General features: G+C 61.7%; 97 protein-coding genes (1 of these 97 running past the window's edge). 22 read left to right on the top strand and 75 right to left on the bottom strand.

Annotated features, from left to right (window positions below):
* Positions 1-93: 93 nt before the first annotated feature.
* The 4 genes from EHO51_RS17595 to EHO51_RS17580 all read right to left on the bottom strand — a co-directional run bounded on the left by EHO51_RS17595 (position 94) and on the right by EHO51_RS17580 (position 5,984).
* A complete protein-coding gene (locus EHO51_RS17595; protein ID WP_124739935.1) occupies positions 94-1,032 on the bottom strand; it encodes a DUF2493 domain-containing protein in 939 nt (312 codons plus the stop codon).
* A 332-nt stretch (positions 1,033-1,364) separates the two neighbouring features.
* A complete protein-coding gene (locus EHO51_RS17590) occupies positions 1,365-2,405 on the bottom strand; it encodes a DUF7146 domain-containing protein (RefSeq protein ID WP_124739934.1) in 1,041 nt (346 codons plus the stop codon).
* Positions 2,406-2,474: 69 nt separating this feature from the next.
* A complete protein-coding gene (locus tag EHO51_RS17585) occupies positions 2,475-4,607 on the bottom strand; it encodes a ParB/RepB/Spo0J family partition protein (protein WP_124739933.1) in 2,133 nt (710 codons plus the stop codon).
* A gap of 162 nt (positions 4,608-4,769) precedes the next feature.
* Entirely contained in the window at positions 4,770-5,984 is a 1,215-nt protein-coding gene (locus tag EHO51_RS17580; protein ID WP_245434660.1) for a DUF932 domain-containing protein, read from the bottom strand.
* 297 nt (positions 5,985-6,281) lie between these two features.
* Here EHO51_RS17580 and EHO51_RS17575 point away from each other — a divergent pair, with 297 nt between their 5' ends.
* The 5 genes from EHO51_RS17575 to EHO51_RS17555 all read left to right on the top strand — a co-directional run bounded on the left by EHO51_RS17575 (position 6,282) and on the right by EHO51_RS17555 (position 10,272).
* Complete coding sequence (locus EHO51_RS17575) at positions 6,282-6,662, top strand: type II toxin-antitoxin system RelE/ParE family toxin (RefSeq protein ID WP_124739932.1); 381 nt, start codon at positions 6,282-6,284, stop codon at positions 6,660-6,662.
* Positions 6,646-6,969, top strand: a complete 324-nt coding sequence (locus tag EHO51_RS17570) for a helix-turn-helix domain-containing protein (RefSeq protein ID WP_124739931.1) — start codon at positions 6,646-6,648, stop codon at positions 6,967-6,969. The genes EHO51_RS17575 and EHO51_RS17570 overlap by 17 nt, the downstream gene beginning before the upstream one ends.
* 90 nt (positions 6,970-7,059) lie before the next feature.
* The gene (locus tag EHO51_RS17565) at positions 7,060-8,166 is read left to right on the top strand and encodes a PP2C family protein-serine/threonine phosphatase (RefSeq protein WP_124739930.1); all 1,107 of its coding nucleotides are present in this window, start codon (positions 7,060-7,062) and stop codon (positions 8,164-8,166) included.
* Positions 8,150-9,202 (top strand): serine/threonine-protein kinase, encoded by a 1,053-nt coding sequence (locus tag EHO51_RS17560; RefSeq protein ID WP_124739929.1) that lies wholly within the window; start codon positions 8,150-8,152, stop codon positions 9,200-9,202. Before EHO51_RS17565 ends, EHO51_RS17560 begins: the two co-directional genes overlap by 17 nt.
* The gene (locus tag EHO51_RS17555; protein ID WP_124739928.1) at positions 9,199-10,272 is read left to right on the top strand and encodes a serine/threonine-protein kinase; all 1,074 of its coding nucleotides are present in this window, start codon (positions 9,199-9,201) and stop codon (positions 10,270-10,272) included. The genes EHO51_RS17560 and EHO51_RS17555 overlap by 4 nt, the downstream gene beginning before the upstream one ends.
* A 710-nt stretch (positions 10,273-10,982) precedes the next feature.
* Here the strand turns inward: EHO51_RS17555 and EHO51_RS17550 are convergent.
* From EHO51_RS17550 to EHO51_RS17540, 3 genes are all read right to left on the bottom strand, one after another.
* A complete protein-coding gene (locus tag EHO51_RS17550; RefSeq protein WP_348629946.1) occupies positions 10,983-11,378 on the bottom strand; it encodes a DJ-1/PfpI family protein in 396 nt (131 codons plus the stop codon).
* A 208-nt stretch (positions 11,379-11,586) separates the two neighbouring features.
* The gene (locus EHO51_RS17545) at positions 11,587-13,098 is read right to left on the bottom strand and encodes an efflux transporter outer membrane subunit (RefSeq protein ID WP_245434659.1); all 1,512 of its coding nucleotides are present in this window, start codon (positions 13,096-13,098) and stop codon (positions 11,587-11,589) included.
* A gap of 230 nt (positions 13,099-13,328) precedes the next feature.
* Positions 13,329-14,150: a DUF3313 domain-containing protein gene (locus EHO51_RS17540; RefSeq protein ID WP_124740216.1), complete on the bottom strand. Its 822-nt coding sequence runs from the start codon at positions 14,148-14,150 to the stop codon at positions 13,329-13,331.
* A 595-nt stretch (positions 14,151-14,745) separates the two neighbouring features.
* Here EHO51_RS17540 and EHO51_RS17530 point away from each other — a divergent pair.
* Positions 14,746-16,314 (top strand): patatin-like phospholipase family protein, encoded by a 1,569-nt coding sequence (locus EHO51_RS17530; protein ID WP_348629945.1) that lies wholly within the window; start codon positions 14,746-14,748, stop codon positions 16,312-16,314.
* Positions 16,315-16,600: 286 nt separating this feature from the next.
* Here EHO51_RS17530 and EHO51_RS17525 read toward each other — a convergent pair whose 3' ends face one another.
* Positions 16,601-19,684 carry an efflux RND transporter permease subunit gene (locus EHO51_RS17525; RefSeq protein WP_124739927.1) on the bottom strand — a complete coding sequence of 1,028 codons (3,084 nt, stop codon included), beginning with the start codon at positions 19,682-19,684 and terminating at the stop codon, positions 16,601-16,603.
* Positions 19,681-20,637, bottom strand: a complete 957-nt coding sequence (locus EHO51_RS17520; RefSeq protein WP_245434657.1) for an efflux RND transporter periplasmic adaptor subunit — start codon at positions 20,635-20,637, stop codon at positions 19,681-19,683. The genes EHO51_RS17525 and EHO51_RS17520 overlap by 4 nt, the downstream gene beginning before the upstream one ends.
* A 382-nt stretch (positions 20,638-21,019) precedes the next feature.
* Between EHO51_RS17520 and EHO51_RS17515 the strand changes: the two genes are divergently transcribed.
* Both EHO51_RS17515 and EHO51_RS17510 read left to right on the top strand, forming a co-directional pair.
* Positions 21,020-21,748 (top strand): response regulator, encoded by a 729-nt coding sequence (locus EHO51_RS17515; RefSeq protein WP_124739925.1) that lies wholly within the window; start codon positions 21,020-21,022, stop codon positions 21,746-21,748.
* Complete coding sequence (locus EHO51_RS17510; RefSeq protein ID WP_245434656.1) at positions 21,745-23,001, top strand: sensor histidine kinase; 1,257 nt, start codon at positions 21,745-21,747, stop codon at positions 22,999-23,001. The genes EHO51_RS17515 and EHO51_RS17510 overlap by 4 nt, the downstream gene beginning before the upstream one ends.
* An 801-nt stretch (positions 23,002-23,802) precedes the next feature.
* Here EHO51_RS17510 and EHO51_RS17505 read toward each other — a convergent pair.
* The 22 genes from EHO51_RS17505 to EHO51_RS17400 form a co-directional block, all read right to left on the bottom strand.
* Positions 23,803-24,327 carry an NADPH-dependent FMN reductase gene (locus EHO51_RS17505; protein WP_124739924.1) on the bottom strand — a complete coding sequence of 175 codons (525 nt, stop codon included), beginning with the start codon at positions 24,325-24,327 and terminating at the stop codon, positions 23,803-23,805.
* A 304-nt stretch (positions 24,328-24,631) separates the two neighbouring features.
* Positions 24,632-24,997: a HypC/HybG/HupF family hydrogenase formation chaperone gene (locus tag EHO51_RS17500; RefSeq protein ID WP_245434655.1), complete on the bottom strand. Its 366-nt coding sequence runs from the start codon at positions 24,995-24,997 to the stop codon at positions 24,632-24,634.
* Between the two features lie 22 nt (positions 24,998-25,019).
* Positions 25,020-25,247 (bottom strand): hypothetical protein, encoded by a 228-nt coding sequence (locus EHO51_RS17495; RefSeq protein ID WP_124739923.1) that lies wholly within the window; start codon positions 25,245-25,247, stop codon positions 25,020-25,022.
* A 1-nt stretch (position 25,248) separates the two neighbouring features.
* Positions 25,249-25,836 carry a HyaD/HybD family hydrogenase maturation endopeptidase gene (locus EHO51_RS17490; protein ID WP_124739922.1) on the bottom strand — a complete coding sequence of 196 codons (588 nt, stop codon included), beginning with the start codon at positions 25,834-25,836 and terminating at the stop codon, positions 25,249-25,251.
* Positions 25,837-25,839: 3 nt separating this feature from the next.
* Complete coding sequence (cybH, locus tag EHO51_RS17485) at positions 25,840-26,559, bottom strand: Ni/Fe-hydrogenase, b-type cytochrome subunit (RefSeq protein ID WP_124739921.1); 720 nt, start codon at positions 26,557-26,559, stop codon at positions 25,840-25,842.
* A gap of 10 nt (positions 26,560-26,569) precedes the next feature.
* Positions 26,570-28,441, bottom strand: a complete 1,872-nt coding sequence (locus EHO51_RS17480) for a nickel-dependent hydrogenase large subunit (protein WP_124739920.1) — start codon at positions 28,439-28,441, stop codon at positions 26,570-26,572.
* A 24-nt stretch (positions 28,442-28,465) separates the two neighbouring features.
* Entirely contained in the window at positions 28,466-29,548 is a 1,083-nt protein-coding gene (locus tag EHO51_RS17475; protein ID WP_124739919.1) for a hydrogenase small subunit, read from the bottom strand.
* A gap of 217 nt (positions 29,549-29,765) precedes the next feature.
* Positions 29,766-31,217 carry a nickel-dependent hydrogenase large subunit gene (locus EHO51_RS17470; protein WP_124739918.1) on the bottom strand — a complete coding sequence of 484 codons (1,452 nt, stop codon included), beginning with the start codon at positions 31,215-31,217 and terminating at the stop codon, positions 29,766-29,768.
* Positions 31,214-32,221, bottom strand: a complete 1,008-nt coding sequence (locus EHO51_RS17465) for a HupU protein (protein WP_124739917.1) — start codon at positions 32,219-32,221, stop codon at positions 31,214-31,216. The genes EHO51_RS17470 and EHO51_RS17465 overlap by 4 nt, the downstream gene beginning before the upstream one ends.
* The gene (locus EHO51_RS17460; RefSeq protein ID WP_245434654.1) at positions 32,218-33,600 is read right to left on the bottom strand and encodes a sensor histidine kinase; all 1,383 of its coding nucleotides are present in this window, start codon (positions 33,598-33,600) and stop codon (positions 32,218-32,220) included. The genes EHO51_RS17465 and EHO51_RS17460 overlap by 4 nt, the downstream gene beginning before the upstream one ends.
* Entirely contained in the window at positions 33,587-35,029 is a 1,443-nt protein-coding gene (locus EHO51_RS17455) for a sigma-54-dependent transcriptional regulator (RefSeq protein ID WP_124739916.1), read from the bottom strand. Before EHO51_RS17455 ends, EHO51_RS17460 begins: the two co-directional genes overlap by 14 nt.
* Before the next feature lie 29 nt (positions 35,030-35,058).
* Entirely contained in the window at positions 35,059-36,111 is a 1,053-nt protein-coding gene (gene hypE, locus EHO51_RS17450; RefSeq protein WP_205788978.1) for a hydrogenase expression/formation protein HypE, read from the bottom strand.
* A complete protein-coding gene (gene hypD, locus EHO51_RS17445) occupies positions 36,108-37,253 on the bottom strand; it encodes a hydrogenase formation protein HypD (protein ID WP_124739915.1) in 1,146 nt (381 codons plus the stop codon). Before hypD ends, hypE begins: the two co-directional genes overlap by 4 nt.
* Complete coding sequence (locus EHO51_RS17440; protein ID WP_123174728.1) at positions 37,250-37,480, bottom strand: HypC/HybG/HupF family hydrogenase formation chaperone; 231 nt, start codon at positions 37,478-37,480, stop codon at positions 37,250-37,252. Before EHO51_RS17440 ends, hypD begins: the two co-directional genes overlap by 4 nt.
* Positions 37,471-39,765: a carbamoyltransferase HypF gene (gene hypF / locus EHO51_RS17435; RefSeq protein WP_124739914.1), complete on the bottom strand. Its 2,295-nt coding sequence runs from the start codon at positions 39,763-39,765 to the stop codon at positions 37,471-37,473. Before hypF ends, EHO51_RS17440 begins: the two co-directional genes overlap by 10 nt.
* 5 nt (positions 39,766-39,770) lie before the next feature.
* Complete coding sequence (gene hypB, locus EHO51_RS17430) at positions 39,771-40,700, bottom strand: hydrogenase nickel incorporation protein HypB (protein ID WP_124739913.1); 930 nt, start codon at positions 40,698-40,700, stop codon at positions 39,771-39,773.
* Positions 40,700-41,041, bottom strand: coding sequence for a hydrogenase maturation nickel metallochaperone HypA (hypA, locus tag EHO51_RS17425; protein ID WP_124739912.1), 342 nt, complete (start codon positions 41,039-41,041; stop codon positions 40,700-40,702). Before hypA ends, hypB begins: the two co-directional genes overlap by 1 nt.
* Entirely contained in the window at positions 41,034-42,119 is a 1,086-nt protein-coding gene (locus EHO51_RS17420; protein ID WP_164479429.1) for a nickel-dependent hydrogenase large subunit, read from the bottom strand. The genes hypA and EHO51_RS17420 overlap by 8 nt, the downstream gene beginning before the upstream one ends.
* 10 nt (positions 42,120-42,129) lie before the next feature.
* Positions 42,130-42,654: a [NiFe]-hydrogenase assembly chaperone HybE gene (hybE, locus tag EHO51_RS17415; protein WP_245434653.1), complete on the bottom strand. Its 525-nt coding sequence runs from the start codon at positions 42,652-42,654 to the stop codon at positions 42,130-42,132.
* Positions 42,638-42,856, bottom strand: coding sequence for a rubredoxin (locus EHO51_RS17410; protein ID WP_124739910.1), 219 nt, complete (start codon positions 42,854-42,856; stop codon positions 42,638-42,640). Before EHO51_RS17410 ends, hybE begins: the two co-directional genes overlap by 17 nt.
* Complete coding sequence (locus EHO51_RS17405) at positions 42,853-43,710, bottom strand: hydrogenase expression/formation protein (protein ID WP_164479428.1); 858 nt, start codon at positions 43,708-43,710, stop codon at positions 42,853-42,855. The genes EHO51_RS17410 and EHO51_RS17405 overlap by 4 nt, the downstream gene beginning before the upstream one ends.
* Before the next feature lie 3 nt (positions 43,711-43,713).
* Entirely contained in the window at positions 43,714-44,151 is a 438-nt protein-coding gene (locus EHO51_RS17400; RefSeq protein ID WP_124739909.1) for a hydrogenase accessory protein, read from the bottom strand.
* 119 nt (positions 44,152-44,270) lie between these two features.
* On the opposite strand from EHO51_RS17400, the gene EHO51_RS17395 reads away from it, so the two are divergent.
* Positions 44,271-44,558, top strand: a complete 288-nt coding sequence (locus tag EHO51_RS17395) for a hypothetical protein (protein WP_124739908.1) — start codon at positions 44,271-44,273, stop codon at positions 44,556-44,558.
* A 539-nt stretch (positions 44,559-45,097) separates the two neighbouring features.
* Complete coding sequence (locus EHO51_RS17390; RefSeq protein WP_124739907.1) at positions 45,098-45,835, top strand: YkgJ family cysteine cluster protein; 738 nt, start codon at positions 45,098-45,100, stop codon at positions 45,833-45,835.
* A gap of 68 nt (positions 45,836-45,903) precedes the next feature.
* On the opposite strand, the gene EHO51_RS17385 is transcribed toward EHO51_RS17390, so the two are convergent.
* The 5 genes from EHO51_RS17385 to EHO51_RS17365 all read right to left on the bottom strand — a co-directional run bounded on the left by EHO51_RS17385 (position 45,904) and on the right by EHO51_RS17365 (position 52,745).
* Complete coding sequence (locus EHO51_RS17385; RefSeq protein ID WP_124739906.1) at positions 45,904-47,304, bottom strand: ABC transporter ATP-binding protein; 1,401 nt, start codon at positions 47,302-47,304, stop codon at positions 45,904-45,906.
* A complete protein-coding gene (locus EHO51_RS17380) occupies positions 47,301-48,608 on the bottom strand; it encodes an ABC transporter permease (RefSeq protein WP_124739905.1) in 1,308 nt (435 codons plus the stop codon). The genes EHO51_RS17385 and EHO51_RS17380 overlap by 4 nt, the downstream gene beginning before the upstream one ends.
* A 138-nt stretch (positions 48,609-48,746) precedes the next feature.
* Complete coding sequence (locus EHO51_RS17375) at positions 48,747-50,399, bottom strand: hypothetical protein (RefSeq protein ID WP_245434652.1); 1,653 nt, start codon at positions 50,397-50,399, stop codon at positions 48,747-48,749.
* Positions 50,400-50,553: 154 nt separating this feature from the next.
* A complete protein-coding gene (gene nagA / locus EHO51_RS17370; protein WP_124739904.1) occupies positions 50,554-51,717 on the bottom strand; it encodes an N-acetylglucosamine-6-phosphate deacetylase in 1,164 nt (387 codons plus the stop codon).
* Positions 51,714-52,745 (bottom strand): SIS domain-containing protein, encoded by a 1,032-nt coding sequence (locus EHO51_RS17365; RefSeq protein ID WP_124739903.1) that lies wholly within the window; start codon positions 52,743-52,745, stop codon positions 51,714-51,716. Before EHO51_RS17365 ends, nagA begins: the two co-directional genes overlap by 4 nt.
* 176 nt (positions 52,746-52,921) lie before the next feature.
* Here EHO51_RS17365 and EHO51_RS17360 point away from each other — a divergent pair, with 176 nt between their 5' ends.
* Positions 52,922-53,878 (top strand): N-acetylmuramic acid 6-phosphate etherase, encoded by a 957-nt coding sequence (locus tag EHO51_RS17360; protein WP_124740208.1) that lies wholly within the window; start codon positions 52,922-52,924, stop codon positions 53,876-53,878.
* A gap of 74 nt (positions 53,879-53,952) precedes the next feature.
* Here EHO51_RS17360 and EHO51_RS17355 read toward each other — a convergent pair whose 3' ends face one another.
* Positions 53,953-54,858 carry a glycoside hydrolase family 3 N-terminal domain-containing protein gene (locus EHO51_RS17355; protein ID WP_245434651.1) on the bottom strand — a complete coding sequence of 302 codons (906 nt, stop codon included), beginning with the start codon at positions 54,856-54,858 and terminating at the stop codon, positions 53,953-53,955.
* Here EHO51_RS17355 and EHO51_RS17350 point away from each other — a divergent pair.
* Entirely contained in the window at positions 54,757-55,680 is a 924-nt protein-coding gene (locus EHO51_RS17350; protein WP_245434650.1) for a ParB-like protein, read from the top strand. The two genes, EHO51_RS17355 and EHO51_RS17350, sit on opposite strands and share 102 nt — an antisense overlap.
* Before the next feature lie 94 nt (positions 55,681-55,774).
* Here the strand turns inward: EHO51_RS17350 and EHO51_RS17345 are convergent, their stop codons facing one another.
* The 15 genes from EHO51_RS17345 to EHO51_RS17275 form a co-directional block, all read right to left on the bottom strand.
* Positions 55,775-56,233 (bottom strand): MucR family transcriptional regulator, encoded by a 459-nt coding sequence (locus EHO51_RS17345; RefSeq protein WP_124739900.1) that lies wholly within the window; start codon positions 56,231-56,233, stop codon positions 55,775-55,777.
* Between the two features lie 366 nt (positions 56,234-56,599).
* A complete protein-coding gene (locus EHO51_RS21435) occupies positions 56,600-56,737 on the bottom strand; it encodes a GCG_CRPN prefix-to-repeats domain-containing protein (protein ID WP_432431931.1) in 138 nt (45 codons plus the stop codon).
* A gap of 146 nt (positions 56,738-56,883) precedes the next feature.
* Positions 56,884-57,996, bottom strand: a complete 1,113-nt coding sequence (locus EHO51_RS17335; RefSeq protein ID WP_124739898.1) for a transporter substrate-binding domain-containing protein — start codon at positions 57,994-57,996, stop codon at positions 56,884-56,886.
* A 203-nt stretch (positions 57,997-58,199) separates the two neighbouring features.
* Complete coding sequence (gene dhbA, locus EHO51_RS17330) at positions 58,200-58,946, bottom strand: 2,3-dihydro-2,3-dihydroxybenzoate dehydrogenase (protein ID WP_124739897.1); 747 nt, start codon at positions 58,944-58,946, stop codon at positions 58,200-58,202.
* 17 nt (positions 58,947-58,963) lie between these two features.
* The gene (locus EHO51_RS17325) at positions 58,964-59,851 is read right to left on the bottom strand and encodes an isochorismatase family protein (RefSeq protein WP_124739896.1); all 888 of its coding nucleotides are present in this window, start codon (positions 59,849-59,851) and stop codon (positions 58,964-58,966) included.
* Between the two features lie 19 nt (positions 59,852-59,870).
* Entirely contained in the window at positions 59,871-61,493 is a 1,623-nt protein-coding gene (locus tag EHO51_RS17320) for a (2,3-dihydroxybenzoyl)adenylate synthase (protein WP_124739895.1), read from the bottom strand.
* Positions 61,484-62,674, bottom strand: coding sequence for an isochorismate synthase (locus tag EHO51_RS17315; protein WP_124739894.1), 1,191 nt, complete (start codon positions 62,672-62,674; stop codon positions 61,484-61,486). Before EHO51_RS17315 ends, EHO51_RS17320 begins: the two co-directional genes overlap by 10 nt.
* 68 nt (positions 62,675-62,742) lie before the next feature.
* Complete coding sequence (gene entS / locus EHO51_RS17310; RefSeq protein WP_124739893.1) at positions 62,743-64,158, bottom strand: enterobactin transporter EntS; 1,416 nt, start codon at positions 64,156-64,158, stop codon at positions 62,743-62,745.
* 3 nt (positions 64,159-64,161) lie between these two features.
* Positions 64,162-71,361 carry a non-ribosomal peptide synthetase gene (locus EHO51_RS17305; RefSeq protein WP_245434649.1) on the bottom strand — a complete coding sequence of 2,400 codons (7,200 nt, stop codon included), beginning with the start codon at positions 71,359-71,361 and terminating at the stop codon, positions 64,162-64,164.
* A 44-nt stretch (positions 71,362-71,405) separates the two neighbouring features.
* Positions 71,406-71,630: an MbtH family protein gene (locus EHO51_RS17300; protein WP_029648402.1), complete on the bottom strand. Its 225-nt coding sequence runs from the start codon at positions 71,628-71,630 to the stop codon at positions 71,406-71,408.
* A gap of 4 nt (positions 71,631-71,634) precedes the next feature.
* Positions 71,635-72,999: an enterochelin esterase gene (gene fes, locus EHO51_RS17295; RefSeq protein WP_124739892.1), complete on the bottom strand. Its 1,365-nt coding sequence runs from the start codon at positions 72,997-72,999 to the stop codon at positions 71,635-71,637.
* Complete coding sequence (locus EHO51_RS17290) at positions 72,996-74,597, bottom strand: PepSY-associated TM helix domain-containing protein (protein WP_124739891.1); 1,602 nt, start codon at positions 74,595-74,597, stop codon at positions 72,996-72,998. The genes fes and EHO51_RS17290 overlap by 4 nt, the downstream gene beginning before the upstream one ends.
* Positions 74,598-74,612: 15 nt before the next feature.
* Positions 74,613-74,897, bottom strand: coding sequence for a hypothetical protein (locus EHO51_RS17285; RefSeq protein WP_124739890.1), 285 nt, complete (start codon positions 74,895-74,897; stop codon positions 74,613-74,615).
* Complete coding sequence (locus tag EHO51_RS17280; RefSeq protein WP_124739889.1) at positions 74,894-75,181, bottom strand: hypothetical protein; 288 nt, start codon at positions 75,179-75,181, stop codon at positions 74,894-74,896. The genes EHO51_RS17285 and EHO51_RS17280 overlap by 4 nt, the downstream gene beginning before the upstream one ends.
* A 15-nt stretch (positions 75,182-75,196) precedes the next feature.
* On the bottom strand, positions 75,197-77,629 hold the full coding sequence (locus tag EHO51_RS17275; RefSeq protein WP_124739888.1) for a TonB-dependent siderophore receptor: 2,433 nt from the start codon (positions 77,627-77,629) through the stop codon (positions 75,197-75,199).
* 685 nt (positions 77,630-78,314) lie between these two features.
* On the opposite strand from EHO51_RS17275, the gene EHO51_RS17270 reads away from it, so the two are divergent.
* Positions 78,315-78,656 (top strand): antibiotic biosynthesis monooxygenase family protein, encoded by a 342-nt coding sequence (locus tag EHO51_RS17270; protein ID WP_026222724.1) that lies wholly within the window; start codon positions 78,315-78,317, stop codon positions 78,654-78,656.
* Positions 78,657-78,681: 25 nt separating this feature from the next.
* On the opposite strand, the gene EHO51_RS17265 is transcribed toward EHO51_RS17270, so the two are convergent.
* The 5 genes from EHO51_RS17265 to EHO51_RS17245 all read right to left on the bottom strand — a co-directional run bounded on the left by EHO51_RS17265 (position 78,682) and on the right by EHO51_RS17245 (position 85,084).
* Complete coding sequence (locus EHO51_RS17265) at positions 78,682-82,083, bottom strand: PAS domain S-box protein (protein ID WP_124739887.1); 3,402 nt, start codon at positions 82,081-82,083, stop codon at positions 78,682-78,684.
* Positions 82,084-82,525: 442 nt separating this feature from the next.
* Complete coding sequence (locus EHO51_RS17260; RefSeq protein ID WP_245434648.1) at positions 82,526-82,855, bottom strand: response regulator; 330 nt, start codon at positions 82,853-82,855, stop codon at positions 82,526-82,528.
* Positions 82,856-83,109: 254 nt separating this feature from the next.
* On the bottom strand, positions 83,110-83,730 hold the full coding sequence (gene fixJ, locus EHO51_RS17255) for a response regulator FixJ (RefSeq protein WP_124739885.1): 621 nt from the start codon (positions 83,728-83,730) through the stop codon (positions 83,110-83,112).
* Entirely contained in the window at positions 83,727-84,497 is a 771-nt protein-coding gene (locus EHO51_RS17250) for a sensor histidine kinase (protein ID WP_124739884.1), read from the bottom strand. The genes fixJ and EHO51_RS17250 overlap by 4 nt, the downstream gene beginning before the upstream one ends.
* 194 nt (positions 84,498-84,691) lie before the next feature.
* Positions 84,692-85,084, bottom strand: a complete 393-nt coding sequence (locus tag EHO51_RS17245; protein WP_245434647.1) for a hypothetical protein — start codon at positions 85,082-85,084, stop codon at positions 84,692-84,694.
* 551 nt (positions 85,085-85,635) lie between these two features.
* Here EHO51_RS17245 and EHO51_RS17240 point away from each other — a divergent pair.
* Both EHO51_RS17240 and EHO51_RS17235 read left to right on the top strand, forming a co-directional pair.
* Complete coding sequence (locus tag EHO51_RS17240; RefSeq protein ID WP_124739883.1) at positions 85,636-85,929, top strand: general stress protein; 294 nt, start codon at positions 85,636-85,638, stop codon at positions 85,927-85,929.
* Between the two features lie 150 nt (positions 85,930-86,079).
* Positions 86,080-87,219 carry an MFS transporter gene (locus EHO51_RS17235; protein WP_245434646.1) on the top strand — a complete coding sequence of 380 codons (1,140 nt, stop codon included), beginning with the start codon at positions 86,080-86,082 and terminating at the stop codon, positions 87,217-87,219.
* Positions 87,220-87,353: 134 nt separating this feature from the next.
* On the opposite strand, the gene hemA is transcribed toward EHO51_RS17235, so the two are convergent.
* From hemA to bchF, 14 genes are all read right to left on the bottom strand, one after another.
* Positions 87,354-88,655, bottom strand: coding sequence for a 5-aminolevulinate synthase (gene hemA, locus EHO51_RS17230; RefSeq protein WP_164479461.1), 1,302 nt, complete (start codon positions 88,653-88,655; stop codon positions 87,354-87,356).
* A 63-nt stretch (positions 88,656-88,718) separates the two neighbouring features.
* Positions 88,719-89,558, bottom strand: a complete 840-nt coding sequence (gene puhE / locus EHO51_RS17225; protein ID WP_124739880.1) for a putative photosynthetic complex assembly protein PuhE — start codon at positions 89,556-89,558, stop codon at positions 88,719-88,721.
* A gap of 10 nt (positions 89,559-89,568) precedes the next feature.
* Positions 89,569-90,630, bottom strand: coding sequence for a magnesium-protoporphyrin IX monomethyl ester (oxidative) cyclase (gene acsF / locus EHO51_RS17220; RefSeq protein ID WP_124739879.1), 1,062 nt, complete (start codon positions 90,628-90,630; stop codon positions 89,569-89,571).
* A complete protein-coding gene (locus EHO51_RS17215; protein WP_124739878.1) occupies positions 90,627-90,932 on the bottom strand; it encodes a hypothetical protein in 306 nt (101 codons plus the stop codon). Before EHO51_RS17215 ends, acsF begins: the two co-directional genes overlap by 4 nt.
* Positions 90,929-91,414 (bottom strand): photosynthetic complex assembly protein PuhC, encoded by a 486-nt coding sequence (gene puhC / locus EHO51_RS17210; RefSeq protein ID WP_124739877.1) that lies wholly within the window; start codon positions 91,412-91,414, stop codon positions 90,929-90,931. Before puhC ends, EHO51_RS17215 begins: the two co-directional genes overlap by 4 nt.
* Positions 91,415-91,435: 21 nt before the next feature.
* Positions 91,436-92,104 (bottom strand): photosynthetic complex putative assembly protein PuhB, encoded by a 669-nt coding sequence (puhB, locus tag EHO51_RS17205; RefSeq protein WP_124739876.1) that lies wholly within the window; start codon positions 92,102-92,104, stop codon positions 91,436-91,438.
* Entirely contained in the window at positions 92,101-92,868 is a 768-nt protein-coding gene (gene puhA / locus EHO51_RS17200; RefSeq protein ID WP_124739875.1) for a photosynthetic reaction center subunit H, read from the bottom strand. Before puhA ends, puhB begins: the two co-directional genes overlap by 4 nt.
* On the bottom strand, positions 92,865-94,307 hold the full coding sequence (locus tag EHO51_RS17195; protein WP_124739874.1) for an MFS transporter: 1,443 nt from the start codon (positions 94,305-94,307) through the stop codon (positions 92,865-92,867). The genes puhA and EHO51_RS17195 overlap by 4 nt, the downstream gene beginning before the upstream one ends.
* Positions 94,304-95,005, bottom strand: coding sequence for a magnesium protoporphyrin IX methyltransferase (bchM, locus tag EHO51_RS17190; RefSeq protein WP_124739873.1), 702 nt, complete (start codon positions 95,003-95,005; stop codon positions 94,304-94,306). Before bchM ends, EHO51_RS17195 begins: the two co-directional genes overlap by 4 nt.
* Positions 95,005-95,886 (bottom strand): ferredoxin:protochlorophyllide reductase (ATP-dependent) iron-sulfur ATP-binding protein, encoded by an 882-nt coding sequence (bchL, locus tag EHO51_RS17185; protein WP_018406854.1) that lies wholly within the window; start codon positions 95,884-95,886, stop codon positions 95,005-95,007. Before bchL ends, bchM begins: the two co-directional genes overlap by 1 nt.
* Entirely contained in the window at positions 95,883-99,617 is a 3,735-nt protein-coding gene (locus EHO51_RS17180) for a magnesium chelatase subunit H (RefSeq protein WP_124739872.1), read from the bottom strand. Before EHO51_RS17180 ends, bchL begins: the two co-directional genes overlap by 4 nt.
* Positions 99,589-101,118 (bottom strand): ferredoxin:protochlorophyllide reductase (ATP-dependent) subunit B, encoded by a 1,530-nt coding sequence (bchB, locus tag EHO51_RS17175; RefSeq protein WP_124739871.1) that lies wholly within the window; start codon positions 101,116-101,118, stop codon positions 99,589-99,591. Before bchB ends, EHO51_RS17180 begins: the two co-directional genes overlap by 29 nt.
* A 3-nt stretch (positions 101,119-101,121) precedes the next feature.
* The gene (locus EHO51_RS17170) at positions 101,122-102,411 is read right to left on the bottom strand and encodes a ferredoxin:protochlorophyllide reductase (ATP-dependent) subunit N (protein ID WP_124739870.1); all 1,290 of its coding nucleotides are present in this window, start codon (positions 102,409-102,411) and stop codon (positions 101,122-101,124) included.
* Positions 102,408-102,914 carry a 2-vinyl bacteriochlorophyllide hydratase gene (gene bchF / locus EHO51_RS17165; protein WP_124739869.1) on the bottom strand — a complete coding sequence of 169 codons (507 nt, stop codon included), beginning with the start codon at positions 102,912-102,914 and terminating at the stop codon, positions 102,408-102,410. Before bchF ends, EHO51_RS17170 begins: the two co-directional genes overlap by 4 nt.
* Before the next feature lie 420 nt (positions 102,915-103,334).
* Between bchF and ppsR (EHO51_RS17160) the strand changes: the two genes are divergently transcribed.
* The 6 genes from ppsR (EHO51_RS17160) (at position 103,335) to EHO51_RS17135 (ending at position 109,133) form a co-directional block, all read left to right on the top strand.
* Positions 103,335-104,777, top strand: coding sequence for a transcriptional regulator PpsR (gene ppsR, locus EHO51_RS17160; RefSeq protein WP_124739868.1), 1,443 nt, complete (start codon positions 103,335-103,337; stop codon positions 104,775-104,777).
* Between the two features lie 66 nt (positions 104,778-104,843).
* Positions 104,844-105,710, top strand: a complete 867-nt coding sequence (chlG, locus tag EHO51_RS17155; protein WP_124740205.1) for a chlorophyll synthase ChlG — start codon at positions 104,844-104,846, stop codon at positions 105,708-105,710.
* A gap of 9 nt (positions 105,711-105,719) precedes the next feature.
* Positions 105,720-107,045, top strand: a complete 1,326-nt coding sequence (locus EHO51_RS17150) for a BCD family MFS transporter (RefSeq protein ID WP_124739867.1) — start codon at positions 105,720-105,722, stop codon at positions 107,043-107,045.
* Between the two features lie 11 nt (positions 107,046-107,056).
* Positions 107,057-108,241, top strand: coding sequence for a geranylgeranyl diphosphate reductase (locus EHO51_RS17145; protein WP_124739866.1), 1,185 nt, complete (start codon positions 107,057-107,059; stop codon positions 108,239-108,241).
* Complete coding sequence (locus tag EHO51_RS17140) at positions 108,241-108,771, top strand: TspO/MBR family protein (protein WP_124740204.1); 531 nt, start codon at positions 108,241-108,243, stop codon at positions 108,769-108,771. The genes EHO51_RS17145 and EHO51_RS17140 overlap by 1 nt, the downstream gene beginning before the upstream one ends.
* Positions 108,768-109,133: a hypothetical protein gene (locus EHO51_RS17135; protein WP_124739865.1), complete on the top strand. Its 366-nt coding sequence runs from the start codon at positions 108,768-108,770 to the stop codon at positions 109,131-109,133. The genes EHO51_RS17140 and EHO51_RS17135 overlap by 4 nt, the downstream gene beginning before the upstream one ends.
* Here the strand turns inward: EHO51_RS17135 and EHO51_RS17130 are convergent.
* On the bottom strand, positions 109,040-110,548 hold the full coding sequence (locus EHO51_RS17130; protein ID WP_245434645.1) for an alpha/beta hydrolase: 1,509 nt from the start codon (positions 110,546-110,548) through the stop codon (positions 109,040-109,042). The genes EHO51_RS17135 and EHO51_RS17130 overlap by 94 nt on opposite strands.
* A gap of 388 nt (positions 110,549-110,936) precedes the next feature.
* On the opposite strand from EHO51_RS17130, the gene EHO51_RS17125 reads away from it, so the two are divergent.
* Positions 110,937-111,848 (top strand): cobalamin B12-binding domain-containing protein, encoded by a 912-nt coding sequence (locus EHO51_RS17125; RefSeq protein ID WP_164479427.1) that lies wholly within the window; start codon positions 110,937-110,939, stop codon positions 111,846-111,848.
* On the opposite strand, the gene EHO51_RS17120 is transcribed toward EHO51_RS17125, so the two are convergent.
* The 3 genes in view from EHO51_RS17120 to ppsR (EHO51_RS17110) are tightly spaced (at most 42 nt apart) and all read right to left on the bottom strand, a layout consistent with a single transcriptional unit that may run on beyond the window.
* Positions 111,826-112,464: a biliverdin-producing heme oxygenase gene (locus EHO51_RS17120; RefSeq protein ID WP_124739862.1), complete on the bottom strand. Its 639-nt coding sequence runs from the start codon at positions 112,462-112,464 to the stop codon at positions 111,826-111,828. The two genes, EHO51_RS17125 and EHO51_RS17120, sit on opposite strands and share 23 nt — an antisense overlap.
* Positions 112,461-114,659, bottom strand: coding sequence for a GAF domain-containing protein (locus EHO51_RS17115; RefSeq protein ID WP_124739861.1), 2,199 nt, complete (start codon positions 114,657-114,659; stop codon positions 112,461-112,463). Before EHO51_RS17115 ends, EHO51_RS17120 begins: the two co-directional genes overlap by 4 nt.
* Before the next feature lie 42 nt (positions 114,660-114,701).
* Positions 114,702-115,343, bottom strand: the 3' end of a protein-coding gene (gene ppsR / locus EHO51_RS17110; RefSeq protein WP_124739860.1) for a transcriptional regulator PpsR. Its footprint extends 675 nt past the window's final position; the window shows 642 of its 1,317 coding nt (coding positions 676-1,317); its start codon lies off the right edge, out of view — the gene reads right to left on this strand; the stop codon is at positions 114,702-114,704.

Genomic DNA, 115,343 nt, shown 5'->3' with positions numbered 1-115,343 from the left:
GTCTGAGCGAGCAAGTTGAAGAGTTCAACATAGGTGGAAAGCGCCCGAAATCCAGCTCGGGCGCGAGCAAATCGGCCGCTTTCATGATGGCGCTCACGCGCCGCCTTCGTCGAATTTCCATACGGGAATTCCGAGCTTCCTCGCCTTGTCGGCGAGGTTTGCGGAGATGCCCGAGCCGGGGAAGACGATGACGCCGATCGGCAAGGTTTCGAGCATCTGGTCATTGCGCTTGAACGGCGCCGCCTTGGCGTGACGCGCCCAGTCCGGTTTGAAGGCAATCTGAGCGATCTTGCGATTGTCGGCCCAGCAGGCGGCGATGCGCTCGGCGCCCCGGGGGCTGCCGCCATGCAGCAGCACCATGTCGGGGTGCTTGGCCAGCGCTTTGTCGAGTAAATCCCAGATTGCGCAATGATCGTTGAAGTCGGGGCCGCCGGTGAAGGCGACCTTTGGTCCGATAGGGAGTAAGACGTCATTTTCGGCTTTTCGTTTGGCGGCGAGAAAATCCCGACTGTCGATCATCGCAGAGGTCAGCGCGCGATGGTTGACCTTGGAGCCTGAGCGCGGACGCCAGGCTGAGCCCGTATGGCGCTCGAAATGGTCGGCCGCGTGGTCGCGGAAAAGCTCCATGCTGTCGCGCCGCTCGATGAGCGTCTGTCCTTCGGCGATGAGGCGCTCCAATTCGACCGAGCGGATTTCCGAGCCGTCCTGTTCCTTCTGACTGCGCCGCTGCGCCTGCTCATTCTCGTCGAGTTCGCGTTCGATGCGAGCAATGGCGCGGTGAAAGAGACTGACGGTCGACCACAGCAGCTCTTCGAGGTCGGGTTCGAGGCGGGTGTCGCCCAATGTGGCGACGAGGGCGTCGAAAATGTCGGCGACGGCGCTCACGATCGTTTGGGCTTGCGGAAGCGGCCTCGGGTCGGGTTCGTCCTGGAAGGGGCGGCAGCCATAGAGCTGGAGTTCGGTGAGAACGCGATCGGTCGGGGATGAACAACGCGCCGGCTCAAAGCTTGGATTGTCGCGTTCGGGCGTCATTTGCGCTTTCCTTCGTCGGATCGACCGCGAGCCTGGCGGCCTTCATGGCGACGAAAGGCGGCGGGCGGGCCGGGCTTGCACCCGAAGCGCCGCGAAGGGCCGAAGCGAAGTGGAGGATGGCGAAGGGCCGGCTATTTTGTTTCGCGCTGTAAAGCGCCCGTAGGGCGCGACGGAAAATAGTCGGCCCGCAGCCATTGCGGGCCGGACCGCTTGCCGCAAGGTCGCCCACTATGAAGGCCTGTGCCGCGGTCCTCTCCGAAGCTTTTGGAAAGCGCGCCGAGCGAACGCGACAAGTCCGACATGAGTTCGCGCGCTACCTTCCCCGTATCGGCTCACGCCGAAAATCTCATGAAGCGGGCGACGTCTTCCGGCGCAATTTGACCCCTTATCGCCGCTTGCAGATCGTCGACGCCGAGGCGGCGAAGATCGTCGTTGAAGTCGTCAAAAGCCGGCGACAGGATAATCGCCTCGATCCCGGCGGCGGTTGCACGCTCGACCAGGATCGCCGACGCATTATCACCCGCCGTATCGTTGTCGCGAAGAATGTAGAGGCGATGCAGCGACGCAGGAAACAGGATGGCGGCGAGATGCGCGGACGACAGCGCCGCCATCATCGGCATGTCGGGCATGACGCAGCGAAGCGACAGCACGGTTTCGATGCCTTCGCCAGCCGCAATGACGTCGCGCGCCACGCCGAATCTGACGCCGTGGCCAAGAAGAGAGCCCATCGCTCGCCTCGGCGTCTCGATCGGCGCCTTGTCGTGGCCCGACGGGTCGAGCCAGGTGCGATGCGCTCCGGTGAGCTTTCCGTTGAGATCGGTGACTGCGGCGATCATTGCGGGCCAGATCTGAAGCGTCGAACGATTGTCGGGCCGACAGTAGCAGCGTGGGTGGAAGCGCAGATTTGCGGTTTCGTGCAACGCCGTAATTCCACGATGGCGAAAATACCTCTCGACGATTGTGGCCTCGATTGAGCGCGACATAGCAAACAAGCGTCGCGCCGATTCAGGCGAACCGATGGGCGTGATTGCCTGAATTCGGGAGTGGACCGAACCCGGCGTCGTTTGCGGCAGGCTGAGAAAGCGCCGCGCCTCAATGACCACATCCCGGAAGTCGTCGAGGCGACACGCCTCGCGAATAATATCGAGCAGATCGCCATGTTCGCCCAAGGCGGCGTCAACCCAATTTCCAGCGGCGCCCTTGCAGCTTTCAGGTCCGCTCAAGCGAACGAACAGGCTACGGCCGGGCGTGTTTCGCGCATCGCCGACAAGCCAATAATTGCCCTGGCGGCGGCCGTTGGAGAGATAGTGGCGGCAGACCGCCTCGGCCTCGCGCGCGAGACGCTGCGCCAGTTCTGATGCTGGGCTGGACAAATCTACGTCCTCCAAAGCGAAAGGGACCCGCCATTGCTGGCGAGTCCCTCGTGGTCGGCCTCGGGGAGGTCATTCGGCGGCAACGTCCTGGGGTTCGTCCACCGACGCGTCGCCAGCGTCGCTTTCATCGACGATTTCGTCGATAGCCGTTTCGCGCTCTATCGCCGCCGTTTCTTCGACCCCCGTATCGACAGTGGCGGTCACTGCGGTCGACGGCTCCGATTGATGCGCCGCGCGATCAGGCGTGCGCAGCGGTTCGGGCAGCCAACCAGAACCGGCGAGCATCTGTTCGGCCTCCCGCGCCAGGTCTCCTTTCTTCAACTGCTCGATGCGCTTCGCCTGTTCGGCGCCCTTTGCCTCGCGCACGGCTTCAATGATTCGCGCTTTGGTCACGCGGCCGAAGAAATTATCGACGGTCGGCGTCCAGCCGGTCGCGGCGATGTCGAGCGACAGGACATGTGCGAGACGATCCGCGTGGGCGATGGCCCTTGGCCGGCGGTTCCACGCTTCATGCACGGCGTTGATGGTAAGCGAGATGCAATGGGCGAAGAGGCGTTGCTGCATCCCGGCGTCGAAGGTCGTCAAAGCGTCCCACAGATCGCCGGGATCGGCGGGAAGCTGCTGCGACCAATCGTGATGACGCGCGTCGACTTTAGTAGCGAGCGGCGTATCGCCAAGTCCCGGGGCTTGAGCGCCGAAGGCAACCGATTTCGGTTCGATGTCCAGACAGGAGTCGGAGCCGTAATGGTAGAACAGTTTCAGGCAGAGAACATGCAGCGCCGCGCGAAAGGCGACGCCGGGATCATTGCCCACCGCTTCACGCAGCGCCAGCGTGCGATAGGCGGTAAGTTCGGCGAGCAATTTATCGGGCAGAGGCCGCAGACCTTCGTCCTCGTCTTCCGCCGGCTCGGATTGAACCGCGCCGGCGTTCGACGCGACAGCCTTGGAAGCGGCTAATGCTGATGAGGGCGAGGCGCTGGTCTCGTTCTCATTCTCCTGATCGGGAGCTTCCGATTCGGTGAGCGACGCTTCATCCTCGGGGCGGATGTAGCCGCGCTCGACGCGCAGCCGGCCCGAACCGTCGATGCTGACGAACGCGGCCGCCCGGGCGATCTCGACGGGATCGTAGCTGACCGGCCGCTCCTCGATCGCGGCGATCGCGGTCTCGATCTCGCCGAGGCGTTGATCGACTTCCTCGGGAATCTCGTCCGCATCTGCGTGGGCTTCTTCAAGCTGCTCGGCCTCGGCGCGCAAAGCGTCGAGTGTCGCGGTTTCTTCGTCCGTCAGAGGTTGGCGCTCTCCCGAGATGGGCCGCAGGCCGTAGGTATGGCCGTAAGGAAAATCGGTCGCGACCTCGACCCATTTCCAGCCCTCGGCGCGGATGGCTTGCGCGTCGCGTTCGAGTTTTTCCGCGACCAGCCGGTCCAGCAGGCGGGTGTCCTGCAGCCAGCCGCCGTCGTCGTTCTGGAACAAATCGCGCATGACGGCGCCGCCGGCGGTGATGTAATCTTCGCCGACATATTGCGCCCGCTTGTCGCTGGCGCGCACGGCGCCCTCGGTCAGAAGCCGGCGGATTTGGTAGGCTTCCTTTTTGTAGGAGCGCTGGATCGCCTCCCAGACCTGCTCCTGTCGCTCATGGTCCGAACTGACGGTGAAACCCATGAGCTGGTCGAGCGTCATGCCATCTTCGGCGTAGATGTCGAGCAGCTTCGGGGAAGCAGCTGCGAGTCGCAGCCGCTGTTTTACCACATTGACGCTGACGAAAAACGCCGCCGCGATCTCCTCTTCGCTCTGACCTTTTTCGCGCAGCGCCAGAAACGCCCGGAATTGATCAAGCGGATGCAAAGGGGCCCGCTGGACATTCTCGGCGAGACTATCCTCCTCCGGCGTTCCCTCGGTGCGCACCACGCATGGGATCGGCGCGGTGCGCGCGAGACGCTTCTGCTTCACCAGCAGTTCGAGCGCGCGGTATCGTCGCCCGCCGGCCGGGATTTCGAATATGCCAGTCTCGGCGCCAAGCTCGTCGAGAACAGGCCGCACGGTGATGCTCTGCAACAACGTGCGGCGGGCGATGTCCTCGGCGAGTTCTTCGATCGACACGCCGGCTTTGATCCGCCGCACATTCGATTGCGACAGCACGAGTTTGTTGAAGGGGATATCGCGCGAGGCGCTCAACTGAATTTTCTGAGCCGTCTTCGCCATGGGGTTTTACTCCGCGACGGGCGGCCGAAAGCCTTTCTCTCGACCTGAAACCCGTCACGAAGCGCAGCGCCGCCCTCTTACTCTGAGGGCGACGCCAAAAAATAGGAGGAGGAAGGCACAGCGCCAGAGGACCGTGGTCTCGGCGTCATTGCGTCACGATGATCAGGCGGCGCGCTCCAACAACGCTTTGGCCTTGCCCTCGATCTCGAGGCGCGCATCCTGATGCGGCTTGGCGCGGGCGATTGCGGTGATGCCCTGCACGAAGTCGAAGATGCTCTCCGGCGGGTGGCCTTCTTCATTCAGAACCGCCGCGATCACTTTGGCCGTTTCGGCTTTGCTGAATCCGCGCTTACGCAGAAACGCCTCCCGTTCCTCGTCCTTGCGGGCGACGATCCGTTCGCGCGCCGCCTTCACGCCGGCGATGAAAGGCGCCGGCGAGGACCGCGCGAAATTCTCGAGAGCCGGCGCCGCCTCATGGGCGAAGCGCTGCGCCGCGAATTTGCTGTGCCGGATGCTGATTTCCTCAAAGCCTTCGACGCCCCAGAGATTGCGGTTCATGCACACGGCGCGAAGATAGAAGGAGGCAATGCCGAGCGTTTTCGAGCCAACCTCGCTGTTCCAGCAGTAAAAGCCGCGGAAGTAGAGATCGGGGTCGCCATTCGGCAGGCGCCCCGCCTCGATCGGATGCGCATCGTCGACGAGGAAAAGGAAAACATTGCGGTCGCTGGCATAAAGGGTGGTCGTCTCCTTCGTAACGTCGACGAAGGGATTGTGGGTCATGGTGGCCCAGTCCAGCACGCCGGGAATTTTCCAGCGCGTGTCGCCCACGCCGTTTCCCGCTATGTTCATCACGGCGGCGACGAGCTCATGGTCCCAGATTCGGCCGTAGTCCGGCCCCGTTACTGCACGAAGTTCGATCCTGCCGTCCTCGGCCTCGAGAGTCTTGATCAACTCGGCCCGGTGCGACAGCAGGCCATGCTGGAGATTGACGCCGGCGAGCGGCGCGGGGAGATCGCGCAAATAGCTCGCCGGCGCACCGACCAGACTGCAAAGCTGTCCGAAGGACCAGTGCGTCGGCGCGACTGGAATATCCGACCGCGGCAAGGCCAACGTCAGGCGCTCGGCGTCGGCGCGCGCCTCCACACGGATCGCCACGCTTTCCACCGTCCGCGTGCGGCTGCGCTCAGACCGCCCGCGAACGGCGGCGAACAGTTCCGACAGGGACAGAAAGCGCTCGTCGTCAGGACGGGAAAACCACTCCGACGACACGCGGCCGATGCGCTGACCGCGGGACAGATCCACTTTGAAACTTTGAGAGCCGCCAAACCCGGATGAACCCGTGCCTGCCGCTGCGGCGCTTGCAACGTCGATGTTCATGACCAAAACTCCGCGACGGGTGCCGCGAGCCTCTCTCGCGACCTTCCATCCCGTCACGGAAAACGGGCCAAACTCTCACTTTGTCGATAAAGAACAAACGCGCGCGGATATGGCGTCGTTGCCGCACGATCGAAGATACGAGAACTCGCTTACATCCTGGCCTTCAGCCGACCGAGCGCAGAGGACGAGGCCGCGTCAGCGGCCGTCCATCCAAATGTCGGGCGAATGAGCTGCGGCATAGATTATTTCGCCGTTTCGCATCTTGATATCGATAGCACCCGGTGCTACATATCGGATATGCCCGATGCGGAAAAAGCCATGCGGACGTTCAAGACCGCTTGGTTTTCTAAGGCGGCACGCAAGGCACGCATCAAGGATGACGAGCTGTGCCAAGCGATTCAGGAAGTGATGAAGGGCCAGGCCGACGATCTTGGCGGTGGCGTCTTCAAGAAACGCCTGAACAAGAATAGGCACCGAAGCATCATCCTCGCGAAGGGCGGTCGATTCTGGATTTACGAATATTTGTTCGCAAAGAAGGACCGCGCCAATATCGAGGAAGATGAATTAGAAGACTTCCGCACGCTCGCAAAGAGCTACGCCACGCTGGATGATAAGCAGATTGCGCAGCTCTTAAAGGACAAGGACCTGACGGAGATTTGTCATGGCGACGAAAAGTAGGTTCAAGAGCGATGTGTCCGAGGCGATCCATTCGTCTGCGGCCATGCTTCACAAAATCGGCGCGCTCGACAAGGCGACGATGCGCGACTTCGATGCGCGCCACCTAGTCGTCCCGACAGAAATCGAGCCCGCGCAGATCAAACAACTCCGCGAAGCGAACAATGTCAGCCAGCCCGTGTTCGCCCGCTACCTCAACACGAGCGAAAGCACGGTCGAGAAGTGGGAGACCGGTGCCAAAAGGCCGAGCGGGATGGCGCTCAAGCTGCTTACCGTGGTTCAAAAGCATGGGCTTAAAGTCCTCGCGTAGGCCGCTGACTGTCGCGGTCCATCGGTGTGCTTCATCGTACGCCTGCTAAGAGGACTTGAACAGCCCAGGGCGAAGAGATGAGTTGACTAGATGACGCAAAGCATTTCGGAGACGTCACCGGCCAGTCGCGGCGACGCCTTTCAGGAAACAGTGGCAACTTGGTTGTCGAGATCTGTCCCGGACCGAGCTCAAAATCAATGCTTCGATTTTCCTGCCATCCTCGCCACCGACATTGGGCTCCAGCGAGAGGAAAATCAGGACCGAGTTGCAGCCCTACGCCTAAGCGCAAAGCAAGGCAGCCAGCCTATTATCGCGGTCGTGGTCGCCGATGGCATGGGCGGGATGAGGGATGGCGGGAAATGTGCTACCTTGGCGATTTCATCGTTTTTCTATGCCTTGGTGCGTCACAGGCATCAAGGATTGGAACAGCGTGCAGCCGCCGCCATCGCCCACGCTAATGATGCAGTCTATGCGTTCGCTGGCGGGCGAGGGGGGGCCACTCTCTCCGCCCTGCTATTCGACGCAGGAGCGTCTCCCGTCATCATCAATCTCGGCGACAGCAGAATTTACGCGTGCGGCAAGGGCGTGAAGGTAGAGCGCTTAACGGTAGACGATTCCCTCGAAGAAGCCGTTGGCGGTCACGGTCGCGAACTGCTTCAGTTCGTTGGGATGGGCGCAGGCATGCGTCCACACATTCGGTCCGTTCCTACGGGCGCCATGGAGCTGGCCCTTACCACCGATGGGATTCACTATATTGACGCCGACACACTCGCCAGCGTTCTCTTCCACGCGCCAGAACAGAAAGCTGCGTCCGACAGATTATCGGCCTTGGCCCGTTGGTGCGGCGGCCATGACAACGCATCTATAGCCCTGATCGATTTGCAGGCGTTGTCGACGCAGGCTGCTAGAGGCCAAGACGGGGGCATCCAAATATGGGACCCGTTCGGCACAATGGCGATCAGTTGGGTCTGCGATGTCAGTGAAACGCCCCGGCCTCAGGCTGTAGCAGCGCCAGAGGTCGCTCCAATCAAAGCGGATGCTGAAAAGCAGGGCGCATATCGGAAGGGACGTAAGGGAGCGCGTCGACCCTCAAAAAAGACTGGGCAGGATCCCAGACCTCGGAAGGAGGATGTTCAACTCGAAATCCAGATTGAAAAATCCCCGGATATAAAGGACGGCGATGACGATAGCCGGTAGATATACGCTCACGGGTGCCACCGCCGCCGGCGGCATGGGCGAAATCATGGAATGCGTAGACACGCATCTGCAACGCCCCGTCATCATCAAGCGCCTTCAAAAAGGAATCGAAGAGCGTCGATTACTGGATGAGCAAAAGGCTCTCGCTAAACTGCGCTCGAAGCACGTCGTTCAGCTGTACGACGTAGTCCAATTGACCGACAGACGCCAGCCTGAAACTGCAATCGTTCTGGAGTTTATTGACGGCGAAAACCTCCAAATCGGCTCCTTCAAACCGAACCGCAACTATATTCATACGTTGTGGCAGATCGCATGTGGCATGCGTGATATTCACGAAGCCGGCGTCATCCATCGAGATATAAAACCGAACAATATTCGCCTAGACAGGGAAGGCGTCATCAAGATCATCGATTTCGGGCTTGCGCGGTCGTCGGACGCGGCAATTACCAGAAGTATCATCGGCACTCCTGTGTTCATGGCACCTGAACTCTGGAGCGACAAGACGATTAGTTTCGACGCGTCAATCGATGTTTACGCGTTTGGCGCGACCGCATTGGCCTTGCTGAGCACGAGGCCACCGGCGGAACTAGCCCAACAGCCGCCTCAGCCGATCTCCTTACCAGCGCTCTCCGCGAGTTTGCCGGGTCTATCAGCGCCAACGGTTTCCCTCGTGCATAGATGTCTTGCCCGCAACCCAGCCAGAAGGCCGCGCATGGCCGAGGTTCAGTTCGTTCTGCAGCAGCAACTCGTCGAAAATCAGCATCGAGCGCTTGTTGTCTTTGGCGGTGTGACGCATCATCTGGATCGTAAAAGCCGAAAGATAAACGTTAACGCAAGTACGATGGGTTCTATCGGAGTCGAGTACAACGGGACAGAGTTCGTCGTTATCAACGTGACAGGCGCTGTCTTTCTCAATAATTCCCCCGCAAGAGTCGGTGATGTTGTTCCAGGGTGTTGCGTAATAACGTTTGGCAACCCTGGGCAAGCCCGGCGGTTCGTGACATTCGATGTATCGACTCCTGAGGTGATGCCATGAAGTCGGGCGATATAGTCTCCGGGCGGTATAATGTTGTCCGACACATCGGCCGTGGCGGCATGCAGGATGTTTATCTTGCTCGCGATACACTGTTGGAAATTGATGTCGCGGTAAAGACCCCGCAGCCGGGTCAGCAAGTGAAACGATTCAGCCAAAGCGCCGTCATCGCGGCGCGTGTCAATCATCATAACGTCGCCAAGACATACGATTATTTCGAAGAGGCCGGTCAGCCATTTTTAGTCGAAGAGTACGTCGAAGGGCAAACTTTAGAGGAAAAGCTTGTGCGGTTCGGGGCTATAGATCCGCACCTCGGAGCACGCGTCCTTAGTCACCTAGCGAAAGGCGTGGCCGCATCCCATCACGCCGGTGTGGTCCATCGTGATCTGAAGCCCAGCAACATAATAGTCGAAATGGGCGTCAATCTCCATGAATTGAAGATCACGGACTTCGGAATAGCCACCTTGACCGAGGAAGTGTTCGCTCTCGCGGCGCAAGATGACGGGGATTTAACTCGCTCGACGTCGGGTACCATCAAGGGGGCGTTGCCTTATATGGCACCTGAAATGATGTTCCGCCGGAAAGGGGATCACCCCGGCAAGGAAGCAGACATCTGGTCACTCGGCGCTTTGATGTTTCGTATTCTGGCAGGCGATTTTCCGTTCGGCGTATTTCTCGATGCAGCCGTCAATGTCAAGAACCGGACGCGGAAGCCATGGCCTGCGTTCATGACCGCGAACTCACAATTCCAGCCTCTTGCATCCAAACTTCAGGTGATTGTTGAGCGGTGCCTCGATTACGACCTTGCCGCTCGTCCCTCTGCTGACGACCTCGTGGCAGATTGCGCGAAACTCTGCTACATCAACGTTGATAGGACAGAGGGCAGCGTCCACCGGCTCATCCAGAATGGATATAGCGGATTCGCGACCGATGCCCACGGACAAACATTCTTCAGTATGGAAAGCGTCTACGGAACGCGTCGGCCAAACGAGTCGAGCAACCGTCAGATCTGCTATTCGCGCTTTCCCGGCCTGCCACAACACAGGGGCCATCCGATTGTCGTTATCGACTGACGGTCGCGCGGCGCGACGTTATGGGATGGTTGGGGCTAATGCGGCGGCAAAGACGCTGAAGTCGGTGAATCACATAATATACACTATGGATATTATGTGATTAATATCATTAATATTTTCGATTTTAAAGTTGCCGAACGTCGCACACAATTTCAGCGAAAGATGTTTCGCTACGCTCAGCCGCCAACGCACGACGCCGTGAATCGCCGGCATCGGTCCGTTCGCGATTACGGCGACGAGCCGCCTTGTGATGCTCATCATTCAGTCGGGGCGGCTGGCCGGGCGCTTTCACGCCAACGCCATCGCAGAGGCGACCAATGGATCGCCCCCAAAAAGCGCGCGCCACAGAGCGGCAACGAAGCAACGAAGCTAGCGCCCAGAATTTTTTGCTATCGCGGAAACAGTCGGAGAGAAGCGTCGAGGAGCTCAGAAAATCAAGCGCACGACCGAAGACAATAGCGTATATTTAGGCGTTGTGGGGAAAGGCGGTAGCGCTCCTCCGCTACTCCTCTGGAGCGCGATATCTTTCACTATAGTACGATATAGCTTGCGGTAGCATCGTGCGAAACGTATGCCGCTATGACGCTTTGTCCAGACCTACGCCGCAGAACCGATCGCGTTCGTTCGTGGGAATGATGTCGTCTGAAGGAACGCGCGTTTCCCATGAACGGCTTCGGAGCCAGGGGTCGTTTTTTGTTCGCTTGTTTCCCTCAGAGTCCTTTCGATCTTGCATAGGCTGCTGCTGCGGCGCCGCGCATTTCCTCCTTGAGGCCGACAAACATATTGTCGATCATTGTCGTGACTGGCTCTGGCGCCGTTCCAGGCTCGCCGGCGTTAAAAGGGGGCACCGGCGCATATTGCGCCAAGAGCTGAACGCCTTCGGCATATTTGCGATCCCGTAACTCCGCGACGAGGGAGAGCGCGAAGTCCAAACCGGCGGTGACCCCTTCCGCCGTGATCCTGTTTCGATCACGCACGAAACGGCCTTCGGTCGGCGTCGCCCCGAAAACGGGCAACAGCGGCTTGGTGACCCAATGAGACGTGGCGCGATAGCCGTCGACCAGGCGATCTGTGAGACTTCGAGTCCGCGCCTTCGGAAGGGTCATTCGCCAGATGCGATTCAATTTGCATCCGGTCTATGCGGGCGAAGTCGGTCAGATAAGGAAAGCGGGCGGAACGCGCCTGTCGATCGTCGTACGGTCAGTTCCGAACGACCTAAGCGCAGCGGGGAATGCCGGAACCCGCTCGCCGTCCTCGCGGCAGCACTTTGAAGCGGCGCATCAATTTGGCGCGGACGAGCCAAAACTCGCAACTTCAGCGCTCGTTCCCGAATATGCGGGTTGTAGCAATGCGCGGGCCGTTCCGCTGGTCGATGTTCAGAGGCGCCTGTGTATTAACCACCCCTGTCCATCCGCCGCCAAGAGACTTGTTAAGGGCAATATAGGCCGCGACGGTTGCGAGTCGGCTGTCGATGAGTTTTCCTTCGGCGGCGTAGAGAGCGCGCTGCGCGTCCAAGAGTTCGAGATAGGTGGTGGAACCAGTCTCGAACTGCGTCCGAGCGGCGTCCGCCGCCGTCCGATAAGAGGCAACGGCTGAAGCTAATTTGCCGCTGCGGATACGTTGCTGTGAGAGAGACACGATCGCATTCTCGACATCCTCCATCGCGATTAGAACCAGCGACTGAAAATTAGCGAAAGACGCATCGCGGCGCGCCCGCGCAGCATCGGCCACGGCCTTGAGCTGCCCGGCGCGCAGGATTGGAACAGTGAGCCTCGGACCGATCGCCCAAGCGAGCGACGATTTTCTTGCGAGATCATTGATGTCTAGCGCTTCGGTCGCGATGTTGCCGGTCAGGCTGACGGAGGGATAGCGCGCGGCTTCCGCGACGCCGATTCTCGCCGTGGCCTGAGCGAGCTGCCGCTCGGCCCTTCGCACGTCCGGGCGCGTCAGGAGGACGTCAGCCGGAACGCCGACAGGCAGCGGCATTTTCGGCCGTGAGATAAGGCCCCCATTTTTCATTTGTCCGATCAATGCTGAAGGTGACTTGCCCAGCAGAACACCGAGCCGGTGCACAGCTCGCGCCGCGTCGATTTCAAACGAAGGGATATCGGCTTCTGTCGACGCGGCCAGCGCCTCGGCATTCGCGACATCCGCAGTCGTTGCCACGCCCGCATCGTATTTCGACCGCGTCAACTTCGCCGATTCTCGTTGTGACTTCGCGGCTCTCCGCGCCAGCGCGGCGCGCGCCTGATACGCCCGCGCCAGGCTGTAGTTCAGCGCAACATCGCCAATCAGCACGAGTAGGGTGTTGCGCAGATCCTCTTCCGCGGCGTCCGCTCCGTATTGGGCGCCTTCAACGCTTCTGCGTAGCCCGCCGAAGAGATCGATCTCCCAGCTCGCGTCGAAGCCGGACCGATACGCCGAGGATATTTTGGCCGGTATGGCGTCGACCGCTGGGGTTCGCAGTCTGTTGGCGGAAGCGACGCCGTCTCCGACAGGAAGAAGATTCGCGGCTTCTTGGCTCACGAGCGCGCGGGCTTCTCTTACACGGGCCTTGGCGGTCTCAACAGAGAAGTTGGCATCGACCGCTTGCGACACCAGCGTGTTCAAGAGAGGGTCGTTGAGGCGAGTCCACCATTGCGAGAGCTGGGCGGGGCGTTGGGCGTCGCCGCTGTCAGCGTTGCTCCATCTGCGTGGGAGGTCCACAGCAGGTTGATCGTAGTCAGGGCCTACGGCGCAGCCGGCGAACATCGAACTCGAGAGAACGGCGAATAGCAGCGTCAGGCGCGGGTCGCAGCGACGGTAATGCATAACATGAACGGGCATCGGAACTCCGGCGCAGATCATTTGTTGGTCGACAATGCGGAGATCCAGCGGCGCTCCCCCTCATGATGGATGGACGCCCACAGAGGCTGTGCCCGGGGCCGCTGTCTCGTTCTCATTCCGCGATCGCTTGACGGAGCAACCGCACATTTCGCGTTCACGCGCGAATCGAAATTCGCGCTGAAAGGAAGAGGACGGGTAGCGGGCGTCTCACCACTGCACAGACCAATTTGTTACAGCGTTGGAGTGCTGTTTGCGCCTTGATCGGTCCATTCAGGTGGCAACCCGAGTTGGCCGCCGACAAAACCCGCAATGCCTGGATAGCGGCCATAGTTCTCACACGCCGCATACTTCGGAGCCAAGCCCATCGTCGAGTGGATTTTTTGCCAAGAGGGAATATCGATGCCAGTGGCGTTGAAGGGGCTCTCGCCCTTGACGAGCAAATTTGCAAAGTCATCGCCAAACGCGTCCGCTAAATCGTAAGCATCACTCGCCTTTGACACCCTGGGCGAGCTGAAGAAGACCGTTGCGCCTCGACCCCAAAGCATGGCTGCTTGCTGTCGGCCAGAACGGTCAACTGCTTCAGCTTCAATAGAAAGATCTCCCAACCCAAACGGAATGCGCGGTACCGGAATCGGAACACTCGTGCCAAAATCAATAAAATTTGTGCCAACTGAAGTCGCAACTGAGAGGCCCGCCGCAACTTCGTTGGTCTCCGTCGCCTGGGTAACGCCGGCGCGTACGGTCAAGTCAGCTGGCGCATCCAACGAGACCACATCGAAGCGATCGCTGAGGCTGACACACAGAGCGCGATCCACAGCATTCGCTACGAGCGCCCGCTGTTCGTTCGACAACGTCGGCGCGACGGTAGGCGGGAAAGCTGTCGGCGCGATCTTGATCGTTTTTGCCGCCATGACACGCTCCTTCCTTATTTGAAAGCGCGACTTCGTGACCAGGCCATCAGAGGGAGTCAGACCCTCGTATGACGACAGACCAACACCTTGGACAAGCGGCGCAGTTGCGCAGCCGGACAGTAAGCTAGCGACGACCCACATCGCGAAGGAACCGCAGCGGGGTATGCCGCCTAACTGCACAAGAGAGGATCGACCAAACGGTTGTGTTGTGGCTTCGCAGTCAATGGGGATGACCAGTAGAGCCGCGCGCAGGATCAAGACGTTCGTCCAGCTCGACAACTGGCGATAAGCGCGCGAACAACCCCGTCCCCGCGCCGGATGGATCCATGCCTTATGGCGCTTGACCCGAGGTGGTCGCGGGTGGAAAGGAGCCGTCCTGCCTGACGTAGAACGACTGAAGTGAGTAGAAACGCGCATTCGGACCCCCTGAGTGTTGACGCTGCGCTATTGATAAGGGGGCTACGTGGCCCTGAATCTGGTCAGGCATGACTGAATGTTTCTGCTCGACCGATTTTTGTGTCGAAAAATGTCTAACTGGGCTGAGGACAGCCTTCGTTACAAAAATATTTTCTCCATGCCGCTCTGATGTGATCAGACACTCATGGAGATTACTGTGGAACGTCCGTCTGTCCATGCATGCACCGCAAGTTCTCGTTGTCGATGAATATCTTGAGATCCGGACGCTTCTGGCTTGCTATATGCCGGGCCAGGGGTTGCACGTCCAGCTTGCCGCCAAGTGCGCAGAGGTTCACGAGCGTGTTGCTCCGACAAGATCGATCTCATCGTCCTTGATGTTCCGGAGCCTGATGGATCCTTGCTCGATCTTTGTCGCGATTTGCGGACCATGCGATTGAAAATTCCGATTGATCTACTTACTGCGCGGAAGAAAGACGTGGAGCGGATCATCGGCCTTGAGATGAGGGCTGACGATTGCTTAAAGCCGTTCAATCCGCGCGAGCTTGTCGCCCGCATTCGGGCGGTTCTGCGTCGCCGCCAAGATGATCATTCCACGAATGCGGACATGCGCTCGACAAGCGTGACTGCGACGTCCTCGCCGCTAAGGGCATGCTCTGCGATGGCGCTACTTTTAATTGCAGCATTCAACACAGGATGCGCAACTATGATTGCCCGCGACGTTCTGCCGGAGCGGCTCGCAGATGAAGCCGAACTCACGGGCATGCCCAATGTCCGCGTCTGGGGAGACGCGTCGGCGGAATCTCTTACTGCGCTTGTCGGGGCGGAAAGGCCCAAGTTGGGCGCGCTTGCCGAAGCACGCAGACGTTCACGGCAATCACCCGAACTCAACATTCTCGCTATCTCGGGCGGAGCAGACAATGGCGCGTTCGGAGCCGGTCTCCTGGTGGGATGGAGTGAGGCCGGCACCCGACCGGACTTCGATTTTGTCACCGGTGTCAGCGCGGGTGCGCTCACTGCACCGTTCGTCTACCTGGGTTCAAGCAGAAATGCTGAGTTGAAAGAGATTTTCACCAAATACACGCGCAGCGACATTTATGATCCCGGCATTATGCCGCTGCTCGTAGGGTCCGGCCTAGTTGACAGTTCTCCGCTTGAAAATCTGATTGAGAATTATGTCGACGACCGTTTCCTTCGCGACGTCGCCCGCGAACGCAAAAAAGGGAGGGTCCTGTTGATCGGCACGACGAACCTCGATGCTCAACGGCCCGTCCTTTGGGACATGGGACGCATCGCAATGAGCGGGCATCCACACGCTCTCAGTCTTTTTCGTAAGATTCTTTTGGCCTCTACGTCAATCCCAGGCGCCTTTCCTCCGGTACGCATCAAGGTTCGGGCCGAAGGCCGTACTTATGAAGAATTGCATGTCGATGGTGGCGTAACTCAGCAGGTCTTCGTGCCGCCCACCTCATTGGCTCCTCGTGAGCTCGGCCCCGCGACGAAACTGTCCACGAGGCGCCTCTTCATCATCCGCAACGGAAAGATCAATCCCGAGTGGGAGTCTGTCGAGGCTGGCGTCCTCTCGATCTCCCGGCGGTCGGTGTTCACCCTCATCAAGAACCAAAGCATCGGGGATCTCTATCGCATTTACGCCACGGCGCAGGCCGACGGCTCCGACTTCAACCTCGCCGTAATTCCTTCCAAGTTCAGCTTGAGATGGGCGGAGCCCTTTGAACAAGCTTACATGCAAGCGCTCTACGACGAAGGGTATCGCTCTGGCTTCCAGGGTTACGTCTGGATGAAAGCCCCCCCGGGGTTAGTTAAGAAGCCCGTGCTTCCCGCACCCCGACATCCCCAAGTTCCGGCCTTGGCGTTGTCATCGTTGAATTGAGGGGCTGTGCTTCTGCAATTGCGGACTGCCGCGTTGGCGATTGCGGAGTGATTTTGCATCCGGCCGTTATGCCCGATCGATGCGATAAGGCCGGTGCTTCGGAAGCCAATTGCTTTTCCGCAATCTGGCGAAAACCCGATGATTTGCCGCGAACGTTTGACCATCTGCGAGGAATATGGGCAGCTCTTCTGCCGTCGCCGGCGTGTTAGGAAGCGCCATGAGAATGCCGCTGGAATGGGACTGACCACGGTGAAACGCAACCGGAATGGGACTTGACCTCAAACGATCATGCGTTTTGTGTCTCAGTCGCCCGAAAACGTTTTCTAATCCAGCATTCCAAGTCGTACATGACCGTAAAGAAGGCGGGGACGTAAACAAGGCTGAGAATTGTCGAACTGATGAGACCTCCGATGACGGCGATCGCCATGGGCGCACGCGTTTCAGCGTCTGCTCCAATGCCGAGCGCAATCGGCAGCATCCCGGCGCCCATGGCGACCGTGGTCATCACGATTGGCCGCGCGCGCTTACGAGCTGCATTCAAAAGCGCGTGCGCACGCTCCATACCGTTGTCGCGCTGGGCGACAATCGCATACTCCACAAGAAGAATTGAATTCTTCGCTGCGATTCCCATCAGCATCAAAATGCCGATCAACACCGGCAGCGAAATTGACGTTCGCGTCATGAGTAAAAGACCAAGCGCTCCGCCCAGCGACAAGGGAAGCGCAGTCAGGATGGTGGCCGGTTGAACGAACCCGTTAAACAGGAGAGCAAGAACAAAAAAAAGCAGAATGATTCCTGAACTTATCGCAAGCGCGAAGCTACCAAACAACTCCTGCATACGTTCGGAATCGCCCGCCAGCTTGCGTGTTACCGACGCCGGCAGCCGCCTGAGCGACGAGAGGTTTGAGACCAAACGTTCGGCTTCACCAATGGTGATTCCGCTCAATTCAGCTTCGATCGTCTCGGTTCGGGTGCGATCAATGCGATCAATCTGGTTCGGGCCAGACCCGAAGGTGACGTCCGCAACCGACGACAGCGGCAACGACTGCTCAAATGCTGGAACCTGAAGAATGGATATACGGGAAAGATCGGTACGCGCCTCATCGTTCAGCAACACGCGGATAGGTATCTGTCTGCCGTTCAAACTGAACTTGCCAAGATTCTGTTCGACGTCGCCTATCGTGGCGATGTTGACGGTTCTCGCGATTGTTGTCGTGGAAACGCCGAGGGCGGCCGCCTTGTCGCTCTTGGGAGCGATCTGCAGCTCGGGTCTCGCAAAGCTGGTGGTCGTTCCCGCCCGATGAAATCCCGGCGTCGCACGCATCTCTTGGGCCAATCGTCGGGCCGAGCTTGCGAGCGCTGCAGGATCGTCGCTCATCAACGACACCTGGATCTTTGCACCGGAGGGGCCATCCTCTCCAAACCGCATCCGTGCGCCCGGAATCTTCGCTAGCTCTGGCCCGATCAAAGCTTGAAACGCCTGCTGTGAGAGCGCTCTCTGGTCTCTCGCGACAAGGTTTGCCGTGACCGTGGCCTTCCTGACCTCCCCGACCAAAGTCGAGAAGCCGCCAGGTCCTGATGAGGTCAACGTCTGCGTTCCAAGCGCTGCATACACCGATGCGACTTCCGGCCTCGCCCTCAGAACAGAAACTACCTTTTGGATCGCGGTGTCAGTTTCCTGCAACGTCGAGCCCGGCGCCAATTCAACGCCAAGGATGGAGCGGCCGCGGTCGGCGGCCGGCATGAATTCGGTGGGAAGGAAAAGAACGAGCGAAAGCGACGCCACGAAGAATATCACGCCCCCGACAATTGTGATCCACCGATGGCGCAAGGTCCAGTTCAACATCCGCCCGTATTGCCGCACCCACGCGGGCTCGCGGCGCTCGCTATTATTTTCTCTCAAAAAGAACGCCGCCATCAAAGGCGTCAAAAGACGCGCTACAATCAGAGAAAAGAATACGGAACTGCAGACGGCGATCGAGAACGCCTTGAAGAACTGGCCGGGTATGCCCGGCATCAGACCGACGGGCAAAAATACCGCGATGATTGCGAAGGTCGTTGCAACGACAGCTAGGCCGATCTCATCGGCTGCATCGATAGCTGCATCATAGACACTTTTTCCAGACTGTCGGACATGTCGAACGATGTTCTCAATTTCCACGATCGCGTCGTCGACGAGAATTCCGACAACGAGGGCAATCCCCAACAGCGAGAGGTTGTTAAGAGATTGATCCAGCGCATACATGACAGCGAATGTTGGGATCAGGGATAATGGCAGCGCTGCGCTCGAAATCAGCGTCGCGCGGATATCGCGCAGAAACGCCCAGATGACCAATACGGCCAACAGCGCACCCAAAAAAGCCGCCTCCAGAGCCGCGTCATATCCCTCGACCACAGAGTCGGTCGACGAAGTCACTTCGAGAATGCTTACTCCCGGGTGGGCGGCGGCGAATTCCGTCATTCGCCTTCGAACATCCCGCGCCACGGCGACCTCGCCGGCTCCAACCGCTCTGTAAACGCTGAAGCCGATGACTTCCCGGTCGTTGAAACGTGCTCTCTGTCGCGGCTCAGCCCAGGACCGCTCCACGGCGCCCAAATCGGAGAGTCTGATGCTCCGACCATCGCTGATAGCGATGCGCATGGCCTTCAGGCTTACAACATCCAAGACACTACCGATCGTTCGAATCGGTTGTTCCACCTCGCCCAACGTTACGCGGCCGCCTGGCTGATTGATGTTCTGACTCTTGATCAGGTCGGAAATCTCGAAGGCGGTTATGCCAAGCGCCATCAGCCGATCGGGATCGAGTTTAACCGTAATCTCCGCGTCGACGCCGCCGGATCTTGAAATTCGGGATACTCCCGGCGCTGTCAGCACGGCCCTGGCGATATCATTGTCGATGAACCAACTCAGGTCGTCTGGAGCCATCGCTGGCGCGTCGACGATGAACGTCAGGATGGCCTGTCCGGTCGCTTCGACACGTTGGATTATGGGATCGAGAGCAGCGCGAGGCATTTTCGAACGAATGGACATCACAGCATCACGAACGTCATTCATCGCTCGGTCGATGTCTGTCCCGATCGCGAACTCGATCATGCTGGAAGAAAATCCCTCATTCACGGTTGAACGCACGTGATTGACGTTGCCTAGTCCGGTGACGCTATCTTCAATGAGACGCGTAATCTGGGATTCTATTTCCGTCGGCGCCGCCCCAGCCCAGGCGACGCCGACAGTCACCTTCGGAATCTCCATGTCCGGCATGTTATTCAGGCGAAGCTTCGAAAATGCGACGAGACCCGCCAGTGTCAATAACAAGAACAGAACTGTGGTCGCTACGGGATTGCGGATCGCCCATCGGGAGATGTTCGTCATTGCATGGCGCCAGCTTTCATGGAGGCGGTCTCGACAGCTACGACATCACCGTCGCTTAGAAGGCCCGCGCCTTGAGTCACAATGCGATCTCCCGCATCCAGACCCTGTAGGACTTCGACATTGTCGGCTGTCCCGTGGCCGATTTTGATTTCCGTGAGCGATACAATATTGCCGGAACCGACCTCGAAGACGTGCGCCTTGGCGTCGTGCCACACCAACGCCTTAAGCGGAACGGTCAACGCAATCTTGCGCTCGACCGCGATCTCCACGCGCGCGAACATGCCGGGTTTCAATTGTGAATCGCCGGACAGCGCGATACGGACCGTGCCCAAGCGAGTCTTCGAATCGACAATCGGCGAGATGATTCGCACGATTCCTTGCTCCGATCGGCCGCTGGGGCCGAAAATCTTCGCAGATTGCCCCACGGCGGCGGCGAGCAGGTCCGACTCCGGCACGCGCGCATCAACCTCGACGCGCGCGTCTTGAATGAGCCGAAACACTTCTGTTCCGGATTGGACCACCTGACCGATTGTCACTGCTCGAGATGCGATCATGCCGGCCGCGGGGGCGACAATCTCTGTTTGCCGGCACCGCGTTTCGATTTCGAGCAACTGCGCCTGCGCCGCTTTCAACTTGGCTGCCGTCGTCTTGACGAGCGTCTCGCGCTGCTCGACCGCCTGTGCGCTGATCACTCCGGACGCAACAGAACGCACCCGCGTGGCGTCTGATTTGGCGCTCGCAAGGCTCGCCTCAAGTTCGCCTATCGCTGCCTCTTGCTTCAGCATCTCCGCTCTTATGCGATCCTGGTTGAGGCGCGCGAGAAGCTGGCCTTTTACAACACGATCTCCCTCGTCTACCGCGATCTCGGTTACGGCGAGACCGGCGGCTTCCGCGCCAACCGGTATCTCGCGCCAGGCGACAACGCTACCTGTCGCGGCGATGCTCCTCGTCACTGGAGCATTCTTTACGGAGGAGGCCATGACCGTCATTGCAGCCGACTGTGCTTGCGCGTGTAGTGCGAAATTGAGAGACATGACGACCAAGATAGCAGCAGCAGCGATGCGCTTGTGTCTGACAATCATCCTGTAACTCCCTGTGCGCTCGTGAGACATTAGGATGTTTCGTTGCCGCTTCGCCTGAAGGTGCAGATACCCGCATAGACCGAGAGCGTTGCTCGCGTAGGACAATTTATGTCTGTTATCGTGATCTGGACGGACTTTTGTGTCGAAGTGTTTCTGGCTTGGCTAGGAGCCACGATTTGTTACAATTCTCGACTTCGTTCGACCGTAGTTCGCTATAGAAGTGGATCTCCAAGCCATCGACGAATGATAGCCTATGAGCGCACACACGCCGCAAATCCTAGTAGTTGACGACGATCCGGAGATTCGAAAGCTGCTCGCGCGGTACATCGAGGGACAGGCATTTCGCGTTCTGTTAGCCTCAAGCTGCGGCGAACTCCGCGAACGTATCGCGACCAATCAGATTGATCTTATCGTTCTGGACGTAATGCTGCCAGATGGCTCCGGCATTGACGCGTGCCGAGACCTGAGAGCAAAGCGAAACACGATTCCAATTATTCTTCTGACTGCGCTCAAGGAGGACGTCGATCGTATCATCGGGCTTGAGATGGGGGCCGACGACTATCTTGGAAAACCATTCAACCCACGTGAATTGGTTGCTCGGATACGCGCCGTATTACGACGTCGTTCCGAGGCGATACCTCAGGCTCCGAGCTTAAAGGCGTATCAGTTCGAAGGATTTATCGCAGACCCGCAATTGCGTAGCGTAATAGACGCCCAAGGCAACGCGATCGAATTGACCGGCGCAGAGTTCGATCTGCTGCAGACGTTCCTGGACCGGCCCGGACGCGTGCTCTCGCGGGATCAGCTTCTGGATCTCACGCGTGGCCGTGACGGGGAGGTGCTCGATCGTTCGATCGATGTCCTCATCAGCCGCTTGAGGCGCAAGCTGGATGCCTCAGGGGCTACACGTCTATTCAAGACGGTCCGCAATGGCGGCTATCAGTTGGTCGTGAAAGTCGAGCTCCGGGAATTTCCAACTTGAACACGTTGCGGGCGAAACTCGCCATGCTCATCGCCGGGGTGATCATTTCGATGGTCGGCGTCCTAACGGCAGTGCTTGTTTACGTGTTGAGGCCGCCGGACACGCGGCAAGCGATCGGTCCTTTGGCCGATCAGGTCCAATTGCTGGTAGAAATAGCGCGAACTGCGCCTTCGTTGGTTTCGATTCAGCAGAAGCCAGCCGGGGGCGACGTCGAGGCTGACGTAACCTCTTGGCTGCGCGAGACATTGGAAGCTCGAGAAGCGCCGCGCGATGTCTTGGTGTCGCGGAAAAACTCACGCGACCCACCTTTGCTGTCCATTCCCGTAGATCAGGGCTGGCTTATTGCACAAATCACCGACTTACCTCCACCAAGCGGCGTCTATAATTTAATTTTGATGTGGCTCGCGCTCATTGCTTTTGGCGCGATAGCGATCGCTCTCTTTTTTTCCAACCGGATGGTCAAACCTCTCGTCCTTTTTGAAAGAGCGATTGAGTCGGTTGGGTCGGACGCCCTGTTGCCCGAGCTTGCGATCAAAGGACCAGCGGAGGTGCGCGTCGCCGCCAAGGCAATCAACTCTCTGTCCTATCGTCTCAAGATGGCGATGGAGAGCCGAATGCGCCTCGTGGCCGCCGCCGGACATGACTTGCGGACACCCATCACGCGCATGCGTCTGAGGGCGGAGTTCGTTGAAAACGATGATGATCGTGCGATGTGGCTCAAAGACATCGATGAGTTAGGGCAGATTGCGGATAGCGCGATCCTCCTGGTGCAGGAAGACTCTGGAAAGTCGGTTGCAGAAGCTCTAAGACTCGATATCCTCGTTTCGGAACTCGTGGGCGAGTTGCAGACATTATCATATGACATCACACTCACTCTCTCCGCGGTAGCGATCGTGCGGGCAAACCGAACCAGCCTCAATCGCGCGTTTCGAAATTTGATCATTAATGCCGCTACGCACGGGAAGCGAGCGCGCGTCACTGTCGAAAGCACGTCTTCAGTGGCGCAGGTCGTCATAGAAGATGATGGCCCAGGAATTCCGCCGGACATGATTGGGCACGTTTTCGAGCCGTTCTTCCGCGCTCACCCGGCGCGCACGAAGCACATCGATGGCGCAGGATTGGGTCTAACGATCGCACATGAAATTGTGCAGCGCGCGGGAGGCGCCATCACAATAGAAAATGGTCCCTTGCGCGGTTTGCTCCAGATTGTGAAGTTGCCAATCGACCAAACGCCAGGGTCCGGACGTGGCTAGAAACCTTGTTGAGTGCTCCAACCAACAGAGTAAGTATCGCCCGGCAAAGCCGGGGGCTTTAAGATGTGAGCCGCTCATGCGGCTGCGGGGTCGCTGACGCGGCCCCTGGAGCCATTCGCAAGACGTCGTGTGCGACACATGGCGCGCAAGGCGGTTCGGAACGAGGACGCAAGTGCGCAGCAGGGGCCACAAGAGCGCGCCCCTACGCACCTTCCTCGCCCCGTCAGGCGGAAATTGGTGTAATTCGGACTCGAAACTTGACCCCGCCCCTTTCGAATGCTCGCAAGGAAATCAGTGCAATAGTAAGTGTGACTCCACGCCCATCGGCGGCGCAGACCCCTCGCTCATTAACAGCCAGAAGCAGCGAATGGCCTAGCTCGATCTTACTCGCCCGGAAAATCAAGCGCACGCCCGAAGACAATATCGTATATTTGGGCGTTGTGGGGAAAGACGGTAGCGCTCCTCCGCTACCAATTTAGGCATTTTATCAAGTTAAATCAAAGCAGTATCACAATTTCCTACTCCTCCGCGATACGCCGCACCACTACGAAGCCGCTACCGCATTCGCGTAAGATCGAAGGCTCTCGCGAGTTTGGTTCGTCAATAGATTGTGGGGTGAAGCCTTGTCGCGGCGGGCTGTCTGATTGCGGGCGTTGCGAATCTGCGATCGCGGTTCGTGGAACGTATCGCGGTCAGACGTTCACGCTTGGCGACGTCGTGGGCCGAGCGCGAGAGCCCACGGATTTAGCGGCCCCAGATCTTGAATTCACCGCAAGTCCATCCGGGGACGGTTATGCGTGATCAGGGGTCTTGCATCGCCTCGATGAGATCCGACAAGGCGGCGCGAAGCTTGTCCGACAAAGTCAGATCGAACGCGATCTCTTTCGCGTCATAAGGGACGGCTATTGGCCCCATCTCAATGAGTTTAGCTGACATGGTGATCAGGATTTCTCGAAGTTGTGCGTCTGCATGGATTGCGCGCGGCGACGTATTGATCACCGCAACAGGCTTGCCGGGAAATTCGACGCTCCCGACGAGCCAATCGAGTGCGTTCTTTAAAGAGCCCGGAACGCCGTGCGCGTATTCTGGCGCTTCGATCACGACGCCGTCGCTTTGACCAATATTTTTGCGTAGCGCGCAAACTTCGCAGGGAGGACGTTGAGACGCCTCGGCGCGATCGAGATCCGGATTGAAATGCGGCAGGCTTGCAAGCCCATCGTAGAGAACAAAGTCGACGAAAGGAGGCGCGAGCAAAGCCATCGCCCTTAGGATCGCGCTGTTCGAGGATGCAGTTCGTAAACTGCCGGAAATCCCCAATATTCGCATGGCTTCTTCAACTGCCGTCGAAAAAAGATCGAGCTGTCATCGCCGCTCCCTCCTCCAGCGGCGTCGGGTCCGACCAAAAGCGCGATGAAAATTTGCGCGCATCGACACGGTAGGAGCGATCCCAAAGAAACCGCATCTCAGTCCCTTCCCGCAATAGAGGGACGCCCAGTCCAAGAACCGGAAGGGATGCAAGCGGCAAGGCAAAAATACGTGGTGCGCGATCGAGCGCCTGGGCGCCAAGAGTTAGAATTTCACGCGGCGTGCGCGTCGGGGCGCAGGGGAGGCGCCAAGTGTGAGCGCAAGCTTAACTCGCCTGCGTCGACGATGATTCTGATGCGGGTTGTTTCGGTGCTGGAACATCACGATCGGGTTCGTCGGACAGCACCAGATGGGCGGGCAATTGCGGCTCGCGGTCGATAAGATCGGCGAAATGCGCTTCAAAGGTCCGTCCGGCAAGCGCAGCGTCAAGGCCCGCGAGCGCGGCCGCTATCAGAGCGGCTTCCTCTTCGTCAAGCACGCGCATCGCCGTACCGAGATGAACGAGCACATGCGCGCCGGGAGGCTGCGCGCCGATAAGCAGCATGGAAATGGGCTCAGCGCGGCCGACGCCTTCGCACAGCGCCGACATGTCGTCGCCGTCGATCACGCGCATCGGAACGCCAAGGCACATGGGAATCCGTCCGTTCGCCGCCTCAGTCGTCCGCGCGCAAAGCCTTGCGGCTCGCATAGGCGACGCCAAGAGCGCCCATCGCGACGATGGAAATCCAGCCGAAAGCGACGGCAAGCGCGAGAAGGTGATCAGACTGGGTGGCGATATGCGTGAGGCTCTCGGCGAGCCCATACGGATGCGCGCCCGGATGCGCATTCGCCATGACAGGCGCGAGCGCCGCCGCGACGACGATCATTCGCAGCAAGCTCATTTCAATTCCTCCATTCGCCGACGGCGCCCGCGTCTCTGCGGCTCTCGTAGCTCTGATGATCGATGTCATGCTTTAACAGCGCCAGTTCCGGCGACAGCGGTTCGGCGCGCCGGACGCAATCGACGCCCCATTCCAGCAGGATGTCATGCGCCGCCGTGACAGCGGCGTCGATCGCGCCGTGCACCGGCTCGGTGAGCGGACCGCCCCAGTTTTCGAGATCGAGCGGCTGGCAGCCGACAAGCGCGAGGCGCGAAGGATAATCGCCAAGGAGATCGGCGGCGCTCAGCACCTCCTGAAAGCCGGTCTGATGCAGGCTCATCTTTTTTGAACCGGTGAATTTCGGCACTTCGCCGTCACGCACGATCTTCAGCGTTCCGGGCGCAAGGCTGTAATCGATGGCGTCGAAGACAAGAAGATCGTCGGCCTCGCGCACATATTGCACGAGATAAAGCCCCTGCGTTCCGCCGTCGAGAACTGTGACGTATTCCGGAACGACGTAGCGACAGTGAAACGCCTCCACCGCGCGCACGCCAAAACCTTCGTCGCCCCAAAGTATGTTGCCGATGCCAAGGACAAGCACTCGCGCCACGGATCAGGCTCCATCCTTGAAGTGACGTTCGCCCGAGATCATCGAGGAGATGATGCTCTGGCGCGACATGATGTCTTCGCGCACGGCCGCGTAGATGTGGATGATGATAAACGTGACGATCACATACATGCCGAGGTGATGCCAGGTATGCACTTCCTGGCTGTTCGGCCAGATGTAAAAGACCCAGCCGAAGAGCTTCGCCTCCCAGCTGTCGGCGCCTTCTCCTTCCGAATAGAGCGCGAAGCCCGTGACGATCATGAACGCCGACATTAGCGTATACATGGCGAACATCGCCGTCTGAGCCAACGGATTATGGCCGACATATTTCTTGGGCGCCTTTTCGAGGAAGGCGTACCAGCGGATTTCATGCGCGAGCTCTTTCCAGAAGGAGGCGCGCCAAACCGGCACGTAATAGATCTGTCGCGAATGCTCGTTGCCCATGAAAGCCCAATAGCCGCGCAGCAGAAAGCCGACGGCCATGATCTGGCCGGCAGCGAAATGGGCGAAGCGGATATAGCCCATGACGAAATGCTGCGACGCCTCGCCGGCGACGGTCGGCAAGGGAGAGCCGATCAGATAGCCGGTGACGATCAGGACGAGGATGGCGAGCGCGTTGATCCAATGCCAGAGCCGCACCGGCGCCTCATAGACATAGACGGTCGGCTGCGACACGACCCTCTCGCCATGAGAATCGGCGACATCGATTCGCGAAATGTCGGTCATGAACCCCTCCTCAGCGGACCTGCACCTTCGCCATCTCCTGCCCGTCCTCGCTCATCACATGCGTCGAACAGGCGAGACAGGGATCGAAGGAGTGAATCGTGCGCAGGATTTCGAGCGGCTGCGCGGGATCGACCATCGGCGTATTCATCAGCGAAGCCTCGAAGGCGCCAATATTGCCGGCGGGATCGCGCGGCGAGCCGTTCCATGTGGTCGGCACGACGCATTGGTAATTGTCGATCTTCCCGTCCTTGATTTTGATCCAATGCGCCAGCGCGCCGCGCGGCGCCTCGGTGAAGCCGACGCCCTTCGTCTCCTTTGGCCAGCTCTTCGGCTCCCACTTCTCGACATTGGCGGTCGCAAGATCGCCGGCCTTGATATTGGCGATCAGCTTGTCGAAGAAATGCCGCATCTGATAGCCGGCCCACTGGCTCTCTAACGCGCGCGCCGCCGTGCGGCCAAGCGTCGAGAAGAGCGCGGAAGTGGGCAGGCCGAGATCGTGCAGCACTTTCTCGACCGGCTCCTTGAATTGCGGCTTGCCCTGCGCATAGCCGACCACCCAGCGCGCCAGCGGGCCGACCTCCATTGCGTGACCGCGCCAGCGCGGCGCCTTGATCCAGGAATATTTGCCGCCTTCGTCGAGCTCGATGATATTGGTTTTCGTGCCTTTGGCGTTCGGTCCGAGTTCGTAATGCGGTTCGGTGACGCCGTCCCAGGGATGCAGGCCCTTGGTTTCGTCACCGTATTTATACCAGGAGTGCGTCACGAACTCCTGTATCTCCTCCGGGTCGCGATGATCGACGGGATGGATCTCATCGAGCTTGCCGTTGATGATCGCGCCGCGCGGCAAGAGCAGGTTCTTGTCCGTATAGTCGTTGGCGTGTTCCGGCACGTCTCCGTAGGCAAGCACGGATTTGCCGGAGAGGCCGCCGCCATAGAGCCAATCCTTGTAGAAGGAGCCGATGGCCATGATGTCGGGGATATAGACTTTGTCGTTGAATTCGATCAGTTGATCGATGATGCTGTCGACGAGGTTCAGGCGTTCCATATTGATGGCGCCGACTGCGCCGGTTCCGTCGATGTTGATCGCGCAAGGAACGCCGCCGACGAGCCAATTGGGATGCGGATTCTTGCCGCCAAAGATCGTGTGGATTTTCACGATCTCCTTTTGGAAGTCGAGCGCCTCGAGATAATGCGCGACCGCCATCAGATTGGCTTCGGGCGGAAGCCTATAGGCCTTGCTGCCCCAATAGCCGTTCTTGAAGGGACCGAGCTGGCCGGACTCGACAAACTTTTTTAGGCGCGTTTGCAAGTCCTTGTAATAGCCGGGGGAGGACAGCGGCCAGCTCGAAATCGATTGCGCGAGAGCGGATGTGGCCTTCGGATCGGCGCTGAGCGCCGAAACCACATCGACCCAGTCGAGCGCATGAAGATGATAGAAATGCACGATATGATCGTGCACCTGCAGCGCGAGCTGCATGAGATTGCGGATCGAATTTGCATTCTCGGGTATGGCGATGCCCAGCGCGTCTTCAACGGCGCGCACCGAGGTAAGCGCATGGGTGCCGGTGCAAACGCCGCAGATCCGCTCGGTGAAGGCCCAGGCGTCGCGCGGATCGCGATTCTTCAGGATCACTTCGATGCCGCGCCACATGGTTCCGGTCGAAACTGCGTTGCGGATGACATTGTCGGAGTCGACATTCACTTCGACGCGCAAATGGCCTTCGATGCGCGTCACGGGATCCACGACAACGCGCTTGCCGCTGTTGTCGAGCCTGAAACCGTTGGGCGTGTCGACGCCGGCGGAACCCGTTGCGGCGACGGCGGGAGCGGCGGCTGGGGCTACTTCGGCCGCGCCATTTCGCGAGATGCGCTGTTGCGTCATGATCGTTGTCCTGGAGATGCGGCGTCAGGCCGAGTGATCGTTATTCTTCGAGACGATGCGCTTGACGGCTGTCGCCGCGGCATGTGCGACGACCGCTACGCCGACGACGCCCGCCGCCGCCAAGCCGATCTCATCCGCATTCCTCTCCACGCCGAATTGATGAATGTTGGTCAGCCGTTCATAGAAGGGGCCCTTGTCCCAGAACCCTTCTTCCGAACAACCGATGCAGCCATGGCCCGACTGGATCGGGAAAGACACGCCGCCGTTCCAGCGCACCGTCGAACAGGCGTTATAGGTCGTCGGCCCCTTGCAACCCATTTTATAGAGGCAATGGCCTTTGCGCGCGCTTTCGTCGTCCCATTGCTCGACGAACTGGCCCGCGTCGAAATGCGGACGGCGATAGCATTTGTCGTGGATGCGCTGCGAATAGAACATGTTCGGCCGGCCTTGCCGGTCGAGTTCGGGCAATCTGCCGAAGGTCGTAATATAAGTGACGACGCCGGTCATGACTTCGGCGATGGGCGGGCACCCCGGCACCTTGATGATCGGCTTGTCGTGGATGACCTTGTCGATGGGCGTCGCCTGCGTCGGATTGGGTTTCGCCGCCTGCACGCAACCCCATGAGGCGCAGGCGCCCCAGGCGATGATCGCCATGGCGTCTTCCGCCATCCATTTCAGCTTTTCGACGAAAGGCTTGCCGCCGTCGATGCAGAACATGCCGCCTTCGTTGAGCGGCGGATTGCCCTCGACGGCGAGAATATATTTGCCTTTGTATTTCTCTTTCGTCTCTAGGAGGATCGCTTCGGCCTGATGGCCGGCGGCGGCCATGATCGTATCGTCGTAATCGAGCGAGATCATCGACAGAACGACGTCTTTGACCAGCGGATGCGCCGAGCGGATGAAGCTTTCCGAACAGCAGGTGCATTCGAGCCCATGCATCCAGATGACGGGCGTGCGTTCCTTGGTTTCGAGCGCGTTGGCGACCTTCGCGGCGCCGATCGGACCCATGCCGAGACTGGCGGCAGTCAGGCTGCAAAATTTCGTGAAGCTTCTGCGCGTCACTCCCTGTCGGCGAATGACGTCGTAAAAAGTCTCAATTGCGGCCATTCCCGCTCCTCCTGATGGCGTCTTCGTCCCTTTGTCGCGATCTCGCGTCGCGCTTTGTTTTCAAAGGGTGAGCAAGGTCCGGGCCAAGCGCGGCCGGTCGATTGAAATTGATTTAATTCCAATAAGCTAGGAGAGTTCGAAGAGCGTCTCGATGAGAATTTTCGCGCGAGAGCGGCTAGTCGATTTTCAATCGCCGGAAAGGCGCTTGCCAGCCCCCTCAATGCGCCGTGCAGACCATGCAGGGATCGAAAGAACGGATCACATGCTGCACGGCAGCGGCGCGCGCGCCATGGCCTTCGAGCGGCGCGCCGACCAGCGCCTGCTCGACCGGGCCGGCCACGCCGGAAGCGTCGCGCGGCGAGAAATTCCATGTCGTCGGCGCGATGATCTGATAGGCGCGGATCTTTCCCTTCTGCGCGCCGAGCCAATGGCCAAGCGACCCGCGGGCCGCTTCGACGAGGCCAACGCTGTCGCCGTCCTCATCGTGCGGAGCCACAACGCAGAAGGGCTCGTTCAACGCCAGCGCCTTCGCCCAGCCTTCCGCCGCCTCGGCCACCATCGCAAGCTCGATGAGGCGCGCGACGACGCGCAGGAAAACATTAGAGCCACGCGAACGCTCAAGAAGGGCGCGCACAAGCGGATGGCCGTGGACCGCCAGCCGCGCGACCGCGCCGACCTCCGTCGGACGCCCGTGAAGACGTGGCGCCTTCGCAAAAGAGTATGCGCCGGGCTTATCGACATGGGGCTCGGTACGCGCGAGTGACGGCTCTTCCGGGCACTCACGCATATAGGCGTGCGACACGTCTTCGCGGATCGCACGCGCGTCGAGCGGCGACAGCGCGCTCGCAACGGGATCGAACACGCCCGCGTTCAGAAGAGCGCCTGCTTCGCCGCGATAGGCGCCATAGCTCATTAAAGGATTGGCGGCGCGGCCGAGATTTTCGAGATCGAGCGCGCGCGCGATGCGGCAAAAGGCGGCAAAATCGCCATCGGCCCCTTCCCCTTCGCAATAACGCTCCAGCTCTTCGGGCGTCCTGAGGCCAAGCGGCACGGCAAGCGGCGCCGCGAAGACGATCGCCTCAAGAAAACGGCGAAAGTCGCGAGCGATTGCGACGAGCTGCGCCTTCTGCCCAAGATCGACGGCGCACGTCGTTCCGCCCGGCTGAAAGGCGAGACTATGCGGCCATTTGCCGGCGAGTATCCCCATGATTTCGAGAAGACGCCGGCGCGCCTGCAGAACCTCGTTCGCCGCCGCGCCTTCAATCGCCTTGAAACGTCGCTTGGCGGACTCATGCCAGCTCCGCCCCGCATATTGCGCACGCGCGAAATCCGGCATGAAGAATATGTAGAAATGCGTCAGATGGTCGGCCATGTTCTCGGCGGCATGCGCGAGATTGGCCGCGACGACCCCATTTGGCGCGGGCGCGACGCCATAGAGCGCGCGCAGCGCCGCCGCCGCCGCCATGGATTGCGAGACCGAGCAGATGCCGCAGATTCTCGGCGCAATAGCGAGCGCGTCCGCCTTCGGACGGCCAACCAGGATTTGCTCGAAGCCGCGATAGAGCGGCGTCGTCACGCACGCCGAAGCGACGGCGTCATCCTCGATGTCGAGCGACACTTCGAGATCGCCCTCGACGCGATTGAACGGGCCGATGAGAAGGCGCGTCATTCCTTTGGCCTTCTCGCGCCGCGCGGCGGCACGACGACATGATCGGCTGTGGCGTTCTTTCTCACGCGTTGCGGCGTCGCCGATTTCGACAAGGCTGCGAGCGCCATGAACCAGGCCTTCGGCATGTCGAGCGGCAGGCCTATGGGCACGCCGCCGATTTTCGGCGTGCGGTGATAGTCGCGAATATCCTCGAAGCCGGGCGAAGTGCAGGCGATACAGGCGAAGCCGCCTTTGGTGCAGGAGCCGGAACCGTTCCAGCCGCGCTGATTGCAGTCGCCAGCAGCCTGCGTCGCCTTGCAGCCGAGATGCTCCATCAGGCAGCCGCGCTGCGACAAAGTCTCCGCGCTCGCCTTGAATTCATAAAATTCGTTGCGGCTGCATCCGTGATGCGCGAGATGATCGACATAAAATTTCGGCCGGCCGAGGGCGTCAAGATCGTCCGCCGTCAGAACGTCCAGCGCCAGCGCCGCGAGCGTCTCCATGATCCAGCCGGGATGCGGCGCGCAGCCCGCGACATTGATGACGGGCAGGCCGCGCCGCGATCGATAATCGGCGCCGAGCGCGCCGCCTGCCACAGCCTTGCGATATTGCAGGCCGACGGCGTCAGTGGGATCGGGATCGGCGGCGGGAACGCCGCCAAAGGTCGCGCAGGAGCCAATGGCGACGCAATAATCCGCTTTGACGGCGAGAGCGCGCGCCCAATCGAGCATGGCGCGTCCCGTGCCGGCGAGACGATTGAAGAAACCCGTTCCGTCGGGTCCGCAGAGAATCGCGCCTTCGATGCAAAGCGCGTGAAGCGGCGTTTCCCCGGCCTCGACGCGCTCCAGAACGACGCGCGCTTCCGTTCCGGTCTCCTCGCTGACGCTCGGATGCCAGAGGAGGTTGACGCCGAGCGTGTCCAGCTCGCGAAACCATCCGCCCGAGCCATGTTCAAGCATGGACATGGTGCAGCCGCCGCAACTTCCGGCCTGAAGCCATAGTATGTTGAAGGCGCCCGCGCTCATCCGCCTTCATCCGCCCGCAACTGCTGTTGCGCACTGTTCATCGGAAACTGCACCGTGAAAATTGCGCCCCCGCTCGGCTGATTGGCGACGACAATGGAGCCGCCATGTTCCTTGACGATGGAATAGCTGATCCAAAGGCCAAGGCCCGTCCCTTCGCCGACCACTTTGGTGGTGAAAAAAGGCTCGAACACCTTATCCAGCACGACATCTGACATTCCGCGCCCATTATCCTCCACGATGATTTCTGCGTGCGCGCTCGTCTTGCGGATCGCGACGCGAATGCGAGGCGTAGCGACATCCTTCGTTGCATCGAAGGCGTTGTCGATCAGATTGACGAGCACTTGATGAATCTGACCCTCATGCGCATCGACAACGACGCTCTCGTCACAATCGAAAAAGATTTCTCCGCGTGTCTTCTTGCTGCGCGCCGCCCAATTTGCCGCCGTGCGTGCGATGCGTTCAAGATCGACGCGCTGGGTTTCGGCGGGCCGGCTGAAGGAGAGGCGCCGCAAATTCCTTACAATGTCGCTGATGCGAACGGCGCCGTCCATCGTCCCTTCGATGAGCGATGGAAGATCGGCAAGAATGGCGTCGATCCTGTAGCGGCGCCGCAACTCGTCATTCTGCGCCTTCACGCTAGAATTCTCGAAATATTCAGCGAGCGCCCCGCGATATTTGTCGAGCGTATGGATATTTCCATAAATGAAACTGATGGGATTGTTGAGTTCATGCGCGACGCCCGCGACGAGCCGACCCAGGCTCGCCATTTTTTCCTGCTCGACGAGTTTGCGCTGCGCCTGCTGCAATTCACGATGCGCGCGGTGCAGCGCCTCATAAGCGCGTTTCAACTCACCGATCGGGCGTCCAGTGAGCACGGCGCCGACGCGCCGCCCGGTATGATCGAACCGAGCAGAGCAATTGATCGCCATGAGATCAGAGGCGCCGTCCGCGGCGAAAAAACGCAGCTCGCATTCCGTGACCTTGCCAGCGACGCCTTCGGCGATCTTCTGCAACGCGCTCGCGCGGTCCTCCTCGACCAGGAAATCCGCAAGGCTCGCGCCGAGCAAGTCCATCTGGTTCAAGCCAGTGACGCGCTGAAAGGCGGGATTGACCTGAAGAATGCGGCCCTTCTCGTCACACACGACAAGGATATCGGAAACCGAAGCGATAACGCTTGAAATGAACTGCTGCGCTTCCTCAAGCTCGGCGTTCTTGATTTCGAGATCTGACTCATAACGAATGAGATCGGAATAAACCTCGTCGACCTTATGAATGACTTCGAGCCACATATTCTCCGTCTGCGCGTCGTCAGGCAGCCCCGTGCTCTCCGAGAGGAGATCGATCATATTGGTCGGACGGTAAATTTTACTCTTCGTCATCGCGCAGATCCCGCTCGACGCCATAGCGTTCGATCTTGTTGCGCATTCCGACACGGGAAAGGCCAAGCTCCTCCGACGCGCGGCTGATATTGCCGTCGAAGCGGCGCAACGCGTCCTCGATCATCTCGCGTTCGAGCGCCTCGACGCGCGTCTTGAGCATACGGGCCGCACTTGCAGCCCCGTTCGTCAGTCGCGGGGCGAGAATGCGCGGCGACAATAGGCTTGCAGGCAGCAGTCCGTCATTTTCCGAGAGCGTCACCATGCGCTGAATTTCATTATGAAGCTCGCGCACGTTTCCTGGCCAATCGTAGCGCGAAAGGCGCGCCAGCGTCTCGACCGCGAAGCCTTTGACGCCGCGCCTGAAGCTACGGTTGACGTCGGCGAGGATGCGCATCGCGATCAGTTCTATGTCCCGCGGGCGCTCGCAGAGCGGCGGCAGATGGATCGGGAAAGCGGCGATGCGATAATAGAGGTCGCGCCGGAACCGTCCCACCGCGACTTCGTCTTCAAGACTTCGGTTCGTCGCCGCGATCAGGCGCACATTGACTTTGCGCTGTCGTTGCGCGCCGAGCGGGCGGATTTCCCCCTCCTGCAACACGCGCAGCAATCGCACCTGAAAGGCGGCGGAGGTTTCGCCGATTTCGTCAAGGAAAATCGAGCCCCCATTGGCGAGTTCGAACAGACCGACGCGATCCTGATAGGCGCCGGTGTAAGCGCCCTTTTTGCAGCCGAAGAGTTCGCTCTCCAGCAGTTCGTCGGGCAAAGCGCCGCAATTCTGCACGACAAAAGGCTTGTCGGCGCGATCGGAGCCGTAATGGATCGCGCGCGCGAGAAGCTCCTTACCGGTTCCCGACGCGCCGGTGATGAGGACCGAGATGTCATATTCCGTCGCCTTGCGCGCGAGAGCCACAACGGGCGCTACGGGGCTTTCGGGATGGTGAATGATGCGGCTGAATTCAAAGAGCCGCTTCTCCTTGCGGCGCCGAGTCGCGATCTGCTCTTTGAGCAACTCCGCAGCGGGCTTATTGTCGAGACCTGCGCCGACCTCCTTCTGGTAGCGATAGAGCTGCGCCGCGTCGCGCACGCTGGCGATCAGCTTCTCCGGCTCCCATGGCTTGGTGATATATTGATAGATGCCAGCTTCATTGACGCCGGCGATGATATCTTCGGACTCGGTATAGCCGGAGATGATGATGCGAATCGGATCAGGCCAGGAGATGCGTGCGCGCTTTAGGAAATCGACGCCTGATTCGCCCGCCATTCTGTGATCGCAGAGAATGACCTGCACGAGTTCGCCGTCGAGGACGCCTTCCGCCTCCTTCGCTCTTGAGACGCAGATCACGTCGAATTCGTCGGAAAGGACGCGTTGCAGCGCCTCGCGCGAGCGAAGCTCGTCGTCGATCACCAGCACGGTCGAAGAAGAAGTCATTGCGTCATCCGGTCCGCAGGTCGCGCGGTTTAACATATGCGAGGAAGCTGTTCTCCCGACAGCCAATCGACGATGCGCCCGCCGCCGAAGCGCGTCGTCATCTCGACGAAATTGCGCTCGTCCTCGACGACATGTCCGATCAGCGCCGCTTCGCGTCCGAACGGATGTGCGCGCATGGCGTCGAGCAGCACGTCGGCGGCCTCGGACGCGCATATCGCCATCAGCTTTCCCTCATTGGCCACATAGAGGGGGTCGAGCCCCAAAAATTCGCATGCGGCGGCGACCTGCGGCTTCACCGGAATCAGCTCCTCGTCGATCATGAAGCCCACGTTCGACTGATGCGCGATTTCGTTGAGCGCCGCGGCGAGGCCGCCGCGTGTCGGATCGCGCATCACGCGCAAAGCGTCACCTGCCGCCCTGACCATGGCGGCGGTGAGTCCGTGAAGCGCCGCGGAGTCGGACATGATCTCGACGCCGAATTCGAGATTTTCGCGCCGCGACATGATGGCGACGCCATGATCGCCCATTGAGCCAGAGATAAGCACCGCATCTCTGGGGCGCGCCTTGTCGCTCGATAGCGACAGGCCGTCCGGCAAGACGCCCACGCCCGCGGTCGAGATAAAGACGCCGTCCGCCTTGCCGCGCTCCACCACTTTGGTGTCGCCGGCGACGATAGGCACGCCAGCGGCGCGTGAGGCGTCGCCCATGCTTAAGGCGATGCGCTTCAAATCGGCGAGCGCGAATCCTTCTTCAATGATGAAGCTTGCAGAAAGATATTTCGGCGTCGCGCCGGCCATGGCGATATCGTTGATCGTGCCGTGGACGGATAATGAGCCGATATCGCCGCCTGGAAAAAACAGCGGCGAAACCACATAGCCGTCGGTCGTCATCACGAGACGGCCTTCCAGCGCGTCGAGCGAAGCCTGATCGTCATTGCGACGTAGCCAGTCATTGTCGAAGGCGTCGTGAAAAATATCGGCGATGAGATGCGCCATCGCGCGCCCGCCCGAACCATGTGAAAGATCGACGCGCCCATTTCGCACGTCGAGCTTGCGCCGAACAGGTTTCATGACGAGGCTCATGAGGCCGCCCTTTCCATTCGCGCGCGGCTGCGGTCCCGGAACCGGCCATAGGCGTAATGCGCCGCGCAGGAGCCCTCCGACGACACCATGCAGGACCCCATCGGCGTCTCTGGCGTGCAGAGCGAACCGAAGAGCCTGCAGTCCGTCGGCTTCTTCGCGCCGCGCAGAATGGCGCCGCACTCGCAGGCCGGATTGTCGGCGGCGGCGACCGTATGAATGCCGAAGCGCTTTTCAGCGTCGAACTCGGCGAAAGCCTCGACAAGGCGGAGCGCGCTATGCGGCACCATGCCGAGACCGCGCCACTCGAAGCTTTCTTGCAATTCGAAGACTTCGTCCATCTCCCTTTGCGCTCTTGCGTTGCCGTCACGGGTCACGGCGCGAACATATTGATTTTCGACGGCGCAGCGGCCCTCGTTGATTTGGCGGACGAGCATCAGGATCGATTGCATCACGTCGAGCGGCTCGAAGCCAGAGATGACCACGGGCTTCCCATATTCATTCGCGACGAATTCGTAAGGACGCGCGCCGATCACCGTGCTGACATGCGCGGGGCCGACGAGCCCGTCGAGCGGCGTCGCCTCATCCTCCTCGCCCGCCAATATGGCGCGCATGGCGATGGGAGTCAGCACATGATTGCAGAAGACGGAGAAATTGCGCAACGCTTTCGCCTTCGCTTGTTTGATCGCGAGCGCCGTCGGCGGCGTCGTGGTCTCGAAGCCAATGGCGAGAAACACCACTTCGCGCGCGGGCTCCGCCTCGGCAATGCGCAGAGCGTCGAGCGTGGAATAGACCATGCGGATGTCGGCGCCCGCCGCGCGCGCTTTCAGAAGGCTCGCCCCGCGCGACGCCGGCACGCGCATCAGATCGGCGTAAGTGCAAAGCGTCACGCGCGGATCGGACGCGAGCCTGATCGCGTCGTCAATGCGCCCCACCGGCAAGACGCAGACGGGGCAACCGGGACCATGGATCATCGCGACATTCTTCGGCAGCATGTCCTCGACGCCATAGCGCGAAATCGCATGCGTGTGGCCGCCGCAAAACTCCATGAAACGGTAGCTACTCCCCGAGTCGACTTCGGCGGCGATCCTCGCCGCGACGCCCTTCGCGAGTTCGGGATCGCGATATTCATCCACATATTTCATGACGGCGTCTCCATCGCCGCAGCCTCGCGCAACAACGCAAGGGTGCGCTCGGCCTCATCGGCGTCGATCCTCGACAGGGCGTAGCCAACGTGAACGACGACGAAGTCGCCGACCGCGACATCATCTACGAGCGCGACGCTGATCGCCTTGGATACGCCGCCCATGTCGATGCGGGCCATGCCGTCGCCGAGAAGCTCCATCACTTGAGCGGGGATCGCTAGACACATAGAACAAGTTCCTTGGGAATTCGAGATTGCGCGAAGGCGCGCGCCATGGCCGCCTGGCCAAGCGAAAGACCGCCGTCGTTCGGCGGCAGCTTTCGTGCGAGCAGAGGCCGCAGACCGAGCATTCCCAGGTGCGTCGTCAACCCTTCGGCCAGGATGCGGTTCGCCATGCAGCCGCCGCCAAGCGCAACAATATCGAGCCGCTGCGCCGTCGCGGCCCTCGCGACAAATTGCGCGAGGCCCTCGATGAGCGCGCCGTGAAAAAGCTCCGCGCCTTCACGAGGGCTCATGCGCCGGTCGGCGAGCGCGCCAAGAAGCGGCGAGAAATCAAGTTCGTCGCCGGCGAGCCGAAAGCCCCCCTCCATCGCGCGCGGCGTGACGACGAGCGCCTCCATCTCCATAGCCGCCTGCGCTTCATAGCGCTGGCGCGTCGAGAAGCCCAGAAGCGCCGCGGCGGCGTCGAAAAGGCGGCCCAAGCTGCTCGTCACGGGCGGCGCATATCCTTGCGCGATAAGGCTCGCCATCTCCAGCGCGCGCGGCTCATGCGCGAAGAGTCGCGCCGCCGCGTCGAGACGCCCGAGCTTCGCGAGCGCGCCGACTCCCATCCGCCAGGGCTCGCGCGCGGCGCGGTCGCCGCCCGGCGCCGGGAGCGGCGCGAGTCCTCCCAGACGTCGCCATGACGCGCCGTCGAGGCGCATCAATTCGCCGCCCCAGGATTGCCCCGCGTCGCCAAGGCCATGCCCGTCGAGCGCGAAACCGAGCGCGGGCGCCTCGATGCGATGCTCCGCGAGAACGGCCGCAAGATGCGCCGCATGGTGCTGCGCGCGAAAGAGCGGGAGGCCCTGCTCCTCGGCCCAGCGTGTCGAAAAATAGTCGGGGTGGAGATCGCAGGCGACAATCTCCGGCGTCACGTCGAGAATATCGACGAGCCGTTGCGCCGTCTCGCGATAGAAACGCCCCGTCGCGGCGTTCGAGAGATCGCCGATATGCTGCGAGACGAAAGCCTCGCGGCCACGCGTCACCGTGATCGTCGCCTTAAGATGCGCGCCGGCGGCGACAACGCAGGGGCCGTCTCCGCCAAGTTCGATCGGCTCGGGCGCGAAGCCGCGCGCGCGGCGCAAAAAGGCCGGCGCGCCGGCGACGACGCTCATCACTGAATCGTCGATGCGCGTCACGATCTCGCGATCATGCGTCACGATCAGATCGGCGATGGCAGCGAGGCGCTCCTGCGCCTCCTCATCGTCCTTCACCAGCGGATCGCCGCCGGGATTGGCGCTTGTCGCGACGAGAACGAGTTCCTGCGGCGCATCGCCCCATGACCGCGTCGCAGGCGCCCCCGCCGCCGCATGGAAAAGAAGATGATGAAGTGGCGTATAGGGCAGCATGACGCCGATGCGATTGAGGCGCGGGGCGACGGCCTCCGCCAGGACGCCTCTACCTTGCATCAGCACGATGGGCCGCGCCCTATCCTGAAGCAAAGCGAATTCCTGTTCCATGCCGCGCGCGATCGTCGCGACGGAGGAGACATTGGCCGCCATGACCGCGAAGGGTTTGGCGTCCCGCGCCTTGCGACGGCGCAGTTCCTCTACCGTTGCGCCGTTTCGCGCATCGCACATCAAATGAAAGCCGCCTATTCCCTTCGTCGCGACGATCTTGCCGGCCCGCAGCGCCGCGACGATCTCCGCCGGCGAAGACGAGAGCTTTGGTCCGCAGGCCGGACAGCAGAGGGGCTCGGCGTGAAAGCGCCGGTTTGCCGGATCGCGATAATCGCGCGCGCAATCGGGACACATGGCGAAGGGCGCCATGGTGGTCCGCGCGCGATCATAGGGCAGCCGCCGCGTCAGCGTGTAGCGCGGCCCGCAATGCGTGCAGGCGATGAAGGAATGGAGATAAAAGCGGCTCGCCGGATTGAAGAGGTCGTCGAGACAGTCTTCGCAAATCGCCGCATCGGGAACGATGCGCGTCTCGGTTGAACCATCGACCGAGTCGAGAATGACGAAGCTCGAAGATTCGCGCGGCGCGACTTCTTCGACTTCAATGGCGTCGACGCGCGCGAGCGGCGGCGGGCGGCGTGATAGTGCATCGAGGAAAGCGTCGATACGCTCGCCCTGAACTTCGAGCAGGACGCCGGCCGCGTCATTCTTGACGAAGCCGTCGAGCCGCATGCGCGTCGCAAGATCATAGACGAAAGGCCGAAAGCCGACGCCCTGCACGGCGCCGCGCACGCGCACCCGCACGCGCACCCGCAGGCGCTGCGTGGCGGCTTGCACGGCGTCCGCTTGAGCCATCCGCCTTACTCCGCGACCGCCATGCGCGCGGCGCGCGCTTCGATCCAGGCGTAGAAGGCCTGCATGCCTTCGCCGCTTCGCGCCGAAACGACAAGCGTCTGCAGATCGGGATTGACCGTGAGCGCCGCCGCGATACAAGCGCCGACATCGAAATCGAGATGCGGTAGAAGATCGGCCTTGTTGAGCAGCATCAGATCGGCGGCGGCGAACATGTCTGGATATTTGAGCGGCTTGTCCTCGCCTTCCGTCACCGACAGCACGACGACCTTATGCGCTTCGCCAAGATCGAAGGCCGACGGACAGACAAGATTTCCGACATTCTCGATGAAGAGCAGCGCATTCTTTTCCGGCGCGAGCGTATCGATCGCGTGTCCGACCATATGTGCGTCGAGGTGGCAGCCCTTGCCGGTGTTGATCTGTAAGGCGCGCGCGCCGGTCGCGCGAATGCGCTCCGCGTCGTTCGAGGTTTGCTGGTCGCCTTCGATCACGACGATCTCGCGTCGCGCCTTCAAATCCTCGATCGCGCGCACGAGAAGACTGGTTTTTCCTGAGCCAGGACTGGAAACGAAATTCAGCGCGAAATTGCCGTTCGCCGCGAGGCGATGACGGTTTTCGCGCGCATAGGCGTCGTTCTTCGACAGAATGTCGCGCTCGATCTTGACGATGCGCTCCTGGCTGAGGCCGGGCGCATGAACGCCGGCTAGTCCCGCGCCGTAATCGATCGAGTCGTCGCCATGACTCGCCCCGCCATGGTCATGACAATGATCGTGATGTTCATGGTCATGACGATGACCGTGGTCGTGGTCATGACCGTGATCATGCAAATGGTGATGATGATGGCCATGGGCGGCGTGATCATGCGCCTGAGCGTCGCGCTTTTGGGCCTTGTCCTTGTCTTCGACGACGCTCGTTCCGCAACCGCAGACAGTGCACATCAGGCGACCTCCAGTTCGATGAGGCGAAAATCGTCGCCGCGCGTCATTTGAACGCGATGGCGTCCGCATTCGGGACAAGCCCCGAAACGCTCGGCCAACGCGACTTCCGTGCCGCAATCGAGACACCAGCCCGCGCCCGGAACATCCAGCAAATCTAGGGCGGCGCCCTCGCACATCGAGCCGCGAACCACGGCGTCGAAGCAAAAGCGCAAGGCGTGCGGATCGACATGGCTCAGCGCGCCGACGGCGACGCGCAGGACGGCGATGCGGCGCGCGTCGGCCTTGCGTGCTTCCTCCTCGGCGAGATCGATGAGGGCTTCCATCAGCGACATTTCATGCATGCAGCGCCTCGCGAAGTCTGATATCGCAGGATGCGCAGGGATCGAACAATGCCGCAAGCGTGGCGACAAACCGCCGGGGCTCGGCGACGTCGAGCTTAGTCGCCGCAAGCGCTTGGGCGAAAGGCCCGGAGGGATGGAAGTTCCATTCCGTCGGCGCAAGAATATCATATGTCGTCACGGTGCCCGATGCGTCGATTTCGACGCGATGGAACAAAAATCCACGTGGCGAGTCCACCATGGCGAATCCTTCGCCAAGCCGACGCGAACCTGCAACGACGAGATCTCCCTCGCCCGCCAAGAGCTCCCTGCTCGCCAACGCTTCCAGAGCCTGGGCAATGTCGTGGAAGCGCGCCTGAAGCCTTGCCGCGAGCAGTCCGACATTGCGGCGCAGGTAAGCGAATTGACGCGCGAAGGGCCCGGTTTCGACGACGCGCCCCGGCAGATGCGGGCGGGCGAGAAAATCGGCGTTTCGCTCACATAGGGCGAGATGCACGGACTCTACGTCGTCAATTGCTAGAAAGTCGACGCCGCTCAACCAAGGCGCGATCTGCGCATATTGCAGGGCGTCTCGCCATAACTCAGCGAACCAGGCTGTAGGATTCCGACCCGCTTCAAGCGGCGCGCCGACTTCGCATGCCGCCTCCTTCAAAGCGGCGTGGAGAGAATTGTCATGCCCTTCTCCAGCCGCGCGGGCGGCCCACAGCGCCTTGCGCAAGGCCGGCAGATGCGCAAGACGACGGGGGTCGCTTTTCTCGCCGGGCCAATCCAGCAGACTCGCGCGCAAATGTTCGGCGATGCGCTCGGCGTAGAGCATGCGTCTCCAACGCCAACGCAAGGCGTCAGGCGTGGGTCGCGACTGCGCCGCCGCCATCGCCGCTTCGCTTGCGATGCGCTGCGAGGCGGCGCAGAGGGTGAAGACCGAGCCGATCAGACTCGGCGCGTCGCTCGCCGCCTTCCCATAGAGAATTCGCGTGGCGTCGACTTGTCGTCGCGGCGTGACCTTCGCCTCTTCCACCCTATCCTCGATGCGCGTCACCTCGACGCCAATGCTCGTGGACATCTCCGGTAACTCGCTCATGGCCCGTCGCTCATGGCGCGACATGCGTTTCGTCGCGCTTCGCGCCGAAAATAAGCGAACGCCGATCCAGCAACGCGGGTCTCCGCGTCGCCGCGGCGCGTGCGTCCGCTAAAGCGGGATCGAACAATTCGTCGAGCGCGGCGACGGCGACGGCGCGCGCCGCGGCGTGATCAGCAAAATCGTCCATCGGAGAAAAGAGCGAGCAGCTGTCGACGCGGCCGAAGCCTTCGAGCCATCCAACGACAAAGCCCACGCGCCCGGCAGTCAGCGGCCAATAGGCCGTTTCGCCTGGAGCCTTCGGCGGGAGCTCCTCGGCGTCCGCTGCGCAGATCATAAGGTTCATGAACCAGGGCGTGAGAATGACGCCGACCGCGTGGCCCCCATAGGGCCGGAAGCCGATCGCTTCTATCTCCAGCGCCGGATTGCAGATCGGCAGATCGCGCATCGCTTCATGGACGCGCCGGTAGTGATCGGCGAGCAGCGCGCCGGCGAGTGTCGCCGCCGCTGCGCGCGCGGCATCAACCATCGCGCTCATCGACGAGCCTCATGAATTTCGCCAGCGGCGCATCGCAATTCGGACAGCGCCAATCCGCGGGCAATGCGCTGAAGGATACGCCAGGCGGAATCTGCCAGACGTCGTCGCCAAGCGAGGGATCATAGACATGCCAGCACACGCCGCATTCCATTTTTGCATTGGCGCTCACATCGCGAGGCGCATCGAAATTCTCGAAGCTCATTGGAAATAGGCCTCATAGATTTCGCGGAGCCGCTCGCTCGAATCACGAAAATCCTCGGTCGCCGCCAAAGCGACGACAGGCACGCCGCCGATTTCGAGCGTATCGAGAATGATCTCGTCCATGGCGTTGAAATATTGCACCGACCAGACGTGGCGCGTCGCCGTCGCATGAACGCGGCACTTGCCGTAGCCGCGCGACAGGAGGCCGACAGGCCCCTCTCCGAGCGAAGCCTGCAGGAAGCCCATGTCTTCCGGCGCCATCGGAAACAGCATGAAATTGATGATGTGAGACTTGGCGCCCGGCGTGAAGGCCGCGACGCGCGCGCGAATTTCCGCGAGGAGCGGCATGACGTTCATGGCGCCTTCGGGCGCTTCGCCAAAGGAAACGTCGCGCGCATTGACGATCGCCGCGCGCTTAACGATCTCGGGAATGTCGCTGACCTCAAGATAATCGCCGACGAGCCGATCGTTGGCGTCGCTGAAGCGCACGCGCCAGAGGCCGGCCATGGTCGATTCCGCGATTTGCGCCGTGACACCCTCCGGCAACGCGACGACGCCGCTCACCTCGCCCGCGCCGAGCGCCTGGTCGAGGAGTTCGCGCTCGTCCGCGGTGCGATCGGTAATGTCAAAGAGACGACCCTGCTCTTCCGCCTTCTGAAGGGCGAGCGCCTCCGCGAGTTCGAGGAGAAGGCTTCCAACGCCGGCGCAACGACGAACGAGGTCTTCCGACTTTTTATTCGCAAGACTGCCGAGACGTAGACTGAGGCCCGCGGAAAAAACGTCGTCGAGGCCGATCGGCTCGACCGGCATCGCCTCGTCCGCGCCTTCGGGGGCCGCCCAAAATCCTGCTTTCACGGGTCAGGCTCCCGCTCTGAAAGAAATCTCGACCTGCGGCCTTTTCGGTCCGGCGAGCACAGGCGCGCAAGGGTCGAGAAAACCCTCGATCTTCGCGATGTAATCGGCCCAGTCCCAGATTTTCGGCATGACGCCGACGGGCACGCGTCCCCGCATGACGACGAGACTTGGCGACACATAGGCGTGAAGCCGCGGACGCAGTCTTTCTTCGGCTTCGGGGGCGATCACGGCGCCGCGCAGGCGATCCGAAAAATGCGACAACAGTTCGGGCAGCACGACCGCGACATCGCCGGTCTCGGGACGATTCGCGCCATCGCCGGAAAGGAACAGCAGGGCCTGCGCGCGCTCCTTAGACACGCCGTCGAGAAACGCTTCGAGGCTCAACTCATCCACGAGCGGCAGCCGCGCCCGTTCGATCAGGCGCCGCAGCAAAGGCGACATCGGCAACTCCTCCCAACTTTCTTTTTTGGAGAAATTGCAATGAGGGCGCCAAGGCCGGGGCCGCGACGCATTTCTTTGCTACACATTGAAATCAATGTATTTTTAAAGGATCTAAATTTATGCGCCGCTATCAGGATGGAATCTTCCTTTCCTTTTTTAAAAGTAAGTTTCCAAGTGAACAAAGTTCAAAATGGGCGGGCTCGGTTAATATCAGGCCGCCATCGCCGACCAGTTGTCTTCAAGTCCAGCCCGCCCACGAAGGCGTCAATGAAGCGGACCGGGTCGTCGGCGGTGACGTAACTTCGATTGCCTCGGGCAAGAGCAGCAACTGCGAGCGATCAGAACCGGGAATGTGCGTCATGCCCGATTCTACTATGACGCTCACGCCCGGTGAAACTCTCAGCTAGAGCTTTCACTCGGTCTGCATGTGGCCACCTCAAAAACCGCGAGAAAGCAATTTGGGCTATCAAGAAGCGCTCGGCGCCGAGCTTCATGAATTGGCGCGGCGGCGAGATCCGCCCCATCAAAATGTCCACAAGCGATCAGGGGTCGTTCTCGCACCGCTTACAACCAATGCGGTCGATCTATCTGCTGCTCAGTCGGATATCTTAACGCGCTCGCTACCTTGGTTAAGCGAAGGACCGAATACAGTAGCGGATATTTAGGCGTTGTGGGGAAAGGCGGTATCGCTCCTCCGCTACCACCTTGCCCCCATCCGCATGTCGGGGCAGAATCGCGAATGACGCCGGAGCGCCCCAGGTGGAGGCCGACGATCCCCTCCGGTTTCAGGCTCCTCTTCCGACCCGCCAATCCGCGCAACGTTCTTCACCAGCACGATGCTCCGCAGTATCGCGGTCTTAGGAGTTGGAGCTCGCAACCGAGATCGGCGTGCGAAGCCAGCGCTGCGCCGATCATCTTCTACTGGCGTAGGGGTGGAAAAAGGCGGATGAGCGGAGATATCAGCCCTTCCGCCTTCTTCAAGGCCGCGTCGAACGCCTTCAGCGAGACGATAAGCTCGCGCGGGGCGCGCCCAGAGCTTGTCGCGCTGCTCTGCGCGCAAGCTTTTGACAGCTTCACGCAGAACGTCGCCCTTCAGGCGACAGGCGCGCCAGCGCTCGCCTGTCAGGGAGAATGCGCGGCCTGTTGCCGCCTTCGCGTCGTCGCGACGGCGCCGGAAATATTCCTGCTCGCGCGCTTCATTTCCGTCAACGCCGCCGCCTTTCGGGAGCGTGGCATAATGCTCGGAAAGCGCATCGCCGACGCCGATCGGGCCGTTGGCGGGCTGTCCGAAGAACAGCGACTGACCGCCCAGCATGCCTGCCCGCTGATCGAAGGCGAATTATGCCTCGCCTATAAAATTCGTCCGCTTGCTTGCCGCGGTCATGCGGCCTTCGACAAGGCGTTATGCCTTGCGGCGGTGAGAGGCGAAGCCGTTGAAGCGCCGATCTCCACGCCGCATCTCGTTGTCCGCAGCCTCGTTCAGAACGCCTTGATGGCGGCGCTGCGGCGCGCGGGACTGGCTTGGGGACTTTACGAGGTCAACAGAGCTCTTAATTGCGCGCTCTCCGCGCCAAATGCGCTCGAACAATGGATATCAGGCGAAGATCCTTTGACGAACGCGCGCATTCCCGACTTCGACCTTATCGAAGCTGCAGCGATTTTGGACGCCGCCGCCACCGCGTAGAGCGCGATTGCGATTGCGTTCGCCAACTTCACGGAGAGAGTGGAGCAGCGGCGCTATGGCGCGCGACTTCAGTGCGGCGGCATCCAGATCCAGAGCGGAGGCGGCCCGGGAAATCGGACATCTTTCGCGATCGTGGCGTCGTCGACATTGTCCGGTTTCAGATAGACATAATAATTATCGACGCGCTGAAATAACTCATTCGTGGGCGTGCTCTCGGGACTGACAAGCATGTTGTTGCTGAAGCGCACATGCATGTAGTGCGGCAATAATTCGGTGAATTTCGTGAGGCGGGCCTCAAAGATGAAGCGGTAGAGCTGCCGGCCTGTGACTTTCAGCACCGCGGCGGTCGCGTCGTCGACCGGCGTGAGCGGCGCTTCCTGCCAGCCGACTCCAACCTGCACGAAACCCTGCACGCTCGGCGACATGACGTAAATGGGTTGTTCGGCCTTTGTGTTCTCCAGATAAATCGTCACCTCATAACGGCCCTCGCCAAGCTGCGTAATTGACGCGATGTCGCTCTGCAGGGTGGAGGTCGCAAGTTCTTCGAGCGCGGCGAGTCGCTGCCGACCGGCGTCCAGTTCATACTGCTGGTAGCGCGCCACGCCGTAATTTGCCACAGACGCAATGACGAACAACAGCGCCGCGGCGGCGAAGATGCGTCCCGCTGTCGCCCACAGCGTCTTGCCGAGTTTGTCGAAATCGCGAGCGCCGTCTGCAACGGCGCCGACCGGCGCGGGCGTTTTTTTCGCGGTCGGTTCAACGTAGCGGATCGGCGCAGCGACGAAGGCGCGCGGTTCGTCGCTCGGAAGGAGAATTCCTTGCCGCATCTCGAACATGCGATCAGCGCGTTGCGCAAGCGCATGGTTATGCGTGACGAGCGCCATGGCGAAATTTTCCTCTCGTCGCAAATTGTCGAGCAGCGCGAAGATCTCTTCTTCCGTCTCCTCGTCGAGATCGCTTGTCGGTTCGTCCCCAAGAAGCAATTGCGGTTCATTGATCAAAGCTCGAGCGATCACGACGCGACGCTGCTCGCCGCCGGACATCTGTCCTGGGAAGGCTGTCATCCGATCGCTCAGGCCCACGCGGGCGAGAAGGCCTTGCGCGCGCGCATAGGCGCATTCTGGCGTCACGTCGTCACCCAGAAGGGCCGGCAAGGCGACATTGTCGATGGCCCGAAGATTGGGAAGGAGACTCTGGAACTGAAAGACGAAACCGATGCGCTCCCGCCTGACATCGGCAAGCTGCGCCTCGGGAAGATCCCAGATCTCGTCCCCCGCGAGTTGAACCCTGCCTGCCGTCGGCGGCGTCAGCCCGCCGACCATGGCGAGCAGCGTCGATTTACCGGAGCCGGAACGTCCGACGACCGACACGAACTCGCCTGCGCCAACGATCAAATCGGCAGAGATCACCGCGTCCACGCCAGGATCGCCGCCGTAATGCTTCCGCAAACCCGTGGCGGAAAGAATCATCGCGCGCTTTCCATCTGGATCATCGCGTAGGGCTCAAGACGCCGTGTGCGCCAAGCGGCGACGAAAGCCCCTCCGACGCCGATCGTAACGCCGCAGAGCGCGGCCGCGCCCGCCGCGATCCATATGACCCCCGCAGGCGGGGCCTCGAAGGGCACGCCGAGGGACGAAAAATAAAAGCCGAGAGAACGGGCAAAAACGAAAATCAGCGAGAAACCCGCGCCGACGCCTAACAGGCCGCCAAAGCCTGTGATGAGCCCAGCCTCGATCAGGGTGATCGATATGATCTGCGCTGGCCGCGCGCCCATGGCGCGCAGCACGCCGATTTCGCGATAGCGCTCCTGGACGATGGCGGAAAACAACAACGACACGAGAAAGAATATCGCCAGCATCAGCAAGCCTGCAAAAATCGCCACGCCCCAGAAGAGACTGCCAAGCGATTGGCGCGCGGCGGTGAAGATCGGATTGCCCGTGACGATTTTGATCGCCGGGATCTGTCCAATGGCGAAACGCGCTTGCTCCGCCGAGGCGCCGGGCGACAGTTGCAGGAGAAACGCAGAGACACGATCCTGCGCGATTGACGGAAGGCATTCGGCCCGTCCTGCGGCGTGATCATGATGCGTCGCGTCAACCCCTTCCGAAGGCGAAGTCGCGGGCGGATGAACAGGGACGCTCGCAGGGCGCGCCCGGATCGCGGCGGCGACAAGTTCGTCGAGCGCGGAAAAGGTGATGAAATAAGATTCATCAAAGGGCCCCACGCCGGTTCGGCCCAATCTTCCCATCACGACCAGCGACCGACCGCAAATCGTCAGGGCTTCGCCGGTCTTCAGCGCGACCCGCTCCCCAACAAGCAGGCCCCCCGTCGCCGCCACGGGTCTCTCCCCCGCGGGCAGCCAAGATTCGACGGTGAAATCGGTCGCCTGATCATAGGCGATTAGATTGATCGCGCGTCCTTCGACGCTCGCGCGGATGAGATGCTGCGCGGCGACCTTCGCCACGCCGGGAACGGCTCTGAGCTTGTCGCCCAGAGCAGCATCCAGATCGAGATCCGTCGGCTGAATTGTGAGCAACGTGCTGGTGATGTTCACCAAGGCACCATGCGGCACGATAAGGAGATCGGCGCCCATTCGCGAAAAGGTCGTCAAAATTCCTTCCCGCAGCGACCAGCCGGTGACAAAGCCGGAGAAGACAACGCCGACGGCGATCATCACCGCCAAGCCGAGCAACAGGCTCCGCAGCAGCCGACGTCCGACGTTCTGAGCGCCGAGCCGCACCAGCAGGAAGCGCGAGCGATGGCGTTTCGTCATAGGCTAACCGTTAATCCGCAGTTCGATGCGGCCTGGCGCGTGAGGCGGGGCCGCTTCGTTGTGTAGCCGCGATCGCTTGCGACGCGCGTCGCTAGGCGCAAGCGAGACGAGAATCGTCTTGCGGGTTCGCCGATCCCGTCAGACCGTGGTGCAGCGGCTGTGGATCAACTCTTCATTGTTCCGCGGAACAATAACGCAGTCGTGGTGACCGCCAAAGTTCGGAATATAACCAACGGGCTCCAGCGTATCCTGCGTAAAGATGAAAGTTCCTCCTTCGAGCCGCTGGAATCCGCTGAAGATCGCGAGCACATATTTGCCGTCATAGGTGACATGCATCGTCTGCAGGTCAACGCCGACATTCTCGAAGCGCTTGATTGTCGTCCACGTATTAGTGTCGACGACGACGATGGCGCTTTTCGCCGGCTTGCGATGCAGCTCGGAGACAAACATTTTTGAGCCGTCCATCGAATAGGTGATGTGGAACGGGCTCGGCGTCGCGCCGACCCAGTGCGAATCCTTGAACTCGGTGACTCGTTTCCAGTTGCGTGGATCGCGGTCCGCACAATCGAACACGCCCATGCTGTTTTGTCGGGTGTTGTTCGTCATGGTGAACCATTTGCCGTGCGGTCCAAAACCGCATTCGTGTCCCGACGACACGACATTGTCCAGCTTGATGTCCCAAATGCCATCGGCGATTTTTTTGACCGGAATGCTTTCCTTCGTCGTGCCGTCCGGCGAAGAGATGCACGCAACCGGCTCCATCGTCGTGCGGTCGATGACGACGCCGACGGCGAACATGCGAAGCGTCACCAGCGAGAGCGGATGGATCGGATGGTGGACGCAATTATCGGCGCCGGTCAGCGTCTTCACCGAGTCGCCCGGAAGCTGTCCCGAATAGGCGAGATACTCGCCCATGGGCACCATCTCCCAATCGAGCTTGTTTCCCTTGACGCCGCGATAATCATAGAGCCCGGTGTCAGGCGCCTTTAAGAGACGGGAGACGCGAACGGTTCCTCCCTTGAACCAGTTGTCCTCGAGCACGCCGTCCGGCTCGTTTCCGCGCCAGTCGAAACGGAATGCGTCGATCACCGTCGTCTTCTGGTTTCCGGTGGCGCGATTGAAGAAGGCGACCACATCCTTTTGCCCGTCCGCGACCGTGAACCCGGACGCGTCCGGGAAAATCACGGTGTGCACGCCAAGTCCGATTCCCGTGGTCTCGGCGACATTCTCGAGCAAATTCATCTGCTGCCCGTCGAAGCCGACGCGATAGATCTGATTGCCCTGACCCCACAAAGGATCGAGCATTCCATGTTCCCGGATCTGCGTGGGGATGCCATAGATCAGCACGTTCTGCCCACCCTGGGTCGAGTTTACGAACTCGAAGCCTTTGCGCGGGTCGGCCGAAGGAAAGGCCGCGAGATGATGAGCGATCGGGCAGCTGTCGCCGTAATTCCAATATTCGATCCAGGCCATTGTTTTGCCGGTCGCAAGATCCTGCACCTGAGCGCCCCCGCCGAGCTTCGTGGGGGTGAGCCAGACGTAGTCGCCGAGCGTCGCAAGACGCGGCGCAGTCGCCTCCGCCGCCGACGCTGAGTCTCCCATCAGGCCTGAGAACAGCCCTGTCGCATTGGCGGATTTGCCGCCGAAAATGGTCCCGATGATTCCGGCGGCGCCGGCGCGCAGCACCTCTCTACGTTCCACCCGGCCACGCTGATTGAGAGGCCGCACACCCTGCGGCGCGACGAGTTCCGACACCACTTTTTCCGACGGGAAGTTTTGATCGGTCGACATCGGTCTCTCCCTAAGAGCGCAGCGAACTCGATTCAATCGATTGGATCGAGACGTCAGAAAGGTCTGCGATATAGTTCTTCGCCCGGCAAGCACTTTTGTGGATGTGCAAGATTCGCTTAAGCGAGGCGGTCGCGCTCCTCACGCGGCCCACGAGCTACGCCCCCGAACAATAATCAGATCTTTCGCCGGCGACCCAGGCGGCGGAGACAGAAATATCCTTCGGGTCGAACGCAACCATGTCGGCGCGATATCCCGGCGCGAGGCGGCCGAGCGACTTTCCGAGACCTAGAAAATCGGCGGGGTGGCAAGAGGCGCAGCGCAGCGCCCCCTCCAGAGGAAGTCCCAGAAGCCGCACACAGTTGCGCACCGCGCTCGCCATCTCGATCGACGATCCTGCAAGCGCGCCCTCCTGCGTCCGGCAACTGCCGTCGCGGACCGTGATCCCGCTACCAAGGAGATCGAACTCTGCTTTCGTCCCGCCGACCGGCGGCATGGCGTCGCTCACCAGCATGGCCCGCCCGAGGCCGCGCATCGCCAATCCCAGCATGGCGGGCGCGACATGCTCGCCGTCGACGATGAGCCCGTAAGAAGCGTCGGGCGATTCGAGCGCCGCCGCGACAGGTCCGGGCTCGCGGGCGGAAAGCGGACGCATCGCGTTGAACAAATGCGTGAAGCCCGTCAGGCCTTGCGCCATTGCGGCGCGCGTTTGCTCATAAGTGGCCATCGAATGACCGAGCGAGACCTTCGCGCCCGCAGCGACAAGTTCGGCGATGAAGCCGTCGGGCGCCTCCTCGGGCGCGAGCGTCACGAGCAATACGCCCGCGCCAAACGCGCCGAGCATCTGGCGATGATGGGCTTGTGGGCGGCGGATAAACTCTCGCCGATGGACGCCTGGCTTTTCCGGCGACAAAAAAGGGCCTTCGAGATGAATCCCGAGAATGCCGGGCTCGCGCGCCATGACTGCGCTGACGGCGTCAAGCGCCGCAGCCATCGCCTCATCGCTGTCAGTGATGAGCGTCGGCAAAAGCGACGTCACGCCGAACTTGCGATGCGCCTGCGCTATCTTCGCCAGAGCGGCGGGCGTCGGATCGGCGTTGAAAAGGACGTCGCCTCCGCCGTTGACCTGAGTGTCGATAAAGCCCGGCGCAAGCCAGGCGCCTCGAGGGACGTTGTAAACTTCCATCGAAGATGGGAGGTCGGATCGCCGCGTCAGCGCCGCGATTTGCGTGTCTTCGACCACGACGGCGAAGTCGCCATGCCTTTTTTCGCCGTCGAAGACGACGTCCGCGGCCACTGCATATCGAGAGCAGCCGTTCATCGCGTGCGCGTGATCTTGCGCAGGTGGCGCGGCTGGTCGGCGTTCTTTCCGCGCATCGCCGCCAGGCGGACGACCATGGCGTAGAAGCTCTGGATCAGACAGATCGCGTCGGTTTCGGGATGTTCAGCGGACAATGCTGGAAGCCGGCCCGGCGTCCGCTCCTCCGATGAGGTGATGAAGACTGCGGCTCCCTTCGCCTTGAGATCCGCGGCGAGCTGCATCATGCCCGCGGCGGCGGCGTCGGTCGGCGCAAACATGAGCACGGGATAGTCGGGCGCCACCAGAGCGACCGGGCCGTGGAGGAATTCGGCCGACGAAAAGCATTCCGCGTGGAGGTCCGAAGTTTCCTTGAGTTTCAGTGCGGCCTCGCGCGCAATGGCGAGCGTCGGACCGCGTCCGATCGTGACGAGGCTTTCGGCGCCGGCGATCCTCTCCAGGACGCAGCTCCAGTCGAGATCGCCGGCGGCGGCGAGGCGATCCGGCAATGCCGTCAGCGCGCGCGCGAGCGCCTTGTCCTCGGACCAAACGGCGACCAACCGGGCAAGCGCCGCCACCGACGCGATGAAGGTCTTCGTCGCGGGGATGCTCAGTTCCAGGCCTGCCGCCATCGGCAAAACGAATTCGCAAGCCTGCGCCAGCCCGCTCGCTGGGTCATTTGTGATGCAGGCGGTCACGGCGCCGTAGGCGCGCGCTGCATCCGCCTGTTCGATGATGTCGCTGCTTTCGCCCGACTGTGAAATTGCGAGAAAGAGCTGGTCAGCCAGGCGCAGAGGCTGATGATAGATCGTCGTGATGCTGGGCGCGGCGGGCGCCACCACGACGCCGAGGCATCGCTCGATCAGATGCTTGCCGAAGGTCGCGGCGTGCGCCGAGCTGCCGCGCGCGCAGGTGACGACGACTTGAGGCGGCTTGCGCCGTAACCGATCCGCGAGAACTGGGAGAACCTCGGCGAGTCCCTCCTCCTGCCGTCGCACGGCCGCCGGAGCCTCTCGCATATCGGAAGTCATCTGCGCGTCGAGGACGGTCATTATTTTCGGTTTCCGGCCAAATCCATCAGCACAGAGATTGAGCCGCACGCGCGGGAAAGCAAGTTCGAGCGCAGCTCCGGCGCCGGAGCCGGCGTCTTGAGCTGGCTCACAGGAAGCTTCGCTTGAACTCTTCCCGCCATTTGGCCATATGCGCCAATATCAGCTGGAATGCGCCGATGTGCCCGACGGAGACCGAACGCCAAAGTCCGCGCTATGCCAAGATCGACGTCTGGGAACCGGCCGAGATCCTGGATTCCATGATCGAAGGGCAATTTTCCGCCGTAGCCGCCGTTCGAGCCGCGCGCCCCGCGATTGAGCGGGCGGCGCTTGCAATTGAGCGCCGGCTGCGCGGGCCTGGACGGCTCGTTTACGTCGGCGCTGGCACGTCCGGTCGGTTGGCGGCCCAGGATGGGGCGGAGCTCATGCCAACCTTCGGCTGGCCGCAAGATCGGCTTCTGCTCCTGATGGCGGGCGGACAAACCGCCCTGCTCCACGCTGTTGAAGGCGCCGAAGACCAGGACCACCAAGCGGTCGACCTCGTTCGGCGGCATGAGATTGGGGCGTCCGATGTGACCATCGCGGTGGCGGCAAGCGGCACGACGCCTTTTACGCTCGCCTGTTTGCGGGAGGCGAAAAACAGAGGCTCCCTGACAATCGGCGTCGCGAATAATCGCGGGACGCCGCTTCTTCAGGAGGCCGATCATGCGATTTTCCTCGAAACCGGCGCCGAACCGATCGCCGGCTCGACGCGGATGAAGGCGGGAACCGCCCAGCGGATCACGCTTATTCTGCTCTCGTCTCTCGTCATGATCCTGCTCGGGCGCGTCTACGACGGGCTGATGGTGGATGTGCAGGCTTCGAACAAGAAACTGGCCCGGAGGAGCGAAAAAATTCTGTCGCGGCTGACCGGCCGCGGCGACGAGGAAATCCACGAGGCCTTGCAGCGCGCCGGCGGAAGCGTGAAGCTCGCCTTTCTGTTGCTGCAGGGCTATGGGCTCGCCAAGGCGGCGACGGCGCTGGACGAGGCAGAGGGCCATTTACGCCGCGCCATGAGCTTGATTGTCGAGCAGCCAAAGGCGGCGGACCTGAACGAGACCCAGCCGTACATTCGGGAAGATGCGACGCACGAGTAGGACGCCAGCTTGAGGTTCGCACTCCAGCAATTGTCCTCTTCGCGAGCCGACCCGCACGTCTAGCGCTCCGCGCTTCACCCAGATTTCAGCTTCCGTATTCGTTTGATGGACGCCTCGGCGTGGGCCCGCATGAACGCATCCTGCGCGCAGGCCGAGAACAGCTGACGGGCAAACTCCTCCGCCTGTTGCTGCTCGTCCTTCATGTTGTTGCCGATGAGGATGAAATCCGCGCCGGCCCGAACCGCCTTCACGCAGGCCTCGCCCGTCGACATCAGCTTTTGCACGCCCTGCATCTGCAGATCGTCGGTCAGGATGCAGGCGTCCGGCGCCCAGGCGCGCATCTTGTTCACCGCGACGGGGGAGAGGCAGACGGGCGTGTCTCTCTCCCATTGATTCACGATGCCATGGCTGAACAGGACCATCGGCACGCGTGCGATCAGCTCCTTGAACACGTTGACCTGCGCGTCGGTGAGGCAATCGGAAAGATCCATGACGTGGTCATGGGGATTGACCTTCGCGCCGCCGGTTCCGGGAAAGTGCTTCAAGCAAAGTTTCAAATTCACCGAACCAGCGACTTCCGCCAGCGCCTCCACGCATGCCGCGACAAGCTTCGGGTCGCTCGAGTAGCTGCGCTGGACCGAACCGACATCCGGGCTGTCGGGATTGATGTCGAGATCGACGACCGGCGACAGGTTCACATCGATGCCGATCTGTCGCATCTGCGCATAGGAGGGGCGTAAGACGTTCCGCCGTTCCGAGGCTGTCAATCGCCCGAACTGGCGGGCGCTTGGCAGCGGGACGAAGCCCCGCTCCTCCTTCAACCGGCGGACCTTGCCGCCTTCCTGATCGATAAAAATGAGGGGGCGCGACGGAAGGGCGTGAAGACTCTCGCAAAGCTCCTCAAGCTGAGCCGGCCCATAGACGTTCCGCTCGAATTTCTGATCCGTACAGTCGTAGTCGAAAAGAATGACTCCGCCCAAGCCAAAGCGCCGGGCAAAATCGTGCAGCCAGCCAGGGATGAGCGGGTCGCGAAAGCCCAAGATGAACAGTTCGCCGATCGGGAGATCCATGAGCGTAAAATGGTCATCGTGAGAGGACTGTCAAAGCGGTCGATGACGCCATCCCACTTCAATGTTGCGCGGATCGGCCGAGGCGCGTCAAAGTCGGCGTCAGAATGGTTGCCGAGAATGGATGCGGTCGTGAAAACTGTTTCAGTCAAGCTCGCACAGCTGCGACCGACCCAGATGGCGGTCGGATATGAGGAGGTCGGCGTCAAGCGCGCGAAGTGGCGGGCCTTGTCGGCTGGAGAAAAACTCCGTTTTCTCGCGTCTCACCCTTTTCCGGCGGTATTCGGCCCTGACGCGCAATATTTCCTTATTGACGGTCACCACATGGCGCTCGCGCTTCTTCAGGAGCAAGTCGACCTGGTTTCAGTGCGGCAGATCGAAGATCTGTCCAATCTCGAAGCAAATCAGTTCTTTTTGGCGCTACGGAAACGCGGCTTGATTTGCTCCAGCGGCGCGCCGCAGACCCTTTCGGAGATGCCGCGCGCGCTCCAGGACTTGGCGGATGATCCCTTCCGGAGCCTCACAGCCCGACTGCGCCGGGACTGCGGATGCCCGAAGGATCATGCGCCTTTCGCCGAATTTCGCTGGGCCGATTTCCTGCGCGTCCATCTCAAACTCGATTTACATCGAAGTGACCCTGCCCTCGCGATCAAAGCAGCCAAAAAGCTGATTCGCGAGGCGTGGTGCAAAGACCCATGCGCCGGATGCCGCTGCATGAAAGAAGCGGCCTCATAGGAGTCCTCGGTGGACAAGACGATCAGAAGCGCTTGGGATGGGCAATGACAAGCGTGTCGAAACCACGTCTCAGATCACCACCCGCTCCGCAAATTTAAGCGCTCGCCTTCGGCTTGCGCCCGCGCTTTACCGGAGCAGCCTTGTCGCGGGATTGACCGAGCCCCATGCTCTTCGCCAGGTCCGAGCGCCGCGCCGCATAGTTCGCCGCGACCATCGGATAGTCGGCGGGCAAGCCCCACTTGGCGCGATACTCCTCCGGCGTCATCCCCAGCGTCGCGAGATGCCGCTTGAGCGATTTGAACCGCTTGCCGTCATCCAGACAGATTAGATGGTCCGCCGTAACCGACTTGCGGATGGAAACGGCGGGCGTCGGTTGCTCGGCTGGCGAAGCCGGCGTCGCCGGCGCGCCCGTCGCGAGGCGGCGCAACGTCGCATCCACGGACAAGATCAGAGCGGGAAGCTCCGACACCGGAAGCGAATTGCGAGAGACGAAGGCCGCCACGATTTCGGCGGCGAGCTCGGTCGTATTCGGCTGATCTGTATTTGATGTCACGGAAAATCCTCGAAGCGATCGTACCCGCCCTCGATACGCGGACATTGGCTCCGCGTCGATAGGCGCCTTGTTCTACTTGCGCCGCGAATACCGCGGCTCCGAACTCTGGACGACGGGTCTATCTGATCGTCGACCTGCTTATCCGATGTCACGCTAGGCTATAGGCGGTCGTCAACGGAGTTGAGGCGTCTCCAGGGCTGCGGAGTCGCAGCGCAATCTCTTCCCAAAAATGGAGCGCCAGCCAAAGGCCCCCTTCAAAAATTGATTCTTGAGAGCCCGTCTGAAACTCGCCAACCAGGTCTCAAGTGCGTCACCCGGAGGAGTTAAGTCCTCGGGGTGCTTTGCATTGGCTAAAGAAGAGATCACTTACCGGCGATAACGCCCAGTAGCCTGCCCGCCAGCCCGGCAACCGCCATATGGGCCACGGTGTCCGTAAACGCCACATCCCCCATAAACCTTCTCGATCGGAGCCTGAACCGCAGCATTTATCGAGGCTGCCGGCATGGCGTTCGATGCTGTAGGCGCGAGAGCAAAACCAAGACTAAGTGTAGCCGCGGTCAACAAAATCCGAAACTGTGCCATAAGTTCTCCTATAGTTATCAGCGACACGCTATCTCTTAATTCGCAATTGCGCCACGCGTTTCGCGCTCTCAGCCGCCAAGATATTTTTTTCGTAAACGGTCTATCAGGCCGGTCTCCCAGGCGAGCATCACCTGTTTCGAGAGCTTCAGACGGATCGGGCTCCCAGACTTCAGAGCGAACCCATACTTTTCTTGTCTTACGACCTTGCCTACGGCGATCACGGGTAAATCGGGATGCTGATGTAGGTGATAAACGAGGGAAGGCTGGTCGCCGACGATCGCATCCACGCGATTTTCCGCGAGCGCCTTGACGAGAGCGCCGAGGGTGCTGAATCCCCGGCCGGACAGTCCCGCCTTCGCGACATACATGTTCGCTACGCTCCCGCTGAGCGTGCCAACTATCTTGCCTTTAAGATCCGTTAAATCCTCGATCCTGCCTTTGTCTGCGACCCATATGCGCCGTTCCAGAGAGTTGACAGTCATGACGCTAGTGATCGACGACGTTATGTAAGCCACAACGCCCGCGCCCATGACGAGCCAGATGCCGGCGATCATCGTCCCGTAACTTCCGAACACCAGCTTGTGATTTGTTTTCCCAGACGTGAGAACCGAGAGGACGTGATAAAAACTCTCGGAAAAGCCCTGTTTCCACTCCGTCGGAAACTCGGGGTCCAGGCGCCTGTCCAGCGCCGTAAGGAGAAAAGAAGCGACGATCACGCCGAGCCCCATCCAAAGATACACTCTAAGATGGCCATTCTCCTCAAGCTGCTCGAAGAAACTCCAGAAACCAGCCGGGGGCGCTTGATGAATCATCATCTGCAAGCCCGCATCGAACCAGGGCTGGGAAAAATCCATTCGCTCCATCCGCTCGGCGTTTATCGTCAACTCGGTGACCGCAACGTCGGATTTTCCCGTGGTTACTGAATCGAGAAGCTCTTGGAGAGTGGATGCTTCCCGATATTCGTAATCCAAGCCCATGCGTTTGGCGCTTTCCTCCCACAGGTCGATCGCAAATCCAGTAAATCCCTGGTCAGTCTTCATGACGAACGGTGGACTTTCCAACACCACAACCTGCATCTTTTTCGCCGGAGGGGGGCTGGTTTCCGGGCATGCGGGCGTGGACACAACGATGGCCAAGCAGGCTAAGGTCACGGACAGTAATAGTTTGATTTTTATCATCATTCGGCCGGGGCTGGCTCTCTGAAGCTTAAGTGTCGCAATCGCGCTTGGTGATTTATAACTTGTCGAAGCGGTCTCGCCAAAGACCAACGCCCGAGGCGCAGATGTCGGGTCTGCGCCCGCTCTGCGTCGGCCGCGGGCGGGATGACGGCGGGCGGACGTCCGGCAGGCATGTCGGCGCCCCCGGCGGCGCCTTCGATCAGCCGTTAAGCTGCAAGCGTCGCGCCGCCGTCAACGACAAGATCCTGAAGCGTGATGTGGCTGGCGAGATCCGACGCAAGAAACACGACGGCGCTTGCGATCTCCTCCGGAGCGGCGATCTTTCCCAGCGGAATTCCCAATTTGAAGGACCCTGGGTCTCCGGCGATCACTTGCTTCTCTGCGTCTGCCGAACGCCACATCGAGCGCTGCATGGCGGTGTCAGTGGAGCCAGGGGAGACGAGGTTGCAGCGAACGCCGTAAGGCGCGAGCTCCAAGCCGACGCAGTGCGTCAGACTGGTCAGCGCCGCCTTCGAGGCGCAATAGGCGCTCATCAGCATGCGCGGCGTATGCGCGGCGTTGGAGCCGACGCTGACGATCGCCCCAGAGCGCTGCCGTTTGAACTGCGGGATGGTGTGCTGAAACAGGTGGAAGGGGCCGGAAGCGTTGACGTTCATACACGCGGCCCAATCATCAAGGCTCAGCTCTTCCGTCAAACCAAGACGCAGCACGCCTGCGGCGCTGACCAGCACATCCAATCTCGGACGCTCTTTCAGCAAGGCTCGGCAGGTCTCTTGCACCTGATCGCGATCGCTGACGTCGAGGCGCACGGGCGCGAAAGGATAGTTCGAGCCCGCGAACGTCATGTCCAGCCCGACAACGTCGCCGCCGAGCGCCGCGAATTGGGCGGCCGTCGCATAGCCAATTCCCTGGCCGGCGCCCGTGACCCAGATCCGCTTTCCTGAAAAATTCATTCGCAACCGCCGAGACGTCACGCGGAGACGACCGCGGCGAGCCGCCGATCGATGATGTCCCACCAGCCATTCAAGGTCGGCTTTTTCGCCAACTCATCAAAACCCACATCGATGCCGAGCTTGCGCCATTCGGTGACCAGCATCATGACTCGCACCGAGTCGAGGCCGTAATCGATGAGGTTTTCGTCGGGGTCGAAGTCTGATTCCTCGACATCGAGCGCCGACAAAAGCTGCTTCTTGAGGTCTTCTCTGGTCAGCGGCGCAGAATGCGTGTTTCGCGCGGCGAGCAATTCGTCGACGCCGACCACCATGCCGCAGCGTCCGGCGACATAGTTTAGAGTCATGAGATGATCTTCGAGCGAAAAATCGCCGATAGCGTCGGCGATCATGAAAGGCTTGATGTCATGCATGAAGGCGTCGAGCGCCGTCGTCAGACAACCGATGTGGCCGTAGACGCCGCAGATCGCCAGTTGATCTCTGCCCATGTCCTTCATCATCTCGGCCAGGGACGAACGCTTGAAGGCGCTGTAACGCCATTTGGTCAGCACCTTGTCGTCCGCTTCCGGCGACAAGGCTTCAACGATCTTATGTTGGTCTGGATGAGCGTTCAGACCCGGTCCCCACATATCGCTCAACAACCCGCGATCTTCGTCGCTCTGTTCAATCGGTTGCGCCGTATAGATCACCGGGGCGCCGTGGGCCCTGAAAAAGGCGCGCATCCTACGAATGTTCGAAACAAGCTGATCGACAAGTGGACTTTCCTCGCCATAGAAGCCGACGAAATAGTCTTGCATGTCGTGGATCAGCAGCGCCGCGCGCTCGGGCGCAAAACTCCAGTTGACTTTGTTTATTCGGAAGGAGTCCGGGCCCGGCATGGCGTAGGACGCAAGGGACTGTATGGCCATGGTCAATTCCTGTTTGCGTTTAGACGTTGAGCTTCGTCTGGATGTCGTCGCGCAGTGTTTGCTTATCGACCTTCCCGAAGGCGGTAAGCGGCATTTGATCGACGAATTCAAAACGGTCAGGGAGTTTGAATTCAGCGACACCCTGGCTGCGGAGGTGCTTGCGCAAGGCGATCGGTCTTAGCGCCGCGTCGCTCGTGACAATGTAAGCGCAACTTTTCTCCCCCATCAGGGCGTCAGGCATGGAAATGAGCGCCGCGTGGACGACCGCCCCGTGCTGCAGCAGCACATTCTCGATCTCTTCCGCCGCAATCTTCTCGCCGCCGCGGTTGATTTGATCCTTCTTGCGGCCCACGACTCTGACACATCCCTCCGCCGTCATCTCGACCAGATCGCCCGTGTGATAGAAACCGTCGTCATCGAAGGCGCGAGCGTTATGTTCTGGGGAGCGATAATAGCCCCGGACCGTGTACGGACCGCGTGTCAGCAGCTCGCCGACCTCGCCTGCGGCGACCTCTTCGCCATCTGCATCGACGACTTTCAGTTCGTCATCGGGACTCATCGGCCGGCCTTGAGTCGTGAAAATGCGCTCGGGCGCATCATCAAGACCTGTGTAGTTGACGAGCCCCTCGGCCATGCCGAAAACCTGCTGCAGCCGACAGCCGAAGGTCGCGACAATTCGGCGGGCGACCGTCTCGCTGAGCCGCGCGCCGCCGACTTGCATCACTGTGAGATTCGGCGCTTCGCGAGAGTCGTTGGCGGCGGCGTCGAGCCATAGCGAAGCAACCGTCGGCACAATCGCTGTGATATTGACCTTGTGACGGCGAATGAGATCGAAGCAGAGATCCGCGCTCGGATTTCGCGCCATCACCACTGTTCCGCCGACGTGAAAGACGCCGAGCGCGCCGGGCGAACTGAGCGGATAATTATGCGGCGCGGGTAGCGCGCACAGGTAGCGGCTCTCAGCCGTCAGACCGCAGATTTCCGCGCTTCTCCGGACGCTGTAGAAGTAATCGTCATGGGTGCGCGGAATGAGCTTGGGAACGCCGGTGCTGCCGCCCGACAATTGGAAAAACGCCACCTGATCGGCCGCGGACGGACGCGGTCCATCCGCCGCGCCGTCTGAGTCACATTCCCACAGCGCCTCGAGATTTTCAGCATATTCAGTTCGTCCGTGGATGGCCACGACGCTCAATGTCGGCGCGCAGCTTCGGAAGCCTGTGACATAGACGCCATCCGCGAAGAGACGATGTTCGGCGGACGCGATGAGAAGCTTGGGCTGAAGCTGCTGCGCATAGGCGGTCATCTCCAGCCTGTCGTGGCTGAACAGCGCGTTGACCGGCGCCACTCCCATTTTGAGCAGCGCAAAAAAGACGATGTAAAACTCGGCGACGTTGGGAAGTTGCACGAGCGCCGTATCGCCCTGCACTATTCCGCGCCGCATGAGGCTAGACGCAAGGCGCGAGGACCTAGCGTCCAACTCAGCGTAAGTGAGATGTCGCTCGCCGCAAATGAGCGCGGCTGCGTCAGGATGACGATGGCAGGCGCGCTGCAAAATCTCGGTCAGCGGCTCGCCGCGCCAATAGCCCTTGTCGCGATATCTACGGGCGAAGGCGTCGGGCCAGGGCGTGAACTCTATCGGCATGCGGGGCGCTCCCCCGTTTCTATTCCGAAGGCGCGCAGCATCGTGCCTAACTTGGCTTCAGTTTCCGCCCATTCGGATTCCGGATCAGAAGCTTCGACGATGCCGGCGCCGGCAAAGAGTCGAATGGCTTTGTCGTGAACCGTTCCGCACCTTATCGCCACCGCCCACTCGCCATTACCCTCTGAGTCGCACCATCCGACGGCGCCGCTGAAAACGCCGCGGTCGAATGGCTCCAGAGCGCCAATCAACGACCGCGACTCAGCGGTTGGATAGCCGCAGACCGCTGGCGTCGGATGCAGCCGACAGGCAAGTTGAAGCGCCGACGTGTGGTGGTTCGCCAGCTCGCCGGTGATCAATGTCGAGAGATGCCACATCGTCGACGTGTTCATGAGCGCTGGCTCAGTGGGCGTCGTTAGAGCTTTGCATACGGGCTCCAGTGCTTCCTGTATTTCATCCACAACAAGCCTGTGCTCGAAATTGTCTTTGTTCGACTGCAACAGCTTGCGGCTCGCCAGCCGATCCTCTTCCGGGTCCGATCTGCGTTTGGCCGAACCGGCCAAGGGATTAGAGCGAATGGCGGCGCCGTCCTTTTGGATGAGGAGTTCGGGACTTGCGCCAAGCAATATCGCTCCATCGCCCAAAGGCGCCTTGAAATGATAGCCGCTGGGATTTTGCTTCATCAAGGCGTTCAAGATCGCTGTGACGTCGACCGGTTGTGCGAGTTCGATTTCGAGGATGCGGGATAGAACCGCTTTCGACATTTTACCCGCGCGAAAGCTTGTGATCGCGCGCGTGACGGCGTCTTTGAATGCGTCCTTGTCGGGGAGGCTACGCATGCCGAGGACCGTGGGCGCCCGCTCCGAGCGTCGCTCCTCGACCATCAGCGACTCTCTTACGAATTCAGTATAACTCATTGGCACGAACAGTGAGCAGGGCTGCCGTATGTCGAAAGGAATGGCGCCCGCAACGATGGGATTCACCTGTCCGGCCTGCCGCGCCCGATTGATTGCGCCCTGCACGGCCATCTGCAGGAAACTATCCGAATGCGCCGCTCCGCACGCCGAAAGACAAATTCGCTCGGCAACGCCGAATGCTTTGAGGCTTCGGTGCGGCGAAGTGAACACAAAGCTGGGATTGGCTTCAATGGTCGAAACTGAAGGAGCAAGATTAATCGCATTCATGTCGCACCTCTACCGCTATCGATATCGTTCTTCATCAAAAGGCGTCGCCTACATGCACGGCGTGCACATCAAGCTTTCTCGGTCTTCGAGAGTTGAGGCTGCGGCCGTTCGCTCGTTTCGGCGCTCGTCGAAGACAAATCCTCGCTCCTCTTTGACGAGGCGAAGCGAAGGGAACGAAATCCGATCGCCATCGCCCCGCTCGAAAAAAGCGCGATAAGGCTGAAAATGAGGATGGCGGACGTCAGCGGCAAAACGCGAGTCAGGCCTCCAAGCGCGAGCGCGCCAAACGCGTCGCCAGTGACCGCCTGGGCGGCCCATAGACCATTGACCCGACCCAACAAATGTTCTGGCGTGTGGCGTTGGACAAGAGTGAACTGCAGAAGCGATGCGATCGAGCTCAAATAGCCAAAGCCCGTGAGCGCCACAAAACCGACGACAGGATCGCTGATAAATCCGAGCGACCCCAGCGCGACGAAAGCTGCCGCGCCGCTCGCGAGCAGTAGCGCTCCGGAACGAGCAAAGCCGCCGAGCCAACCGCCCGTTAAGGCCGCTGCCGTCGCGCCAAGCGGCGCAGCGGCATACATCATCCCCACCGCCGACGGCCCGACGCGGTATACGTCCTCGGCAAGCGCCGGCAAGAGAATGCGAACGCCGCCGCCGAGACTGACAAGCGCGCCCACCGCGACGACGGCGCCGACAAGCCTGTTAACGAAAAGATAGCCGACGCCCGCCCCGAGCGCGCGCAGCGGGTGCTGCGGTTCGCGTCTGGCGGGAGGCATCGGCGGAAGCCGCATGAGCTGAGCGACGGTCAGCAGCGCGCCGATCGCGGCTGCAAGGTAATTCCAGCCCACGCCGAAAGACGCGATCACCATCCCGCCGATTGCCGGAGAGAGGATTCCGCCCATGCGAACCGTCAGCATGTTGAACTGGCCGGCAGCGCCAAGATTGTCGCGGCCGACGAGAAAAGGCGTGGCGGCGAGCAGCGCAGTAACGCCGAGCGCGCTGAAAAATCCGTCCCACAACGCCAACGCATAGATCGCCAGCACTGACGGCGACGAGCTGAAGCCATTGACGGCGAGCGCGGCGAAGCCAATGCCGCACACCGACCGCGCAAAGAGGATGAGCTTGCGTCTATCCCACCGGTCGGCGAGCACCCCACCCGCCAACAGCCCGGCGAAGGCGCCGCCGCCGCCGAGCGCCATGGATATTCCGACCTGCATAGGCGAGCCGGTCAATTCCTGGATTTGAACTGGGACCGCCACTGTCAGCATGCCCAGCGAAAACACCGACAGGGTCCGCGCAATGACGACGGTGCGAAATGCGGCGTTGTCGCGCAGCAGGCTAAGGTCCAACAGCAGAGTAGATTTGTTCTTGACGATGTTCTTGGCGACGCCGCCCGCCGGATCAGGAGATGAACCCGACGACACGGCATGACCTTCGTTGCGCTTCTCTTGCGACGCTTCTGGGGAGTGCTGAGTGTCCATCCCCTAGCTCCTCGCCTCTCTGTCGCGCAGCAAGCGATTGAGGATTGGCCCCAAAGCCTGCAGGGAGCGCGGAGAGACAATGTCCGTGTGGGCGCAGTCCAGGTCGACGACGTTGAGCTGGCCCACATAGGGACGCCAGGTCTCCTGGACGTCCATTCCCGGCGGCAAGGTCCGCCTCGCTACGAATAGCGTCGCCGCTCCGGGATAGCGCGCCGTCCTCGCGGTGGAGAGTAGACGCACTGAATCTTCGTAGTTCCGCATGATATTGCCGAACATCTCGGCCTTTTCCTTCGCCAAGGCCGAATCGAGAGCGTCTTTGGAGGCGTTCATGAACAGCGCGCGCTCCTTCTCGATCTCGTTCTCTTCGTCTTCCGTCGGCGGTCTGGTCCAGTCCTGGATTTCTGGCGGATAGGTGTCGAGCAGTCCGAGAAAGTCGACCACGTCGCCTTCTTCGACAAGTCGCACAGCGATCGCCTGCGCCACTACGCCGCCAAGCGAATAGCCGAGCAGCCGGTAAGGCCCATGAGGCTGAATTTTGCGGATCGTTTCGAGATGTCTCTTGCAGACCTCATCCATCGTATCGCAGACGGCGATGACTCCGTTCGGCCGCGGCGACTGAAGTCCGATCACGGGGCAGTCGCTTTGGAGGTAGCGGGTAAGGACGCTGAACTGCCACGAAAAGCCAGAAGCGGGATGAATGCAGATCAGCGGCGCATCGGCGCCCGAGCGCAGATGCAGAACTTCGCCGAAGCCCGCCTTGCGCTCTTCGCCCGCTTGTTCGTCGAAAAGCGCGCGCGCAAGCCGCTCAACGCTCGAATTGACGATGACTTCACCGACGGAGACAGGCGTCTTGAATTCCGTCTCCAACGCGGCGGCAAGCTGCATAGCGAGCAGGGAATGTCCGCCGAGCGCAAAGAAGTCATCGTCGGCGTTGATCTCATCGATCTCAAGAACGCGCGCGAATATTTCTGCAAGAATCGTCTCAATTCCCGGAAGCGGCTTGCGGCCTTGGCGATGAAGCGCGCCTCCCGGCGCCGGCAACGCCTTTCTGTCCAGTTTGCCGCTGGCGTTCAGCGGAAATTCCTTCAGGCAGACTACGGCCGTCGGAGTCATGTGGCCGGGGAGACGACGCAAGAGCGCGCCGCGCAACGCCTCGCCATCAAGCTCCGTATCGCTTGATGGAACGACATAGCCGATCAAGTGACGCTCATCGGCGCCGCCGCCGACGCGTTCGCCCGTCGCTCTTGCTATGACCGCGGCCTGCGCGACGCCGGGCTGCTCCAGCAGCACGCTTTCGATTTCGCCGAGTTCGATCCGCTGGCCACGAATCTTGATCTGGTCGTCGCCTCGACCAAGATATTCGACGGTTCCGTTCGCGAGCCAGCGGACGATATCGCCTGTGCGATACATTCTCTCGCCGTCCGCAAAAGGATCGGCGACGAAACGACTGGCCGTAAGCGACGGGCGGCCGAGGTAACCATCGGCAAGCTGGACGCCAGAAAGATAAAGTTCGCCAGCGACTCCGACGGGCGTCGGCCGCAGCCAGCCATCGAGAACCCGCAAGCCTGTGTTCCACACGGGCCGGCCGATGGGAACGCTGGCCGCCGCAGCAGCGTCGTCCGCGCCAACTCCGCAGGCCTGTTGATAGGTGACGTCGACAGCCGCCTCTGTCGGACCGTAGAGATTATGCAGCGGCGCGCTGAACAACGTCTCATAGGACCGGGCCAATTCTTTCGACAGCGCTTCGCCGCTGCAGAAGACGAGACGCAAACTGCTGGAGTCCGCCGCATGGCCGGACTCGGATCCGGCCCTCGCGACGAAGGTCGCGAGCATTGACGGAACGAAATGGATCACGCTGACCCGGTGATCCTGAATGAGCCGAAGCAGCTCGCGTGGATCGCGATGCGCTTCGGGCGGCGCGACGACGAGACGTGCGCCCGTCATCAGCGGCCAAAAGAACTCCCATACCGACACATCGAAGCTGCTTGGCGTCTTCTGCAAGACGACGTCGTCCGCGCTCAATCGGTACTCATGCTGCATCCAGCGCAAACGATTGACGATCGCCTTGTGAGAGACCGTCACGCCCTTAGGACGACCGGTCGAGCCGGAGGTATAGATGACATAGGCCGCATCTTCGGGACTTGGAGAACGAGTCTCGGTCCGCACCGCGTTTTCGTTGGGGCCGTCCAACAGCTCATCATAGACAAGCGATGCGCCCAATCGCTCGAAGCGATCCTGCAGCTCAGACGTGGTGACGATGAGGCGAGGTCGGGCGTCTTGCACCATGTACGCAAGACGTTCTTCCGGATAGCCGGTGTCGAGCGGCAGATAGGCGGCGCCCGCTTCTTGCGCGGCCATCAGCGCGATGACGAGTCGAACAGATCGCGGCAGCGCAATCGCGACGATGTCGCCGGCCGTGACGCCGGCAGCCGCGAAGTTGCGTGCGAGCGCCGTCACTTGCCGCCGAACCTCGCGGTAGGACAGCGCATACTCGCCGTCGACCAGCGCTATGGCGTCCGGCGTGCACTGCGCCTGGTCCGCCAGCAGTTCGCACAGGGTGCTCGGATGATTCGCCACCTTCGTCGCGTTGACGCGCGCGAGCAGATCACGCTCCTCGGTCAGCAAAACGTCCATCGCAGAGAGCGGCGCATCGGGTCGGTCGACGATTTGTTCGAGCAGTTTCGTCACACGGCGGGCAATGCGCTCCGGCTCCTTGACGCCTTCGCGATATTCGAGCCGCAGCTCCAGTTGCCGGCCCGGCAGAACCATCAGCGTCAAGGGATAATGCGTATAGCCGCGATTGCGGGCGCCGACGCATCGCAGACCGCCGAAGTCCGCCGCGAACAACTTCGCGTCTTCCGGATAATTCTCCACCACGAGCAATGTGTCGAACAGGTTTGAAACGCCGCAAAGCCGTTGGATTTCGCCAAGCCCAACGCCGTCATGCTCCAGCAGCCGAATTTGTCGCTGCTGGACATTGGCAAGCTGCTCCAGCAGCGGCTGATCCGGGCGCAGCCGCAAACGGACCGGCAGCGTGTTGGTGAAAAGTCCGATATGCGCTTCGACGCCTTCGATCGCCTCGGAACGACCCGACATCGGCGACCCGAAGACGACATCGTTGCGACCAGTCATTGTTGCAAGGAATGCGCCCCACACGCCTTGCATCAGCGTGTTGAGCGTTAGGCCACGGCTGCGGCGCAGCGCCTCAAGTTCTTCCAGGAACCCGGGCCGAAGATTAAGCGGTAGCTCATGAATGGCGCCGAAGCCCTTGTCTTCAAACAGCAATGTCGGCGCAACGCCCTGCAGCGCCTCTCGCCAGGCGAGACGCGCCGGGGCCGGGTCGCGGCTTGTGAGGCGACGCACGACCGTTGGATAATCGGGCGTGAGAGCCGGCAGCGCATAACCCGCATAGGCGCCCAGCAACTCTCGCAGCATGATCGTTGAAGACCAGCCGTCGCCGATCAAATGATGCGAGCAGATGAGCAGAACATGCCTGTCGCCGGCAAGGCGCACCAGCGTCGCCTGCGCCATCATCCGCTCCTGCGCCTCGGCGCCAAGAAAATCCTGATCGAGTTCCGCCCGCTCGAGACGGTCGAGTTCGCCGACTTGCTGCTGTTCATCGCATGCGTCGAGATTGCAACGCTTCCATGGCCAGTGGCGTAGACTGGACCCCTCATCGAGCAGCGGAAGGATTTGCAGCGCTGCGCCCTGTTGAACGTCGAAGATGGCGGCCAGCTGGGGGTGACGGCGGAGCAGCGTCTCCAGCGCATCCTTCAGTCTTTCGACATCAAGCGGACCTTCGAAATCAAAGCGGGAGATAGCGTTGTAGCGGCTGGCTTGCTCGCCGAGCCGGGCATGGAACAGCAGTCCTTCTTGTAACGGCAATGCAGGCAATACGGCGGCGATCGGACCGAAACGCTCGCGCAAGGCATCCAGCTCCGCCTCGCTGATTTCGTTGGTCTCAAGAGTTTCGGCGGGCGCTGCGTCAGACTTCGACACGAGTACCTTCGCCATACGCGCGACGCTGCGGCACTCGAAGATGTCTCGCGGCCGCAACAAGGCGCCGCGCCGACGCAGCACCGCACAAAGGCTTATCGCGGAAATACTGTCGCCGCCGAGAAAGAAGAAATCGTCATCGGCGCCGACGTGGTCCACGCGCAGGATGCCGGCGATAAGATCGGCGAGCATCGCTTCGGGTCCAGGAAGCAGCTGTCGGCTTTTCGACCGAGCCGCCTCGGACGGATCGGGCAAAGCCTTCCGATCGAGCTTGCCGTTGGCGCTCAGCGGCAATTCCTCCAAAGCCACGATCGCAACAGGCGTCATATAGGCAGGAAGGCGCTTGCCCAGCGCCGCGCGCAGCGCGTCGCCGTCGAGTTCGTCGCCGCGCGTCGCGGGCGTGACATAGCCGATGAGTTGTCGAGCGTCAGAAGCAAGCGCCGACGCATGCCCGCAGCCGAAAATGCGCGCGATAACCGCCGCCTGCCCAACGCCAGGCTGATCCCGCAAAGCGCTTTCGATTTCGCCAAGCTCGATTCGCTGGCCGCGAATCTTAAGCTGATCGTCGCTACGACCGAGATAATCGACGGTTCCGTCAGGCAGCCAGCGCGCGATGTCGCCGGTTCGATACATGCGCGCGCCATCGGCTTTGGGGTCGGCGACGAAGCGGCTGGCGGTCAGCGAAGCGCGGCGCCAATAGCCCTGCGCAAGCTGCGATCCCGTCAGATAGAGATCGCCGGCGACGCCGATCGGCGCGGGGCGCAAGCGCGAGTCCAATATGCGCAAGCCTGTGTTCCACAAGGGCCGCCCGATCGGGACACCCGGTCCCCGCGCCGACGCGAGCGCCTGTCCGAATGCAGGCTGATACGTCACCTCGACCGTCGCCTCGGTCGGTCCGTAGACATTATGCAGCGGGGCGTGAAACAGGTTCTCGAAAGCCTCAGCGAGTTCCTTGGACAAGGCCTCGCCAATACAGAACACTGCACGCAGGCTCACAGCGTCACGCGCGGGGTTCGCCGTCGCCCGAACGCCGGCGACAAAGGCGGCAAGCAGCGAGGGTACGAAATTCATCGTCGTGACTCGATAGTCGCGGATGACCTGAAGCAGGGCTTCGGGATCACGGTCCACGTCTTCCGGCGCCATCACAAGACGCGCGCCGCATGTCAGGGGCCAGAAAAACTCGCCGACCGAGACATCGAAGCTGCAGGGCGTCTTCTGCAGAACCACGTCGTCGGCGTTTAGCGCATATTCGTCTTGAAGCCAGCAAAGGAGATTGACGACCGCGCCGTGAGAGACAACGACGCCCTTCGGCTTTCCGGTGCTGCCCGACGTGTAGATGATATAGGCCGGGTGGTCCGGCGTGAGCGTCGTCTTTGGCGCTGAAGGATGTTCTTCGACGCCGGGCGTAAGCTCATCGAAGATCAGAACCGGTCCCATGTTTTCGAACCGGCTTCGCAGAGTCTCGCTGGTGATGATCACGCGCGGCGCTGCGTCCTCGGCCATATAAGCCAGTCGCTCGTCGGGATAATTGATGTCGAGAGGTAAGTAGGCGGCGCCCGTTTCAAGCACCGCCAGAATCGCAAGACTTAAGTGAACAGTCCGGGGAAGCGCGATCGCGACATGATCCTCGGCGACGACCCCCGCGTCTGCAAGCATTTGCGCAAATCGAGAGACCTGGCGCCGAACCTCTCGATAGGTGAGCGTATGGTCGCCATCAACCAACGCTATAGCGTCTGGCGTCTTTGCCGCCTGGGCGGCCAGCATGTCGCATAATGTCAGCCGTGGAACATCCTTCGCCGTGTCGTTCGCCGCCGCGATCAGCGCGCGCTCGCCTTCGGTCAAGAGCGCCGCCGCGCCGATCGGGAGTTTGGGATCCGCCGCGAGGCGCTCCACGAGACAGGCGAGCCTCTTCGCGTGGAGTTCCAGATCCTGCTCGTCGTAGCGATCGCAATTCGCGACGAGATCAATCGTCAGTCTGCCGTCGTCGACATAAAGATCGACTTCCATGTCTTCGACTGGCCCCGACGCCAGCTGATGCGTCACGCCCGCGACGCCATCGAAATCGAGCCGATAATCGAACATCTTGAGATTGAGCATCGGCCCGTAGAGAGAGCGATCCGAGCCGACCAGCCCGAGATCGCGCCGCAGCTGTTCGGCTTCGTACCGTTGGCGTCGGCGCACCGCCTTCAATTCGGAGGCAAGCGCTGTCGCCGCCTCCGACAGCAACATTGATGGCGCCATGCTCAGCTGTACAGGAAGGACGTTCACGACAGGACCTGCGGCGAAGAGCGCGATGGATCCCATGCGTCGCATGAACGGCATGCCGACTGTCAATCGCGTCGCGCCGCTCATCCGATGCAGATACGCAAAAACGGCCGCCATCGCCATTTCGACGCCGGAGACGCGCATCGTGACGCCCTGCGTCTCGAACGCTGCCATAACATCTGGCGGAAGAGATATTCTTCGCCGCCGCGGCAAGGACACATCCGCATCCTGCGAGATTTTCGTTCTGGGCTGTGACAATGCGATCGGGGTCGGCAGATTTTTGGCGTGGTCCAACCAAAACCACCGGTCTGCTTCCTGCGCCTTCGAGCCCTCATAGGACTGGTATTCTTCGACGACTTCGGCGAAGGAGGTGAAAGGCGAGTCCCCTAAAGGCTTGCCGCGCCTTAGCGCCGTGTAAATATCGGCTATGCGCCGCGCGATGGCGGTAAAGCTGAAACCGTCGACCATCAGATGATGGTATCGCTGATACCAGAACCAGCGCTCGCCATTCGATGTTTCACCGAGACGAATCAGGACGTGCCGATAAAGCAACGCGTCGCCATCCAGTGGCAGATCCGCCGCTAGATCAGCGCGCATGACGGCAAGCGCTGCAGCCTTCGGATCTGGTTCTTCGCTGACGTCAACGACATCCGGATCGGGCGACTCTCCAGCATTTATGCGTTGAGGAATGATTTGCGAGAGCTGGCCCTCGGTCTCGATAAATCGGGCGTGAACTGTATCGGCCTCGGAAAGTCCGATGCGAATGGCGCGGCGCAGAGATTCAAGATCAACGTCGCCACACAGCTCCACATATTGTGCAACGATGAAGGCGTTTCGCGTCGGTGAAACCTGATCGCCCATCCAGATGCCCGGTTGGGCGGCAATGAGCGGGAGTTCAAGCGCGATCGGCACGGACGGTCGCAAAGTCGGAGCAAGAAGCACTTGTCTTTCCCTTCGAAAGAAAGGCTGTTTACAAAATCATTCGATTAGCGCGGACGAGAAGCCTCACGAAGAGACTTCGGGCGCATGTCCGTCCAGTGCTCATCGACAAATTTTACGCAGTCGCTCCGATCGCTCGGACCGAAGAGCCGTCGCCAACCTGCAGGCTCCGGGGCAAATGTCGGCCAGAGACTGTGTTGTCCCTGGGAGTTGACCAGAACGAGAAACGTAAGGCTTTCGTCGTCGAATGGATTTGGCTGCGCGTCGTTCACACATTCACTCCCTCGCGTTTGTAATCGCCAATCTTGAGGCGTCCGAGCGAGACGCCTTAACGCCGGCGGGCGCCGCACGATGGTCGGCGAGCAGAAGGGACAGTCCGTCGATCAATCCGCCACGCCAGCAGAGCGGATCGTGCCCGCCCGAATAGACGCGATAGTGGGCGTCGTGCCCCGCGTCGATGAGAGTCCGGTGAACGCGGTCGCTGGCGACGCGAATGACTTTCTCAAAGCTTCCAGCCTCAAGAAAGACGCGAAGACGGGAAACGCCGCTCTTGCTGCTCTCGATCAAATCCGCGACGACGTCTCGCGCATGGCCGCGCGTGTCAGGAACGTGCGGGCGCACCTCCTCCCCCACATAACCTCCCGGCCACCAAAACGAGCCTGACTGGCTGAGCACGCAACCGAAACATTCTGGCGAGCGAAGTCCGGCGAAAAGCGCCGCGAGTCCGCCAAAGCTCTGTCCCGCTATGACGGTCTTGCTCGGATCGTGGCCGTACGGCGCGAGGCCTGCCACGATTGGCAAAAGCTCCTGCTGAACCGCCTCCAGAAAGGCTTCGTCACACGCGAGTTCGCGACTTCGCATGTCTGCGTTGAGCGAGTCGATGAGCACATAGACGCTGGGCGGGAGCAAGTCGGCTTGCGTGGCATGATCTAGGGCCGAGAAGACCGGCATGGCTTCGGCCCAATATTGGCCGTCCAGGAGCACGACGAGAGGAAGCTTTCCTCCTTTAGGCGTCGCGCCCGTGCGATAAATCCAAACACGGCGGCTGTTACGCAGCCGAGCGCTGTTCCATTCCATCAGATGCAGGCGGCTTTGATCGGCTGCTGCGCGGTTTTTGCGGTCGACGTCTCGCCACGCCGTTTGGAATGGCGCCTGCGGAAGATGCGCCGCGGATAACGGCTGTCCGCGCAGACCGACATGGCCAAGGTTGGGGTTCAACGGATCGGTCTGCGCGAACTTCAGCGCGGAGCGCCACCACTCCTTCGGAGTCGTTTCGCGGCCAACGCCCTGTGCGCCAAGGAGATGGTCGTCGTCGAGAGGAATGAAGCAATAGCTTCCGCGCCATTCAGCCTCTACCTCGAAGGACCAATGCCAGACGTCCGTTCCGGCGATCCGCTCCAAAGAGGCGGACTCATTGCTATGATGATCGGTGACTGAGCAGATATCGATGTAGACGCATCGAATCCTTGAGGCCGTCGCATCGCCTTCGGGGTCTCGCCACAAGAACGATACGCGCGCCAGGTCCCCGCCTATCGCCTGAACAATCGGGCAGCCTTCGATGGCGACCCGACGCCACCAACGATCGGAGCCCACGTCTCGGCCGAAGCGCGCTTCCAACAATTGCTCGCAGGGCGTCGTCATCGCGTCGCCTCCTGCAATTGCCGATGTGACGCGGCCCAGACGCTGTCGGCGGGGCCATATTCCACGCGATGAGCTGCAGAGCGCGCCATCCAGACGAAAACTAAGGCGGCGGAAAGCGCGACGAGGTCGACGCCGAGCGCGGCCAGGCTCGCCGAACCTTGCATGCCGAGCGCAGGCGACGCCCAACTGAGCAGTGAGGTGAAAGGAATTGCAGCGGCGGCTATCGCGGCAAGCCAGAGAAGCTCAACACTGGCCGCGGCCGCTCCCCTGACGAACGACCAAAGGACGCTCGCAAGGAACACGGTGTAATAAACGCCATTGTGCCACACATCGATGTTCGCAACGCGGCCGTTCAACCATTTCGCTGCCACGATCGTGATGGAGATCGCGCAGATCGCGCCGAGACAAACGCCGACCGTAGCGGCGGACATCAGCCGCGTCGATAACTTCTGATTTACGGGCCCACCGTTTCGCCGTTCAGTTCGCCGGCGAGACTCAATCCAAAGCAAATTGCCGGAATAGAAAAGGAAGGCGCCCGCGATGCCGAGAAGGAAGTAGCAGACACGCACGATATCGCCGCCGAAGGTAGCGAAATGCAAGGCGAAGAACGTCGCCACGACGCCCGTCCAAGTTCCCTCTCTGCCCGGCAGATAGTCCGTGTTGGCGATCTCGCCGGTGACCGGACTGATGACCGCAAACCCCTTTCCTCTCGTCATATAGCGGGCGTCATGACCCCAAACCTGAACCGAGGCGCCGCGAAGTCCAGCGTTGCGGTAACGCATCTCGGCGGGGACGAAACTCGGCGACGCCGCCTTCACCCGCTCAAGGAGCGTGTTGACGGGCAGCATCGGCGCAGGTCGCTCGTCCTTCTTGATAGAGTTGAAGGGGTTGCTCGCGGCCATGACCGACTTCAGACGGCCGTCATAGACGACGTAGTCGAGCGCGTCGTACAGCTGGTCGTGCAGGCAGAAAACAACCGCGCTCAGCGCGATGACGATGTGGAACGGCAGGCTGATGACGCCCACGACGTTATGCGCGTCGAGCCACATGCGCTTGAGATTGGGGCTTATCCGCAGGGCGAAGAGATCCTTGACGAGCGAAGGCAGAACGATGATCAAGCCCGACACCAGCGCGACCGCATAGACGGCGCTCACGACGCCCATGATGGTCTCGCCGATGTCATTGGCGCCTGGAATGCCAGCGGTTCGATGAATGTTGTCGACGAAGTCGGCAAGACTCGAGCGATATGACTGCGCAAGGCGCAAGTCGCCTTCGGGAGAGAGCTCCGCCGACCACGGCGTCCTGTCGTCCTTGCCTTTTCGCCATGTGAGGCGTGTCCAAAGATCTTCGGTATCGGTGAGATAAAGTGTGAATTCCTTCGCTGCGTCAGGGCGAACGGCAAGCGTGTGCGCGATCAATTCATCCGCTTGGGCAAGGGCGGTGAGGCGGACCGGAGCGGGGGATGCAACCCAGCGCGCGAGCGGCTCGGCGAACACCGTGATGGAGCCGGCGTAGAAGGCGATGAACAGAAACATCCCGGCGGTGATGCCTGTCCAGGTATGGACAATCTTATAGAGTCGAACAACGTCGCTGCGCATCGTGCGTTGTCCCGATTAGCGTAGGAGAAGGCGGCAGGCGAATAGGCCGGCGTATGCCAGTAGATTTACGCCGCCCAGCCAGAGCCAGGCGCGTATACCGCTCGAAAAGAAGAAACACAGGCTCAGCGTCGTCAGCCAGATCGGCGCGATAAGCCACATCACGAGCTGAAATTTATTCGGGGTTGCGAGTCCGCCGGGACTGAGCCACGCAAAGACGCCCGCAAGCGCGATCGCGAGGCTGAAGCCCAGAATGGCGCCGGCCGAGGTTTTGCTGACCCAATCGCGTCTGATCCGACTCATGGCGCCTTCCTGATGAAGGTTCGCAGCGCTCCCACGCATGGGAAAACGATGAACAGAAGCATGATCAAAACGAGCGTCGCGAAAATCGCGGTCGAAAGCTGAACCGTCTGACCCCACAGAAAAACGCCGAGAGGCAGCAGCGCCGCGCCAGCGAGGCCGCTCCACAGAGCAGGCAGAGGCCGCGACAGCCAGCGCTGGTTCTGTGCGCCGAGATAGAGGCCGGCGGCGCCCGTCGCGATGGCCGCGCAGGCGGCGAATTGAATAGCGGCGGGCGAGAGGTTCATCGTCCGCTCCCATCCTTAAAAGTTGAACGTCGTCGACAGGAGGACGGTGCGCGGCGCGTCGAGCGTGGCGAAGCCGTCGTTGGCGGAGCCGGACCAATAGCTGTGGTCGAACAGATTGTTCACATTCGCCCGCAGCGTCATGTCCACGCCGTATATGTTCGTCGCATAGCGAAGCCCCGCGTCGAACCGCGCCCATTCAGGAATTCGGTAATAGTTCAACGAGTCGACATAGAGGGCGCTCGTATAGATGACGCGTCCTTCCGCCGTCAGCCCCGCAAGATAGGGAATGTCCCATTCGCCATAAAAGTTCGCCTGCCATCTTGGTATGCCGAAGGCGTTCTTCCCGGTGGTCTTTCCGTCAGCGCTCTGCGTGATGACGCCGATCATATAGGTGACGCCGCCCAGCACGCGGAAACCCGGAATCGGCTCGCCGAAGACGTTCCACTCTATGCCCTGGTTGCGCTGCTGGACGGGCTTGTAACTGATCAGGCCGCCGCTCGTCACCGTCGCAAGAGTCGGTTGCGTAATCTCGTAGAAGCTCAGCGTATTCGCGAGGATGCCCAAATCCAGCTTCGCGCCCGTCTCGATCTGCTTTGAGACGAAGGGTGGGTATGTCTCATTATAATTGGTTGCGAGCGGATTGGTGACTCGCAAGCCCTGACTGAGGCCCTCGATATAGTTGGCGTAAAGCGACAGCCGATTGTCGAATGGCTTGACGATCAGCGCATAGGCCGGCGAGAGGCGATGGCTGTCGTAGGAGTTGGTCTCAAAGCCTGTGTTGGCCTGGAAAGTCTTGGTCATCACGCGCTGGCTGCGCAGGCCGCCGATGAACTGGATACGTTCGTCGAAGGCCGAAATGGTGTCGGCGAAGGCGAGACTCGCGAGGTAGGTTTCTCCCGTCTTCCTCGGGTCGGTCGCGAAATAGGGCTGCCCCCAACGAAACGCTGTATTCGGAACGACCGGCGGCGGCGGCGCCTGAGGCGGCACGACGGGGAGATAAATGTTGGACCTGTAAGGTCCAATGGATCCGAACTCGGAACTTTGGCTGAATTTCAGCGCCGAGGCGCTCACCACGAATTTGTGGCGAAGCGGTCCCGTGTCCAACTCCCCGCGCAATCCGCCCTGCGTCGAAAGCGTATTGGTGTAGCCGCGCAGATTGACGATCCGCGTTCCGGTGAAGTTGCCGAGCAGGTTTACGCCTTGCGCCTGGGTTCCATTGGTAAAGCCGGAATTTCGGCTGTCCAAGAAGCCGATGCCAGCGAAAACGGTGACCTTTTCAGCGACATCCAGCTCGCCGCGCGCCATGACCGCCGCGTTTTCGAAGCGGGCGTTGGAACCGACAAAGAGATTCGTGCTTGAGTGAGGCGCCGCGGCCACGCCAATGCCGCTGAAGCTCGCGAAGAACGCGCTGCCGTTCTTGAAGATTTCCTGGCTGTGATAGGCGTCGATCGACAGCCTGATGCGCTCTTCGCGGAAATCGAGCGCCAGCGCATTCAGGCCGCGCACTTTCCACTGCTCGTCGAGCGTAGTCCCGCCGCTGCGGTAAACGCCATTGTAGCGAATGCCGAACTGATTATGGTCGCCGCCGCGCCGGCCGACGTCGATATGCGTGCCGAACTGAGAACTGGATGTGTAATCTGTGCTGACGCTGGTGATCGGCGCATCGCCCGCATGTTTGGTGACAAGATTGATCGAGCCGCCGACCGCGCCGAAAGGCGCCATCCCGTTGAGCAGCGCGCCCGGCCCCTTGAGAACTTCGACGCGCTCCAGGAATTCGGTCGGCACATGGCCGTCGGGCGCGAGACCATACATGCCATTGAGCGCGAGTTCGCTGCCAAGCACGGGGAAGCCGCGAATCCTGAAATTCTCGCGAATGTGCCCGGCCGACGTCGCCATGCGGACCGACGGATCGTTCTCCAAGACCTGCTGCAGGGTGCGCGCCTGCTGATTTTGGATAAGCGCCGACGTGTAGCTGGTCACATTGAATGGCGTATCCATGAAATCGCGATTGCCGAGCATGCCGAGCCGTGCGCCGCGAGCGACCTCGCCTCCGGCGTAGGCCGGCGGAAGATTGCCGATTTCGCCCGTCGGCGGAGACGGCGCAACGCCGTTTGCGCCGGAGAGCAGCGGAGGACCGACCTGCGGGGCGGCGGACGTGGCGCCGCGCGACGTCGAAGCCACATGCGGTCTCGGGCCGCTCGGATGAACGCTGCTCGCCCGCGCGGTCGACGCGACCGGACGTTGCGTTTGTTGCCGCGGTTTGGCTTGCGGCTTTTCGCGCGGAGCGTCCACGGTCACCGGAGGCAATGTTTGCGAGGCGTTCTGCGCCGAAGCCGATGCGATTTCGAGCGCGATCACAACCGGCGCGCCGAAATTACATACAAGCCGGGATTTCTTCCCGATCTTCCAAGACTCGAGGCAGGAAAATATGGAATGCTTCTTATTCATTCTTCCGCCTCTACTATTGTGCAGTGCGACGCTTCGCGTTGTATGCAGCACTTAGCGCGGATATTTTTTTTTCGTCAATTATGTAGTCGTTATTTCGGAAGTCTTTTAAGCACATGTGACATATGTACCATATATATCGTGTATTTATTCTCATTCCAAAGTAGATAGTACTTTGTGCTTATTGTGAACAAATTGACACGCACACAGTCACCGTGCTGCGCCGAAGCCAACAGAATTCGATCACCCGGCAAACGGTCCGAGGGGATCGCAAGGGCGCTGGTCTCAGTTGCGTCCGACCTTGCAGACACATCGAGCTTCAGATCGCGTGGTTGGGCGCAACGCTTGCAGCGAATCGTGATTCACCGGCAAGCGCTTACGCCGCCGAGGGCTCTGCTATTGTTCTTGCGCCCGGCTGTGTTCGAGTGCGACTGAAGCGCGTGCGATCTTCTCGGTGGCGCCCCGGTCCACAATGCGTTGCGGTCTTAGCGGAGCCGCTACCGCGCGAAAGAGCGTTAAGGCCTGCCATATGGCGGAGAGTTGCTGATCACGCATGCGGCGAACGTCAGATCAGGGACCATCGAGTCCAAGCCGTCGCCGCTTCGACCAGGTTCTTTGCCTTTCGCCTTGAGGACGATTAGCTAAGAACGCTGGCGGACCCGCCGAGACCAATGACAGGAGCCGAGTCATGTTTGTCGCAATGAACCGCTTCAAAATCGTCAAGGGAAAGGAACAGGCCTTCGAAGACGTCTGGCGGTCGCGTCAGTCGCGGCTTCAGGAAAGGCCCGGCTTCATCGTCTTCCATTTGCTCAAGGGGCCCGAGCGGGAGGACCACGTTCTCTATGCGTCGCATGCGCTGTGGGAGACTCGGCAGCACTTCATCGATTGGACGCATTCCGAACATTTCCGTGAGGCCCACAAAAACGCTGGTCAGAACCGCGATCTCTATCTGGGCGGTCCCGAATTCGAAGGCTTCGACGCGGTTCTCACCGAATCCAATCCAAACTATGCGCCGACTGCCGCAGAATAGGATTGAGGCTACAAGACACGGGGCGTCAGCCTCCCGAAGATCGTGACGCAGCTGGATAGGCGCGATCCGCGAGCGGCAAACTGACGATGAATTCACTGCCGCGGCCGACGCCCGCGCTGCGCGCTTCCACCCGGCCGCCGTGGATCTCCACGAGGCTGCGCACAAGCGCGAGGCCGATGCCGAGCCCACCTTCGGAAAGCCGAATTTGGCCGTCCGTCTGCGCGAAGAGATCGAAGACGCGCGGCATCATGTCGGCGCTGATGCCGACGCCATTGTCGCGAACTCGCAGAACGACTTCATCGCCCTCGCGCGCGGCGTCGATTTCGATGCGCCCGCCCGGCGGCGTGTATTTCGCCGCGTTGTTGATGATATTGGCCGCAATCTGCGCCAGACGGACGGAGTCGCCGAAAACCCGCAGCGGCTCATCCGCGACATTCACGGTTACGCGGTGGCGCTTGTTTTCGATGAGCGGCTGACAGGACTCCAATGCGTGTCGCAAGAAATCCGACACGGCGACGCTTTCCTTTCGCAAGTCGACTTTGCCACGGCTGATCCGTGACACTTCAAGAAGGTCGTCGACGAGGCGAACAAGATGATCGACCTGTCGCTGAACCATAGCGAGCAGCGGAGCATCAGGAAATTGGGGACCATATTTCCTCTTCAAGATATGCACGGCGTTGCGGATCGGGGTGAGCGGGTTGCGTAATTCATGCGCCAGAGTGGCGAGGAACTCGTCCTTACGGCGGTCGGCGTCTTGCAGCGCGCTTTCAGCCTCATGGCGCGCGGTTACGTCGGCATGAGTGCCGATCGCCCTTAGCGGCCGGCCAGCTGCGTCCCGCTCCACGACCCGCCCGCGGTCCAGAATCCAGCGCCAGGAACCGTCTTTGTGGAGCAAGCGGTGCTCGCATTCATAGATTTCGGCGCGGCCCTCCAGATGATCGGACAATCGAGCGGCAACGGTTTCACGCTCGTCTGGATGAATCAGCCTTTCCCAGGCTCGGACGTCGGGTTCCATCTCGCTGAGTTCATAACCAAGCATGGACGCCCAACTGCCGCCGAACTGGACCCGGCCGCTGGGCACGTGCCAGTCCCAGAATCCCAACTGGCCGGCTTCCAGCGCCAGCTCGAGTTGCTGCTGGCTTTCCCTTAGCGCCAGTTCGGCCTGCTTGAGATCGTTGATGTCCGTATTGCTGCCAAACCATTCGACCATCTTGCCGGTCGCGTCGCGAATGGGTGCGGCCTGAACGCGCATCCAGCGCCACTCGCCATCCTGTCGGCGGATGCGGTGCTCGCTCCAAAACGGCTCGCCGCGGCCGACCGCTTCTCGCCACCGCGCCGCCGCGGCCTCGAGGTCATCCGGGTGAACGACCTTGGTCCAGCCGTCCCCCAGCATTTCCTCGGCGGTCTGACCGGTGAAGGCCATCCATTCCTGTTGCGGCTTTTCATGCAGTCCGGATGGCGGACAGCTCCATGTGATCGCGCTCGCCGCTTCGACGAGAGAGCGATAGCGCAGCTCACTTTCGCGCAGCGCCTTCTCGACCCGCTTGCGCTCGGAAATGTCGATGTTCACGCCTGTGAGGCGAACTGGCTTCCCGGCCGCGTCCTTGAAGCCTTGAAACCGCCCGGCAATCCAGTGCACGCTGCCGTCGGGCCAGACGACTCGCCACTCATGCTCGACGGGTTCGCCCGTCGCCAGCGTCTCGTTGACCTTGGCGACCGCGCCCGCGCGGTCCTCTTGGTGCAGCAACTGCTCCCAGGCCGACCGCCTCCGGCCGAACTCGCCCGGCGCCAACCCATACATGGCCTCTAATTCCGGCGTCCAGATGTTCACGTCCGTCAGGATGCGCCAGTCGAAGGCGCCGATCTTCGCAGCCTCGGTCGCGAGCCGCAGCCGAGCTTCGCTCTCGCGGAGCGCCTCCTCCGCCTGCTTTCGCTCCGTGATGTCCTGCGTAATGCCGAAGCCGCCGAGAAGCGCGCCCGCCGCGTCAAATTCCAGATAGGCCTTCTCACGCACCCATTTGCCCTCCTCCCCGGACACGATCCGATGCTCGATGTCGTAAGGTTCGCCGCGCAGGCCAGCCTGCCACTTTGCATCGACATCGGCCCGGTCGTCGGGATGCACGATGGAAAGAAAACTATCGTAGGTGAGCGGCGTCCCCCTCGGCACGCCGAAGATCCGATGGTTCTCGTCCGACCAGGTCAAAACGTTCCGGCGTACGTCGAGACGCCACCAGCCAATCTTTCCGACCTCTTGCGCGCGGTCGAGATCGTTGCGGCTTTGCCGCAGCGCCTCCTCGACCCGCTTTCGCTCTGTGACGTCTTCGACGAGAGTGATGATCCACCGTGGCGCGCCATCGGCGGAGCGAATGAGCGAGACGCTCTTGCGGACCCAAATGGTTTCAGCGCTCTTGCGAATGTAGCGGTTTTCGACCACGAAGCCAGGTATCTCGCCGGCGAGCATCCGTTCGGCCAAGGCCCGAGTGGCTGGCCAATCTTCAGGATGGATCAGTTCCGAACCCTTGAGGGAAAGAAGTTCCTGCCGCGTATAGCCGGTGATCCCGCAATAAGCGCGGTTGGCGTTAAGGTGCGTATCGTCCGGACCGTTCATCGCAAAGCCGATCGAGGCGTTTGCGAAGGATACGCGGAAGCGTTCCTCACTGTCGCGCAACGCCGCTTCCGCCTGCTTGCGTTCGGTGATGTCGCGCACGAAGGCGCGCATGCCGACAATATGAGCTCTTTCGTCGACAACGGTCCACGTTCGCAGACTTATCGGAAATACGGTTCCATCCTTGCGGATATATTCCTTCTCATATTCGGCAGATTCGCCGCGCGGAAGAATGTGCTCCCGCACGATCGCCGCTTCCATGTCATGCCAGACTTCTGGGGTCAGCTCTTGATACGTCAGACGCTTCAGCTCTTCGAGAGTGTAGCCGAGCATCTTCTGGTAAGCGGGATTGGCTTCGAGAATACGGCCGCTCATATCGACGGTGACGATACCATCGCGACTCGTCTCAAAGAGCGAACGATAGCGCTCTTCGCTTGGCCGCAACGCGTCCAAGCGCTCTTTGCGCTCGGTTATATCTATCCGATCATGGAAATCGATAATGGAGCCGCTGTAGCCAACGAATCCGCCTTGCTCATCATAGTGCGGCGCGCCGACCGCCAACGCCCAGCGAAACTGGCCGTCCTTGCGTCTAAGCCTTGCGATGATCTGAAACGGGCGCTCTGATCGTCCCGCCAAACCGAGTTCGACCTTCACCAGCTCCAGATCGTCCGCGTGGAAGGCTTTCAGCCATCCTTCTCCCATCGCAGCTTCGGCTGTTTGACCGGTAATTATTGTCCATTGCCGGCCGATAAAATTGCATTGTCCGTCGACATCCGTCGACCAGTTTACAACCCAGAAAGTGTCCATGTTTGAAAAGGTCATTTGCTATCCGATGGACATGAATGTCTCAGGCGCCAAGCAGCGATCCAGCCCTATTGCACAGCTTGGCCGGCGCAATCCGGACGTCTGGATGACGCTAGTTCCGGGCGGCTTAAGCGTTAGCGCAACTGCTATCGCGCAAGACGTATCCGCGGACGCTTGCGCAGCCGCGCCAGGGAGCTCAGTCCTCACGATGTTCCCCGACAGGAATGTCAGGACGGGCTCGCCGCCGCGACATTCTCTAACGCCGGCGGTTAGGAAAAATCTAGCTGAGGCGCGGCATTAGCGGCTTTGCTCCGGCTGCGGCTCACGCCGCCATCGCCGCCGGCGCGTGCCGCCGCGCGGGAGCGCCAAACTGGGCGGCCAAAGCGGTTTGATGAGGGGGAGTCCCGAAAAAAGGCTTTGCTAAGAGGCGGCGTTCCAAGATGCGTGCGCCGATATGACGCTAAATCTGCTGTGATTCGTCCCCACACGCGGCGAGGATTTCTTCCAAAATTTCGATATCGGCCGGCTTGACCAGATGGCGGTCGAACCCCGCCTCGCGGGTGCGCTTCTTGTCAAGTTCCTGCCCCCAGCCGGAGAGCGCAATAAGCTGCGCCTGCTGACCGGCCGGCGCGTTGCGAATGAGACGCGCGGCTTCATAGCCGTTCATCTCGGGCATGCCGAGGTCCAGGAACACGATCCTCGGCTGGAAAGCGGACACGAGCGAGATGCCCACCGCTCCACTATAGGCCGTTCTCACGTCGCATCCCATCACGTCCAGCAGCATCGCCATGCTGTCGGCGACGTCCCTATCGTCGTCGATGACGAGAACACGCCGCGCCGAGGGCGTCGTTACGGAGCACTCCTTCGGTTGGACAGCATCTGCCGGGGAGAGTGGCGCTCGCATGACCAATTCGCTCCTCTTGCGCTCGGCGGTTTTCACTTGGATGCTTAGCGCGCGCATTATGGCAAGGCATCCTCAGCGCACCCAAATTACCTGCGACGCATGATCGACGACGCGGAGTTGGCGAATGACGCTTCGCGACGTCACGCGCCGAAGCTCATATTCCGACCGTTGAGAAACATTCGGACCAACTCCGCGAGGTTCTTGACGCGCATTTTCGCCATGACATTGGCGCGATGCGCTTCCACCGTGCGCACACTGATGCCGAGATCATGGGCAATGACCTTATTCGAGCGGCCTTCCGCGAGCCTTTCGAGAATTTCGCGCTCCCGCTTGGTCAACGACTCAAATCTTTCGGAGATCAGCCGCTCTTCCGCATAACGCGACTGCACGGCTTCGTGCGTCGATAGCGCGCGCTTGACGGCTGCGAAGAGCGCATCGTCATCGAACGGCTTCTCGAGAAAATCCACAGCGCCGCGTTTCATGGCCTCGACGGCCAGGGGCACGTCGCCATGGCCGGTGATGATAATGATCGGCAGACGAAGATTTCGGTTCTTCATCTCGAAGATCAGATCGAGTCCGCTCACCTCCGGCATGCGAACATCAGCGATGACGCACCCGGCGCTTTCCGGCCCGATGGACGAAAGCATAGCTGGCGCCGACGGAAAACTCGTGACGGCGAACCCTTCAGATTCGAGTAGAAGCTGAAGGGCGTCGCGCACCGCCGCATCGTCGTCCACGACAAAAACCGTTCCCGAGTTCATCCGCTGAAGTCTCGTCCTCGTAACGGAAGATCACAGGAGAATATAGCGCCGCCTTCGGGGTTGACCTTAGCCCACAGCCGGCCGTCGTGCGCTTCGACGATTGCGCGGGAAATGGACAGCCCAATGCCCATTCCCTCTTTCCGCAATGCAAAGAGATCAAGCGGATCGGCGTTTTCCCTTCCACCCGGTCCGCAGCCGGTGTCTTGAACTTCAACGCGTATGGCCTTTGCAGCTTGCGTCTCTGTGGAAACCAGCAGCTCGCGTCGCGGCAAATCCTGCATCGCTTCAATGGCGTTTCGTATAAGATTCGACAGAACATGTCTGATCTGCCCACGGTCGGCGACGATGCAATCATCGTCTGTGGTCAGCCGCTTGCTGATCGAGACGCCGGCCTCGGCGGCCTCCGCGTCGAAGAGGGAAAGCGTCTCCTCAATCAACGAATTAACGCTCACGAGCGTCTTGTCTGGCTCGCCCTGCGCAACAAGCTCGCTCAGACTGCGGACGACCTGACCGGCGCGCATGATCTGCATGACAGCCTTGTCGAGCGCTCCAACGATCGGCGCGACCGCTTCCTTCGGAAGCCCGCCTGTGAGGCGCTGCGCCGCCCTGAGATAGGCGCTCGCCGCTGTCAGCGGCTGGTTGATGTTGTGGGCGAAGGTCGCAGCCAGTCCGCTAATGGCTCTCAGGCGTTCGAGCTCTTTACGACTAACGCCAAATACATTGGGACCAGCATCATCCACCGGAGCGACCCTATTGGCCTGATTCAACCCAAACTTCCGTCGCGCTCGCCGCCATACGCCGCATGTTCGGCAAACCCGAACTCCGGCTTAGATCGCCGTAAGCGTATCAGCGCCCCGCCCCGGTCGCTATTCTTTTTGCGGCGCGTCCGCCTCTCCGGTTAGATCGCGGTTTTCTGAACCGAGCACCAAGGCGCGCCAAGATCTATGGGCGGCGGCAGAGTTCACGCCAAGGATAGTTTATCTCTCTTAGCGTGGAGTGCAGACTGAGTTTGCCTCTCGCCGTTCGCCGCAAAAGGCGAATCGAGCGTCCGCCGCGTCGATCGATTATCGGACAAGCCTTTGAACATGCGGTTACGCCGCACCACGGCGTCGAACTGCGGACGGTCCCGCATGAACATGCGAAGGACGACGAACACGTCTGTCGCAAGCGACTGTGCGCCGATATCCACAAGTCGCTGTATATCCAGCACGATCATCTCGAATACGAACCGCTCGCCCTTTTGCAGGTTCAGCAGGTAGCTCGCAAGCAGCTGTTTCTGCTTGGGTGAAACCGTCGCAACCCCTTCACGCGGTCCGAGACTCGACTGCTCCACACGCCGCGACACCGACAACATTGGATGCTCCCGTCGTGTTTTCGTGCTCTGCTCAAGGCGCTGTTGCCGCTCTCGCGGCGGCCTTTACTTGGAGAGATCGACGCCTACGGCATAAGAGCACGCTCGCGCGTAAGGCAAAATTGGTAGACTTACGTAAGAGGAATATTGAGTCAGCCGGTTTGTTGTATTCAGGGTATAGCCGCACTGGCGCATCGGACAAAAGCAAGAGAACAGTGCGCACGTGGGACGGGAAAGATTCCGTTACGCAGTATCAGGGCGGCCAGAGCGAACTCTTACTGAAGTCTTACCGTCAAAGGAAGTTCTTAACTGATGGGCCCGAGACCGCAGGCCTCACGAAACGGGTGGACCACTGATCGACTCTGATCGTTCGAAAAATCTAATTTCTACGTAAGATTACCAGCTTGGCAGCGGCTTAGTCTCAGCGAATATGAACATCGCTCAGCCGCCTTTCGAAAAGGTAAGCCGGCGCCTTTGCCTGGTTTGCTGTTGAGCGGCTTCTGCAGCTTCGGTTGGTGCGGAAGCGTCTTCGACGCAGAATTGGAGCGCGACTGATGGATACGGTAACGGCGGCCACCAAGTCCCGGAGGGGTTTCGCGTCGATGACGCCGGAGCGGCAACGTGAAATTGCGCGCAAGGGTGGCAGGAGCGTACCGAGCGACCAGCGCAGTTTCGCCAAAAGTCCCGAGCTTGCGTCGTCGGCGGGACGCAAAGGCGGGCTTGCGGTCAACGCGGCAAAGCGCAGTTTTTCTGTCGATCGCCAGCTTGCGTCGCAAGCTGGCAAAAAAGGGGGCCATGCGTCGCGCAACACACGCCCAGAGGATGACGTCATTTCAGGAGGCGCATAAAAAATCGTAGCGCCGGCGCCACTGCTCGCGCATGACGCGCGCTTCGCGCCGCAGCGAGGACTGGCGATCGCGACGCTGATTGTCGCCGGGGAATCGGTTTTTCTGCTGCCTTTCGTATTGCCTCGCGTATTTCGGCCTACGCTCCTCGATGTGTTCGGCGTCACCAATCTCGAACTCGGCGCCGCCTATTCGGTTTATGGCGTGGTTGCAATGGCCGCGTATGTGTTCGGCGGCCCGCTCGCCGACAGATATCCCGCACGCACAATGTTGACTGTCGCATTGACGTCCACCGCCGTCGGCGGCCTCGTGATGATGGCGGTTCCATCCCCGTCGACGCTGGCGATCTTATACGGGTATTGGGGAATCACCACGATCGCGCTGTTCTGGGCGCCGTTGATCCGCGCCACGCGTGAGTGGGGCCTCAACTTTTCGCAAAGTCGCGCGTTCGGATTGCTCGAAGGCGGCAGAGGCGCGCTGGCGGCCGTCATGGCGTCGATCATGGTGGTCCTGTTCGCCGCGTTGCTGCCAGAAGATAGCGAAATATCCAGTCTCGCGCAGCGCACGGAATCATTGCGGTGGATCATCCTGCTGATGTCCGCGATGACCTGCGCAGCCGCCTTGCTCATCTGGCTGGCGCTGCCCGAGCGTAAAACGCCGGCGCAAGCGACGGGGTCGTTAAGCGACATCGCCCGCGTGTTCGCGATGCCGTCAGTCTGGCTGCAGGCTGCGGTGATCCTGTGCGCTTATGTGGGATTTAAGGCGATCGACGACTTTTCGCTGTACGCCAATCAGGTCATTGGCCTGAATCAGGTAGAGGCGGCGCGGGCCGGCGTCGCATCGCTCTGGATACGACCATTTGCCGCCATTGGCGCCGGCTACCTAGCTGAGCGGCTTGGCGCGCCCTTCATGATCATCGGCTGTTTCGTGCTTCTCGCAGCCGGGAGCTCCGTGCTGGCCTCCGGCGCGATTGGCGCGGGCATGGTATGGACGTTTGTTTTGACGATCGTCTTCACCAGCATCGGCGTCTTCGCGCTGCGCGGCCTGTATTTCGCGATCATGCAAGATGGCAACATTCCTATGGAGCACACAGGAAGCGCGGTTGGCTTGCTATCGGTGATCGGCTACGCGCCGGATATTTTTATGGGGCCGCTCATGGGCTATTTGCTCGACCGGTGGCCGGGGCCCGCCGGGCACAATTACGTGTTCTCGGTCGTCTGCCTATTCGCGATGCTCGGACTGATCGCCAGCTGCATTTTCGCGCGACGCGCCCAACTTCAGACCGGCCTGTGAGCCGCTCAACCGACCGAAGCGCGCATGTCTGCGGCGTAGGGGCTGTTCGGCGAAACGTTCATCGTCTGGACGAGCATCGCCAACATGTTCGTCGCCGGAACGCAGCTATGTGGTTGCGGCGCCGTCAGCCATTTTTACTCGGCCGCCCGTTTCATCTCCGGATAGGTGCAGTGCGCCTCGGCGGCGGCTTGGCGCGCGCGCAGCGGTATGACTTTTGCCTCGACGAAAGGCAATCTCAGTGACGACCAGACGTCCACCAGCGCCTCAACGAGTTCGGCGACATGCGCCTCATTGTGGCGCGGCGTCGGCGTGATTCGCAGGCGCTCCGTGCCCAGCGCGACGGTGGGATAATTGATCGGCTGAATGTAGATCGAGTGGCGGCGCAGCAGCAGATCGCTCGCCTCCTTGCAGCGCGCCGCATCGCCCACCATCACCGGCACGATGTGCGATTTGTTGTCCATCACCGGCAGGCCGGCCGCGCGCAGGGCGTGTTTCGTCAACATCGCCATGTGCTGATGACGCGCGCGTTCGTCTCCCGAATGTTTGAGATGGCGAACGGCGGCGCGAGCGCAGGCCGCAACCATCGGCGGCAGCGTGGTGGTGAAGATGAATTGCGGCGCGTAACTGCGGACCGCATCGACGATCGCCGGACTCGCGGCGATGTAGCCGCCGAGCGCGCCAAAGCCCTTGGCGAGCGTGCCCTCGATGATGTCGATGCGGTCTTCGACGCCTTCCCGTTGGCAGATGCCGCCGCCGCGCGCGCCATACATGCCGACCGCATGCACTTCATCGACATAGGTCAGCGCATTGTACTTTTCAGCAAGCGCGACGATCTCCGCGACCGGCGCAATGTCGCCGTCCATCGAATAGAGGCTTTCGAAGACGATCAGCTTGGCCCGCTCGTTGCCCGCCGCCTTGAGCAATTCCTCGAGATGGTCGACGTCATTATGACGCCAGATCTGTTTTTCGCACCCCGACCGGCGAACGCCCTCGATCATCGAATTGTGGTTCAGGGCGTCGGAAAGAATAAGACAATTCGGCAGCAGCGACGCGACCGTCGAAATGCCGGCGAGATTGGAGATCCAGCCCGATGTGAAGACGAGCGCCGCAGGTTTGCCATGCAGATCGGAGAGTTCCGCCTCGAGCTCGACGATCGGATTGTGGGTGCCGGAGATGTTGCGCGTGCCCCCCGCCCCGGCGCCGTGGCGGTCCAGAGCGTCTCGCGCCGCGTCGACCACGGCGCGGTGGCCGCCCATCCCGAGGTAATCATTGGAACACCAGATCGTGACTTCGCGCGGCGCATGCTCTTCGCCCTCGGGACGCCACAGCGCAGTGGGAAAGCGAACGGCGTCGCGTTCGAGATTGGCGAAAACCCGGTAACGCTTCTCCATCTTCAACCGCGCGATCGCCGATTGGAAGTGCTGGTCGTACGTCAAAGCCATCGGATTCATGTGACTCTCCATCGGCGCAACTTCCCTAGACGCGCCATTCTACGGGCGCTAAACCTCACTGACGCGCGAGCGGCGCAGAGGCGCCTCGATCGTGACGATACGAAGCTGGTCGTATTCATTCGCTTCGTCCGGACAACCTTCTTTTACGCCCCAGGACCAGAGCGCATTGGCGCGCAGCGGCGCGACGAGAAACCAATGCTCTGCGACGGCGAGCGCCATGAGCGTCGCGAGAATTGTAAAGCCGACAAGCTCGAAATCCGTCGTCGCGACGAGCGCCTTTTGCGCGATCAGCACGGTGACGATGGTCGACGCGCTAACCGAGAGCGGGAAAAACAGGTTCATCGGCCTGCGCGTCATGAAGGTCGCGAGATAGCGCAAATGCTCCGGCAGCAACTCTTCGCTGAGGTTCGGCGCGCCGAAATAGAGATTGAGCTTGGCGCTCGTATGCATCCACCAAAGGATGAGGAAGGTCCACGCGCCAATCTGATTGGGCTGATTGCGAGTCAGCGCGACGAGCGCGACTGCGCATAGGATGATCACGATTTCGTGGTAAAGGCTCGTGCGCACCGCCTCGACGAAGCGGGGCCAGCCGCGCAAATGCGGCGGACAGGCGGTTTTGCAGGGGCCGGTGATGAACCCCATGTAGTAGCTCACGAGCTGCCAGGCCCACGCGGTCAGTCCGCAAAGGAACGCGTAGTAGGCGGAAGAGGCCGTCGTTTCGCCGCGCGTCGCGACGATGCCCCATAGCGCCAGCGCGAACAGCGCGGTCGCGCCCGCCATGCTCCACACGAATGTGCGGCGAGAAAGGCCGTCGAGATAGAGCAGCACGCCGGTGCTCCCCCACCAGAGCAGGAGCGTCGCGACGATCGGCGGTGCATAGTCGGACATACGGCGCTCCTCACCACACCGGCGCAAGACGAATTTGCGCCGGCAGCGCGTTGGATTTCGCTGGGACAAAATAGAGCCGCGCGAAGGTCGCGGCCGCCGCTGCGGTCAGCGCCGCCTGCTTGGCTCGGCCAACGACGCCCTTCTGCTTCTTGGCTGCGGCGATCGCGCGTTCGATCGCCACAAGACGGTCGAGGCCGGGTTTGAACAGCGGATGATCGAGATCGAGCGTGATCGGAAAGACCTGACGAGAAATCTCGGTCGTCAATCGCAACACCTTGAAATCGTAATCGTCGGGATGCATGCCTATCGCCGCGTGGAACGCGGGGCGGCAATGATCTCGCACATACATGGTCGCGAAAACGGCAAGCAGGAAGAATTTGATCCAGTAAACATTGAGGCCCGACACGAGCTTCGGATTGGCGCGCATCAGCAATGCGAAGGCCTCGCCGTGACGGAACTCGTCATTGCACCACTTCTCGAACCACTTGAAGATCGGATGGAAGCGGCGCTCGGGATGGCGCTCGAGCTGGCGGAAGATGGTGATATAGCGGGCGTAGCCGATCTTCTCGGACAGGTAGGTCGCGTAAAAGATAAATTTCGGCTTGAAAAACGTGTATTTCTTCGTCTTCGTCAAGAAACTCAGATCGATGCCGATGCCGAAATCCTTCAGCGTATCGTTGATAAATCCAGCGTGGCGCGCCTCGTCGCGGCTCATGAAGCCGAAGAGATCCTTCATATCCTGGTTGTGGGCGCGCTTTTTCATCTCGGCATAGAGCACGCAGCCGGAAAACTCCGCGGTGATCGAGCTGATGAGAAAGTCGCGGAACTCCTTATCGAGTTCTTCGGAATAGACGAAGTCGGCGTCGAACTCCTCGGTGCGCTGGAAATGCTTATTGTTGGGGTCGGCGCGCATCTCTTCCATCAGCGCATCCCACTCCTTGCGCACGGGAGCGACGTCCGTCTTGTCAAGCTCCGCGAAATCCGTGGTGTAGAAGCGCGGGCTCAGAAGGGTATTTTCCTGGGCGACGCGGGTCGCTTCGATCGAGACGTTGTGGCGCAAAGGGGCGTTCATAGCGCTCTCCTGTTCGTGAAGCTGACGTCGTAAAGTTCGGTGAGCTCGAAATTGCCAAGAAAGCGCGCCCACAGCCGTTCGATGAGGCCGGCGCGAATGATCGTCGCGCGGCGCTCGACCGTGACCCGATAGCCGAAAGGCGCTTCAACTGGCGCATTTTGCACGAACACGCGATCGCCGGGCCTTATGTCGAAATCGCCTTCGATCTCGACGTGAGCGAAGAGGCTTTCGGCCGTATGGCCGATCTCGACCCTGCAGGGCGCGTCGAACGTCTGGCGGGTGATGGGGAGCAACCAGTTCATGGCTCGCGCCTCCTTTGCGTAAAGAGCTGCGTGAAGGCGCGCGCATTGTCGGGTCCGAAAGCGTCCAGATTGACGCGTCGCCCGGTCGCCGAGTCTTCGAGCGAAACCGTGCCGTCGCTCCAACGCGTCAAAGCAAAGGGCGTCGATGCGTCGAGGCCCGATCGGCGCCGCTCACGCGCGAGCCCGCGCAATGTCGATCGAATGAAGCCGTAGGCGCCCGGCTGCACGACATAAAACAGCGCGCCGTCGCGAGCGTCGCGCACGGCGACTGAGCCATCATTGCGATCCTCGAAGAGCAATGCGAGACTCTCGACCGCATTCCTCAACGGCATATGCACCGCGCCGACGCCAGTGAATCTGGTCAAACCCGTCGCAAGCAGAGCAAACAGGATGAGAACGCCGGCGCCGCGTAGGATCGGGCGCGGCACGCCGTCATGTGCGCTCGAAGGCTTTTGACTCTTGCCGATAGACGCCTGGCTCATGATCAAAACCCTTCCCATCCGTCACGCTGCGACTGCATCGCCCGCCGGCATGCTTGCCTTTTGCGACGAAGCGGATGCGACCGCGTCCTCTTCGCCAATCACGAACATCTCGCCACGTTCGGCTGCGGCCGCGACAAGCGCGCGCCCCAAGATGTCGCCGACATTTCTTGCATCGGCGAGGCCGCGCAGCGCGGGCTCTGGATGCGCGAAGCGGAACGGCCGCGCGAAGGGCCAAAGATGCAGGTAGCCGATTCGCTTGTCGGGTGAGAGCGTCAGCATGACATCGCCCGAACCGTCGCTTTCGATGCGCAAGCCCGCGGCTCTAATCTGCGAGAACGGCAGATTGTAAAAGACCTGTAAGGCGACCCCGATCTTCATCACGACGCGGCGCGAGGTGATAATGAAGAGCGTCGTCCGGGCCGAGGCCCAGGCGAGCAAGGCGAGCAGCGCCAGCGCGCCGAGACCAATCGCCAGGGTGCGCGCGCCCGCCAGCGCGGCGGACCCCGCCCCAGATTCAACCGCAGCATCGAAGACGTTCCACGCGGTCAGCGCCGCGAAGTAGCCGGCGACAACGTCGCCTCGGTAGGCGCGGCGGAAGAGACTCGTCCACTGAGGACGTCCGTGCCACAGGATGCGCTCTCCTTGTGGAACGTCTTCCGGCAAGAACTTCTCGAGATTGATGGCCTTCACAGCAGCGGCTCCACTCTTGCGGGCGTCGCGTAGAGCGTGCCCGCGCCATAATAGGCGGCGATCTTTTCTTCCTCGAGCAGCGTCACCTGATCGGGATTGCGTGTCCTTGGAACATTGGCGAACTGATCGGCAAGGATCGCTTCGACATGGATCTGTCGCCTCGCGCCGTCGACCTTGGCGAAGGGCACGGGCAGAAGCACGTCGCCTCGACCCTCGCTCAGCGTGACTTCATAGAAGCGTAGAAAGTCTTCCGCGCGATCAACCCAAGCGTCTTTGATGACGCCGGCGACGCGTCGATCCGCGGCGACGACCTCCATGCCAATGGGATTGGGATCTTCGCTCGACACCGCAAAATTTGTGGCGACGCGCAATGGCGCGATGAGATCGCGGCCGTCGTGCATTTTCTCCGGCACATCGACGCGCAGCGCATAGGCGCCGGGTCCCACTTCCGCGAGCATAGGATCGCCGTTTGGCGTCAGCGGCGCGCCGGGCCAGACGGCCACTTTCGTGGCGTTCGGCGTTCGCGGATCTGGTTTAAAACCCGGCGCTTGAATTTTAGCGCCGTCCCCCCGCAGGAAGGTCTTGGGCGTTGGGATCAGCAGGAAGCCGCGATCCCTCTGCGGTCCGACTTCGGACTCCAGAGGATAGCCCTCGCGGCGATCCTCGCGGCGCAGATAGAAAACGAGGCCGGCGAAAAAGATGAAAAAGGCATAAAGGACGACCTGGGCGACATCGATGTTGCTGGTGATGGCTCCGCGTATCATTGCATCACTCCGGAGTTGAAACTTGACGTGGGAACGAGATCGAAGTCCGTCGGCGCTTCGCCGTCCTGTTTCGTAAAGCGGACCAAAGGTCCGATCGCGACGACCGTCGCGAGCAGCAGGAGGATTTCGATGGCGTAGACGATGGCGTAGCCGCTTGCGGGGCTCACAAGCGCCTCTCCCAGCGCGCCGCTGGCGGCAAGCATGGAGCCCGCGTCGTTGACGGCGCCGCTCGCCGCAATGGCGAGACCGGCCGCGGTCGCCTGCGCGGCGCCCCATGCGCCGAGCGCAAGCCCACGATCTTCCGGCCGCGCCGTCTGCATGGAGGCGGTGAGCGTGCCATGCGCAAAAAGGCCGCCGCCAAGCCCAATCAGCGTGACGCCGATGCTGAACAGCGTCGAAGAGTCGGCCGGCGCCGCGAAGATCACCGCGAAGAAGGCGACGACGCCGACGACCGCGCCGACGCCGGCGACGCGATGGGGATCGGCGCCGCGCGTCAGCCATCGCGCCGCGATGGCGAGTCCCACGCCGCTGCCGAGCGCCAGCATCGCGGTGAGCGCCGTTGTTGCGCTGACAGGCAAGTGCAGCACGCGCCCGCCATAGGGTTCGAGCAAGATGTCCTGCATGCTGAAGCCGGCGGTGCCGAGCGCCGTGGCGAACAAGCGCCGGCGCGCCCGGCCGGTGCTCGCGAAACGCTTCCAGGCTTCCGAGAAGTCGACGTTTTGCACGGGCGGGAGAGCGCCGCGCGCTTCCTGTTTCCAAAGCGCCACGCAATTCAGGACCATCGTCACGACGGCGGCGCCCTGCACGACTTGGATGAGGCGGATGGCGCTGAAATTGGCGAGCAGCGCGCCGAAAGCGAGCGCGCTTACCCCCATGCCGACGAGCAGCATGGCGCACAGCAGCGCGACGACGCGCGGCCGCGTATGTGCCGGCGCGAGATCTGTGGCGAGCGCGAGGCCAACCGTCTGCACGGTGTGCAGACCCGCGCCGACGAGTAGAAACGCCAAGGCCGCGGCCGCTTGTCCGATGATGATCGGTCCCGTCGTATCGCCGGAGAGGATGAGCAGCGAGAACGGCATGATCGCCAAGCCGCCAAACTGCAGCATGGTGCCGAACCAGATGTAAGGCACGCGCCGCCAACCGAGCACCGAGCGATGCGTATCGGAGCGAAAGCCGATGAGCGCGCGCAATGGCGCAAAGAGCAGCGGCAGCGACAGCATCAGCGCGACAAGCCAGGAGGGCACGCCAAGTTCGACGATCATCACGCGGTTCAACGTGCCGATGAGCAACACCGCCGCCATGCCCACGGTCACCTGGAACAGCGAGAGCCGCAGCAGACGCGGCATCGGCAGTTCGACTGAGCCTGCGTCCGCAAAGGGCAGAATCTGCGGACCGATGCGCATCAGACCTTTGACCAGAACGGCGCTGGCGCGGTTCATGAGCGTCGCGCCTCCACAGCCTGCGAGATGTAGAAGCCGCTCACGATCTTCCCGCTTTGCGCGACGCGCCAATCGCCGAGCGCGTTCTGCGCCGCCATGTGGCGTTCGAGCGAAGAGAGCGCGATCGGCGCAATGGCCGGGGACCGATTGCCGCGCGGGAACAGCTGTCCGAGGGCGTGCATCGCCGCAAGAGCCGCCGTGCGCGGCGCGATGGTGAAGATCAGCTTGCCGTCGACGCGCGGCGCCAGACTGGCGAGCGTTCGCGCGATATCGGCGCCCTCGTAATGGATCAGACTGTCCATGGCGACGACATGATCGAAACGCCCAAAGGCCGGATTCAGCATGTCGCCGACGGCGAAGGTCACGCGGCCCGCGCCAAGATCGCGCGGCGCGCGCTCTTGCGCCAGACTGATCAGCGTCGGCGAAAGATCGACCGCGATGACCTCGGCGCCGCGACGCGCCGCCTCAATCGCCAGCGCGCCCGTGCCGCAACCGGCGTCGAGCAAACGCTGGCCACGCAGGTCCTGTGGCAGCCAGGACAACAGCCTGTTGCGCATGGCCTCACGGCCGGCGCGCACCGTGGCGCGAATGCGATTGACCGGCGCGTCGGAAGTCAGGCGCTTCCACGCTTCGACGGCGGTCCGATCGAAATAGGCTTCGAGTTCGCCGCGTCTGGCGACATAGCTTGGCGTCGTCATCAGTCGAACCCCAAAAATTCGAAGAGATCGCGATCCTTCATGGGCGCAGCGTCGAGCGGCGCGTAGCCGTTCCACAGCTCATCGGCGAGGCGTAGATATTCGTTCTGCACCGCCTCAAGCTCGGGCGATGGCTCCATCTCAAAGAGCGTCGATTTCTTGAGGCGGCTGCGGCGAATGACGTCGAGATCGGGGAAATGCGCGACGCGCCTGAGGCCCACCGCCGCATTGTAGCGGTCGATCTCATTGGTCGCGACGCTGCGATTGGCGATGACGCCGCCAAGCCGCACCTCGTAATTCTTCGACTTCGCGCGAATCGCGGCGACGATGCGGTTCATGGCGAAGATCGAATCGAAGTCATTGGCCGTGACGATCAGCGCCCGGCCGGCATGTTGCAGCGGCGAGGCGAAGCCGCCGCAGACGACGTCGCCAAGCACATCGAAGATGACGACGTCGGTATCTTCGAGAAGATGGTGCTCCTTGAGGAGCTTCACGGTCTGGCCGACGACATAGCCGCCGCAGCCCGTGCCGGCCGGCGGCCCGCCGGCCTCGACGCACATCACGCCATTGTAACCCTCGACGACAAAATCCTCGACGCGCAATTCCTCGGAATGGAACTTCACGGATTCGAGCGCGTCGATCACTGTCGGCGCGAGGCGCTTGGTCAGAGTGAAGGTCGAATCATGCTTGGGATCGCAGCCGATCTGCAGCACGCGCTTGCCCAGTTTCGAAAAGGCGACGGAAAGATTCGACGACGTCGTGCTTTTGCCGATCCCGCCCTTGCCATAGATGGCGAAGACCTTCGCGGCGCCGATGCTGATCGCCGGATCCAGCTCGACCTGAAAGGAGTCGGTTTCGACCGGCTTGCGGATCGGAATGTTCATGCCGCGATCTCCTCGACGACGCCTTCGAGCCGGTCTTCGAGCTCTTCGCTCGCCTGCTGCAGCGCCGCCAGCGTTTCTTCGTTCGGCGTCCAGTATCGGCGCTGATGCGCCTCAATGAGACGATTGGCGATTCGCGCCGAGGCGATGGGATTGAGCTGCGCCAGGCGTCGGCGCATCTCGGCGTCGAGCACATAGGTTTCGGTCAGGCGCTGATAGACCCATGGCTCGACTTGCCCCGTGGTCGCCGACCAGCCGAGCGTGTTCGTCACATGCGACTCGATGTGGCGCACGCCTTCGTAGCCGTGCTTGAGCATGCTCTCGTACCATTTGGGGTTGAGCGTGCGCGTGCGTGTTTCCAGCGAGACTTGCTCATTGAGCGTGCGCACCACGCCCTCGCCCCTGGTTTGATCGCTGATATAAACAGGCGCGGCGACGCCCTTGGCGCGCTTCACCGAACGGCTGACGCCGCCGAGCGTATCGAAGTAATGATCGATCGTGGTGACGCCGAGCTCGACCGAGTCGAGGTTTTGATAGGCGAAATCGACGCCGGAAAGCACACTCTGCAGCACTTCGTTGCGTCGCGTTGGCTGTCCGGAAACGCCATAGGCGAAGCCCTTGCGCCGCATATAGGCTTCGGCGAGCTGGTCCTCATCTTCCCAACAGCCGCCGTCGATCATCGTGTTGACGTTTGCGCCATAGGCGCCGTCGGCGTTGCCGAAGACGCGGAGCGCCGCGGTTTCCATATCGCCGCCAAACTGACCTATGAAAGCCAGCGCGTGTTTGCGAACGAAATTCTGTTCCACAGGCTCGTCGGCGGACGCCGCCAGCAAACACGCCTGCGCCAGCAGTTTAATCTGCAGCGGCAGGAGATCGCGGAAGATCCCCGAGAGCGAAATCATCACGTCGATGCGCGGTCGGCCGAGTTTTTCCAGCGATAGAAGCGTCGCGCCGGCAAGGCGGCCGTAACCATCGAACCGCGGCTCCGCGCCGATCAGCGCCAGCGCCTGAGCGATCGGCCCGCCTTCCGTCTTGAGATTGTCGGTCCCCCAGAGAACAAGCGCGATCGTTTCCGGCAAGGCGCCGCCGTCGCTCATATGGCGTTCGATGAGCCGCGCCGCCTGTCGCGCGCCATCCCGCACGGCGAAGACGCTCGGGATGTGGAACGGATCGAAGCCGTGCAGATTGCGGCCCGTCGGCAGCACGTCGGCCGTGCGCAAGACGTCGCCGCCCGGCACGGGTCGCACAAAGCGACCGTCGAGCGCATGAATCAGCGCCTTAAGTTCGTGATCCTGCGCGAGCGCAGCGTCGGCGCGCGCAAGCATGTGCAGCGTCTCGGCCGCCGCCTCATTGTCGGCGAGGCTTTCGGGCGAAGCGCCTTGCGTCAGCGCCTCGACTGTCTCACGCTTGATCTGCGCGCCCGACGCCTCGGACATCGCCTGCAGCATGTCGATGCGCGCGTCCAGCGCCATGGGTTCGCCCACCACATGCAGGCCGTGCGGGATGAGCGTGTATTCGAGTTCGAGAACGGCTCTCGCGAGTTTCGCAATCTGCTGTTCCGCCGCGCCGCGCCATGCCGGCTCCGCCGCACAAAGGTCGAGCGCCGCCGCCTGGGTTTGAATGAGCTCGGCGAGTTCATTGCGCTCGCCGGTCTCGGCGGGGCTGACGCCGCGCCAGCGAGCGATCGAAGACTTCAATTCGCTCAGTCCGCGATAAAGCCCGGCGTTGGCGACCGGCGGCGTCAAATAGCTGACGAGCGTCGCGCCGGAACGGCGCTTGGCCAGCACGCCTTCGGACGGATTGTTGGAGGCGTAGAGATAGAAGTTCGGCAGATCGCCGATGAGCCGGTCGGGCCAACAGTCGGCGGAGAGGCCTGTCTGCTTGCCGGGCATAAATTCGAGCGCGCCATGCGTGCCGAAATGCAGCACGGCGTCGGCGCCAAAATCCTCGCGCACCCAGCGATAGAAGGCCGAGAAGGCGTGCGTCGGCGCAAAGCCTTTCTCGAACAGCAGCCGCATCGGATCGCCCTCATAGCCGAAGGCGGGCTGGACGCCGACGAAGACATTGCCGAAGCGCGCGCCGTAGATATGGATTGAGCCGCCGTCGCTCTGATGCCGCCCAGGCGCCGGACCCCATTGCGTTTCGATGTCGCCGAGCCACGTTTCGCGGCGCACATGATCGTCGGCGGCGACCCTCTCGTGGACGTTGGCCTGGGCGCCAAAACGCGCGGCGTTGCCTTCGATGACGGCTCTGCGCAGCGCCTCGACCGTCGCCGGCGGCTCAATCGAATAGCCGCTGCGCTTCATTTCCTGCAGCAGGAGATGAAGCGACTCAAAGACGGAGAGAAAGGCGGCGCTTCCCACCGCGCCGGCGTTCGGCGGAAAATTGAAGAGCACGATCGCGACTTTTCGCGCCGCTCTCTCGGAGCGTCGCAGAAGGGCGAGCTTTTCGACCCGTGCGGCGAGCATCTCCGCTCGCTCGACGCAGACCTGCATGTCCCGCGCGCCGTCGCTTGCAGGGAAGAAGCAGTTGCGAACGCAGGCGGCGCATGATCCGGCCTCCTGCAGACGTCCGCCAAAGATCATCGGACCTGTCGAGCCGTCGAGCTCCGGAATGGAAACCATGATGGTGGATTCGACTGGGAGCAGCCCGCGCTCCGAGCCGCGCCACTCGGCCAGTGTCTGAAACTCAACCGGATGCGCCGCAATGTAGGGAACGTCGAGTTTGGCGAGAATTTCCTCGGCCGCTTTCGCGTCATTGTAGGCGGGGCCGCCGACGAGCGAAAAGCCGACGAGCGAGACGAGCGCGTCGACGATCGGCTTGCCGTCGCGCAAGAAGAATTTTTCGATCGCCGGACGCGCGTCGAGTCCGGTGGCGTACGCCGGAATGACTTTGAGTCCGCGCGCCTCCATCGCCGCGATGACGCCGTCATAGTGACGGGCGTTGTCCGCGAGCACATAGGAGCGCAACACGAGTAGACCGATTGTCGCCTTGGCGCCGCCGGCGGGCTCGGGCAATTGATCGAGCCTTTCGCTCACCCTGCCCGACAAGTGCGGATGATAAAGGCCGACCTCCGGATATTCGATCGGCGCATGGGGATTCAGCGCGCCGCGCAACATGCGCCGTGGACCGTCCGCGTAACGATCGATGAGCAAGCGGACCATATTGGCGATGTTCTCGTCCGAACCCGCGAGCCAATATTGCAGCGTCAGGAAGTAAGCGCGCACATCCTGCGCCGTTCCTGGTATGAAGCGCAGGATCTTGGGCAGACGCCGAAGCATTTTCATCTGCTTGGCGCCGGCGGCCTCGGACTTGCCCTTCTTTCCGCGCAAGCGTTTCAGAAGCGACATGAAACCCGAGGTCGGCGCGCTCATGTCGAAGCGTCCCATGCGGGTCAGCTTCGCGACCTCGCCCGCCGACATGATGCTGATCATGGCGTCGCAATGATCACGGCGCGCCGCAAGGGCTGCAAGCAGAGGCGTGAAATGCTCTTCCAGGAAGAGCATGGCGTTGACGATAATGTCCGCCTCAGCGATCTCCGTGAGACAGGCGTCGAGCGCCTTGGGGCTGGCGGCGAATTCGGACGCTGCGTGGACGCTGAGCGTAAGACCGGGGATCTCGCGTGAAAGCGCACGGCGGGCGCGATCCGTCGCGGCGGCCACATGCGTGTCCATCGTCACAATGACGACTTTCACGGGCGTCGTCTCAGCGTGCGAAATGCGCTTTTGCGTCATAGAGCGTCTCGACGGTGATGGTCGCAAGGCCGCGCTCGGCGGCGAATTTTTCGGTGTTCCGGCGCGCTTTGCCGCGCACGAAGAAGGGGATCTTCTTGAGCTCCTTCTCGGCGTCGTCGGCCCAGGCGAGGACGATGTCGCTCACGACCGCCGGTGAAGTTGGCCGCCGAGGCTCCTGTTCCTCTCCGAGATGCGAGGGCGCGGCGCCGTCATGGAATTCGGCGTCGTCGCGAAACATCGTCAGAAGATGCTCTTCAAGCCCCATCATCAGCGGATGAACCCAGGAATCGAAGATCACATTCGCGCCTTCAAACCCCATGTGCGGCGAATAGCGGGCGGGGAAATCCTGCACATGCACGGGCGCCGAGATCACCGCGCAGGGAAGGCCGAGCCGCTTGGCGATATGACGCTCCATCTGCGTCCCAAGCACGAGTTCGGGCTGCAGTTCGGCGACTTTCGCTTCGACGTCGAGATAGTCGTCGGTGACGAGCGCGTCGACCCCGTAGCGCGCGGCCGCCTCACGAACGTCGCGCGCAAATTCGCGCGCATAGGTTCCCAGGCCGACGACCTCGAAGCCGAGTTCATCCTGCGCAATGCGCGCGGCGGCAATGGCGTGCGTCGCGTCGCCGAAGATGAAGACGCGCTTGCCGGTGAGGTAGGTCGAGTCGACCGAGCGCGAATACCAAGGCAGGCGCGAATCATTCGTCTCCAACGCCGTCGCTGGATCAATTTCGGCCAACCGACCGACTTCCGCGATGAAGTCTCGCGTTGCGCCGACGCCGATCGGAACGCTGCGGGTGAAGGGCTGGCCATGCGCGCGCTCCAGCCATTGCGCGGCGGCGAGGCCGATCTCCGGATAAAGCAGCACATTGAAGTCGGCGTCGCCGAGGCGTGTCAGATCCTTCGGACTCGCGCCAAGCGGCGCGACGACATTGACGTCGACGCCGAGCGTTGCGAGCAGTTTTTCGATTTCGCGCACGTCATCGCGGCAACGAAAGCCCAGCGCCGTGGGCCCAAGAATATTGCAGCTCTTGCGATCGCGTAATGGCCTATCGCGACGCGCGCCGGCAAGGCCGCGCACGAGACGATAGAAGGTTTCTGAGGCGCCCCAATTCTCCTTTTTCTGATAGGCGGGCAGTTCGAGCGCAATGACGGGACACGGCAGATCGAGCGCCCTGGCGAGACCGCCGGGATCGTCCTGCAGCAGCTCCGCCGTGCAGGACGCCCCGACGATCATCGCCTGGGGGGAGAAACGCTCATAGGCTTCGCGCGCCGCGCTCTTGAACAGTTCCGCCGTGTCGGCGCCGAGGTCGCGCGCCTGAAAGGTCGTATAGGTCACCGGAGGGCGCGTATCGCGGCGTTCGATCATCGTGAAGAGGAGATCCGCATAGGTGTCGCCCTGCGGCGCATGCAGCACGTAATGCAAGCCGCGCATGGCCGCCGTGACCCGCATAGCGCCGACATGCGGCGGTCCTTCATAGGTCCAGAGCGTCAACTGCATGGCCTAGACCTCGAGCCGGGCGCGGCGGTTGAGCGGCCGCGCGAAGAGTTCGGCGAGATCGCCGGCCTGGTCGTAACCCTGGATGGGCGAGAACAGGAGTTCGATCGACCATTTCGTCGCGAAGCCTTCCGCCTCCAGAGGATTGGCGAGACCAAGCCCGCAGACGACAAGATCGGGAGATGCGGCGCGACAGCGATCGAGCTGCTTTTCAACGTGCTGGCCTTCGACGATCGGCGCGTCCTTCGGCAGCAGATCGAGTTCGGGGGCCATGTGACGGCGATGCAGATAGGGCGTGCCGATCTCGACGATCCGCATCGCCATTTCGCGCGCGAGAAAGCGCGCAAGCGCGGGCTCGAGCTGCGAGTCCGGAAAGAGGAAGACGCGCTTGCCCGCGAGCGCGTCGCGATAATGGGCGAGCGCCTGCTCCGCGCGCGCGCGCGCCGGCGACGTCACTGCGTCGAAACGCGCCTCGGAAACGCCGAAGGCTTTCGCTGCGGCGCGCAGCCAGAGCGTCGTGCCTTCAGCGCCGAGCGGAAACGGCGCCTCGATCAAGCGGGCGCCGCGCTCCTGCAGCGCATGCGCCGTATCGGCGAGGAAGGGCTGCGCGAGAAGAAACGACGTGTTGGGGCCGACCGGCGGCAGGTCGGCGGCGCGGCGCATGGGGAGGAAGCGTACAGGCGCGACGCCCAGCACGTCGAAGAGACGGGCGAACTGGTCCTCGACGATATCGGCGAGGGCGCCGACGACCAGCAGCGAATGTGAAGCATTCTCCGGCTCGGGCGGAAGCGTTGGGACGAGAGCGGCGAGGCAGGCGTCTTCGCCCTGGGTGAACGTCGTCTCGATGCCGCTGCCCGAATAGCTCAGAATCCGCACGCGCGGCGCGTGCTGTCTCGATTGGCGCGCGGCCGCCCGCGAAAGATCGATCTTGATCACTTCCGACGGGCAGGAGCCGACCAGGAACAGAAGCTTGATCTCTGGACGTCGCGCCAGCAGCCGATCGACGACGGCGTCGAGTTCTTCGTCGATGTCGGCGACGCCGGCGAGATCGCGGTCCTCGAGAATGGCGGTGGCGAAGCGCGGCTCGGCGAAGATCATCACGCCCGCCGCCGACTGGATGAGATGCGCGCAGGTGCGCGAGCCGACGACGAGAAAGAACGCGTCCTGAATCTTGCGATGCAGCCAGACGATGCCGGTCAATCCGCAGAACACTTCGCGCTGGCCGCGCTCCTGAATGACGGGCGCGGCGTCGCACGCGCCATTGGCGAGTCCCGAAAGTGGCGCGAGCGCATTCATAGCGCGCATTCCATTTCGGTTTTGTCGCGTGCAGGCTCCTGCAGGCGCGCGGCGCGCAGCTTGAGCAGGAACTGCGTGGCGTTGACGACATAAGCGGCGTAGGCGGCGAGCGCGAGGAACATCAGGCCGCGCGCTTCGAGCCAGCCGAAGGCCAGCGCGGCGAGATAGGCCGTGTGCAGCGCCAGCACCAGCATGCTGAACACATCTTCCCAGAAGAACGCCGGGGCGAAGAGATAGCGGCCGAAGACCTCTTTCTCCCAGATGGAGCCGGTGATCATGATGGCGTAGAGCGCCAGCGTCTTGACGACGACCGACGCCGTCGCGGCGGCTTCGCCTTCTCCGGTCGCGAGATAGCGCAGCACGAGAATCAGGCTGACCAGAAAGACAAAGAACTGCGCGGGCGCGAGCACGCCCTGGACGAGGGTCCAAACCGACGCGTCGCGGCGGCGGCGCTCCTCGGCCGTATACAGCGGTCTGGCAATTTGAGGCCGGTGATCGCTCATGCCCGCTTCCTCGCGCCGCATTGTTTTGCGAGTGATTTGCTCCGTTTGCGCGCGGCGCGTTCACCCTTGGAGGAAGCTTAAGGCCGTTTGCCGGAAAGTGTCAACTAAAATTGACGTTATGTTTACATGACAACACCGCCGTCTTGGTTTATGGTCTTTGGAAAGTAGGCGCCGGCGGGCGTCCCAGTTGGACTCGGAAAATTTTTATCGACGCGCGACAATTGCGACGCGTCCCGGCCATTACAGCGAGACTCGGCCGGAAGGTCTTGAGCAATGCGCGCAATATCGCATGCGAGCGCCGGTCGCGGCGCGGGGGTGGCCGAGTGAGGCAGTCTTCTTGCTAAGCTTTGGGCGAGTTTGTAAGCATCAACGCACAGACCGCCTGTCGGTAAATTTGGTCGAAACCGAAAGAAACTCTTTGTGAGCGACGCGCCCTCCTCCGCGACCACGACGGGATTTCTAAGCGCCGACGCACGGCTCGGCGCGCTCGATGCGCAAGGAATCGCCGGCCTTCTCGCCGCCGCCGCCGATTTGACGCTCATCGTTGACGCGAAAGGCGTCATCATCGACGCGGCGGCCAGCGCGGAATGCAATGCGCCCGTGCGCGAATGGGTCGGTCGGCCTTGGATCGACACGGTGACAATCGAGAGCCGGCCGAAAATCGAAGCGCTGCTGCGCGACGCGCAAAAGGGGACGACGCCGCGCGGGCGGCAGGTCAACCATCCGGCGCCTCCCGGCCCGGACTTCCCGGTTCGCTACAGCGCCGTGCGGGCCGCAGCCGACGGCGCCATCGTCGCGTTCGGCCGCGATCTTCGGCCGCTCGCCGCGCTGCAGCAGCGCGTCGCCGAGGCGCAGCAGGAGATGGAGCGCGAATATCACCGCATCCGCAACGCCGAGAAGCGCTATCGGCTGCTGTTCCAGCTCTCCTCAGAGGCGATCTTAATCCTCGACGGCGCCGGCAGTCGGATCGCCGAGGCCAATCCCGCGGCGGTCGCGCTGGTCGGCAAAGCCGCCAAAAAAATCGTCGGCGCCCCTTTCGGCGATCTCTTCGACGAGGCCAGCCGCCGCGCCGCGCAGTCCTTCGTCACCGCGCTGCTCGTCGCGCCGCGCGTCGACAATGTCCACGCCCAACTCGCCGAAACCAGGGAGTCGCTGCTGCTTTCTGGCGCGCTGTTTCGGCAGGACGGCGCCGCCAACATCATTGTCATACTGTCGCGGATGGGCGGCGCAACGGCGCTCTCGGGCGAAAAGACCGGAATGCTCAACGCGCTCGAGCGGATGCCGGACGCCTTCGCGTTGACCGATAGCAACCGGCGTATTCTCGCCGCCAATGCGGCTTTCGTGGATCTGGCGCAAGCGGGCTCGGAGGAACAGTTGCGCGGCGAATCGATCGAGCGCTGGATCGGGCGGCCCGGGGTCGACGCCGAGGTGCTCTTCGCCAATCTCCAGACGCATGGCGTCGTGCGCCATTTCTCGACGCTCGCGCGCGGCCAATACGGCTCCTCCGAAGATGTCGAGATCTCCGCCGTCGACGTCGCCGAGGGCGCACGCCACTATCTTGGCTTTTGCATCCGCAGCGCCGGCTGGCGCGCCGGCCGCGACCGGCTCGGCGGCCATGAGCTGCCGCGAACGGCCGAGCAGTTCGCCGATCTTGTGGGCCGCGTGCCGCTGAAGAATCTCGTGCGCGAGACCACCGATCTCATCGAACGCTTGTGCATCGAAGCCGCGCTGGAGCTGACGCATGACAATCGCGCCTCGGCGGCCGAAATGCTCGGCCTCAGCCGCCAGGGCCTCTACACCAAGCTGCGCCGCTACGGGCTAGGCGACCTGGACGACGATGAAGCGGCGGGCGACGGCGAGTGACCGTCCCCAGTAGCGTTTGTGTAAATCTAGGTTGACATAAATTAGCGTCAAGCATAGCGTCGCATGATGCAGACGCCGAAACCTGCCGCCGTTCTCGAGCTTCTCAAACCCATCACATGGTTCGCGCCGATGTGGGCCTTTGCTTGCGGCATCGTTTCGTCTGGCGTCTCACCGCTCTCCCGCTGGTCCTTTGCGCTCGCCGGCGTGGTTCTCGCCGGACCGCTGGTTTGCGCGACGAGCCAGGCCGTGAATGACTGGTATGATCGTCACGTCGACGCCATCAACGAGCCGAACCGGCCAATTCCTTCCGGCCGCATTCCCGGCCGCTGGGGCTTCTACATCGCCTGCCTCTGGACCGTGTTGTCGCTCGCCGTGGCGGCGGCGCTCGGCCTCTGGGTGTTCGCCGCCGCGGTGCTCGGCCTCGTTCTCGCCTGGATCTACAGCGCGCCGCCGCTGCGGCTGAAGCAGAATGGCTGGTGGGGCAATTCCGCCGTCGCGCTCTGTTACGAAGGCCTGCCCTGGTTCACCGGCGCCGCCGTCATGGCGGCCTCGCTTCCCGATTGGCGCATCATCGCGCTCGCCCTGCTCTATAGCTTCGGCGCGCACGGCATCATGACCCTGAACGACTTCAAGTCGGTCGACGGCGACCGTCGCATGGGCGTTCTGTCGCTGCCGGTGCAGCTTGGCGTCAATGAGGCGGCCCGCTTCGCCTGTTACGTCATGGCGGCGCCGCAGTTCGTCGTCGTCGGGCTGCTTGCCTATTGGGAGCGCCCTGTTTATGCGGCGATCGTCGCAGCGCTGCTCGCCGGACAATTCGCGCTGATGCGCAGACTTCTCGCACATCCGCGCGAACAGGCGCCCTTCTATAACGCCACGGGCACGACTCTTTACGTGCTTGGCATGCTGGTCAGCGCCTTCGCCATGCGTGGATAGGGGACATCGATGAACGCGCCGCCGCTCGCTTGGTCCGGCATTATCCGGCTCGGACTTGTCCAAACCGCGCTCGGCGCCGTCGTCGTTCTGATGACCTCCACCATCAATCGCGTTATGGCGGTGGAACTCGCGTTGCCGGCTTTTGTGCCTGGAGTGCTCGTCGCCTCGCATTACGCGATACAGGTTCTGCGCCCCGCCTGGGGATATGGCGCCGACGTCGGCGGGCGTCGCACGCCCTGGATCGTCGGCGGCCTCGCGGCGTTGGCGCTCGGCGGAATCGGCGCAGCGCTCGCCACTGCGCTTGCCGCGACAAACCTCGCCGCGGGCTTGGCGCTCGCCGCTTTCGCCTTTCTTCTGGTCGGCATGGGCGCCGGCGCCGCCGGCACGTCGGTGCTCGCCATGCTTGCGACGCGCGTCGCGCCTGAGCGCCGCGCCGCCGCCGCGACGACTGTTTGGGTGATGATGATCCTCGGCTTCGCGGTGAGCGCGCCGCTCGCGGGTCATTTCCTTGATCCCTTTTCGATGCAACGCCTCGTCGTCGTCACGGCCTGCGTCTGCTCCGTGGCCTGGTTGACGGCGACGATCGCCGTCATTGGCTTGGAGACGGACGCCCCATCGCCGGTTTCTGCGGCGCAGCGGCCCCCCTTCCGTGCGGCCTTCATGCAGGTTTGGAGCGAGTCGGCGGCGCGCCGGTTCACCATCTTCATCTTCGTATCGATGCTGGCCTACAGCATGCAGGAACTGCTCGTTGAGCCCTTCGCCGGCGTCGTCTTTGGCATGACTCCCGGCGCGACCACGAAGCTCGCTGGCCTCCAGCACGGCGGCGTTCTGCTCGGAATGATCGGCGTCGCGTTCGCCGCGACCGGGATTGGCGGACCGCGTCTGGGCTCGCTGCGGATGTGGACCGTCGCCGGCTGCGCCGCGTCAGCCGCTTCGCTCATCTGCGTCGCGGCAAGCGGCTACGCCGGACTCTCGCTGGCGCTGCGCGCATCTGTTTTCGCGCTCGGGATTTCGAACGGCGCCTTCGCGGTCGCCGCGATCGGGTCGATGATGGGGCTCGCAGGCGAAGGCGCTCACGCGCGCGCCGGCACGCGCATGGGGCTGTGGGGCGCCGCGCAGGCCGTCGCCTTCGGTCTCGGCGGCTTCGGCGCGACGGTTCTGGTCGATCTCGCGAAACTCGCCGTCGCGACGCCGCTCGCTGCCTATTCGCTCGTTTTTGTTGGCGAGGCCCTGCTCTTCGTCGTCTCGGCCGCGCTCGCGAGCCGAGTCGCCTCGCCGCAGCCCGCGCGCGCGAGCGCGCCATTGCCGCCGCATGTCGCGGCGGCGCAGTCCTAAAGGAGCCGCTGATGAGTGAAGACGCGCTCTTTGACGTTGCTGTCGTCGGGGGAGGACCCGCAGGCGCGACGGCCGCGCATGATCTCGCGCGGCGCGGCCGCAAAGTCGCGCTCATTGACAAGGCAGGCCGCATCAAGCCGTGCGGCGGCGCCATTCCGCCCCGGCTCATCCGCGATTTCGCGATTCCTGATCATCTGCTGAAGGCGCGCGTCTGTTCCGCCCGGATGATCTCTCCGAAAGGCGTCGCCGTCGACATGCCGATCAAGGGCGGCTTCGTCGGCATGGTCGACCGCTGCGAATTCGACGAATGGCTGCGCTGCCGCGCGGCCGCTTGTGGCGCGATGCGCGTGACGGGCGCCTATGAGAGGATCACCCGCGACGAAAACGGCATTACGCGCGTGCATTACCGCGCCAAGGGCGAAACCAAGCCGCGGACTCTTCGCGCGCGCTGCGTCATCGGCGCCGATGGCGCGCTTTCCCAGGTCGGCCGCCAAGAAGTGCCCGGCGCCGACAAGACGCGCTTCGTGTTCGCCTATCATGAAGTCATCGAAACGCCGCCCGCCGAAGCCAGCGACCCTGATCGCTGCGAGATTCATTATCGCGGCGCGCTCTCGCCGGATTTCTACGCCTGGATCTTCCCGCATGGCGACACGATGAGCGTCGGCACGGGAAGCGCCAACAAAGGCTTTTCGCTGAAAAACTCGGTGCGCGATCTGCGTGACGGCACAGGCCTCTCCGATGCATCGACCGTGCGCCGCGAAGGCGCGCCGATTCCCTTGAAGCCGCTCAAGCGCTGGGACAATGGCCGCGACGTCATTCTCGCCGGCGACGCTGCAGGCGTCGTCGCGCCCGCGTCGGGCGAAGGCATTTATTACGCCATGCTCGGCGGCCGACTTTCGGCGGACGCTGTCGAAGAATGCCTGCGCACCGGAGACGCGCGCGCGCTCTCGATGGCGCGCAGGCGCTTCATGAAGCTGCATGGGCGGGTCTTCTTCATTCTCGGGATGATGCAATATTTCTGGTATCGCAATGATCGGCTGCGCGAAGCCTTCGTCAATATCTGCAAGGATCCCGACGTCCAGCGCCTCACCTGGGAGGCCTATATGAACAAGGAGCTCGTGCGCGCGGATCCGATGGCGCATGTGCGCATCTTCTTCAAGGACCTCGCCCATCTCTTGAGACTCGCGTCGCCATGATGGACTCGCTCGCGGCCGATCGCTGGACTCTCGTCGCAGTCGCGACCGCGAGCGTCGCGCTCGTGGCGCTGCTCGGCGGTCTCGCCACTGAAATCAGCGACTGGTACGAGGGCTTGAATTTTCCGTCATGGCGTCCGCCGAACTGGCTGTTCGGCCCGGCCTGGACGCTGATTTTCCTGCTGACCGCGACGAGCGGCGTTCTTGCCTGGGAACAGGCGCCGGACGATGGGGCGCGCGTGAGGCTTTTGGCGCTCTTTGCGATCAACGCCGTGCTGAACATCGCCTGGAGCCCGCTGTTCTTCAAGCTGCGGCGGCCCGACTGGGCGCTCGTCGAACTCGTCTTCCTGTGGCTGTCGGTCCTGTCGCTCGTCATCGCCGTCGGCGCGATCTCGACCTTCGCAGCGGCATTGCTGCTGCCCTATCTCGCCTGGGTCAGTTTCGCGGGCTGTCTCAACTGGCGCATGGTCGAACTGAACAAGCCCTTCGCAACCTATTGGCCCAAGGCCAAACGCCCGGCGGAACGCGCATGAGCGCCTTCGTGGTAGACCCGAATCTCATCGACTGGATCTTGATCCTCGTGGCGCTCGAAGCCATCGGCGTTCTTGGTCTGCGAACCCTCACCCGGCGCGGGCCGCCGCCAGCCGGCTTTCTCTGCAATCTCCTGGCTGGGGCGGCTCTGCTCGTCGCGCTGCGCTGCGCCCTCGCGGGCGCGCCGACGCTGGCGATCGCCGCAAGTCTCGCCATGGCCTTCCTCGCGCATCTCGCCGATCTCGCGCTTCGGTGGGAGCCGCGCAAGACTCAGTCGACGATCGGGAACGTGACGGCCAGCGCCCAGGCGAGTCCGAAGGCGGCGCCGAGCGCGCCGACGCGGGGATCGCGCGTGCGCGCATAGACCCATCTCCCCACCAGCCCATAGACCGTCAACAGAATGACGATGACGATTGCGATAATCACGAGAAAGAACAGCCGCCTCGGATTAAGCGCCACCGCGATCGCAAGTGAGGCGATGAAGCAGAACTTGCTGAAGACATAGCCGCCGCGCGCGGCGCCCGGGCCGCGCGTCATCCATTCGTCGGCGAGAAAATAAAGCGCGCATCCGATAAACATTATTGGGACAAGCGGCGCGCGAACGCCCGTCGGCTGGTAAGAGATGACATAGGCGTCAAGCGGCAGGCCGAGAACGAGCGTGTACATAGCGGCAAGCGCCGCCGCCGCCACAAGCAGAGGCTTCCAGCGCGGCGGCCGAAAGACCGGCAAGCCGCCCTGTGCGAGCCATAGGCCGGCGAATATCAGGACGCCGTAGACCGCGAGATGAGCGACGAGATAATCGCCGAGCAGGATCGGCAGGAAATCCGTCGGCGCCTTCCATAGGATAAGCGGCGTCAGCAACGCTGGCGCTATGGCGATCGGCGCCAAGCGCCGCCATGGCAGCCCGGCGCCAAGCGGAACGGGCGAGACTTGCGGCAGGAACTGCGCGAGCGGGCGCATCAAGGCGATGAGGCCCGCAAACAGCAGCGCAAGCCAAGGGCCGCGCGCGTCGATATAGCCGGCCTCGCGTCTCCCGAAGACGGCGTTCATCCAATTGAGCGTCTCGGTCATCGCGTCGCGACTGTAGAGAACGCCGATATGTTCGACGCCCCGCGCGATCGCCAACCGGCGCCCGGTTCCACGCGCGATGTCGCCATAGGTGACGCCCGCCTGCGCCGTCCCGTCGGCTGCTTGCGAAACGACGCGCACGCCGGCCTCGATCAGCCGTTGCGACTCCCATGCGCCGTCGATGATGATGAGATTTTTCGGCTGGTCGCGCGTGACGCCCTCGCCGAAGAAGGAAAACGCCGCGACCGCGACGATCTGCGGGTCGCGGATCGCGTGACGCACGACGAGATCCGTGGCCATCGAATGGCCGACAAGCGCGACCCGCCCATCGGCCCCTGGCTGACGCTGCGCGAAGCGCACGACCTCGTCGATGTCGTTGAGGAGCGCCGCCGTGCTCGTTTCGAGTTTGGCGAGACCGCCCGGCATCGGCCTCGGATTGCGGCCATGCCCGGAGAAGTCGAAGGTGACCGCCACATAGCCGTTTCGCGTGAGCGTCGTTGCGATCGGCGCCATCAATTGCTGCGAGCCGGAAAAGCCGTGGGCGATCACGATCGCCGGCGCCGGCGGAATGTCGGACTTGCGCATCAACGTGACGGGAATGTCGCCGATGTGAAGACGTTCGATCACAAGACCGGCTTCGGACTCCCATAAACCGTGAAGCGAGAGCGTAACGGCGCTGAATGCGACCAGCGCAAAAAAAATTGAGCGCATCTTTTTCATCGTGCTGCCCTGCTCGATGTCGCAGCGAACGGATTCTAAAGCCCATTGCCGGGCTCTCGCATGTGTCCGTGCTGCATGACACACCTCAGCTTACCGCAAAGCTACCGTCAATTAAGCTTTACTATCGCGTTTTTGTGCGTTTGAATGCTTTTCATGCGGGCGATGGCCTGCTGTGAGCTCGAATGGCGCACTCAGGAACGTTAAAAAACTCTTCATTGTCATAATAATAGAGGCGGGGCCGCTCGCCCGAAAAACCGGATGGCTGTCAAGATGTAGCGCTTGAAATGTCCGTTCGGAAGGTCGGAACGCAACAACGATGATTTCGGGGCCTGGGCGCCGGCGGGCCATCGCCGTGGCGACCGGCTCGGGAGGCCAGACGATGACCGATCTAGGCGAATTCGATCCCGCTTCCGCCCGCCGCGCGATTCCTGGCGCGGCTCACTGCCCGAATGAATTTCAAGAATGGCCCGAGCCTGACGTCATCGTTCGATCCGACCTCCAGGCACGGCAGGCGCGACTCGCCTGCGTGATCCTCGACGACATCGTTCCGCGTCTCCAGCTCATGCACCACGCGCTGTTGGCGCATGAGCCGGAGAAGGCGTTTCAAACCGAGGAGATCGAAACCTTCGGCGCGCTGTTGACGCGCGACGAAGGCGATGAATCATCGGCGTTCTTCGACAAGATGCGGGCCAAAGGCCATTCGCTTGAAACGCTTTTCGTCGGCCTCCTCGCCGAAGCGGCGCGTCACCTCGGCGTTCTCTGGGAAGAAGATCGCTGCGATTTCATCGACGTCACGCTCGGCGTCGCACGAATGCAGAAGCTGATGTGCCGCTTCGGCGGCGTCGAGGAATCGGCGGCGTGCGATCCGCGCCAGCGCGCGCTGCTCGCGACGCTTCCCGGTGAAAAGCACGTCTTCGGCGTCGACATGGTTGCGGTGTTCATGCGCAACGCCTCCTGGGACGTACGCGTCGAGAGGGACCTCGACGCCGACGGCGTCGCCGACGTTTCGGCGAGCGGTTGGTTTGGCGTCTTCGGCATAACGCTGAGCGCCGAGTCGGAGTTGGAGACGCTGGCGCGCACCATTCGGGCGGTGCGCGAATCCTCCGCGAACGCCGACGTCGGCGTAATGGTCGGGGGGCCCATCTTCAAACGCAATCCCAATCTCGTTGCGCAAGTCGGCGCGGACGCCACCGCCTCTGATGCGGCGACAGCGACGATTCTGGCGAAAAAGCTAGTCCTGCGTCAGCCGTGCGCGTCGACGCGCCAGGCTACGACGGAACGTCGCCTTTAGTTTTCGCTGCCGGAGCTGACCGCCAGCGATCGAGGCAAGACGAGGCGGCGCGCCAATCGAACATCCACTCTTCGAAGATCCGAAACGTCTCGATGGCGGCGCCAATGGCGCTGGCTCGTTGCGCGCCAGGCGCCAATGTCTCGACGCGCGCCAGCAAGCTTGGCCAGACTTCGGGCCGTGATGGGCCGCCGAGAAAAAACCGGCGCGCCTCGCCGACGACCGGCGCCAACGCTTCCGCGATCAGCACGCCGCCAAGCGCAGAGCCCTCGACGACATAGAGCGCGCCGAGCGCGCAAGCCTCGCTCGAAGGCTCACGCAGCGCCGCGCACCGCGGCAGGCGGAAAACATCGAAGCGCATGATTCCGAGCGCGGCAAGATCCAGCGCAATAAGCTCAGCACGCGAACTCGCGATAAAGCCGAGCTTCTGCATGGCGCTTGCGTGAGCGTCCTCGAAGGCGAGGTGAAAACCATAGAGCCGCATCAGCAATTGACGGTAGTCATCGACGCCGATCGCGCCGCGCGCGGCCGCCGATAGTCCAGGATGCCGATGCAAACGCTGATGCGTCTGGCGAGTCGCGGCGCGCAACTCTTCGCGAACGGACGCACAACTCGTCATTTTTTTCCGCCGTAGCTTTTCGAAGCCGAGCGTTCGTCCGCCGTCGAGGCGCCGCCGACCGAAATCTGTTCGAGCACTTCCGCGGCGCGTGCGACCGAAGCCCGGACGCTCTCCAGCGTGTCCGGAATGCCGGCGGTGTCAAGACCGTCGGCGATTTCCAGCGCGGCGAGCTGCGCATTGTCGATGATGCTCGACATCACGTTCTCAACGGCGAGCGCGGCGCTCGAGTCGATGCGCCGCATCAGCCGCCGTTGGCTCAAGAGGAGATTATCGCGAAAATTCCGGCGCGCCGCCTCCGCCGCTCTGCGCTCGGCAAGGTCGGTGAAGAGAATGACATAGCCCAATATGCGGTCGCGCGACGCCAGCACGGGATCGGCGCGCACGGCGATGGGCCGTGTGTCGCCGATTCGATCAACGAGCATCGCTTCGCCGCGCCAGGGTGTGCGACTGTCGCGCAGCGCACGCAACCTTTTCTCCACCTCGTCGGGATCAGCGAAATGGGCGCTTAATTCATCGAGATGACGAAGCGGTCGCTGCAGGCCAAGCAAGAGATTGAGCGCGGAATTCGCTTCGAGCACGGCGCCGTCGGCGGCCGCGACGACAATCTGCTGATTGGAGGAATGAACCTGGCGCAAAACGTGTTCGAGCTGATCTTGCGCGACGAGAATCCGCAGAGAACGAAACTGCGCGACGACGTCGGTGACGCTCTCGCCGATCAATCGCGCGGCCGCGCGATCCGCGGCGGTCCAAGGATCGGAGGTGCCCTCGACGACCTGATGCCATTGGGCGAAGGAACGACGCGGCGAGAGCTCGTTTGGATCGTCCCCGTCGGACGGCGCTTTGAATGGATTGCCGCCCCACGTCACCGTTCGTACACGCTCCTTACGAAACCAGATCAGCAGCTCGTCAGGTTCGTTGGAAACGCGCGTCGCGATCACTCCGCTGGCGACGCCCGTTAAAGACGCGAAGGCGGGCTCTTGCGACGAGAGTGCGGACGTTGCGAAGACGCCGTCGTTGAGGCGCTTTTGCAGCCACTGGCCGAGAGCGCGGATTTCTTCGGACCCAGGAACGTCGCCGACGGTTTGCGTCTTGCCTTCAAACAGCAGCGCGGCGCCGCTGGCGTTGAGCGGCAGCAACAGAGAGCGTGCTCTGTCGAACAGCGCGCCGCGCCAGTCTCCCTCGCGCGTCACGCTTTCGATCATGCGCTGCTCCAGACGCCGCACCGAGAGTTCGGCCTGTCCTTGCGCAAAACTCTCCAGCGCCGCGATGCGCGTCCCCATGACCTCAGCCAGCAACTCGCAGACCGCGCGCATCTCGAAATGAATAAGGCGCGGCGCGTAATGATGACAGGAGATCAGGCCCCAAAGTTCTCCGCCGACCATGAGCGATACGACGAGCGTCGCCGCCACATCCATGTTTTTCAAATATTGCAGATGGATGGGCGACACGCTGCGCAGGAAGCACATCGACATGTCGAGCTCTTCGCCTGTGAGCGGCGAAAATTGCGGTTCGAGAACCGACGGCGTATAGCCGACGTCTGCGAGCAGTCGCACGCGGTTGCGCTCATAGAGACGACGCGCGATCTGCGGAATGTCCGAGGCGGGATAGCGGTTGCCCAGAAAAGCTTCGAGCTCCGGGCGCTTCGTCTCCGAGAAGACCTCGCCATGACCTTCGTCGTCGAAACGATAGATCATGACGCGATCATAGCCGGTCAAGTCGCGAAAAATCCCAGCGCAGGCGTCGCACAGGGCGCGCAGGGTCGAAGATGAGAGGATCGTGTCGACGCCCCGCTGAATCGCCAGCGTATAGTCGACGGGCGGGCCGGCATTTTCCAGTTCGACGATGAGGCCGCCATGCGGCGCACGATGCAAGAGCGCGTTGAGAGGCTCTGCTCGGGCGCCAGCGGCGCACCGTATGGCCACGGGGATGGCGTCTACCGGACGGTCAAGGTAAAGGCGGCTGCGGCTCCAGAGGTCGCCGCCAAGCTTGCGCAGATGCGCGCCGCGCAAGGATTGGGGATAGCCAAGAAAGGAAGCTGCGTTGCCGCTCTCCTGCACGATGACGCCGTCCGACTCGCGAACCGCCAGAAGCGCGCCGTGCGGCTGAATCGACCCGGCGAAATGAATCTGCTCGCGTTCGCAGTTCGAAAGATTCGCCTGACCGAAGGCTGGCGAGGCGGCGGGATCGAGGGTCACGGTTTAGCTTCCCCTGCCTGCGAATGGAATGGCTTTTGTAACTTATTCTCGCTGGTATTTTTTTAGTTTCGCATGCAGGCTCTGCCGACTCAAACCCAAATGGCGGGCGGCGACCGTGCGATTGCCGCGAAACCGTTCAAGCGCACGCGCAATGGCTTTGCGCTCGATCGTTTCCGTGGTCATCTTTACGATCTGCTCGAGCGTTCGATTGTCAAAATCGTCGACCGCAACCGATGCGTCGGCGACTGCTCGTGGCGGAGCCTCCGCGGTCGCACGCCGATGACCCAAGTCGCGGATGAGCAGCCCGAAGTAGTTCGGCTGGGAGGCGTCGTCGCCGATAGCGGAAATCTCGACGCTGATCGATTGGCCAAGCTCTCCGTCAATCGTGGTCTGAAAGCGCCGCACATCGCCGTGTTTTTGAACGAGCGCAATCACCAGATTGGCGTCGGCGCCGGGGCTTGAGAGCCATCGTGTCAATTTGCAGCCGATCGCCGCCGCCTCCGAGCCGATCTGCACGAGATCGAGGAAAGCGTCATTTGCGGCCTGTACGGCGCCGTCGCGGTCGACGACGACAAAGCCGTCAGGCATCCGATCGACAAAACTTCTCATCGAGAAGCCATCGGCCCTGTCAGCTGCGCCCGGATCACGCATCGGCGCCAGCTGGCAAAGATAAAGCGCGCCCGA

Source organism: Methylocystis rosea (genome assembly GCF_003855495.1).
In the GTDB taxonomy this organism is placed as follows: domain Bacteria; phylum Pseudomonadota; class Alphaproteobacteria; order Rhizobiales; family Beijerinckiaceae; genus Methylocystis; species Methylocystis rosea_A.
Note: the sequence above shows the minus strand (reverse complement) of the source record. Positions and strands in the feature narration are given on the sequence as shown.

Bases quoted from the DNA above. Each gene is read 5' to 3' on its own strand.
- EHO51_RS17375 (WP_245434652.1), bottom strand. From the start codon at position 50,399: ATGTCGACCGATCAAAACTTCCCGTCGGAAAAAGTGGTGTCGGAACTC.
- EHO51_RS17560 (WP_124739929.1), top strand. From the start codon at position 8,150: ATGACGATAGCCGGTAGATATACGCTCACGGGTGCCACCGCCGCCGGC.
- EHO51_RS17410 (WP_124739910.1), bottom strand. From the start codon at position 42,856: ATGAGCTTCGAGAATTTCGATGCGCCTCGCGATGTGAGCGCCAATGCA.
- bchM (WP_124739873.1), bottom strand. From the start codon at position 95,005: ATGACGACGCCAAGCTATGTCGCCAGACGCGGCGAACTCGAAGCCTAT.
- EHO51_RS17275 (WP_124739888.1), bottom strand. From the start codon at position 77,629: ATGAATAAGAAGCATTCCATATTTTCCTGCCTCGAGTCTTGGAAGATC.
- hypF (WP_124739914.1), bottom strand. From the start codon at position 39,765: ATGGCTCAAGCGGACGCCGTGCAAGCCGCCACGCAGCGCCTGCGGGTG.
- bchF (WP_124739869.1), bottom strand. From the start codon at position 102,914: ATGAGCGATCACCGGCCTCAAATTGCCAGACCGCTGTATACGGCCGAG.
- EHO51_RS17545 (WP_245434659.1), bottom strand. From the start codon at position 13,098: ATGCCCGTTCATGTTATGCATTACCGTCGCTGCGACCCGCGCCTGACG.
- EHO51_RS17195 (WP_124739874.1), bottom strand. From the start codon at position 94,307: ATGAACCGCGCCAGCGCCGTTCTGGTCAAAGGTCTGATGCGCATCGGT.
- nagA (WP_124739904.1), bottom strand. From the start codon at position 51,717: ATGAACGGCTGCTCTCGATATGCAGTGGCCGCGGACGTCGTCTTCGAC.
- acsF (WP_124739879.1), bottom strand. From the start codon at position 90,630: ATGAACGCCCCTTTGCGCCACAACGTCTCGATCGAAGCGACCCGCGTC.
- EHO51_RS17320 (WP_124739895.1), bottom strand. From the start codon at position 61,493: ATGCCGATAGAGTTCACGCCCTGGCCCGACGCCTTCGCCCGTAGATAT.
- EHO51_RS17515 (WP_124739925.1), top strand. From the start codon at position 21,020: ATGAGCGCACACACGCCGCAAATCCTAGTAGTTGACGACGATCCGGAG.
- EHO51_RS17495 (WP_124739923.1), bottom strand. From the start codon at position 25,247: ATGAGCTTGCTGCGAATGATCGTCGTCGCGGCGGCGCTCGCGCCTGTC.
- EHO51_RS17500 (WP_245434655.1), bottom strand. From the start codon at position 24,997: ATGTGCCTTGGCGTTCCGATGCGCGTGATCGACGGCGACGACATGTCG.
- EHO51_RS17420 (WP_164479429.1), bottom strand. From the start codon at position 42,119: ATGAGCGAGTTACCGGAGATGTCCACGAGCATTGGCGTCGAGGTGACG.
- EHO51_RS17285 (WP_124739890.1), bottom strand. From the start codon at position 74,897: ATGAGTCGGATCAGACGCGATTGGGTCAGCAAAACCTCGGCCGGCGCC.
- hypB (WP_124739913.1), bottom strand. From the start codon at position 40,700: ATGTGCACTGTCTGCGGTTGCGGAACGAGCGTCGTCGAAGACAAGGAC.
- EHO51_RS17215 (WP_124739878.1), bottom strand. From the start codon at position 90,932: ATGAACTGGTTGCTCCCCATCACCCGCCAGACGTTCGACGCGCCCTGC.
- EHO51_RS17120 (WP_124739862.1), bottom strand. From the start codon at position 112,464: ATGACGAGTTGTGCGTCCGTTCGCGAAGAGTTGCGCGCCGCGACTCGC.
- EHO51_RS17595 (WP_124739935.1), bottom strand. From the start codon at position 1,032: ATGACGCCCGAACGCGACAATCCAAGCTTTGAGCCGGCGCGTTGTTCA.
- fixJ (WP_124739885.1), bottom strand. From the start codon at position 83,730: ATGAACTCGGGAACGGTTTTTGTCGTGGACGACGATGCGGCGGTGCGC.
- EHO51_RS17140 (WP_124740204.1), top strand. From the start codon at position 108,241: ATGGACTCGCTCGCGGCCGATCGCTGGACTCTCGTCGCAGTCGCGACC.
- bchL (WP_018406854.1), bottom strand. From the start codon at position 95,886: ATGAACATTCCGATCCGCAAGCCGGTCGAAACCGACTCCTTTCAGGTC.
- EHO51_RS17570 (WP_124739931.1), top strand. From the start codon at position 6,646: ATGGCGACGAAAAGTAGGTTCAAGAGCGATGTGTCCGAGGCGATCCAT.
- EHO51_RS17525 (WP_124739927.1), bottom strand. From the start codon at position 19,684: ATGACGAACATCTCCCGATGGGCGATCCGCAATCCCGTAGCGACCACA.
- EHO51_RS17505 (WP_124739924.1), bottom strand. From the start codon at position 24,327: ATGCGAATATTGGGGATTTCCGGCAGTTTACGAACTGCATCCTCGAAC.
- EHO51_RS17145 (WP_124739866.1), top strand. From the start codon at position 107,057: ATGAGTGAAGACGCGCTCTTTGACGTTGCTGTCGTCGGGGGAGGACCC.
- EHO51_RS17170 (WP_124739870.1), bottom strand. From the start codon at position 102,411: ATGAATGCGCTCGCGCCACTTTCGGGACTCGCCAATGGCGCGTGCGAC.
- hypA (WP_124739912.1), bottom strand. From the start codon at position 41,041: ATGCATGAAATGTCGCTGATGGAAGCCCTCATCGATCTCGCCGAGGAG.
- EHO51_RS17540 (WP_124740216.1), bottom strand. From the start codon at position 14,150: ATGTGGGTCGTCGCTAGCTTACTGTCCGGCTGCGCAACTGCGCCGCTT.
- EHO51_RS17125 (WP_164479427.1), top strand. From the start codon at position 110,937: ATGACCGATCTAGGCGAATTCGATCCCGCTTCCGCCCGCCGCGCGATT.
- fes (WP_124739892.1), bottom strand. From the start codon at position 72,999: ATGACGACGCCCTGCGAGCAATTGTTGGAAGCGCGCTTCGGCCGAGAC.
- EHO51_RS17400 (WP_124739909.1), bottom strand. From the start codon at position 44,151: ATGTCGCCTTTGCTGCGGCGCCTGATCGAACGGGCGCGGCTGCCGCTC.
- EHO51_RS17150 (WP_124739867.1), top strand. From the start codon at position 105,720: ATGAACGCGCCGCCGCTCGCTTGGTCCGGCATTATCCGGCTCGGACTT.
- EHO51_RS17565 (WP_124739930.1), top strand. From the start codon at position 7,060: ATGACGCAAAGCATTTCGGAGACGTCACCGGCCAGTCGCGGCGACGCC.
- EHO51_RS17365 (WP_124739903.1), bottom strand. From the start codon at position 52,745: ATGACCGTCCTCGACGCGCAGATGACTTCCGATATGCGAGAGGCTCCG.
- EHO51_RS17335 (WP_124739898.1), bottom strand. From the start codon at position 57,996: ATGATGATAAAAATCAAACTATTACTGTCCGTGACCTTAGCCTGCTTG.
- EHO51_RS17550 (WP_348629946.1), bottom strand. From the start codon at position 11,378: ATGACCCTTCCGAAGGCGCGGACTCGAAGTCTCACAGATCGCCTGGTC.
- EHO51_RS17480 (WP_124739920.1), bottom strand. From the start codon at position 28,441: ATGACGCAACAGCGCATCTCGCGAAATGGCGCGGCCGAAGTAGCCCCA.
- EHO51_RS17475 (WP_124739919.1), bottom strand. From the start codon at position 29,548: ATGGCCGCAATTGAGACTTTTTACGACGTCATTCGCCGACAGGGAGTG.
- puhE (WP_124739880.1), bottom strand. From the start codon at position 89,558: ATGTCCGACTATGCACCGCCGATCGTCGCGACGCTCCTGCTCTGGTGG.
- EHO51_RS17580 (WP_245434660.1), bottom strand. From the start codon at position 5,984: ATGAACATCGACGTTGCAAGCGCCGCAGCGGCAGGCACGGGTTCATCC.
- EHO51_RS17575 (WP_124739932.1), top strand. From the start codon at position 6,282: ATGCCCGATGCGGAAAAAGCCATGCGGACGTTCAAGACCGCTTGGTTT.
- puhA (WP_124739875.1), bottom strand. From the start codon at position 92,868: ATGATACGCGGAGCCATCACCAGCAACATCGATGTCGCCCAGGTCGTC.
- entS (WP_124739893.1), bottom strand. From the start codon at position 64,158: ATGGACACTCAGCACTCCCCAGAAGCGTCGCAAGAGAAGCGCAACGAA.
- puhC (WP_124739877.1), bottom strand. From the start codon at position 91,414: ATGAGCCAGGCGTCTATCGGCAAGAGTCAAAAGCCTTCGAGCGCACAT.
- EHO51_RS17325 (WP_124739896.1), bottom strand. From the start codon at position 59,851: ATGGCCATACAGTCCCTTGCGTCCTACGCCATGCCGGGCCCGGACTCC.
- EHO51_RS17460 (WP_245434654.1), bottom strand. From the start codon at position 33,600: ATGACGAAGAGTAAAATTTACCGTCCGACCAATATGATCGATCTCCTC.
- EHO51_RS17280 (WP_124739889.1), bottom strand. From the start codon at position 75,181: ATGAACCTCTCGCCCGCCGCTATTCAATTCGCCGCCTGCGCGGCCATC.
- EHO51_RS17240 (WP_124739883.1), top strand. From the start codon at position 85,636: ATGGATACGGTAACGGCGGCCACCAAGTCCCGGAGGGGTTTCGCGTCG.
- EHO51_RS17380 (WP_124739905.1), bottom strand. From the start codon at position 48,608: ATGACGAAACGCCATCGCTCGCGCTTCCTGCTGGTGCGGCTCGGCGCT.
- EHO51_RS17290 (WP_124739891.1), bottom strand. From the start codon at position 74,597: ATGCGCAGCGACGTTGTTCGACTCTATAAGATTGTCCATACCTGGACA.
- bchB (WP_124739871.1), bottom strand. From the start codon at position 101,118: ATGCAGTTGACGCTCTGGACCTATGAAGGACCGCCGCATGTCGGCGCT.
- EHO51_RS17315 (WP_124739894.1), bottom strand. From the start codon at position 62,674: ATGAATGCGATTAATCTTGCTCCTTCAGTTTCGACCATTGAAGCCAAT.
- EHO51_RS17130 (WP_245434645.1), bottom strand. From the start codon at position 110,548: ATGCGCTCAATTTTTTTTGCGCTGGTCGCATTCAGCGCCGTTACGCTC.
- EHO51_RS17245 (WP_245434647.1), bottom strand. From the start codon at position 85,084: ATGTTGTCGGTGTCGCGGCGTGTGGAGCAGTCGAGTCTCGGACCGCGT.
- EHO51_RS17360 (WP_124740208.1), top strand. From the start codon at position 52,922: ATGTGCCCGACGGAGACCGAACGCCAAAGTCCGCGCTATGCCAAGATC.
- EHO51_RS21435 (WP_432431931.1), bottom strand. From the start codon at position 56,737: ATGCCGGCAGCCTCGATAAATGCTGCGGTTCAGGCTCCGATCGAGAAG.
- EHO51_RS17465 (WP_124739917.1), bottom strand. From the start codon at position 32,221: ATGAGCGCGGGCGCCTTCAACATACTATGGCTTCAGGCCGGAAGTTGC.
- EHO51_RS17585 (WP_124739933.1), bottom strand. From the start codon at position 4,607: ATGGCGAAGACGGCTCAGAAAATTCAGTTGAGCGCCTCGCGCGATATC.
- EHO51_RS17385 (WP_124739906.1), bottom strand. From the start codon at position 47,304: ATGATTCTTTCCGCCACGGGTTTGCGGAAGCATTACGGCGGCGATCCT.
- dhbA (WP_124739897.1), bottom strand. From the start codon at position 58,946: ATGAATTTTTCAGGAAAGCGGATCTGGGTCACGGGCGCCGGCCAGGGA.
- EHO51_RS17390 (WP_124739907.1), top strand. From the start codon at position 45,098: ATGAGCGGAGATATCAGCCCTTCCGCCTTCTTCAAGGCCGCGTCGAAC.
- EHO51_RS17455 (WP_124739916.1), bottom strand. From the start codon at position 35,029: ATGACTTCTTCTTCGACCGTGCTGGTGATCGACGACGAGCTTCGCTCG.
- EHO51_RS17470 (WP_124739918.1), bottom strand. From the start codon at position 31,217: ATGACGCGCCTTCTCATCGGCCCGTTCAATCGCGTCGAGGGCGATCTC.
- EHO51_RS17270 (WP_026222724.1), top strand. From the start codon at position 78,315: ATGTTTGTCGCAATGAACCGCTTCAAAATCGTCAAGGGAAAGGAACAG.
- hypD (WP_124739915.1), bottom strand. From the start codon at position 37,253: ATGAAATATGTGGATGAATATCGCGATCCCGAACTCGCGAAGGGCGTC.
- EHO51_RS17135 (WP_124739865.1), top strand. From the start codon at position 108,768: ATGAGCGCCTTCGTGGTAGACCCGAATCTCATCGACTGGATCTTGATC.
- EHO51_RS17265 (WP_124739887.1), bottom strand. From the start codon at position 82,083: ATGACCTTTTCAAACATGGACACTTTCTGGGTTGTAAACTGGTCGACG.
- EHO51_RS17180 (WP_124739872.1), bottom strand. From the start codon at position 99,617: ATGACGCAAAAGCGCATTTCGCACGCTGAGACGACGCCCGTGAAAGTC.
- EHO51_RS17555 (WP_124739928.1), top strand. From the start codon at position 9,199: ATGAAGTCGGGCGATATAGTCTCCGGGCGGTATAATGTTGTCCGACAC.
- cybH (WP_124739921.1), bottom strand. From the start codon at position 26,559: ATGACCGACATTTCGCGAATCGATGTCGCCGATTCTCATGGCGAGAGG.
- EHO51_RS17395 (WP_124739908.1), top strand. From the start codon at position 44,271: ATGCGCCGCTATCAGGATGGAATCTTCCTTTCCTTTTTTAAAAGTAAG.
- hypE (WP_205788978.1), bottom strand. From the start codon at position 36,111: ATGAGCCTCGTCATGAAACCTGTTCGGCGCAAGCTCGACGTGCGAAAT.
- EHO51_RS17440 (WP_123174728.1), bottom strand. From the start codon at position 37,480: ATGTGTCTAGCGATCCCCGCTCAAGTGATGGAGCTTCTCGGCGACGGC.
- EHO51_RS17260 (WP_245434648.1), bottom strand. From the start codon at position 82,855: ATGGCGATGCTGCTGGACGTGATGGGATGCGACGTGAGAACGGCCTAT.
- hybE (WP_245434653.1), bottom strand. From the start codon at position 42,654: ATGAGCGCGATGGTTGATGCCGCGCGCGCAGCGGCGGCGACACTCGCC.
- chlG (WP_124740205.1), top strand. From the start codon at position 104,844: ATGCAGACGCCGAAACCTGCCGCCGTTCTCGAGCTTCTCAAACCCATC.